The following is a 115,343-nucleotide window of genomic DNA, read 5'->3' as shown; positions in this document are numbered from 1 at the left end:
CTTCGTTGGCGTCGTTGGTTAACACAAGTGTATTTTTCAGATTGGTTATCTCATCGTGTTTACTATCAATTAGAGTTGGAACACGGCAAAACAGATAACCCGGATCAACGTATTTCGGAAGACATCAATCAATTTACCAGCGACACATTAGGGTTGGCACTAGGGCTGTTGAATTCCGTTGTAACACTAGCTTCGTTCATTACCATTTTATGGGGTCTATCGGGCAGTATGAGTGTTGACTTACTCGGTCATCATATTGAAATCCCTGGGGCGATGGTATGGGCTGCTTTATTGTATGCTGGCATTGGTAGTTGGATCATGCATAAAATAGGTAGGCCATTAATTGGTTTGAATTTTATGCAACAAAAGTTTGAAGCTGATCTTCGTTTTTCTATGATCCGTTTGCGTGAAAATGCAGAAGGCGTGGCGCTTTATCAAGGTGAGAAAACTGAACAACAAGAACTTGAATTAAAGTTTGATTCAGTCTGGAAAAACACTTGGAAAATTATGCGAAAACAAAAGCAGATGGTTGGCTTTAATAGTGGCTATTCGCAAATTGCATCTATTTTCCCTCTGGTTATTACCGCTCCCCGTTTTTTCTCTGGTGCCATCAAACTGGGTGGGATGATGCAGATCGTGAATGCTTTTGGTCAAGTTATGGATGCCATGAGCTGGTTTGTTAACTCTTATGCTTCTATCGCAAGCTGGAAAGCCAGTGTCGATCGCTTAACAACTTATCATGAGCATATGATTGAAGCGAGAGAGCAAACAATCAAGAGCCAATTACATATCAAACTTTCAAATCAAGACCACTTAACGCTCAGCCAGTGTTCTGTCGGGTTACCTAATAAAGAAATTTTATTTACTCTGGGTAACTTATCTATTGCAGCAGGCGAGCACACATTAATTGCTGGCCCTTCTGGTTTAGGTAAGAGCAGTTTAATGAAAACCATCGCAGGTATTTGGCCATTTTCACAAGGTGAAGTAGAGCGTAATAACGATGCACTATTTTTACCTCAGAGGCCTTATCTACCTATTGCAACATTAAGAGATGTTTTACTCTATCCTCAAAAAGATACTCTGATCTCTGATGCTACTCTAGTGGAATGGATGCACAAATGTTCGTTAAGCCGTTTTGTTGACGTTCTTTCTGAACGACATAATTGGGCTCATGTGATGTCTCCAGGTGAGCAGCAACGAGTCGCTTTATTGCGTACTTTTATCCAACAACCTAAATGGTTATTTTTGGATGAAGCTACAGCCTCTCTCGATGAAGAGACTGAGGCGCGTATGTATCAGTTACTGCTTGATGAGTTACCCCAGACTACATTAATTAGTATTGCTCATCGTTCTGTCGTGGCTAAATACCATAAACAATTGCTAAGAGGGCAGCGAACTGACGATCATCAAGTACGCTGGGATAAAGGCGCGATTGCTTAACGTGTACTGTAAAGGTGGGCCATTTGGTTCACCTTTTTTCTATTTTGAATTTGTGATGGATAGATGAGTTGGTCGGTCGCAAAGCCATGTTGTTTTGCTAACTGTAAATAGTGGTTAATCTTCTCTTTAGGTAGGCTTGGTGTGCGCGATAAAATCCAAAAATAGTCGTTACTATAACCACTAACGAGCGCGGCACTATAGTCAGGCTCTAAGTGGAAGACAACATAACTACTATAGAATGGGCCAAAGAATGAGACTTTAAAGTGCCCTGTATGAATATCTTTGACCATTTTGGCATTACCTATGGCTTCACTCCACTGCTTCTCATCGACATCAAAACCTCGATTAATGACTTCTACACTGCCATCGCGTTTTAGATGATAAGTGGCTGAGATATTAGAAAGCCCACGTTCAAAACTGTGGTCAAGGCGGGCTATCTCATACCAAGTGCCCATATAGCGATTGAGTTCAAAAGCAGTAACAGGAGAAACTTGTTGTGGAACAGAGGTACATCCTGTAAGCCAAAGAACCAAAAGAGGAATAAAAATAGTACTGTTGCGGCTTGGCAAAAAATGACAGATCTTCATCTTTATTCCTCCAGTTTTTTAACTTCTATTGTGGAATTGAATCTCTGTTGCAAATTGGGTGCCAGTATCAGTCGCTGAAAATTGCCAACCCATCCGTTCACAAATACGCTCAACAATAACCAGTCCGCAGCCATAACCTGCATTATAGGTCTCATGTCCATCATGGCGATTCGTGATCGTTAATGTTTCGGCATCCAGTGAAATATGAATATCACCGATACTGTAGCTAAATGCATTCTTGATCAGATTGTTTATAACAATAGTAATAAAACTTTCTGGTGCATAGGCTGTGATAGGATTTTTTATCTCTAACTGATAGCCAGAATCTTGCTTAGCAAATAGGGGTTCTAGAAGCTCAAGTTGTTGATATAAAGCACTATCTAAACTGAATTCACCAAAGTAATGGTTATCAATTTGCTCTTTACCAAGTAGGAGAAAAGTCTCAGTTAAGATACGCATTTCATCACTAGCTTGTTGCATCCGATCGATAGCCTTGAGTGCAACTCGTGGCTGATTGGGGACTTTTTTGAGTAAATCGGCAGATCCTTTAATCACCATAATAGGTGTACGCAGTTCGTGAGAAGCAAAACGGCTAAACTCTTTCTCTCGTTGAAAAAATCCAGCAATATTATTTTTGCTATCAAGAAGTGCTTGCTCTATGTGGCGGGTTTCACTGTATTGACTATCGACAGAAAAGGCTGGTTGGTCAGGTTGCATTTGACTGATTTTTTCTTCGATAGTTGCAAAAGGTTTTGAGAGGGTACGTACAAAATATACCCCATATAACGCCATGGCTAAAGTGATAAGCCCACCAAAGAAGAAGGTAAAATAGTGCAAGTTATCTTCATAGCTATCAAGGTAGTCATCGGCATCGTCTTGGAATACTAAATAGAGTAAACCATTACCTGATGGGTGTTTTAATACAATAAAATGCTTATCCTCATCCCCTAGCAGATGTTCATAAAAACCCGGTTTATTATAACTATCCAACCATTTTGGCATGGGTTGCTCACTCCAATAAGTTGAAAATTCAGACTTATTAGGAAGGGCTGCTTGCTCTTGATCTTTTTGGTAATCCATTACATAACGGGTTGCTTCGGTATCAAGCCAGTGGTGGAGACTGATCACCTCTAACTGGTTTTCAGCGATATAAATCACGCCCCAATACAGAGCAAACATCACAAATGTCATTGCGCCAAAACTCCAACGAACTTTGCGATAGAGACTTGGATATTGTTTAAGCTTTGATGCGGTAGCCTTGACCATGGATTGTTTCTAACCTTGATGTTTCAAAACCCTTATCTAGGGCATTACGAAGACCATATATATGACTGCGAAGAGCATCACTGGATGGGGTTTCATCGCCCCAAATCGATTCGATTACTTCTTGGCGTGATACTATGCTAGGAGCTTGTCGCATAAGTAATTTGAGAATTTTAAGTTGAATCCGGCTTAGTTTAATCTCTGTTTCGGCGCGTTTAACTTCATCAGTGCGTGTATTAATGGTGATATCGGCAAACTTGAGCTCTCCAATATCCTGTCGAGGACCGCGGTTACTCAATGCGTAAAGGCGCAAACAGAGCTCTTCCATTGCAAAAGGCTTGAGTAGATAGTCATCACCACCGGCTTTAAATGCCGCAATTTTATCTTCTAACTGATCTTTGGCGGTTAAAAAGAGAATGGGGGTGTTGCAAAACTGTTCTTCTCGTAATTTCTTTACTGCATTAATGCCATCTAATTTAGGCATCATAATGTCCATAATAATCACATCATAGTGATTTTCTTTAACCAAATTTAGTGCAGCTTCACCATGATAAGCACAGTCAATCGTCATACCTTCAAGTTCAAGATAGTCAGCAATGGTCTCGGCAATATTATGGTTGTCATCAACAATTAGTACTTTCATAAAAATATTTCACGTTTCTTCACGATCACTTCACGAATGCCCGCTTAATATACCTGCGATAACAATATTATTCTTTAAATAAAAAGGTTTAGCATGAAAAAGTTGGTACTAGTTACGATTATTGGTCTTATTCTTTCTGGATGCGGTGGTGGCGGCGGCAGTGATAATGGCTCAACACCAAAACCTGATATTAAACCAGAGGCAAAGCCAGCATTAGTTGAAGGTACGATTGATAAAGTAAATGGCAGCAATATCATTGTTAATGGTCGCTCTTACCAAGTAGCTAGTGTGAATTATGCAAATACCCCTTTGGCTGATGGTGTTTCTGTATTAAAACCACAAATGATGGTGCAGGTTTCTGACGTGGCAAAGGCTGGCGCTACCGTTTTTCTAGATCCAACACTACTAGGTCAAGTGACTGCAGTTAATCATACAACCCACACTTTCACCATTAATGGGGTGGAGTTGTCTTTTGCTCAATTAAACAAAGATATAGAAATAAATGATTGGGTGATGGTTTCTGCACTGCCGATGGCGACCGAAACTGGAGTGGGTTATAAAGTTCTATCGGTGATTGAAGTTGAGAATACTGACCTTGCTGGTAAGTATGAGTTAGAGGGCACTTTATCTCAGTTAGATTCTGTGGCATCTACATTTAAGTTAGGTCAGGTCGTCGTAGATTATGCAAATATTCAGTTAGATCCAACGATTGGTAATGGTGACTGGGTTGAAGTAACGGGGGAGATGATAGATGGTGCTTTCGTTGCTACAGAAGTTGAAGTTGATAACTATGACGACAATGAAGACTTTGATGATGCAGAAATTGAGGGTGTAGTAACCTGGATTAACAACGAAAAGACCTTATTTACTCTAAATGCTCGCGGTCAATTTGTTATCAACAACTCAACTCGTTTTGAAGATGGAACGCGAAACAACTTAAAAATGGGTACGTTGGTTGAAGTCACTGCAATTAATGGTGTGGCAAAAGAGATTGAATTTGAGCGTGATCACGATGGTGACCATGATCAAGGCACTTGGCGTGAGTTTGATGTTGAAGGAATCGTTTCTGATGTGACGGATTCTACAATTACACTTTATGGTGTTCAGCAACCTGTTTATGTAGATAACATGACTCGTTATGAAGATCGTCTAACACTAGCAACGCTACCAGGTAAACGAGTTGAGATTGAAGGTATTGTTCGCAATGGTCAAAAGATCGCTCGTGAAATTGAGTTAGAAGAGTTAGATGATTAATTAGAAAATACCATTTCCTGTTTTGACATTTCTTTTTTTGCGTCCTAATTAAATAGGGCGCTTTTTTTTATTACCATATTTTTACTTTGCGAGATTATGAGGCTCAACAAGCCGCTGGGGTGACGGACTTTACCTTCAAACCAATTAAGTTAGGGATTAAAAATGCCACCTATTGGGAAAAGCGTTATGCTGCGGTTCAAAAATCATCAATAACAGGGCGAGATCCAGCCCAAGAGAGTGATCTTGTTACGTTTAGTTGATACAAAAAGGCCCGAGTTCATATAAAACTCGGGCCTTTTTACTGTTTAATCAGACTGATTGATTAGCTAACTTCAATCGGACCGCCAAATGAGGTTACAGGTGGTAGCTCACCTTGGAACTTCTCGAAATCAACCAGACAAGTTTGCGCACTGGTTGCTTGAGCAAGCTCGGAACTTGGGATATCCATTGTTAAGGTATTTGGATCGCCATAGGTATCAATGGCACCGATTTTCTCATTAAGAGGACCGTACCATGCGCCTTCTTCGATTCGAACCACACCTTCGGCATAGCTATCTGATAATACCGCACCCGCTAATAGTTGACCGCGATCATTAAACACTCGTACTACATCGCCTGCTTTGATGCCTTTTTTCGCGGCATCTTTCGGGTTCATGTAAATAGGTTCACGATCTTGTACTGTGTACGTTGCACGGAACTCATCAGATTCACACATCTGTGAGTGCAGACGCTTATCTGGGTGGCAAGATTGTAACCAGAATGGGTGTTTATCTGAGCCAGGGCCGCCATGAGAACGTTCTGTTTTCTCAAACCACATTGGGTGATTTTGACAGTGTTCATAATTATAACGACCAATCTTACGGCTAGAAATTTCAATAAAGCCAGATGGTGTACCTAAGGCATTAATCTCTGGGTCTTTACGGAAATCTGCATGACGAACCCAAGGTTGACCCGTACCAAAGTCTAGGAAACCTTGCTGCCAGAACACATCAAACTCAGGCATATCAAACTTACCTTTGTTCGCTGCTCGACAGTCGTTATACAACATGCTTACCCATTCCATTTCATCCATACCACGAGTGTACTCTTTATGACGACCAAAACGGCGAGTCAACTCAGTAAAGATCTCGAAATCGGTTTTAGATTGATAGAGTGGGTCAACCAGTTTGTGCATCGCAAGTAGACCACGACCACTGTAAGAACCCATAACATCAATATCATTACGTTCAAACTGCGTACAGGCTGGCAGTACAATATCAGAAAAACGACACGTTGCAGTCCAAGCATAATCAATAGTCACAACGGTTTGCAACTTCTGGAATGCTTGCTTCATGCGGTTACGATCTTGATGGTGGTGCCATGGGTTGTTACCGCTGATCACCATCATTTTGTAACCAGGAAGAATCACTTTAGAGCCGTTGTATTGGATCTCTTTACCCGGCTCTAAAATACAGTCAACAAAACGAGCAACTGGAATGGTACGGCTGTAACCATTAAAGTCATTGTTATCCCACTTTGGTTTATGGCCTTCATCTACGTTACGAGGGAAGCCACCAGGAGCGGCAAATCCTGTTGATGGAACACCGATACCTGAGTAGTGGTGGCCATAAGAGATACCGCCACCTGGTAAACCAATTTGACCAACCATTGCCGCAACCACAGCACCCATCCAATAAGGCTGTTCACCGTGTTCTTGTCGTTGGATACACCAACCAAACATGATCTGAGTGCGATCTTTTACCAATAGACGAGCAAATTCACGGATTTGATCCGCAGGAACGCCACAGATAGCCGAAGCCCACTCTGGCGTTTTTTCTACTTTATCTTTGGTCTCACCTTTAACGTAACCAATAAACTCATCAAAGCCTAAGCAATACATTTTGATGAAGTCTTTATCGTATAGGTTTTCGTTATACAGGGTATGAGCCACACCTAACATAAACGCCACATCGGTCTGTGGGTTAATGTAAAGATGCTCATTATCGAGATACTGCTGGGTTTTATTTTTAACAGGATCTACCGAGATCACTTTGATCTCACCTTGAGCTACTTTTTCTTTTAGCTGAGCAAGGTAAGGGTAGGATTCATGGGTTTCACAGTTCCAACCAACTTGTAGGTTTTTCACTGGATCGTTTGCCCACAAGATTAATGTCTTGGTGTTATCTAAAATTTCAGACCAAGAAGTACCTTGGGCGTAAACTTCCGTTGAACCCAGCACATATGGCATGATGGTTTGGCCGGCACCAGTTGAGTAGTCACCCACTTTAGTGATGTAGTTACCGTGCATACCTACTGCGCGCTGCATGTGGCTAGTACAACTGTGGAATTGACCTGTTTGACGCCAACCTGTTTGACCGGCGTGAATTGCCCAAGGACCGTAGTCTTTTTGCATACGCTCTAATTCTTGGTAGAACAGATCCAGAGCTTCATCCCAAGTCACACGTACAAAACGGTTATTACCACGTGTTTCGCCGCTATACTTGTTTTTCTTCAACCAATCGAGACGTACCATTGGGTAGCGAACACGTGAAGGGTTGTAGATAACGCCCTTAATGCCTTTTAACATTTCGGTCGGATTTGTATCTATTTCGATCGCTTCAATCTCTTGAACTCGGCCACCATAGATATGAGCGCGGAATGCACCCCAGTGAGAACCTGAATATTTCCAGGTTCCTGTAGTTTCAACAGCAAAGGCTTTAGATGAAGCCAGTAGGCTAGGACCAATCACGCCAGCTGCACTGGTCATGGTTAGGCCTTTAAGAAAACTTCTTCTTGATACAGACATGGTTATTTACTCCATCAACCTTAGTGCTTCTCATCAGAAAAATCTGAAGAATGCTTTTGAAGATACTTACGAACTAGGGCTTCACTATCGCGATCAAAGTTAACGAACGCTAGCATGCCATCGAACATTCCTGGCCATGTATTGGCATCGAAATGGTTTTCCGCAGGTTGGGTGTGACATACTGAACAGTTAGTGGTGTAAGCCGATTTTGCCTTTTCCCATACTGGAGTAATGTCGTTAACAAGAGAATCTTTAGGCATCCAAACTTTAGCCGTTACGCGCTGCCATGGAAGACCTGTTAAGTCGTCAACTTTCTCTTCGTACTTATCAACCACTTGATCATTTTGTGCTGATTCTTTAACCAGAGAGGCAACCGGGATATTCATACCAAAATCTTCCTGAATAACTCGACCATAGCCTTTATCTTTACGCCAACCAGCAATTTCAACTTCAATAGCCTTGTCGGTTTGCGCGATAACTTTTACGCCTGATGCTGGGTTAAGAAGACCGGCTTCAACCTTTAGATCTTTATCTTCATACACAGGTAGGTAACGCACGCTGTATACCGTTTCGCCATCAGCATATTTAGTGTTGTGTGATAGGTTTACTAGCTCTGAAATTAAACCACCGCTGCTGTCCATATTCTTCGGAAGATGGTGAGCAATACCTTTATGACAGTCAACACAGCTTTGATCTCGTTCTGCCGCATTCTTCATTTGGACACGAGCTGTTGGCGACATCTTGCTAAAGTCCATGCCGTCATAGTCGTGACAGTTTCGACACTCAAGAGAGCCGTTAGCGCTAAAACGTTCCCACTCATGTTGCGCGAGAACTAAACGACGATCTTCAAACTTCTCTGGTGTATCAATAAATCCAGCAAAGTGAGCAAAAACTTCTTTGCTTGCCTGAATTTTACGAGAAATTTTTGCTGTCCATTCATGTGGAACGTGACAATCAGGACAGGTTGCACGAACACCTGAGCGGTTTTTGTCATGAATAGTGTTGGCAAATTCTGGTGCCACGTTTTCTGCGTGACAACCCACACAGAACTCTTCGGTATTGGTTTTTTCGAGTGCGGTATTAAAACCACCCCAGAAAATAACACCGGCAATAAAACCACCTAGGGTTAATACACCTAAGCTGATATGAACACTTGGACGAGAGAATGTCTGCCAAGCTTTGCGAAGAAAGTTTTTCATTATGTGCCTCTTTAATGATTTCTAATGCGTACTTGACTTACATGCCATGACCTGGAGGGCCAAACACAAACAGTTGTAGCATCCACACAATGAATCCGTAACCACCTACTACCATCACACTTAAAATGGGAAATAAAAAGACTGTGATGAAGAGGAAAGCCTTCCATTCGCGGCCGCGCGTCGATTGGTCTTTTTGATCAGTCACACTGCTCATAAAGAAACTCCTGCTAACAAGGGAAAATGAATATGTAGACATATTTTTTATAAATCTATTTATTTTGCGATCATAAAGTATTCGTTTATTCAGATTCAATTAATACTTATGGGGTAATTGCAATATTTGTAAGGTTTTTTGATGTAAAACGAATATGTGATTTATTATTAAATTGTTATGAAGATTTATGACAAAATAATAAAAAATAAGTCATTGATATAAGTGATGCACGCTGTGTTTTTAAACTCTGTATCGTATGTTTTTTCGGCTTAATTGTTACAGTATTAACGTGTTGAAGAGACATATCGTAAGGATGATCTCTATTATGAATAAGTCATGTATGGCAAAGGGAGATATGAATAGAAATGAATTGTTATGTAATAGGTTTTATATTTAACGATTTGGATTCAGTATTGACGATAGTAAAGAGAGTAAGAGAGTAAGAGAGTAAAGAGGGAAAGGTATCCCCCTTTATTAATTAAAATAAAAGATATTAATCAATCAGTCCGTACTGATCATTTAAGATCTTGATGATCTCTTGTTTTGGGTTTTGACTGAGTACGATTTTCTGTCCAGTGATCTTCTCAGCAATTCCAATATAGATACGTGAGATATCCATTAAAGTCTCTTGAGGTAAAGCATTATCCCGTGCCAATGCAAAACGCTCATCCATGCGATCTTTATTTAGTAGAATATCTGGGTCATCAAAATAGTTTAATAATACTTGGCGAAAGTCTTCTTTGGAGTTTTCAACAATTTTGCCATTACGGTAAGCAGCACCATCCCAAATGCGAGAAGAGTCAGGTGTACCAACTTCGTCCATATAAATTAATTTTTCGCTTCCATTAGCATCTGTGACGTAGCCAAACTCGAACTTGGTATCAACAAAGATTTGATCTAATTGTTTTAACTCATCGCTTATCACCGTAAATCCGGCTTTTAGCATATGCTCATAAGTTGCTATATCGGCTTTATCTTGGAAATTAAATGCGGCTAAATTATTTTCAAGATCTTGGCGGGTGACGTTAACATCATCGACTTCAGGAACACCAGGAATACCAGTTAAAATCCCTTTGGTTGATGGGGTAATAAGTAACTCAGGCAGTTTTTGATCTTTTTCTAATCGCTCTGGTAATTCAATGCCACAAAAATTACGTTCACCTTTTTCATAAGCTCGCCACATGGAACCTGTAATATATTGACGACAGATAGCTTCTACTTTGACTGGCTTAGCTTTTTGTACAATCCAAACAAAAGGGTGAGGAATATCAAGAATATGGCTATCAGCAAGATTGTGTTGTTTAAAGAGGGTAAACCAGTGATTTGAAATTGCGTTTAATGCCGCACCTTTTCCCGGTACACCATTGAGTCCTCCTTCGGCATGCCAGATACAATCGAATGCTGAGATACGATCGCTAATCACCATAGTAGCCAATTCGGCATCGGGTTGAACGTTATAATTTTTCTCTTGGATTAAGCGACGACTATCTTCTGGTGTTAACCAATAGACAGAACGAACTTTACCGCTATGGACTGGTTGATGAGTGCGAATGGGTAGGTCATCGTTGACAGCAAGAACTTGATCAGCAAGGCTCATGGTGAAATCCCTATATCAAAGCATGAAACATAAATTTCAACGGTTAACCTCTAAGGTTGTGGAGATTAACCTTGGTTATGGCCTGCATCATACTCGCTTTGTTAAAAATAGCAAACGTTTGCGTAATGGTGTTTTATAAAGAAAAAGCCATTATTCAAGTTATGAACAATGGCTCCAGTATATAAAATCTATGTTGATGATTTATGTGCTAAATCGATGGAATATGAACGGTTTTGATTTTATCTGCAGTCGAATTTAGCACATTCTTAAGCCAGTATTGAGCTTGGTCAACATTTAGCCATGATGGACTGAAATGAAAATGCTGCCAATGGCTGAGCAAGCGTATGGTTGAATGGGCTGGTGGTGCTGAATATAGTAACAGCACAATTGCCGTCACTTGCGCCAAGCTAATAAATGGATTGCTCAAAGAAAAAGGCTTAAGGGCACTACCAAATGATGATTTAATGCGCTTGTTTGCCAAATCTACGCTGTAAATCTCATCTAAAATTAAGTGGACTAAACCCCCTAATAAAACAAAGCCCCCAGATAGCCAACTAAAGGTATTTTTGTAACCGAGTAAGCTTGCTAAATGTGTAACACATAGCGCCAATAAGGTAACAAAGGCGATAGAATGGCAGCAACCTCTGTGTATGGTGATTCTCTGTACCCAAGCTTTAATAATAACTTGAACAATGATGAATAGCCCTACGATATAAAATAAAAGCTCTAACATAGTGACGTGTGAGTAGATATGACAGAGCAAGATAAAACAGCTAAAACTAGCCAGCAGTGTAAATAACCATTTCATCGATGTGGAATGATCTGAATCGATATCGGGCAATAAGCCGCCCATGGTGCCAAGAAATGCTAACCAGATGGCCGTTACTGGCATTACATGTTCGGCGGAGAGTAACGCTGCTGCTGCCACACCACTAACCACGGCCGCTACGGTGAAATGGGTTGTAAAATTTGCCACAAATAAAAATACTCTTAAACAACTGTGGTTTTATACAGTGTAATTAGCGTAAAATATTTCGTTTCGCAATCTATTTAGCTTCATTCGACAATTAAAGTGTAACGAACGATTAATGTTTCAGCAAAGTGAGTATTTGATCACATTTATTTGCGGGATGATGAAGCAGCTATTGCTTCTTATTGATTGGTGATGAGATATACCCAGTCACTTGGATGTAAAAGCGAGCATTGTGACGGTCTTGGCTGTGGTATGATGCTGCATCAGAAAATGTTTAATTTAGAGCTTTATTATTATGAGTTGTTTTACCCCTGAACAAATTGCTTTTATTCACCATGAGCAAGGTAATGCTCTATGTGTAGCAGGTGCTGGTACAGGTAAAACAACCACCTTAGTTGGACTTATTCAGCATAAATTGGCACAAATTCCAGCGAATAATATGCTGGTGTTGATGTTTAACCGTGATATCCGCAACGACTTTAAACAAAAGCTTCAAGGTATCGGTATTGAGCAGCAGGTGCCTGTCCATACTTTTCACAGTTTTTGTTATCAGCTCTTGCGTCACACGGGTTATTTACGTGAAACGGGTTACCAAGTCGATTTCCAGCAAGGTGAAAGTGATAAGACGCTTGCTAAACAAGTTTTGCGTCAGATGGGAGCTCAAGAAAAGTCTTATCAAAAGCAGCAGACCTATAAAGATCCGAAGACAATTGAACTGCTAATGAATTTCATTGGATTGGTTAAAGCTTATATGCTGCCACCAAAAGAGGTATTTGACCTTTCTGATATTAGTAGTGAGTATCAATTTATTATTGAAGCATTTCGTAATTTTGAAACGTTACGTCAAGAGCGGAAATTACTTTTCTTTGATGATTGGTTGGTTGAAACCGTTAAGTTACTTCAAAATAATGAAGCGATAAGACAATACTATCATCAACAGTGTCGCTTTATTGTTGTCGATGAATTTCAAGATATTAATACGGCTCAATATCAATTACTAAAGCAATTACTTGGTCCTCAGTCTCAGTTAGTTGCTGTTGGTGATGTCGATCAGTGTATCTATAAATGGCGAGGCAGTGCCCCTCAGTTTATGCTCAATTTTGAACGAGACTTTGCACCTGCAAAAACCTATAGCTTATCGAGAACATTCCGTTTTGGACACAGTTTAGCGCTTGCCGCTAGCCACTTGATATCGAATAACCGAAATCGCTTTCATGACTTTCAAACGGTATCTCATGAGTCAGTTTCTGATACCCAAATTGAAGTGGTTGGTTCTGAGCGCCAAGTTGGTGAAATTGCGCAGGCTATTCAGCAGTTTTTAGAACAAGGTGGCCAAGCTAAAGATGTGGCAATCTTGGTTCGTCGTTGGTCGCAAACACTGTTATTTGAATTGGCATTTTTGACCAAAAAGATCCCTTATCAAATGCCAGTGCCTTCGGTATTGGGTCATAGTCGGGAAGTCCGGTTGCTGATGGATATTTTAGGTTTTGCTATCGGGCGTTTTGAGCAACAGTCACCGCAGCAGCGTTCTAGTTTTCTCTTTAATATCATGGCATTTCCACACTGTTATGTTCCCAATAAAGATCTTAAGCCTCTGTGTGATGAATTAGCGAATCGACCAATAGAGCAGTGGCGAGCTTATGTAACAAAAGCAGAGAAAATTTATTCAGCGTTGAATTTAGATTCGTTTATTGATCGAGTCGAGTTACTGATTACTTTGCGTCGTAAAGGGCAATTTAAAGCGCTTGATGTGTATCGTCAGTACCGTAAAGAGAGCCAGTTAGATAATTGGATTTGGAAAACGGAGGCTACGGCATCTGAAATTGAAGAAGCGGTTGAACGATTAGACAGTGTAGAAACAGTGCTTGAATCTATGGATCAACATTGTGAGAAAGCGCTTCAATATTTTGAATATTATACACAACAATCGACTCATCATGATCAACATCAAGCCCAGCAGCCAAATATCAATGGGGTACAGGTCACCACAATTTTTCGCGCTAAAGGGTGTGAGTTTAGCCAAGTTTATCTGCCATATTGGGATAAAGATGCCTTTCCGTATATGAATCGCTCTAGTGCTGGATTAGCCGCTGATACGGAAGAAGAGCGCCGCTTAGCCTATGTTGCCATGACACGAGCGAAAGATGTTGCTCGCGTCTACTATACGGTTGAGCCAAAGAAAAAAGAGAGTTACGTTCGCGCCAACAAAAACGCCAGTCAATTTGTTTTAGAGTCAAAAGTGGATGTTGCCCAAACGGTTGGAGAGAAACTGTATCAAGAGGGTGAATTACCTCATCATAAATCGCCTATTGTGTATGGTTATTACCAGCGTTTAGGACGATTAGACGATATGGCTCAACCGCCAAAAGAACGAGAAATAGAGTTACCATCTAGCGACGGTGCGTATCAGCAATATAGCTATGAGTGGGCGTTAAATCAGCCATTGCCAGAGAATGCAGATAAGCTTATTCGGACGCTTATGCGCACAAAAAAACAGAAATATTTTGAGACAGAACTGGCTCGATTATTAAGGGAAATTCAAACTGTTGGTAGCACAAAACAAAAAGTGCTTGCGAACCGTTTAATTGTGGTTGCAAAAGCTCGTTCTAGAATGCTTTAAATCATCGATATTCTTGATTTGATAAAACAGAGCCACTCAATATAAAGGTATTGAGTGGCTCTGTTTTTTATGAATAGCTCACCAATTTTTAATTAATCGATTAAGCGGAAGTTTTATTTTGCCATTTATCAACCACAAGTGCGGCAATTAAATCACCTTCAACATTCACCGCAGTACGGAAGGTATCAAGAGGGCGTTCAATCAGTAATAAAATTGCAATAGCTTCTAGTGGAATACCTGCTGCAAGCATAACCAATTGCATTCCAGACATGGATCCTGATGGCATTCCTGGTGCTCCAATAGAAGAGACCATCGCCATAATAAAGATCATAATCAGGCCAGTTGTTCCCAGGTCGATACCATATAGCTGAGCAAGAAAAATAGCGGCAACCCCTTCAAAGAGAGCGGTTCCATCCATATTCATAATTGAGCCTAATGGCAACACCATACTGCTGGTGGACTGTGAGATATCTAATTCATTCTCAGCCGTTTGCATAGAAAGTGGTAGTGTGGCAGAGCTAGATGACGTTGCAAATGCCATGGCCATTGGGGCTGATAAGGCTCTGAATAACTTTTTAAATGAGATCCCAGTCGCTAATTTAGCAATGCTCGGTAAGACAATCACGCCATGAATGAGTGTTAAGGTAAAGACTAAAAGAGCAAAACGAGCTAATTCGCCAAATAATGCGTTGCCACTTTTTAAGGTAAACTCAAAAACGATGGCAAATACAGCTAAAGGCGCTAGCTTAATAATGGCAGAAACCAGTCGATTTAAGCTGTGATTAAGCCCATTGATAACCTCAAATACTGGGTGTTTCTCCGGTAAAGTGGCAAGTAGCGCAATACCAAATAGCAGGGCAAAGACCACAATACCCAGTAAGTTGGTTGTTGCTAAGGCTTGAAATGGATTTACCAAGGCCATTTTAAAGAGCTTTTCAACAATCGCTCCACCTGATGATGAACTACTATCAATTAGAGTGACATTGCTACCAAGCGCAACGGTATTTGGATCAATCAATTGAGGCCATGGCGGCAGGGACAAGGATACCCCTAAGCCCAGTGAGATGGCTAAAATAGAAGTTAATGAATAAAAAGCAATGGTTTTAGCACCGAGAGATTTTAATTTAACGGTTGAACCAATACTGGTTATCCCTTGTAAAAGAGACAGTAATACGACAGCGCCCACCACCATTTTTAATAAGCCAATGTAGGTTGTTTTGAACATCATAATTAACTGAAACCAGCTAGATTGAACAAACTCAGAGCTGATGGGTAATACTTGCACCATGCTCCATGCAACGAGAGCTGCAATCAGTAATTGGGAGGGGAGGGATTTAAAAAGCTTGAGTTTCATTGGTTTTCTCTGGCTATTGTTATTGTTATTTCTACTACGTCAAAATTAGATGATAAAAAATAAAGGTGACTTATGCTTGCATGTTATAGTTTATCATTTTTGTATGGTTTATTTCTTGTTTTTGAGTTAATTGGTATTCGAAAATCGAATAAATTATATCGTTTTGGGCGTACTTGATTGATTGAAGAAAAAAACGCTCTGAGTATTACCCCAGAGCGTGGCAAGTGCCATCCTCAATACAAGAAGGTTCGTGCCTAAGCACAGAGAAGGTTCGTGCCTAAGCACAGATAAGAGAATTAATGGCGTGAAAACCATTAGCAATGAACAAGAAAACGTTTTATTCCGAGTAAAGCCTTTTCTTGTTCAGCCTTGGCTATATATCCAATTGGTCTTAAGAAATTGGATTCAGAGTATCGTCACTGATATAAGTTCAATACAAACAACGTGAGATAATCGCTAGCTCTTTGACGTTAGGTATCAACCAAGGCTGAAGCAAAGGAGATAGAAATTCTTACCTCCTTAGACGATAACCAAATTACTTATGGTTTTGGTTATACACATGGGTTGCAATTGCATCCATTAGTGCAGGAGATAAGCAGTCATAAGTTGGTAGACCAATTTCTGCAAACTGACTGCGAATGGCATCCATATCTTTTGGATCTGTGCCAGCTTCGATGATAGAAGAAACGAAAGCGGCAAAAGATGGAGCAGTCCAGCCATTTTGCTCAGACAGTTCAGTATGAACGAAGTCTAAGCCATAAAATGGGTGATTAGAGTCTTCGATACGACCAAACATATGAACACCACATTCTTTACATGCGTGACGCTTAATCACAGCAGCAGAGTCAACAACTTGAAGTTTGTTCGCATTAGCAATAACGGTGAGTTTGTCGCTCGATACTACTGCGATTTGAGAAAATAAAGCGCCCTCTGGTTTCCAGCATTTTGAACAACCACAAGCATGGTTATGTGCCGTTTGTGCTGTTAGTTTTACCGTAACTTGATTAGTTTTACATTTGCAGCTTAATAGGCCTCCAGTAAAGTTAGCTTGTGTAGCCGCAAATCCTTGGTTTAGAGCTGGGTGCAGATTAAATTTTGATGTAGTCATATTAATAGCTTTCGATGTTGAAAATAGTTTAGATAAAAAGTTCTTCATTTATTGTTTCTATTATTAATTAATGGCGAGAGTAAGCTGATACTGACTCTCTTTGTGCCTGTTGTTATTGGTTTGATTGAAAAGTGACACTCTGTTACTTAGGCATAAATACACATTTCAAACGCTTGGTAATCATTAAGCGAGAAACAGTAAACATACCGGTGACAGTTCGTTGATGAAGGCGAAAAATCGTATCGTATAAACGACGGATTAAACGTCCTTGCAAAACTAATTTACCTTCCAGTTTTGAACCTGGGGCAAAAGAGCCGACAGCAAAGTGATGGCCTACAGCGACAACCATTCCACTATCTTTAAATTCAAAATCAGTCGGTGGGTAACCGCGTTTTAACATGTCACCGAGACTTTTTGCTAAATGTACCGCTGCGCGATTAGCCGCTTGTGCTTTTGGTGGTACAAATGAACCATCAGCTTGCGGAATCGATGCACAATCACCTAAGGCAAATACATTTGGGTCTTCGGTGGTTGTTAAGTTTGCTCGTACTTTTATTTGATTTAATGGGTTATGTTGCAAGCCACCCATTCCGTTAAGCCAGTCTGGGGCTTTTACCCCTGCGGCCCAAAATTGAACATCTGCATGTAAGAATTGCTCATCAGAGGTCCTCATCCCCATATCAGTAACTTCTGCAATCCGAGTATTTAGAAGAACATTGACGTTATTACGCTGTAGTTCTTTGAGTACTTTGCTAGACATTGCGATTGGGCTATTCGGTAACACTCGTTCAGCGGCTTCAATTAAATTGATATGTAATTTAGCGGCGTTATAACGCTGTAGTTTTTGGCTTACACGAGCTAATTCGGCCGCGAGTTCAACCCCTGTTGCACCTGCGCCAACAATATTAATCGCGTGTTCATCGCCAGATCGAAGTAACTGGCTCACTTGGTTCCACGCTTGACGAGCTTGGCTTGCAGAATCTAAGAACAAACAATGATCTTGTGCGCCTGTTGTTCTAAAGTCATTGCTAACAGCACCAATAGCAATAACCAGATAATCATAATTTATCCCTGATTCAGTACCATCTGGGCGTTGAACCGTAATTGTTTTATTGACTCGGTCTATATCTTTCATTGCACCTTGATAGTGCTGATAGCCATGTTTAGCACCATGAGTGAAGTAACACACAGTATCTAATTCACTGTCGAAAGTACCAGCCGCAATTTCATGCAAACGAGGTTTCCAATAGTGATGAGTTTCTGGTTCAACTAAAACGATTTCATCTTCTTTACGAACCGATTTAGTTAATAGAGTCGAAAGTTCAAGTCCAGCGGCTCCGCCACCGACAACGACAATTCGTGACATAATGTTGTTACCTTATTGATATGCTCGGAGTCGATCTGAGCTTGAAAATGATTATGTTGATGGGGTATTAACTATGCCCATTAACCATTCAAATTAACTAAGTGCAGCTAGTATAGTTATTTCTTATTTTTTGATAATACGGTATTTTTGAAATTGATTATTACTGGTGGTCAACAATCAAAGTATGAAGAAGGCGGGGATGAATTTGGATACAAAAAAGGCGCTAAATCCTAAGATATAGCGCCTTTTTTCTACAATTGTAATGAATTACATACTAGCGGGTTTGAACACGGATTTAAGTCGTTTTGTGATCATTAAGCGAGATACGTTAAAGACACCAGAAACCGTACGTTGATGTAATCGGAAAATAGTATCGTATAAACGGCGGATCAAACGGCCTTTAAGTACCAGTTTGCCATCCATTAAAGCACCAACAGCAAAGTGGTGACCCACCGCAACAATCATACCGCTATCTTCAAATACAAAATCTGTCAGTGCTTTACCACGTAGCATTCCACTTAAACTTTTCGCTAAGTGTACTGCTGCTCGGTTAGCGGCTTGAGCCTTAGGTGGAACAAACGAACCGTCTGGTTGTGGAATTGCGGCACAATCGCCAAGTGCGAAAATATGATCATCAACCGTTGTAGTTAAATTCATATTAACTTCAATTTGGTTCATTCGGTTGTATGTAAAGTCACCTAAACCGCGAAGCCAATCGGGTGCTTTAACACCAGCAGCCCAAAATTGAACGTCAGCATTTAGTGTTTGACCATCACATGTTGTCATACCCTCAGCAGTAACTTCACTAATACGAGTATCAACAAGTACGTTAATATTATTGCGATTTAGCTCTTTAAGTGCTTTATCCGACATCTTTTCAGGGCAGTTTGGTAATACGCGAGGTGCTGCTTCAATTAAATTGATATGCAGTTTTGCGGCCTTATAACGTTGAAGTTTCTGGCTAACGCGAGCCAGCTCAGCCGCAAGCTCAACACCTGTTGCACCTGCACCAACGATGTTAATTGCGTGATCGTGACCTGAGCGTAGCAGGTGGCTGATTTGATGCCACGCTTTACGAGCTTGAACTGCAGAATCTAAGAATAAACAGTGGTCGCGAGCGCCAGTAGTGTTGAAATCATTACTTACCGCACCAACTGCAATAACAAGATAGTCGTAATCTACTAAGCTTTCTGCACCATCTGGTTGACGTACAATAACTTGTTTGTTGTTACGATCAATATTGGTCATAGCCCCTTGATAATGCTGATATCCATGTTTAGCACCATGAGTAAAGTAACAAACAGTATCTAAATCACTATCAAAAGTACCTGCTGCGATTTCGTGTAAACGAGGTTTCCAGTAATGATGAGTTTCTGGTTCAATTAAGATCACTTCATCTTCTTTACGAACTGCGCGACCTAATAGGGTTGAAAGCTCGATACCAGCAGCACCACCGCCAACAATTACGATTCGTGACATGACGAATTCCTCACATAAGCACTGAGTTCAGTGCCGGCTAATGCCTAAATCAAAAAAGAGTTAAATTCGGTTACCAATAACAAGCTCTTACGATAAATTTTTGGCTTGTTATTAAGCGTTGATATTTCCAGTAAGAAAACTCAACGGCGTATCACTAAACCTCGGCGGTAGGGCTGACTTTATTTTCTCTATAGCCATTTTTAATTTATTTGGTTGGCTTATAGGGGCTGAGCGATACATTACAATCTGGTTAGATAAAGCTGTTCTATTGATGCGGATTATATGTATTTCACGCTCTGTGATAACCATCACATTTGGTAAATAAAATTGCTAATTTAGTGCTTTGTGGACAAATAGAATAATCTTGCATTGACCTAAATCAAAGAAATGAATCTAAAGTAGCATTTATTGATCTAAGTCAAAAATGTAACCAATTGAAAAAGAACAACTAAAGCTTATGTAAATAAGAGGGAATTTAAGAAAGTAACTTAGCATCATAATGTTAGTAAACTGAATGCTTTTAAAAGGCAGGATTTTATATCCACAAAAAAAGAAATTCTTTTGTTTGATAATTCATCTTTTGGTAGGTTGTTTTGTATACGATTTGCTTTGTCTATTCATTATTAAGGATAAGAATTCGTAATAATTTGCGGTAATTGTCATATATCCACTTCTTTTAATTCTATTTCCAATTAGAATTATTCTTACCAAACCTAGTACCTTAACGTTATATGGGCATATACCCAAATTGTTCTCGCTGAACCTCGCATCTTGAGGTTACTTGGGTAAATAACTAATCGGTTTTAAAAGGACGATAAGTGAGTCACTCTTTTTCTCTCAAAATACACGATTTGATTCCAGGTCTGAAATCTTTGCAAAAGTACGACAGAAGTTGGTTCCCTGATGACTTAAGGGCTGCGCTGTCTGTAGTTGCGGTTGCACTGCCTGTTGCGATTGCTTACGCCCAACTTGCTGGTGTAAATGAAATTGCGGGTCTATATGCGTGTGTATTACCTATGATTGCCTACGCATTTTTTGGAACATCACGTCAACTTATTGTTGGGCCTGATGCTGCAACGTGTGCTGTTATTGCTGCGGTTGTAACGCCCCTTGCGGCAGGAGACAGTGTTAAGCATCTTCAATTGGTTGTCACCATGACGATTATGACGGGGTTGTGGTGTCTTATTGCCAGTCGATTTAAGTTAGGGGTTTTGGCCGATTTTCTTTCTCGTCCGATTTTAATGGGATTATTAAATGGTGTTGCGATAACGATTATTGTGGGGCAGTTTGCCAAAATTACGGGAGTGAAGTTTGAAGAGAAGCACTTGCTTGAAAGAATCTATGCCGTACCCGATTATCTTGCCTCTATCCATTGGCCTACCGTTGGAACCGCAGCATTTACTCTATTAGTTTTCTTACTATTTAAACGATTCAAACCGACCTGGCCTGCTGCGATGTTAGCGATTGCCATTGCGGCTTTTGCTGTCTTTATTTTGCATCTTGATCAGTATGGCATCGCAATTTTAGGCGATGTTAAGGGAGGGTTGCCAACATTTTCACTGCCAGTGTTTGATTTAGGTCTAACTCGTGAATTGGTGATGCCAGCGTTAAACCTTGCAATGGTCAGTTTTGTGAGCATGATGCTGACGGCACGAAGCTTTGCTGCACGTAATGGTTATGAAATTGATGCAGATAAAGAGTTTCGAGCATTAGGTATTGCAAACTTGGCTTCTGCTCTTTCTCAAGGCTTTGCAATTAGTGGCGCAGACTCTCGAACTGCCGTAAACGATGCTAGTGGTGGTAAATCACAACTAGTATCCATTATTGCTGCAATCGTTATAGGTGTTATTGCTCTATTTGTTTATGAGCCATTACGTTATATCCCTCATGCTGCATTAGGGGTGATTTTGGTGATATCTTCTATCTCATTACTCGATTTTATTGGTATGTGGGCACTTAAAACCCGTGATAGAGATGCATTTTTATTAGCAACCATTACCTTTGTTGCGGTATTGATTATCGGGGTAATTCCTGGGATCACTCTTGCGGTATTACTGGGACTGTTTCAGTTTATTCGAGTTGTGATGCGTCCAAGTGATCAAACCATGGGTCTGGACGATAAAGGGGTTCTGCGTAGCTTAGATGATAGCGATAAAGCGGCAGCCATTCCTGGGGTGTTTATTTACCGTTTTAACTCGCCATTGACCTATTTTAATGCTGCGTATTTTAAACGACGATTACTGCAACAGATAAGCCAACAAGAAACACCGCCAGCCTGTGTCATTATTGATGCTGTAGCAAGTTTTACCCATATGGATGTGAGTGTTATGGCTGTTTTGGATGATATCCATGGCATTTTAAAACGAAAAGGAGTGCGTTTAATTCTTGCAGGTCGTAAGCGGCAGTTACAAAAGTGGTGTGAATTAGTTGGAATGAATATGGGCGATGGTGGTATTACGATTCGTTCTGATATGTACTTAGCGATTAAAATGAGTGGATGTTATCGCCAAGCCTATGCAGATGGTTTGGTCGCTGAAGTGAAAAAAAATGAAGTAACCGCGGCTATTGCTCCTTAATCTAACTATCAGCGATTCTTAGTTAGCATAATTCATAAGTCATTCAATAAACTATGCCCGATCTTTTTAGGTCGGGCATAGTGATATTTTTCCAGCTGATTAAAAACTTAGGCTGTAATTTTACCCTAAGAATTTAGTCATAAAGTTTAAGATATTGGTGTAGCTTGCGAAGGCCATTACAATCACAATCAGAGTACCAATAGCGGTGAGTAGGATAGGGTGCTTATAATCACCAACAATATCTTTTCGGCGGGTTGCCGCTAACACTGAGCCTAATACGATTGGCAAAATGATACTATTTACCAAGCCTGCTAACATCAGTAGTAGAATTGGCATGTTCATCATAACAGTGCCTAAGCTGGTGATAATAATAAAGCCAACACACCAAAGTTTTTCATTACGAGCAACGACTGGGAATAGCGTTTTGATTAGTGAAATTGCCATGTATGAGTTGCCTACCACCGAAGTAATTGAAGCAACAAATAAAACTAAGCCAAAAATGAAATAACCGACATCTCCCGCACCGTGGCGAAATGCATCCGCTGCTGGGTTAGCCTTATCTAATACTGCACCAGTTGCAATCACCCCAAAGATTGCGAGGAAAAGTAAAACACGAATGACAACGGCAATCGAGATACCTGCCCAAGCGGCTTTTTTAATGTTATCTACATTATTTTGGCCCTGTAAGCCAATATCAACCAGACGTTGAGCGCCAGTATAGTAACCGCCTACTGCACCACCTACAATCGTTAAAGTTGGCAATAATAAATTGCTCATATCTGAAGGTGCGACAGCTGCAATAAGGGTTTGTCCCATTGGTGGTAAACTGGTCATAGCAACATAGGCAATTAGGATAATCATAAATAAGCCTAGGTAGCGAGCCATCTGATCCATGCGTTTAGATGCGTTGTGCAAAACAAACAATAAACAGCCTAGACCACCTGTAAATAGTGCACCCCATGTTGTATCGACACCGGTTAATACATTTATACCTAATGCGGATCCACTCACGTTGCCAAAGTTAAATGCAACAGCGCCCAAGGCTAATAAAATGCCCACCACATAGCCTAATCCGGGTGCGACCTTGTTAGCAATATCTTGGATACGTAAACCCGATACACCGACAATACGCCATATATTCATGACGATACCAAAAGTAATAAATGCTGAGATCAGGACTGGAAAGGCCATATCGATTTTGTACAGATTGGTAAATACGGCTGTTTGGGTTAGAAAGCCTGGGCCGACAGAGGTGGTTGCCATCAAAAAAGCAACACTCATGATCGCTTTTGATTGCCATGAGGCCGTTTGTGATTCAGATGAAGGAATGGCAGTTGTTGTGCTGGTGGTCATAGTTATTATCTCAGTTTTTTGTCTCTCTATTTATAGAAAAAAAGAAAGACAACTGACCGAGATCAGCTGACCTGCAGCTAAGATATCGATAAGGTAACAAATTGAATATTAACTAATAAAAATAGCGGATTCAAAATGCAATCGTTTGCTGCTGGGCGCGAATAATAGTGACTTAGATCTCTTCTGTCAACACTGGTTTTGGATCTATTTAAGAAAAGTGATTAAAACTAAAGAGGATAAATAATTTAGGGTATTAGAGCGAATATAAATCACTATTTGGCATAAAAGGAGAGACTAATGCGCATTGGAGAGCGGTTAAAAGAACTGGGATTAGAGTTGCCAGAAGTGTCATTGCCCCAAGGTAACTACACAAATTGCGTTCGCTCCGGAAATTTATTGTTTGTATCAGGTAAAGGTCCTACCGGTTATTCGGCATTTGCCCGTGAAGGACTGAGCCCTCAAGGAAAAATTGGTGTAGATTACTCAACGGAGCAAGGTTATCAATTTGCTAAAGAGACAGGTTTGGAAATTCTTGCTGCGGTTAAAGCGGAACTTGGTACTTTAGGTCGAGTACGTCGTGTGGTGAAGTTACAAGGATTTATTAATGCTACGCCTGAGTTTTCTCAGCATCCTCAAGTGATGGATGGATGCTCTGATTTAATGGTTGCAGTATTTGATGATATGGGAATACATGCTCGTTCTGTATTTGGAGCGGTGTCGGTTCGAGATAACCTGCCACTTGTTATTGATTCTATTTTTGAAGTGGAATGATCCGCAAAGGGCAGAAGTTATATTCTGCCCATAATACGATTTGTTTTACTCGCTGATATTAACCGAAAATGAAGGTATATAAGAATCCTGCACTGATAGCCATTGTTAAGATTACACTAACAAAAGCGATGATCATTGGGGTTTTAAAGATAGATTTTAACAAGATCACTTCAGTTAAACTTGCACCAGCACTACCTATAATCAACGCCATAACCGAACCAAGAGCCATCCCTTTTTTCACTAATGCAGCACTTAAAGGAATAACCGCTTCAGCACGGATGTAGAGTGGAATACCAATAACGGCCGCAACAGGAATCGCATACCATTTACCAGCGCCTGCATACTTAGCAATAAGATCGGTCGGGATAAAGCCATAGATAAAGGAACCAATAGCGATACCAAGCAATAAATAAGGCAGTACTTGCTTAAAATCTTTCCATGTTGAATGCCAAATGCGAACCCAGCGGCTTTGTGGTTTTTGTAGAGTCTTTTCCACTGGTTGAGAAGAACAGCATGATGTTTCGTTCTCTTTTTTCTGCGTATTGGTTGCAGGCTTTGTAGAACAACATGATGATGTAGGCTCTACATGTTTCGATGCTGTACTTTCGGTACAACAACTTGTTTGAGAGGGTTTTGTTTCACCACATCCGGTGCTACAAGAGCTCGCAGAACTGTCTTGATAAGCTTCAGGTTTTACATAACGCTCAAAACCTAACTTTTCTAATAGATATCCTGCAACAACCGATACAATAAGGGCTATAGCAAAATAAAACACCGCGACTTTCCAGCCAAAAGTGACAACAAAGAGACCTATGATGACAGGATTAAGTAGTGGGCTTGAAAACAAAAAAACCATCATTGGACCAAATCCGGCTCTTGCACGAAGCAATCCTTTCAAAAATGGGATGGTTGAGCATGAACAAAATGGAGTAATAGCACCAAGTAACGCTGCAACGAAATAGCCTTTTCCTTTACGTGAGCTTAAGATGGATTGAATTTTTTCAGGTGTTAAAAACTCTTGAAGTACACCAACTAAGTAGCTGATTGCTATAAATAGAATGGTCAATTCTGCCGCTAAAAAAACAAACATATCTGCGGCTTCTTTTGCCATTGATATTAATTCGGTATTCATGATTGGTTGTCCAGTTAATTATTTCTATGTTTCGAAATATATGGAAATATTGAGTATGGATCAAGTTTATATTTCGACAAAATTAGAAATATTTTTTTGATTCTTTATAAATCAACGTGTTAGTGATAATTGCCTTTTCTTTTCATTTCCACTAATATCGAATTATCTTGATCAGAGGATAAATTTGATGGAACTTGATGTTGTAGCAAAAGCACTTAAAGAGTTAGGTCATCCAACTCGACTTGCCATTTACAAAGCGGTTGTTAAAGCGGGTTATCAAGGAATTGCTGTCGGGGGATTACAAGAACGATTAGAGATCCCAGGTTCGACTCTGTCACACCATATTTCTAGTTTGGCGTCTGCTGGATTAATTTCGCAGCGACGAGAGGGAAGAACTCTTTACTGTGTCGCTGAATATCAGTGCTTGGAAGGAGTCATCAGCTTTCTTCAGGATGAATGTTGTGCTGACGAACAGTGTTAATCTGTAGTTTGCTATTAGACTATATTGCAATTGCAGCTCTAAAGGTTAATGTAAAAAAATGCCGAATAACCTTTAAGATTATTCGGCACATATTACTAATTAATTCAATATTATAGCTTACAGATCATTTTCCATGCGCTATCTGAGGCTGATGGCGCTGTATTGATCCACCAGTTAGCTTGCCATAAGGCACCGTTATGGATTAATTGATCGCCACCTGCAGCATGATCGCCTTTTGGAAATTCTGGATAGGTAACAACGCCGCTTGTATCCACTCCAGCTTCTGCACAAGTTTTACCCGTAGCTGGAGGTGTGGTGCCACCATTACCGTTGTCAATACTGCCTTCAAACTCAGGAAGCGATGGGAAGTCTTTTTTCAGACCAATCACTTCGTCACCGACAATAAAGCGAACACCATTTGCAACACCAGATACAGGAGTGTAGTACACAAGAGATACAACATACTCGCCGCCTGCTGGAATGCTTTCAGATGTTCGTAGAGTCAGTGCCAGTTTATGGAACATTTTCTTCTCACCATCGACAGAGAAGTTATGCCCAGTATGACCACTTTCAACGATCTTGATATTAGCACCAGACCAGTCTTTTACGATATCGCCTGTTGCGGTAGCCATTAAGAATTCAATGGTTGTCCCTCCTGGGATGGCAACATCTGAGTTATTTTTAAAGACCAATTTTGGGTTAATAGGGTAGTTACTGTCACCTGCTGGCCATTCAGTGGTGCTGACTGTGACATCAATTACCGAATTCGGTGCTGGTAGATCGTTATGTTTAATCTCCATTGGTGGTGCTTGAGTAAAGACATCGTGAGCATAATCGGTCATATCTGTACCCATTACGTACTCATTTTTCTCGTTATCAAAACGGTAGTCACCAGCCATTTCCCAAACCATCATACCGCCAAGACCGTTATCGACGATGTAATCCAGTTTTGGTTTTAACGACTCTTTATCTTCAATACTTAAAAAGACTTTCTTCAAATCGTTCCACAGCCAAGCGGTTTGCAGTTCGTGATTCCAAACGCGCTCGTAACTACCTTCAACTTTGTCTTTAGCATTATTTGGGTCAAGACCCCACGCTGGACCATAGCTTGGCATTGAACCTTGCATACCCAGTTTATCGGCATGCATCAGGTTCATCGCGTGCCACATAGGAACCACACCCGCTTTGATTTCATTACCTTGTTTATCGCTATCGTGCCAGATGTTATCAATACCTTCAGCACCCCAACCACATACGGTTGTTCCTTCTGGACAGCTTGATTGATTTGGTTCTACCGCTTTACCCCACAATCCTTTTTCTGTACCACCAGTTACACCTTGCCAGCCACGAGTATAGTAAGGAATACCCATGTTAATTTGACTTGGTTTGAAGGCGCCACGGAAATAATGGTGTGCCCATGCTTGGTTTAGATAGCCGATACCTTGATATTGCTCAGTTGTGTAAACACCCCATTTAGCCAATTCAGCATCTTTACCATCATCAAATAGTGCAGCTTGTGGCCCTACAAATTCGTTCCAAGTACCGTGTAAGTCATAAGACATGATATTGACGTAATCTAAGACATCTTGCATGCCAAAGTCTTCCATACCTCGGAGTAGATAACCTGATGATGGCGAGGCAATGGTTAGCATGTAACGGCGACCATCTTCTTTGCCTGCTTTGTCCAATTCCGTTCGCAGTTGCTTCATCATGACCATATAGTTGGTCCATAGTTGATCTCGACACTTATTGGATAGTTCGAAATCAATAGGGTTACCTGAATCTTTCATCGATGTTGGGTATTCATAATCGATATCTACGCCATCAAAGCCGTATTGACGAATAAACTTAACGGCCGACTGAGCAAACTTATCAATACCATCCATATTGATACTGCACGACTCAAGATTAGTGGTCATAGGGTAGAAGTTTGTGGTTTCTGCCCAACCGCCCACTGAGATCAGAGTTTTAACATCTGGGTACTGTTTTTTGAACTTGTTTAATAAGTTAAAGTGTCCTTGATATGGCAGTGATGGATCCATTTCAGCACCCGCGACACCGTCCCAAGTCATTTTGGTTGCAGAGTCATCAACCGTTAAATTGAACTCTTTATCTATACCCACAAATGCGTAGTTTATGTGAGTCAGTTTATCCCACGGTAAATCGTGAGCTAAGTACGATGGTAAGCCATTTTTGCCCGTACGCCACGATGTGTAGTAACCGATAATACGGCGAGGATGATCATCGCCCATACACTCAGTACCATCTTCTCGGTAGATCTGTTTAATATCACAGCTTAGGTTACCCGTTCCCATCTCTTGGGCTTTAACGACTGTTTTGGTTGTGCGAGTTTGATGTCCTGCTGCATCATAAGCGATTGCTTCAATAGCATAATCACCTACAACAACAGGGGTCCACTGAACAGCAAAAGGAGCTTCTGCAATTGAGCCAACAGCTTGCCCATTGATAAAGAAATCAACGGAAACAAGATCGTTATTTGCATCGCTTGCGTTAGCACTGATGGTGATTGTTTTACCTAAAAATACCGTTTGACCAGGACGCGGATTAACCAAACTGATTTCAGGTGCCTGTGGTTCAACCGGTTTTTCTACCGCTTCAATAGTGACCGAATCGCTGTGTGAAAGCTGAGTGTCATCGATGACTTTTACTGTAAGAGTATGAATACCCGATTTTTCAGCCGTCCAGCTAAAGCTATATGGTGCTTGGGTGTTGGTTGCAACTTTTGCGTCATTAACCCATAACTCAACGTAGCGAATATCGTCATCTTTATCGCTTGCTTGAGTCGTGATGGTAATTGTTTCGCCTTGCTCGACTTTTGTACCTTGCTGTGGTGCTGTTATCGCAATGACTGGTGCTGTTGGTTCTACAGGTGGAGTTGTTTGTGCTTTAACGGTAATAATAGCACTTTGCTCAGCAGTAAGACCATTTGCATCACTGACTTTTGCTGTAATTTTATGGCTACCAGTATCGGTTGCTGTCCATAATGTTTGGTATGGCGCTTGTGTTTTTTGTCCGATCTCTTGGCCGTCAACGTAGAAGGTAACTTGGGTTGCTGTCGTATTTTCAGCTGTTACGTTAGCAGCAATAGTGACTATATCACCTGTTGTAAATTCACTGCCTACAGTTGGTGAAGTTAATACGAGTTCAAGCGAAGGTTCGTTATTGCCGTCATCTTCTGTGATAACAGTCATTGAGCTTTGAACAAGCGTTGTATCTAAAACGCCACTGACACCTAAGGTTAGCTGAATAGTTTCACCAGCAGGTAGTTGGCTTTTTACCCAGCTCCCTTGATCGAATGACAGAGCCAGAGTATTGGCAAAAATTTCACCTTGACTGACACTGGTGAAGTTCATGATTGGATAGCTGACTGTATTTGCAGACCATGATGGGCTTGATATGGATAAATTCGAATTAAACTGAATTTTAGCTCCACGAAGATCAATAGCTTGGTTACCTTGATTGGTTAATGTCACCTGATAGGTATTCCAGTATTGGCTTTCACTACCAACAATGCTGACTTGTCCATTGATGGCAGCTTGAGCTGATGGCAATGCTAAACCGATCGAAGCTGCTAAAAGAGTTGGGATAAATTTAATTGTTTTTTTCATTTTTTAAAAAAGTATAAATGGAACGGGAAAAATAAAGCCTGATTATAAAATCATTGTTTTTTTATTTTAAAATTGGCGAATGTAACAAAATGTAAAACGTCAATTATTTGTTATTGGTAAATATTATTGCTATTTAGGTATTTAATTTAACGGGAAATATGATTTAAGATTAGATAGTAAAGCAATTTTATAAGATATATATTTTCCTACATTTAGAATAAATAAACTTTATTATCATTATGAAAAATATTACTGATGCAATTTTGGTTATATGAATAAAAAAGAACAAATAGATCCTCATGAAATATTTACTTACATTTATATCGTCATGATTTTCTATTTGATATCAAAATATGATTTTAATGAATCAATATTGATTTAATTGCTATGTTTGATTCTTTAAAAGTATTTTAATTTCATTAAAGAATATATTGTTCGCTAATACTTTGACAGTGTAACAAAATATTTTTGTAAAACTTGATGCAGAGGGTTTAAAGACTGGTTTATTAATGGAGTTTTATATATTCAATTATATTTTATAGATATAAATAGCAGTTATAACGAGTGAGTATGATCTTGGTGCCATTTATTTGATTATAAGATGACAATGATTGTCAAATTGTCGATAGTTACACTTAGTTACATGTAAATCTATAAAAATAGTCGTGTTATACAAATAATTAAAAGCGAAAAACAACTCATATAGCTAGGTTAACTTATGAAAATCAAAACAATCACTGCCATAATTGGCTCTTTATTTGCTTCGACTGCATTAGCAAATAGTGCAGAACAAGAATATTTCAAATCTGTATATCAAGATGCTTACCAACAGGTTAGTTCTAAACTGGAAACATTACGCCAACAAGCTAATAATCCGAATAATGTTATTGTTGAGAATAATCAGCGTTACCTTGAAGTGAATGGGATTAAATATCGATTAAATTCTGATAACTATATTCTATTTGATTTTCCTCGACCATTTACGGATGAATCTTCATTTAGAAATATATTTAATTCACTCTCTGATGATTGGGAGTTGACGTGGTATGACTTAGGTGTGGTGATGGTAAACAAGCACTTTGGTAACTATGAATATGGAAATGGGTGCTTGATGGAATACTATCCAGGAGGTACAACATTTAATAATGAGTTTACTCGCGTTGTTTTAGAGACTTCATCCTGTTCATTTAATGATTTTTCAACACAGTTAGAGTATTTTGAACATGATAAAACCATTACGGCACAAGATCTTGGTTTAGAGTCATTATCCATAACGGCAGTAGAGCGGTATAAAGACCGATTATATGTAACTCAAGATACTACTCCTGGAACCGTGTTTATTATTGATGTAAATACTAAAGCTGTACTTGGGACCATTACGGGAATTGAAACGCCGACAGGATTTGCCGATTATAAGCGTATCAATGAACTTTATATCCGTGATAATTTACTCTATGTGGCTTCTTTATCATCTAATCGTGTCGATATTTTTGATTTAGATAATCATCATCAGCATGTAACAACAATCGGTACGGGTTCTTGGTCTGGTTCAAACGGAATTTTACACGCTCAATCTGTTGTTGCAAATAATGAGTATGTTATTGTTTCTGATGCTTCTAATCGAATCTCAGTCTATCGTCAAAGTGAAGTCACCCCTGAAAATAACCTTAAGATGTCTCGTTATGGTTTTTTAAATTTTGAGGGTAAATACACACACCGTAAAGTTCAAATGCATATTTTGGATCATTACCTTCTTGTGCTAACCGCCAATAAAAACTATTACATTTATGATCTCAATAAAATCGATGATGCTGTAACATCGGGTACATATTTAGATCCTGAAATGAGAGTTGATCAGCGTATTCAAAAAATTGATAAAGAAGGCGATAAGCTGATTGTTAATTTTGCTGATCGCATTGAATGGCATTCTGTTAATGATGTTATTGCCGCTAATTTTTCATTTGATAAACCACTTCGTACCATCAAATCTCTTAATGGCTATTCGATAACGGCCTTAAATGACTTACATTTTTCTCAAGGTGAATTGGTTACAGCAAGTGCAAAAGGTCTGAGTATTGATAATCTAAAAGTCAATGATGTTGCCTTCGTTGCAGATCAAAGTGTGGAAACGAAGAATATTCACTTTGATGTTTTAATGCCTAGTTCAGTGACTGAAATTCTAACCAATGACGAGCCTCATTCGGTATTAATTAACCGAGAGTTACGCTCTGTAAATATAAATTCTCTGGTTAAAACCCAACTATTGGATAATGAGACAGTACAAATTACTAACTATGCCGCCAAAGAGCTTAAAGATATTGCGGTTGAGCTGAAGCTTAATGGGATCAATAAGTGGTTTGTTTTAGGTCAATTTGATCGTCTTCCTGCTTATGCGCAAATCACACTGCCATTGTCGGCATTTGGTGAACAATTTAATAGTGTCGATGGCGATGGGTATTTTGATTTAGCCCCTCTATTTGCAAGCTCAATGAATATTACTAAAGCATTTGAAGCTCGATTTGATTCTAAAACAGATACTTTTGCTCAGATGCTTGCGCGCTTAAAACCGAGCTGGGAAATTCGATTTGCTGCAAATAGTGAAGGTAAGTGGCGTGCAATGAATGGGCTGTATGCTCGTGAATGGCTCATCATCATGACTAACTTTGCTTATATGGTGTCAAGTAACGAATTTAAGCACGTTTGGTTTAACTTTAAAGATATCATGGGCTATGACATGCATGGTACGGCGGGTGCCGTTAATGAGCCTAATGGATTTTTTACTGCGCAAGATTACGATCATTACTACCATAGCTTATTGAAGCGTCCTTATGTAAATGTGGGTATTACCGCAATGGGGGGCGGCTTAGGTGGCCAAGGGATCACTGGCGTTGATACTTGGATGTTCTATACCCATTACTATGGTACTTGGGGCATCATTGCTCATGAATTTGGTCACGGCTTTGATGGGATGACAACGTATGGCCATCATACTAGTTTTGCTAATGGCGGTAACGGGTGGCAGCCATTGATGACTATGTTGGCGAATTATCATATTCGTAAAGGTGATTTGCCGTACATGGATGACAATATCAATGGTTTCTATAAAGAAGAAAACAATGCATATCATTATAGTGGGATTGATTTAAATAAACGTAAATATCGTGCTGATACCCATATGTATTTGTTGGATAAATACTTTATGACATTTTCATCAATGCCTAAGGGATGGGTAGAAAATGGCCCTGAATTTAATCTCGCAACGGTAAACGGCTTAAATAACCAAGAACGTATGCTAATGGCTAAATACCCGATGGGAGACCAGTCACCATATTTATGCCGTTTTACATTCAGTGACGGCGAACAATATTTTGGCTATGTAGATCAAGCCGACAATCAGAACTTCTGTAATGCTGGCAGTGATATCAGTTACCGTCAAGCGAATGGTGAGCAGGTTGCATTACGTTCACAAGTGAATGCGTTTGAGTGGTTATCGTTGTATAACCCAAGCTTAAAAGATCAAGCGGTTACTAATGCTGAAGGGCAATCTTTGTGTCAAATGAACTACCAAGAGTTTTATGGTACTGGGTTTGTCAACGGTTCGGGTCAATGCGTCCAAAAACCTAACGTCTATTGGTCTAATGGTAATCGTTGGGTATTCAGTTCTCGTTGGTCTGAGATGAAATTCCGCTAGTTGTTCAAAGTAGTGTAATGTAAAGCCCCGTTTAGTCTCAATCTAAACGGGGCTTTATTCTTTATAAGTAAATCTAATTACTTCTCTGTAGTATGAATCGCTTCTTTAAGATCTTCAGGGTGAAGATCTGCGACATCAAATTCATGAGAAGCTGGCATACGGAGATGGAAGTCCTTAAAGATTTCAGTTTCTAGTGTGCCTTGAGCTAAAACGAAATCACTCACATGACCACCTTGAGTACGATCATCGCTAATGAAGTGGAAGTGATAACCCGGTACGTTAATACCAATCATATAATCAGGGATCTTAAAGCCAATCATCACTCCAGAGACCTGCTCTAATTCAAACACAGGCTGATGTTTAACGACCTCTACCATAGGAGGATAAGGGCGATGTTGTGCTGGTACTGTACGTGTTTTCACATAAGAGAAGGTACCTGTCATACGAATCGCATTAATCGCGTTATTGGCAACAAGTCCTTCTTGTTCAAGTAGAGCTTCAAGTTCTTGCTTAGTGAGTTGGGTTAACGCTTTTGTTTCTGTTGGCTGAAAATCAACAACAGAGGCAAAAGGTGTCGTCATCGCTTTATCTACTAAGTGAACATCACCTATACTTGTTAGCTGATAAACTTCATTACCTAGGACAATCATTTCACCATCAAGATCATCAAAAGTACCGATACCAAAGTTACCGTGTTCAAGTAGCTGACCAATAGTAAAGTCACCTTCATAAAGACCTGCAATTAAGGCACTCATCATGGAGGTTTGATAGAAAGTTTTATTCATCGTTATTACCTTTTCTTGCTAGTTAGTCTTGATGGCATGGGTACATTTGATCAAGTAGACGAGAGTTATCGCTATAATCGATATTCACATTTACAAGAACAGGACCACTTAGGCTCATTGCTTTACGTAATACAGGTGCAATATCGTCAGCACAATTAATAGCAAGACCATGAGCACCAAAGCTCTCTGCATATTTCACAATGTCAGGACCGGTAAAGCTAACGGCACTCTCACGGCCATATTTCTTAAGTTGTTGAATCTTAACCATATCATAGCTGTGGTCAGTCCATACAAAGTGAACAATATTACAGTTATGACGAACCGCTGTAGCCAGTTCCATTGAAGAGAATAAGAAACCACCATCACCAGACATAGAGATCACTTTCTCATTTGGGTGAAGCAGTGAGGCAGCAATAGCCCATGGGAGTGCTACCCCAAGAGTCTGCTGGCCGTTACTAAAGAGCAAGCGACGAGGTTCAAAGCTATGGAAGTAACGCGCCATCCAAATGTAAATAGAGCCTACATCGCAGCATACTGTTGTGTCATCGCTTACAAAACGACGCAAATCGTGAATAAAGCGAAGAGGGTGCACACCATGAGTAGAGACTTTGTTTTCACCTAACATCATGATGCGTTGTAGATCGTGACGCAGTAATTGAATTTGTTGGTTATTTTCTAGAGATTCACGTAAATCTAATTCAACCGCTAAATCAGCAATAGAAGACGCAAGATCACCAACCACTTCACAGATAGGGTTGTAGCTAACTTCTAAATCTGCTTGTTGATAACCGATATGAACAATCGGTGTTTGTGCATCTTTGTTCCATAGAATTGGATCGTATTCGATAGGATCGTAACCTACGGTGATGATCAAATCAGCACTGTTTAGAGCAATATCACCAGGTTGGTTTTTAAATAGACCAACGCGACCTAAGAAACAATTATAAAGGTCATGAGAAATAACACCTGCTGCGGCAAAGGTATTAACAACTGCAATAGGTGTTTGTTTTAGCAGTGAACGAATTGCCTCAGTGACAAGAGGTTGGCTAGCATCCATACCCAGTAACAACACTGGATTTTTTGCTGAGTTAATTTTATCTGCGGCCTCACGAATTGCTTGTTTATTTGCACCACCAAATAGAATTGGATTTGGATTCTGAACGTTTAATGCATCAATTCGGTTAGTCAAAATATCTTGGGGAAGGCTGACAAAACTCGCCCCTTGAGTTGGTTTTTCTGCGATGCGAAATGCTTTATGAACCACATCGGGTACTGAGCCAGTATCGAGAATTTCCGCTGAAAATTTAGTGATCGGATTAAACAGTGAACGAGTATCCATCGACTGGTGTGTATTGTGTGAATACATAGACAAAGGAACAGCACCAGCAAGAGCAACAACAGGGTCACCTTCACTGTTCGCTGTTGCTACACCTGTTACAAGGTTTGATGCACCAGGTCCTGAAGTTGCTAAACACACCCCAGCTTTACCTGTCAAACGGCCTGTTGCTGCTGCCATGAACGCTGCATTTTGTTCATGATGGCAAATAATAATTTCAGGACCATTGTCACAGACTGCTTCAAATACCGCGTCTACTTTAGCGCCTGGAATACCAAAAATGTGTGGAACTTTGTGAGCATTAAGGGTTTCAACAACAAGTTCTGCACCAGAAACTGTTTTATCCGACATAAAAGCCTCGATCATTATCATTATTCATTTCGGGCTCAGGACATAATTCTTAAAAACGAAAAAATATGTGATGAGTGACACAAATTTATGATATTTGTCGTACAAATGAAAGTGGGTGATTTTGGAATCTAAAAACGCTGTTTTGGTGCAACAGGTTGATATGAATGCTGTGTTAACAGAAGTGGAGTTTGTGAATGAATTTATGTATGAAAATCTAGATATCATGGGTTGTTATTTATCTAGACATATTTTTGCTTGCTAGGATGTAAAGCTAGATAAAAAGTAAAGAACATTAAAATCTATTTTACTCACAATATGCTAGCTTTAATGATTAAAAAGAGAAACGGACAACAAATAAAAAAGGGCGTATTGATTACAAAACAATACGCCCTAGGTTAGGAGGAATTATAGCTTGATGAGTAGTATTAGTTTACAAAGTTGAATGCATCCAGTTCTTTTAAGTATGGAATGGATGTTTGTGCTCCCATACGGGTAACTGAAATAGCACTGGCTTTATGTGCAAATAAGATAGCCTCTTCCAGATCAGCACCTTGGCTTAGGGCGACCAATAATGCGCCATTAAACGTATCACCCGCTGCCGTTGTATCTGTAGCATTAACACGATGACCAGGGATCAGTTTTCCTTGACCTTGTCGGTATAAATACGCACCTTGTTTACCCATGGTAATGATGACTTCTTTCACTCCTTTAGCAATAAATGCTTGGGCGGCTTGTTCTGCTGTCTTTTCATCAACAACTTTAATTCCCGTTAAGATCTCCGCTTCTGTTTCGTTAGGCGTTATTAGATCGAGTTGACTAAGCAAGTGATCTGATAGTGGACGAGCGGGTGCTGGATTCAAAATCACGGTTGCATTAGCTTGTTTTGCTAGTTCAACGGCACGGTCGATACCATCTTGAGGCGTTTCTAATTGCAGTAATAAATAGTCAGTGTTACGGATAACTTCGGCATGACTGTCAACCACTTCGGCATTAAGGCGACCGTTCGCATTCGGTGAAATAGAAATACAGTTTCGGCCTTCATCATCAACCAAAATTAAGGCAATACCAGTATTTTCGTTATCACAAATATGGATGTGATCGGTATTAATTCCGTCTTCGCTAAACTTTGGCAATGTGTCATGAGCAAACCCATCGTTACCCATGCAGGCAATAAACGTAACCGGCGCACCTAGTCGCGCAGCGGCAACCGCTTGGTTTGCACCTTTACCGCCGCTTGCCATAATATGACGGTGACCCATAACAGTTTCACCCATTTGTGGTAGATGGCTAGATTGAACCGTATGGTCTTGACTTGAGCTTCCTAATACAACGATTTTTTTCTGGTTCATAATTGATCTCCCCAAAGAATTAGCTGTTAGCTGCAATGATTAAAATGATGCCTAAGATGTAAGAGGCAAAAACAATAGATAGAAGTTTGTTGGTGCCTTTGGGTGCTGTTGCAAATTCGCGCCAGATGAATACGCCCCAAATAACCGCGACCATAGTGGCACCTTGACCTAAACCGTATGAAACAGCATAGCCAGCAGCGCCTGATGCAATAAGGCTTAATGCCATACCGATACACCAGATAACCCCACCTAAAATACCTGTTGCATGCTCCTTAATTGAACCTTTGAAGTATGCATCGCCTTGAACTGGAGAGCCTGAAATGGGCTTTTTCATTACAGCAACGTTCCAGACAAAGTTTGAAATAAAGATACCCACGGAGAAGATGACCAGTGCAGTGTATGGTGTCATTTTACCAACAGCAGGGTTTGCAAAATCTACCGCCATAGAATCGGCAACAAAACGGAAGAACCAGCCCATAATCACACCAGCTAGTACTGCAGTAATGACGCCTTTTAGTTTATTTCCGTTATCGCCAGTTTGAATGCGGCTGTAGGCAATTGCAGTCAGAATAATGGCAACGGTTACACAGGCAACGCCAGCAAAGAGAATGATGGGATCGCCCTGAGGATTACCCATGTAATTGGTTATCACGCCTAACACAAGCGCTAAACCAACACCAATTGGAAATGCCACCGCCATACCAGCGAGATCAATTGCAGCAACTAATAAAATATTCGATAAGTTAAAAATAATACCGCCTAAAAGTGCTGAGCCGATACTTTTAAGATCTGCTTGCATAAGATCGGTAATAAATGGGCGTCCCTCTGTGCCGCTAGAGCCGAGAGTAAAAGCAAAGACTAATGAAAATAGTAAAATACCAATCGCGTAATCCCAATAGAAAAGTTGGAATGGCCATTTTTTATTATCAACTAATTTGGTGGTATTAGCCCATGAGCCCCAACAAATCATGGTTATAATGCACATAAAAATGGCAAAAGCATAGGAGTGGACGATAAACATAGTTATGACTCCAATTTAATATTTAATTATGAGTAGGGTAGAGAGATAACGAGCAAATATGATTACTCGAATCTAAATGTATTTAATTAAGATGTAAGTGTTATTCAATAATATATTCACGATTCATTCGATAAGTAATTAATCCTTTATCTGGCATATTTGACGCGCCTTTCTTTTCAATTTTTAATGAAGAAAAAGCCGTCGCATAATTAATTGCTTGTTTTAAATTCACTCCCTTTGCTAAATAGGCAGCAAGAGAACCGGTAAAAGCATCACCTGCACCACTGGTATCAATAACTGCAGATTTATAAGCTGGTGTATAATGAAATCCTAAGTGGTTATATAAAATACTGCCTTTTTCTGCCATGGTAATAATTACATGGTTTACACCTTGTTGATATATGGCTTTTGCCGCATCCTTTGCAGTTGAAATATCTGTAATCTTTATTCCTGATATTTCCTCCGCCTCAATTTCATTCGGTGTAATAATATCTATAAAAGGTAATATCTGTTTTACTTCCTCGCGATATGGCGCAGGATCTAAAATCACTAAGGTTTGAGACGAATACGCTTGTTCTATAGCAAAACGTGTAGCATCAAAATTATTTTCTAATTGAGTAAGAAATACTTTTGCTTCTCTTATGAGATCAATATCTTGTAATATTTCTTCTGTTTTTATGGTTTCATTAGCTCCTAAGTCAATAGTAATCATATTGTTACCTGTCTGACTTGAAACTAAAACAATCGCACTTCCAGTATGGGGTTGGCTATCTTCTAGTAAAGTAAGTGATGTAATATTTGTTGATGACAAATACGATTTTGCTTTTTCAGAGAATTCATCTTGACCTACTTTTATTGTTAGATGGACCTTATCACATAAAGTTGCTGCCGCTGATGCTTGGTTAGCCCCTTTTCCGCCTGGATAAAAATGGGTAGAGGTTGCTCTTTGTGTTTGTCCTATTTTCGGTAAATTATCAACTTCAGTGACAATATCAATATTAAATGAACCAAGAACATAAACATCGGTTTCTGTATTGTTTTCTTCTGTTTTAATTGATGGCTCTTTGGGTTGATAAGAATTTTTTAAACCTTTTAACATGGTATGTAATGAGGTTTCTTTAAATTCTACATCATATTGAACATCAATTAATTTTGCTCCGCCATGAAAAAGAACACAGACTCTTTTTTCACTTAAATATTTTAAATCGCTACGAATTGTTCTGTCGGTAACCTGTAATATTCTTGCTAACTCAGAAACGTAGACTTTTTTATCTTTTGCCAATTTTAGTTTTATAAACTTTTGTCGTTCTAGTTTTTTCATGTTCCTGACCTTTATTGGCATAGTAAGGGAAATAGAGCAGGGGATATCGCGATATTCTCAAAAAAAAGTATCGTAATTCGGAAAGCTTTTTTCCGACTTTGATTGAGATCACAAAAACTGGATATGAAACTGTGAGCTAATAAAAAAGCACTGCTGGTGGAAGAGCAGTGCTTTCTAAAATATAAAGATGAGTGCAGTAGTTAAACGGTAAACATTATATGGCTAAAGAACCCGATACTGATAAAACAGCTCGCTGCACTAAATACGCACAATAATGGCGTTTTTACTGACGGGTATCGCTCTACAATCATGGCTAAACCAAGAAACGTAGGGTATAAACCAAATAGATAGCGTGGCATTGCGTTTAAGCTAGATGATAACGGTAGCACTAAACAGATAAACATAAAGAGTGCTTCCGGGTATTTCTTGTTAAACACTAAGTAGAGATTTAGGGCAAAAGCTAGCAAAGAGGCAATGGCCAAATAAAGCTTAGGTCCACCTGTGTTAAAACCATAGATTATCCAATGGATAGGGTTCGTCAGTTGTCGTCCCCATGCAATCTGAATATGGCCAAATGCAAGCGCATCTCCAGTATGGAAGTAGAGATAGGTCATATATGAGAAAAAGCCAAAAGGAATAATCCAGATAGCGGCAATAACTTTCACGCTTTGAGTTTTGAAGCGATAGAATGTGTCTAATCCATAATGCTGAATCGCAATAATTAAGACTGGAAAGACTAAAAATACACCTAAATTTCGCGTGATAGCGGCGAGTAAACCAAATACAGCGACCCAAAGCCATTGTTGACGATAACTAAATAGGAAAACGGCTGTAACAAATACGATAAACAGGGGCTCGGTATAACCTGCCATCGAATAAACCGTATAAGGCGAAAAACAGAGTAACCAGATCGCGGTATATTGGGTGTTTTCACTAAACTTGAGTTGTTTTAATGTCATTACAACTAAAGGTAGGCTGATAACAAAAGCAATATTGGAAACCAGAATTAATCCAAAGCGAGCATTATCGATAGGATCGTCAAAAAAGGCGAGATGAGAAAAGACCCAGCCAAGAAAAGGCTGTAATGGCATAAAAGCCCAGTTAGCAGCATTATTTTGGCTTAACCACTGAGGGAAAAGATCATAACCATCGTGGATAATGCGGTAAAACCAAACACAGTCAAAACGACAAATAGTTTGCCATACTGGCTGCTCAGCATATTTACCAGTTACAAAACTATCGACACCCCATAAACCAAGAGCATAGAAAACAATGCGACTGACAATGGCGGCAAACAGGATAGTTAGCCAAATATTACGATTTAAACGGATATTTTCTTGAGTTGAGATACTCATTTAAAGACCCAAAATTTAGACAAAATAAAAGTAATGATAGGTACACAAAGGGTAGAAATAGCAACGGCTATCCAACCTGTAACGAAACCGCTGTGAAGTAATGATGTTAAGATTAAGTTGTTGATGAAAAAACCAATTAAGGCGACCATCAAAAACTTAAAAAATGAACCTTCTTTAGAAAACGTAAAGTGCCTGTGACCAAAGTAAGAAAATAAAAAGGCGATAGAAAACCCTGCAATATTAGCTTTGTATTCAGATGGCTCATTAATCAGCAAGAAATACAAGCGTACCACAGACAAATGAACTGCGGTCGCCAGTAGTCCAACAATAGCAAATCGATTAATTTGCCAAAAATGCTTTAAAAAAGAATCACTCATTCGGCTTTTGCTCTTTGTATTTTCCATAAACCCCTTCAATTAGGTAGATTGGACGTTGTTTTACCTCAACATAAATTCGGCTGATATAACCGCCGATAACACCTAACGAAATTAACTGAATGCCACCAAGGAATAGAACGACCGAAATTGTTGAAGCATAGCCTGGAGTATGGATACCGAAAAATAGCGCACTAATTAGTACGTACATTAAGAAAATAAAAGATAAGAAAGATATCCCTAAACCAATGAAGCCCCAAACGCGTAATGGCCAAGCAGTAAAACTGAAAATACCATCAACCGCAAAATTCCATAGTTTCCAATAGTTAAACTTGGTATCACCAGCACAACGTTCAGGGCGCTGGAAATCCACCCCAATAGAGCGGAATGAAGACCATGCCAGTAAACCCTTCATAAAACGGTTACGCTCTGGCAGTTGTTTTATGGCTTCAATAACACTGCGGTCGATCAGGCGGAAATCGCCAACGTTCTCAGGTAAGCGTGTACCAGAAGAGAGCAGGTTAAAGAAACGATAAAAACCACCAGCGGTGAAACGCTTCATAAATGTGTCGTGAGAGCGGTCAACTCGAACACCATATACAGTATCGTACTCGCCGGTTTGCCACAGACGAACAAATTCTAGAATTAGCTCTGGTGGGTCTTGTAAATCCACATCCAAAATAACAGCGGCATCACCTTCAACATAGTTAAGGCCAGCTGTCATTGCCGCTTCTTTACCAAAATTTTTGGCTAGATTAATTAGAGTGATTGAATCATCTTGGCGGATCTGGTTCTCAATAACAGTGCGAGTGTTATCACTGCTACCATCATTAATAAAAACGATATCAATATGAGAGCGTATAGAAGCTAGGCGTGTATTAATTGCCCCAATAAATGTCTCGATAGATTCTTCTTCATTGTAAACAGGAACAATGAGGGAGAGACGGTAATCTTCTTTTATCATTGGTTTATTCATGTTCCGACTCTAGAGTAATTTGTTGAACAGATAATGGCTTAGAATTTAGAACCGTTAGTTGTTGAACCGCTTTAGGTGCTAAAAAAGCCGTTGCTGGAATGATGGTTGTTAGGTGGTTTGGCTGCGATATTGAGGGTTGCAGAGTTCCATGCCACTGGTTAACTGTTATATCAATCGATTGAGTCACCGGTGTTGTAAGATCAATCGTTAGCTCAATAGGTTGTTTGATGGCTTGATTTACAGTGAAGTAAAGGCCACCTTGGCTCTCAAGTTGGCGCGCATGATCTATGACATCTTTGCTCCAACCTTGGCGCGATAAGAATGGTAGATTTTGTTCTACTTTTAGTATTTTCGGTATTGATAAAGATAAATCTGGATTATCAATATCCCAGTATAAATTTTGTTGTTTTATATAGTATGTCTTATACGCGATGCTGACATTAGGGGTAGCTGCTTTATAAAGAACCCATAGGTAGTAACAAGATAAGACAGCAATAAGAGTTAACAAAATAAGTCTTATTGAGTTGTTATAGCTGGATGCTTTAGGGTTCATAATATGCCTTTGCTATATTTCTTTTGCGCTCAGATTGTGTTTCAAGAATGCTATAGCTTACGATTTATACGCCAGAACACAAAATGATTTGTCACACTTATGTCAGAAAATGCCAACTTATGTCCTTATTATAGGTCAAAAAATCATAAGATTAAGCGGGTGATTACTACTGTTTTATTGTTAATTAAATAAATTAAATGCAACTGTTACTAATTGGTAATAATTATTTGTTAATTCATTATCTAGTAACTACTCGTCAGAATCTTTACAATCCGTTCCAGTTTAATCATCTAGATCATTTTTGCTGAAATATCTAAACCTAGAGCTTAATAATATGTTTACTATGCTAACGTCATTACCTCCTTTTATTGCTTTATCAATTGCGATTGTATTTGAAGTGATTGCAACGTCGTTTATTCCTAAAGCAGAGCAGTTTACAAAGCTTGTCCCAAGTATTGTTGTTTTAGTTGGCTATGGTGTTGCTTTCTTCCTATTGTCTGTCACGGTAAAAACATTGCCAGTTGGAATCGTCTATGCGATATGGAGTGGGGCAGGGATCGTGTTAGTGGCGACTATTGGCTACTTTTTCTATGGTCAGAAACTGGATTTACCCGGCATCATAGGTATTGGCTTCATTATTGTAGGCGTCTTGATTGTTAATCTCTTATCGAAAACGGTTTCTCACTAATTGAGACTTTGTTGAGCATAAAAAGAAGCCGCTTGGATGTTAGTTCATTCAAGCGGCTTTAATTTTTACTCGTATTTTTTATAGTTAAGCGGCGTGTTTCTTACGATATTTGATTGCAAAAATTGCCGGTAAACTAAACACAATAAAGCCAATAATAAGCGCATATGCACCGGTTGTTTTACTGATACCCGCTGGGACATCAAATGAAACAATGATGGTCACAACGCAACTAAACAAACCTAATACTGCAGCTACAATCATACCAAATTTGCCACCTGGCACTCTAAATGGACGTTCAATATCTTTATGCTTGCGACGAGAAACTAAGAAGCTAATAAAGATACAGATATACATCACCATATAAAGCTGCGTCATTAGAATATTGAGTAGCCACATGCCTTGATTGACGTTTGGTACCAAAATAAAGACGAGTGATAGCAAGCTAACGATCGCCCCTTGAAGTAATAACAGTGGAACTGGCGCTTGATTTTCATTTTCTTTAGCCAAACGAATCGGCATAAACTTATCTTGCGCAGCAACATGTAGGCTCTTCGTTGGAGCAATAATCCAGTTGTTCAAACTCGCTAAGCTACCAAACACAATAGCTAGAGCAATAATAGGTAATAGATATGGCATATTAAGATCTTCAAAGAAGGTTTTAAATGCCAAAATTACCCCTTCACTTAAGCTGGAATGATTGCTTGAAACCACTGCTGCAATAGAAAGAGAACACGCTGTGAGCGATATTAGAATCAATACTGTTGAGATCAATAGAGCTTTAGGATAAGCCTTTTGTGGATTTTTAACTTCACTTGCATAGGCTGTGGTGATCTCAATCCCTGTTAGTGATAGCACTACCGCGGTAAAGCTCGCACCAACCCCACTTTGTGAGAAATCTGGTAACCAATCAGAAGCGTGACGGAGCGAAATATGGGAAGACTCAGGATTGGTGTATGTCCAGTAAGCCCCTAATGCAATGATCAAGAGAATAGGGAAGATTAAACCAAAGGTACCAAACACATTAGTGATAATCGACGATAAACGTAAGCCATAAATATTAACAATGGTTAATGCCCAGAAGATCACGTTGATCATGACCAGCATAAAAATATTGTTTTCTGCCAAATGAGGGAAAAATGGGTATGTGCCAGTAGCAACAATAAAAGAGATCAGTGGCGGATAATAAACAATGTTTTCAGCATATTGATACCAGACAGTTACGAAACCGAAATTATGCCCTAATGTTTCCTTTCCCCATAAGTAAACCCCACCTTGTTTAGGATACGTAGTACTTAGTTCTGCACATACAAGAGCAGTTGGAACGAAGAAACAAAAGCCGGCTAATAAAAAATACGAAATAGCATGGCTACCAAAGAGTGCAGCTCCTGGGAGATTACGAATACTATCAACGGAAGTCACAGTAATCATGATCACCGAGAACACGCTCAATTTTACTGCGGATTTAGCAATATTGCCCATTCAAGGCCCTCAACGTTGACAATACGAGTGCGAATATAGCGCACCGTATATGGTATAAAGATAGAAAAAGATACGCATTGTAGAGCTTGGATTAATTTGGCGTACATAGCCAAAAATGGCATGTATTTTATCAAAAATGGTAAAAGCTCTTAATTTCATCAATGATTGTAAGTATTGTTCAAATTATGGATTTTGCAGCAACAATACAGGTCAATTAACGTACAAGTGTTGTTGACTGCAATAGATTGTTTCTAAAATCAATATAATTCATAATTTGTCTGAATTTAGATATGCCTTCATTTCTTGTCGCCATTGCCAAATTGTTAGGGTTGCTAGGGTAATAAGTACAATGGCAGAGCCAATAGCAACGTTCAAGGTAGGCGCTTCCCCGACAATTAGCCATACAAGTAAAGGTCCAAACAACACCTCAAGTAATAAGATTAGGCTAGTTTCTGCTGCGGGTAGATATTTCGGACCTTTTGCTATCAATAAGAAAGAGAAAGGTATAACTATGCCGCCCAGTAAAAAGATATATATGTTTTGGTGAGTATCAAGCGAGAGTGGATGTGCTCCTGCCGCTAGAGAGATGATTGAGGTTAGTACTGCTGCCTGAATCAAAAAGATCGATCCATATTGGCCTTTTGTTTTACGCAAAGTGACCAAGTAAACTGACATTGATAGTGCAGAAACTAAAGCTAAAGAATCGCCTTCAATCTCTGAGGCTGAAGGTTTAAAACCGAAAACTAGCCAGATGCCACCGACAGCAATCGCGATAGCAATTAACGTTGATTTTTGTAGTTTTTCTTTTAAGAAGAAATAGCCCAATATTGCGGTTAGCAAAGGGGCTGTATTTGTAATAACCAAAGTACTTGCGACTTGGGTGTGATCTAAGGAAAAGACGAAGCAAATAGTTGAGGCACTAAATAAAATTGATGTAATAAGATTTAGTGGAGATAAACGAAATAGGTGCTGGCGAATAACGGAAGGATCCATAACCCACTGAACCGTGAAGAGAACCACTCCTGGTAAAAAACCACGCCAGAAGATGAGAGTCCACTCATCACAATTGATTAATCGTACAAGTAAGGTATCAAAGCTGAGTATCATGACACCAATAAGTGTAATGAATCGACCTTTTTGTTCATCTCTTAAGTTATGGAAGAAATTCATAAAAAATTCGCCTGCATAAATAGCAAAATTCCAACGGGTGGAATAAGTTTAGATGACTATTTAATTAAGGTGAAAGTAACTTAATAGCAACTAAAACGATATAAATAATGATTTTGATATTTAGATAACAATTAAATGTCAGACAAATCATCGAGTTATTGTTTTAGTATTATTAGCGGAAAAGAGCAAAAAATAATCGCGCTATGACTTTATAACCCTTTTATATCACAAGGTTTAAATTAGGTTCGATTAATTATGCAATATTACTCAATAAAGCAAAAGTTGCTTAAATATTATTTAAATAAAAGAGTTAAACCAAGCTAGGTTTAACCCTTACTAATAAATAAGCACAAGAACTCTTAATTATGTTTTGAATATTTTTCAATAACAATATTTGAGATAGGCAATTTTCGTTGAATTTTAACCGTGTGATCATCTTGATGCTTACTTTCAATGATCATGAAATGGTCAATAAAATCGATACGTACAATTTGTTGAAGAATACGCTCTCCAGTTAGAGAGTGGCGCGCAGCCCACATAAGATCTTCATCATTATCAATAATTGCGATGACATCAGATTGATTGCTTTGAGTGTAGTAGAGATTGTCTGATTTTATTAATTGATCACTTAGCACTCGTAATTCGAAGCATTCCATAAGAACTCCTTACCTTTCTTACTGGTGATAGGAAGAGTTTATCCCTCTGTGAGTAAAACGACATGACCGTTTTCTCATTCTGATATTGTGTTTTTTATCCTTGCATTATTTTACTCACAAAAAAGTGAGCTGCATCTGAAATTTGGTGACAATCTAGCTCTATATCTTCTGAGATCTCTCTCAAACTTCTATGACTTTTATGGAAAATTTTGTGTGAAAGATCACTTCTTAATCTTTCGTGATTTGAAGGAAAACATATAACAAAGCATATTTGGAGTAATACTCCTAAAATATAATTAAAAATGGAGTCTAATTAATTGACGTGTAATGACAAGGATATTTTATGAATAGTCTCTTTTCTTCTCTGCAGAAAATTGGTCGAGCATTTATGCTGCCTATTGCTGTATTGCCCATGGCGGGGATTTTGTTAGGTATTGGAGGTGCTTTCACTAGCGGCCCTTTGATTGAAACTTATCACTTAGCTTTTCTTGCTCCAGGTACACCTGCTAACCACATTCTTCAACTCTGTTTTAAAGCAGGTCTATTTGTATTTGAGAACTTGCCATTACTCTTTGCCGTTGGTGTTGCAATCGGTATGGCTAACAATAATAAAGAGACCGCAGCCCTATCGGCAGTAATCGGCTTTTTGTTATTTCAAACTGTTATTGGGGCACTACTTAGTTTTCAAGGAATTACTCCTGAGAGCGTTACCACTCAAGCTTTAATTGCTGCGGGTAAAAATGCCACAGAAGCCGCTGGTATTGCCTCTATGTATACACATGTTCTTGGTATATTTACGTTACAAACTGGGGTCTTTGGGGGGATTGCATGTGGTTTATTATCGGCTTTCATTACCAATAAATTTTCGCATAAACAGCTGCCTGATTACCTAGCTTTCTTTAGTGGTAATCGACTTGTACCTGTGATGACGATGCTGTTCTTTTTTCCTCTAGCTGCAATTTTTCCTTATATTTGGCCAACGATTTTCCAAGGAATTGTTCATGCTGGTGAAGCTTTCTCTGCAATGGGGTATATCGGAACCTTCTTTTATGGTGCTGCAATGCGATTATTGAACGTATTTGGTCTTCACCATGCGATATACCCGCTATTTTGGTATACCGAATTAGGTGGCGTTCAAGAAGTGGCAGGGCAGCTAGTCTCCGGTGGGCAGAAAATCTTTTTTGCACAGTTAGCAGATCCAACAGTGACACATTTTAGTTCAGAAGCAACACGAACAATGACAGGTGGATTTCTTCCAATGATGTTTGGTTTACCTGCCGCAGCTCTAGCTATGTATCGTTGTGCTGATGATAAGAATAAACAACTAGTTAAAGGCATTTTAGTCTCTGCTGCATTGACTTCTATTCTAACTGGTATTACTGAGCCACTAGAATTTACTTTCTTATTTGTTGCGCCTGCTCTTTATGTTATTCACGCTATTTTTGAGGGCATCGCATATATGTTGATGCACTTACTTGATGTTGCTGTAGGTATTACTTTCTCAAGAGGGCTCATTGATTTTACATTCTTTGGTCTATTACAAGGCACTGCAAAAACATCTTATCAATGGATTCTTATCTTAGGTCCGTTGTACTCGTTGGCTTACTATTTCATCTTTAGTTTTATGATTCGTAAGTTTAACTACTCAACCCCTGGGCGTAACCAAGCTGAAAATAAGCTTTATACTCGTAAAGACTTAGATGGGAAAAAGCAATCGACTCTAACCACTGAGATTGTTGAGAAGCTTGGTGGTGTTGATAATATCGAAACGATTGATGCTTGCATAACTCGATTAAGAATCACGGTCAAAGACCCAAATAAGGTAGCTTCTGATGATGTGTGGCGATCTTTAGATGCAAAGGGGGTTATTCGTTCAGGAAAGGGTATCCAGATAATTTATGGAACCCAAGCTGAAATTTATAAGAATCAAATTATAGAACAGTACGGCATTTAATCGATAAAAACGCTCAGTACTATGTCTTGTGCTGAGCGTTTCGTTTTTCACATAAGGTTACTCATTACTGCGAGCAGTGAAACAAACTGGGCATCCCCGCTATCATAATCCGCTTTATATTTTTCAATCGCTTCTTCTGCTGTTTCGGCTTCTACTGTTACATCTAATGTCGAGAATCCCTGTTGCCTAAGTTGTTTAATTTCTTGATCAAAATAGTGATGGTAGTTATTTAATGGCACGATCAATTGACCATTTGAAATTAAGGTATAAACACCCATATCTTATCTCTCTGTTTATTCTTTATTGGAATGAAACAAGTATGCGCTCTGGATTTAAAGATTTATGTGCGCAATGTTGCATTTGTTTGATTAAATTGAAATTAGACAGAGAAATTAGAGCTTAGATTCATGCTCTAGCACCACATAAGTTGAACTGTTAGACTTAAGAATCCTAGCTGACAGATGTTTTCTGGGTATAAATATTCTTTTGTGGACTGTTCTATGTTTGTTAATACTAAAAAAATACAGCCAAGTAAAATGGGTTGTGCTGCATTGGCGGTATCTATTTCGTTACTTCTTTCGGGATGTAATGAGCCACCAAAGCTTGAGAAGATCACAGGCTTTGCTGAAGGTACAACATATCATGTGACTTACTGGTCTAAAGATGATGTTCCAGTCACGAAAGTTCAAGCTCAGTTTGATAAACGGCTAGCAGAGATAGACAAAGAATTTTCTACGTATCGTAATGACTCGTATATCTCAGAATTTAATCATTCTGCGAGCACTCAGTGGCAACCTGCATCAAAAGAATTTATTGATCTGGTCGCATTAGCAAAAACCATAAATAAAGACAGTGGTGGTTGTTACGATCCAACTATTCAACCTCTATACAAACTGTGGGGATTTCAAGGTGATAAATTACATGTACCGACCCACGAAGAGATAACGACTATTCAAGGTGATATGGGGATCAATAATATTGAAATCGATCCGACTCATCTAAAAATTCGAAAAGCCATTCCCCAAGTTCAAATTGATCTTTCTTCTATGGGAGAAGGGTTTGCTATTAGTCAACTAAGCAAAATCTTAGAAGCCGATGGCATTAATAATTATTTGGTGGAGTTTGGTGGTGACATGAAAATTAAAGGTCATAAGCCAAATGGTGTGCAGTGGCGAGTCGCAATTGAGCAACCAATTTCACTAAAAGAAGGGGTGAAGCCATATCAAGTCGTGACGATTTTTGATCAAAGTGGTGTTTCACTGAATACATCTGGTACGTATCACCATAACTTTGAGCAGGGTAAAAAAGAGTATTCTCATATTCTTGATCCAAGAACAGGTTCACCAATTACTCATAATTTAGTATCGGCTTCTGTATTTGGTAATGATCCTATCAAAGGGGATGCATGGGCAACGACAATGCTTTGCCTTGGCCCAAAACAAGGAATGGAAGCTGCAAATAAACTTAATTTACCTGTTTTCTTTATCCAGGATGAAGAGGGTAAATTTATCAGTTCAAGCAGTGATGAATTTAAAGAAACAAAAGCATTTTCAATGAATTAAGTATTTGGCGAGATAGGAGCTCATAATGGGAGCTTCTATCTATTTATTACTGAAGACTTTATTTGATAGATAATAAAAAACCTGCTCATATGAACAGGTTTTAAAATTTGGTGCGTCTGGGCAGATTCGAACTGCCGACCCCTACCATGTCAAGGTAGTACTCTAACCAACTGAGCTACAGACGCAAATTGTGACTCTAAAAGAGTGGTACGAACGAGTGGATTTGAACCACCGACCCCCACCATGTCAAGGTGGTGCTCTAACCAACTGAGCTACGCTCGTATACTTATTTAAAAAGACTTTATTCAAATCTACTTAGATAAGTATAAGTGGTGCGTCTGGGCAGATTCGAACTGCCGACCCCTACCATGTCAAGGTAGTACTCTAACCAACTGAGCTACAGACGCAAATTTTGACTCTAAAAAGAGTGGTACGAACGAGTGGATTTGAACCACCGACCCCCACCATGTCAAGGTGGTGCTCTAACCAACTGAGCTACGCTCGTACAGACATCCAGAACTAACTGAACGCCATGGATATTAGCGACTTAGTTTCCATGGCGCAAGTGTTTGAGTTCGCTTTTTTTATAATTTGAGTGCGTTTGGTTGCTCATTAATCAGATTTACGGTAGGGATACTGCTAATTGACTGAGAAATCAGCAAAACTTTCAGAACTGATGAGAAGAAAATGCAGTGAAAGTTTTGCCTAATTGGGTGATTTGATAAGTATTATTGCAACAGTTCATGCTCTGGTGGTAATAAGCGAGAGATCCAAATAGCAAGCTTGTGCTTCATATGGATACTGTCTTCTTGATCAACTGCGAGCGGGGTAATTTGCTTACACTCCACCAGCATTCGATAAATAATTTCTACGCGATAATTAGCGGGAACCGACTTATCTAAATCGCCATAACCTTGCTGCTTTGCATAAGAGAAACCTAGTTCAAGTGCCTTTTTGATGAGCTTTGCCTCATTTTTCATTTTATTCATAACCTTACTCCTTAAGTTTATGTTGGGCTTTATCTTTAGGCTGTTTACTTAGGGACGTCATTCAGTGTAGATGAAAAAAGTATGCCGCTATTCGCTAATTCTGCACTTTTTTGACTTATTTTGTTGCGAAACATGGCTCAAAATAGGTCATTGGGCTTGATTGTTGCCAACTGGAAAGTTACACCGTTTGAATAATGTTTTCCAATATTCAACATGCTCAAGAGTCGCTTGTTTGAAATTGCGATAGAGGTGGTTTGCAAAATAGTACTGGCTATAACGAGACATCTGGGGGCTGGGGGTGATTCCATGCCGTAACGAGTGTTGATATAGCTCAAGTAGTAGAGGTTGTAATTGTTGATATTGACTGCTTAATGTTGCTAAGTAACTTTGAATATCTTGCGAGTAATATTTATAAAATACATTATTAAGATATTGTGCTTTTTGATTATTTCTACTTGGCCCACAGTAAATCGACTCTTGATGGTCTTTTAGCATATGTGTAATAGCATTGAGCCAAGCCGTACTTTGAGCTATAGAATATAACAAACGACCAAAATATGGATTTTTGTATAGCTCAGCCTGACTTTGTAATAGTAAATCCAGCTGATTAGAAGGAATAATTGCTTGCTGCTCTGTACTTTGACTTAAATAATTAACAAGGCGAACCGCATCTAAAAAGGAATGAAACCCGTTTTGTTGCTTTGAATTAATCCATTGATAATTAATGACAAATTGTTTTCGCCACTCTTCGCCAGTAAAGAGCATGTTCCATAAATATTGAGGGATTTGCTGTTGCTTTTGTTGCTCGATGCTCACAAGTTGTTGGTACAGATCTGTCTTGGTATCTAATGTCGCCAAACATGTGCGTAGCCCTTGTAAAAATAGGATCTCATATCGTAACTGACGTGTTTTGTCTTGTACTTTACCTAAAACAGAATTTCTCTCAGCAATTAAATGGAATAGCCCGCACTGCCTAAGCTCATAAGCATCTAATAAACCAATCCTGATATCAGGGATCGTTTGGTAAATATCTCTATTATCAGGATAGGGGATAATATCAAGATAGGTATTAACTGTTCGCTCATCGAATGAGGTATCAAGTACGTTTGCTAAGCGTTGCGCGTAAATATGAAAAGGAGAGTCGGAAGACGACAGAGTGTCACATCCATTTAGGATAACAATGAGCAAAAACCATACAGAGAAAGATAAATACCGTAATGGGTTACACACAATAGGTTATTTCCTTTTACTAGTACTTTTCTTGAGTATATACCCAAGTAACAGCTAGAGCCTGTGATTCTGCTGGGTTGCTATTATCTGTTCTATGAAAATAAAAAACGGATTAAGCGAAGAGCTCAACCCGTTAGTTATTAACGTTCTTATTTTATAAGCTTGTATTAGCGATTTGACATCTCAAGTTGTTGTTCACGGCTAAGGCTTTGCACCCAAAGAACACGTTTACCTAGCATAATTGCCGCCGCTGTTAGACCAATGATAAATCCGATCCAGAAACCTTGAGGTCCCATTGCTGGCACAATCCAATCTGTCATACCCAAAATATAGCCAATTGGTAAACCTAGTACCCAATAGGCGATAAAAGTTCGAGTAAAGATTGCTCGCATGTCTTTGTAACCACGAAGTGCGCCTGCTGCAACAACTTGGATCGCATCTGTACATTGATAAATAGCAGCAAGAAGAAGCAGTTTACCTGCTAAGATCAGAACATCTGGATTGTGAGAATATAATCGAGTGATATCTTCACGGAAAATTACCGTTAGAACCGCGGTAGTCATTGCCATTAATAACGCCGTTGCAAAACCACAGTGACAGGCAATTTTAGCCCCATCAATATCTTTTTGACCCAACATAAAGCCAACACGAATACTTAATGCTGCGCCTAAGCTCATAGGTAGCATATATACTAACGAGGAAAAATTAAGTGCAACTTGGTGAGAAGCAACAACAATTGATCCCAAAGGTGAGATCAACAGTGCGATTACTGCAAATAAAGAGACTTCAAAGAACATAGATGCTGCGATTGGGAAACCCATTTTAAACAGTCTAACCAATTCTTTAACTTGTGGTTTGTACCAAGTTGCAAATACGTCGATCTTCTTTAGGCGAGGATGGAGTAGAACATAAGCCAGCATGGCAAAGAACATCAACCAATAGACAATCGCCGTAGCAACACCACAACCAACACCGCCTAATTCTGGCATACCAAATTTACCGTAAACAAAGATCCAGTTTAAGGGAATATTGGCAAATAGACCGATAAAGCCGATTACCATACCTGGAACTGTGAGTGATAAACCATCAGAAAAACTTTTTAATGCCTGAAACAATAAAAAAGCCGGTACAGCAAAGACAACAGCATGTAAGTAACCGACAGTTTTAGCTGCAAGATGTTCTTCTACATGCATATACTGAATCAACAGCCCTGAGTTATATAAAATCAGCATAATTGGAATGGTAACAAGAAGGGCAAGTACAATGCCATGCTGCACTTCAAAAGGGATTTTATGGCGACGGCCTGAACCATTGAGTTGTGCCACAATAGGAACTAAAGCCATCAAAAGACCAACGCCAAATAAGATTGATGGTAACCAGATACTTGCTGCAACGGATACTGCGGCCATATCTGTAGCGCTAACGCCACCTGCCATAACAGTATCGACAAATCCCATTGAGGTTTGTGCGACAGACGCAAATAATACAGGGATGGCGAGCTTTAATAGTTGGCCCGTTTCGCGGCGGTAATTGTGCACAGATGTTGCTCCAGATAGGGTGTAGATTGTTTGCTTTATATAAAATTGCCGCGATTATATACACATAGTGAGCCAGAGTTAAGGTGCGATTGAAATGAAAATAATATTTGAGACTCGATATTGAGCTTGCCATAATCGCTCTGATACTTAAGAGGCATTAAGGTTTGGTTCATGAGTATCATATATAAATACTCTGCAATCAGAACTGTCGAATCACTTTGTCATATAGCCAATATTGATCGTCTTCAGTTTAATAAGGATGGATATGTTTACCGGAATTGTACAGTCAACAGCCCCCGTTGTTGCTATCGATAAAAAACTTAACTTTCAAACTCATACTATTTTAATGCCTGAGCATTTATTAGATGGATTAGAGATTGGGGCATCCGTTGCTCACAATGGTTGTTGTTTAACTGTAACGAAGATTGAAGGTCGCCATATCTCTTTTGATTTAATGCAAGAGACGTTAAAGGTGACGAATTTAGGCCTTGTTCATGTTGGTGATGAAGTCAATATTGAACGAGCTGCTAAATTTGGTGATGAGATTGGCGGGCATTCAATGTCTGGTCACATTATCTGTACAGCAAAAGTATTGGATGTCATCGAAAGTGAAAATAACCGTCAAGTTTGGTTCTCCATGCCAGAGCATCTAATGAAATATGTATTTACAAAAGGCTATATTGGCATTGATGGGATTAGCTTAACCATTGGTGATGTTGTAGATAACAGCTTTAATGTGAACTTGATACCTGAAACGTTAACGCGAACAAATTTAAAATCTCGTCAGGTTGGGGATGTAATAAACATTGAGATCGATCCACAAACTCAAGCTGTAGTCGATACGGTTGAACGCATGATGGCGCAGAGACAGTAAGAAGATCCAATCTTTGGCTTGATGATAAGATGCGATATTAAATAAAACATAGATAAAAAAGGAGCGCATAACCAAGAGTTGGGATGCGCTCAAGTGTTTGTTATTCGCTATACAAGTACAGCAGGGATTATTGTTATAGTCTTCGTCGTTATCGGTTAAAAAATTTGTTCGTCATCAGCATCAACAAACAAATGAATTGTTTTGTGTTGATCATCTACTTGCATGTTGAGATGAATCGCGTGGCAACATGCAGGACAATCATCATAAAATTCTTGGCTACCCGCACTGGCATCTAATGTTATGTGTATTTTATGGCCGCAATGTGGGCAAGATACAGCATGTTCACTATAATTCCTCATTTATCTACTCCTTAACCCTAATTTGCCCCAAGTTACCTAACACGTACTGTCTTGCATCTGTAAGTGATTGGGCCGCTATTAATAAGCGTAATGTTTAATTCCGAATCGCTGAGATGAATCCATTATTGTTGCTTTGGGTTTAGTTAAATCCTAGCGTCTTTCATTGTTTTTTGCTGTGAATTAACTAGGGAGTATGAGTCAGTTTATGCTTTTGATTGCTAGAGAGGGTATGGGTCGCAAATTAACTTTTATAAACTAGCAATAGAAAAATTAATTTGGTCAAAAAGAGCTGTAGAGGTAATTAATTGCGTCTATTTTCACGATTTAATTAAGAATAAAGATAGAAGCATCCATCTTTATTCTTATTAATAATCTTTTTAGAGTTATAACTGAGCTAATAATTCTGGATTTACTTCGTGCAGCGAGGAAAGTTTGCAATCGGCAATAGCCCAGCGAGGATCTTGGCTAAAGGCTGCATCAGGTACAGCGATCCCTTTCATTTGAGCTGCTTTAGCCGCTAATAAACCATTCACCGAGTCTTCAAATGCGACACAATGTTGAGGTTTTACGCCTAACGCATCTGCAGCATTAATATAAACTTCAGGGTGCGGTTTCCCGTAGCGTAAGTGTTCAGCTGATAACACCGCTTCAAACAACCCAGTAAGAGAAAGAGCATCAATCGTCGCTTCAATTAAATCCATTGGTGATGAAGAGGCTAGAGCGATTTTAAGACCTGACTCTTTACAGCAAGTAATAGCTTCTACAACCCCAGGAAGCATTGGCTTTTGCTCACGAACTAATGCTTTTACTCGGTCAACGATCGTCTGAGTTACTTCAGCACAGTTAGGTCCTTGCCATGGTTGTTGATTAAACCAAAATTCTACAACTTGATCGATTCGTAATCCCATTGTTTTATGAGTATCTTCAATGGAAATTTTAACCCCAAGATCCGTAAATACTTCTACTTGTGCTTGTTGCCAAAACGGCTCTGAATCAACAAGTAGTCCATCCATATCGAAAACAGCAGCTTGTAACATAATCATCCTAGAATAGTAAAATCAATCAGATATCAACTGCTGATACTATCATAGTTGGGTATTGTTTATCAGAGGATTACTTCTATATACCAAGTAATTTTAGTTACTGATTTTAGCTCAAGATAAACAACGCGATTAATCTGCTAATTTGAGTTTATTGATAATCTGTCTTGCTTTTTCTATATAGCAACCACCAAATAGATAACTTTGGTTAAGGAGATAGTACAGTTGATAGAGCTCTTTTCGCTGCCCGTAGTTCTCATCAAGAGGGTAAATACTGTTATAACCTTGGTAAAACTCTGGCGGAAATTGTGCAAAAAGTTCAGCTGTAGCGATATCACATTCTCTATCACCCCAGTATGTTGCAGGATCGAAAATAATGGGGCCCGAAACCGTCAAAGCGCTATTGGCATAACAGAGATCACCGTGAAGTAGTGAGGGTTTTGGCTGGTGGCTGAGTAAGCATTGAATCACATTACTGGTAATAGTATCGATATTACCAAAGGAGATGTCTTTTTCTTCACACAGTTGAAGTTGCCAAGCTATGCGCTGTTCAGCAAAGAATCGACACCATTTTCTGCGCCATTTATTAGGTTGTGGCGTAAGGCCTATATAATTATCGAAATCAAAACCGTATTCAATTTGCTCACCCCATAAATGTTGGCTAGCTAAATTCTGACCAAGCTCATACGCTGAATGTGAGTCTAAGGGCTTAGTTGGGAGGTAATTGAGAACCAGAAATGCTTTGTCTTTACATGTCCCCATATGAACAAACTGTGGAACTTGAACGCAACATGCTTCATTAAGAATACGCAGGCTCTCTGCTTCTGTTTCGAATATGACTAAATTATCCCGAGTGTTGAGTTTTAAGAAGAAGCGTTCGTTGCCGTCACTGATGCAATAGCATTGATTAACCTCACTTCCTGTCAGTACCTCTTTTTCGGTGATCTTAAACGAATAACCTAATTGTTCAGAAAGCTGGTTTGAAATCCCCTGCCACATAGCATCCTCCACACTGAAAACAGTAGTTGTGCAACTGACTATCAATAGCTTAGACCATTTCATAAAGAAATTAACGTGAAGTTGTTAGAAGTTTGAATATTTTGTGGTGAAAAATGCATTAGCTCAGTGGTGGACTGAAAGATATATAAATAGCAGTAAGGCAATATCGGGTATATCAGGTGCTAAAAAATTCGGCTGATCGCGATGTATCATTACCTTGTAAAACATCTCCTTTGTTTTTACTTTTCGCATCTTCTTAACCAACCCTGACTTTTTAGGGTTGGTCTTTTTTCAGAAATTACGCAGAGAACCTCAAAAGCTCCTTAACTAAATATACCTCGATGTGATAATATCTGTTCCCTTAGTTAGACGTTGTTGGAAGCTCATTTTGATTTGTACCAAAATGTGACCCAATGAGGTTTAGTAAGTCTCTACTTAAATACTCAACGTATTTAAACATTTTTGAATCAAGTGCTACTTGGTATGTGGCACCACTGGAAAGGACATTTTTCATGCCTGTAATTACTCTTCCTGACGGCAGTCAACGTCAATTCGAAAATCCTGTATCAACTATGGATGTCGCTCTATCTATCGGTCCTGGTCTTGCGAAAGCAACGATCGCTGGTCGTGTTGATGGCGTTCGTGTTGATGCTTGTGATCTTATCGAAAACGATGCAAGTCTAGAAATCATCACAGCTAAAGATGAAGTTGATGGTTTAGAGATCGTTCGTCACTCATGTGCTCACCTTTTAGGTCATGCAATTAAGCAGTTGTACCCTGAAGCGAAAATGGCTATCGGTCCAACAATCGATAACGGTTTTTACTACGATATCGACCTTGAACAGTCTCTAACTCAAGAAGATCTTGAAGTTATTGAGAAGCGCATGCTTGAACTTGCTAAGACCAAGTATCAGGTAGTTAAGAAAAAAGTAAGCTGGCAAGAAGCGCGTGATACATTTGAATCTCGCGGTGAAACTTACAAAATTGAAATTCTTGATGAAAATGTAGCTCGTGACGATCGTCCTGGTCTATACCATCATGAAGAATACATCGACATGTGTCGTGGTCCTCACGTACCACACATGGGCTTCTGTCAAAACTTCAAGCTATTAAGTGTTGCTGGTGCATACTGGCGTGGTAATAGCGAAAACAAGATGCTTCAGCGTATCTACGGTACTGCATTCCACGATAAGAAGGCGCTAAAAGCTCACCTAACTCGTCTAGAAGAAGCTGCAAAGCGTGACCACCGTAAAATTGGTAAGCAACTTGATCTGTTCCATATGCAGCAAGAAGCCCCTGGTATGGTGTTCTGGCATCACAACGGTTGGACTATCTTCCGTGAACTAGAAGTATTTGTTCGTGAAAAACTAAACCAATACGATTACCAAGAAGTAAAAGGTCCTCTAATGATGGACCGTGTACTATGGGAACGTTCTGGTCACTGGGACAAGTACGCAGATGCAATGTTCACAACAAGTTCTGAGAACCGTGAATACGCAATTAAGCCAATGAACTGCCCAGGTCACGTACAGATCTTTAACCAAGGTCTGAAATCTTACCGTGATCTACCATTACGTATGGCTGAGTTTGGTTCATGTCATCGTAACGAGCCATCAGGTTCACTTCATGGTATCATGCGTGTACGTGGCTTTACTCAAGATGATGCGCACATTTTCTGTACAGAATCTCAAGTGCAACAAGAAGTTACATCTTGCATCGAAATGGTGTATGATACGTACAAGACATTCGGCTTTGAGAACATTGTTGTTAAATTATCTACTCGTCCAGAAAAACGCGTAGGTTCTGATGCAATGTGGGATAAAGCAGAAGCTGACTTAGTTACCGCGCTTGAATCAATGGATATTCCATTTGAAATTCAAGAAGGTGAGGGTGCGTTCTACGGTCCTAAGATCGAGTTCACTCTTCACGATTGCCTTGATCGCGCATGGCAGTGTGGTACAGTTCAGTTAGACTTTGCTCTACCAGAGCGTTTAGGCGCTACTTACGTAGGTGAAGATAACGAACGCCACACACCGGTTATGATTCACCGTGCAATTCTTGGTTCATTAGAGCGTTTCATCGGTATTCTTATCGAAGATTATGCAGGTTTCTTCCCAACTTGGTTGGCGCCTCAACAAGCTGTTGTGATGAATATTACTGACTCTCAGTCAGAATATGTACAAGAAATTGTAGAAAAATTGAAAAAATGTGGAATTAGAGTCAATGCGGACTTGAGAAATGAGAAGATTGGCTTTAAAATCCGCGAACATACTTTGAAGCGAGTACCTTACATGCTTGTATGCGGCGACCAAGAGGTTGAAGCAGGTGAAGTTGCAGTACGTACTCGCAAGGGTAAAGATTTGGGTAAATTTAAGATTGATGATCTTGTTGCTTACATGCAGCAAGAAATTAGCAGTCGTAAGCTCAATATTGTGGAGGAATAAGGTATTAAAGGCGGAAAAAGAACCCAAGCACCAGTTAAGCAAAATGCACATCGCCTTAATGGTGAAATTCGTGGTCTTCGCGAAGTTCGTTTAACTGGTCTAGACGGCGAGTCAATCGGTGTCGTTTCTATTGAAGAAGCGTTGAATGCTGCTCACGAAGCTGGTGTGGACTTAGTCGAAATCAGCCCTAATGCCGAGCCACCAGTTTGTCGTGTGATGGACTATGGCAAGTACCTGTTCGAAAAGAGCAAGGCTGCTAAAGAGCAAAAGAAAAAGCAGAAACAAATCCAGATCAAGGAAGTTAAATTCCGACCTGGTACAGACGAAGGCGATTATCAGGTAAAACTGCGCAACCTGAGTCGCTTTTTAGAAGAGGGCAATAAAGGCAAAGTAACGCTACGTTTCCGTGGTCGTGAAATGGCTCATCAGAGCATCGGTATTGAACTTCTTAATCGTATTAAGGATGACCTAATCGACCTAGCGGTCGTTGAAAGTTTCCCTAGTCGAGTAGAAGGTCGTCAGATGACGATGATGCTTGCTCCTAAGAAGAAGTAAGTAATTACGGCATTCAAGTAGCAAAAGCGCTGCTTATCGCAGCGCTTTTTGTTCGCCCATATTACTGTGTTATTAACTATCAACAATGCGGAGTCTCATCATGCCTAAGATGAAATCCAACAAAGGTGCTGCTAAGCGTTTCAAGAAAACTGGCGGTGGCTTTAAGTACAAGCACGCGACTAAGCGTCACATCCTAACTAAACGTACTACTAAGAACAAGCGTCAGCTTCGTCCAAATGCAATCCTTCCTAAGTGTGAAGTGGCTGCAGTTGTTCGTATGCTTCCATACGCTTAATCGTTTTTAGTTTTATTTTTTAATTTAGTCTAGGAGTCTCCTATGCCTCGCGTAAAACGTGGTGTACAAGCGCGTGCACGTCACAAGAAAGTTCTTAAACAAGCTAAAGGTTACTACGGTGCACGTTCACGTGTTTATCGCGTAGCTTTCCAAGCAGTTACTAAAGCTGGTCAATACGCTTACCGTGACCGTCGTCAGAAGAAACGTACTTTCCGTCAACTATGGATTGCACGTATCAACGCTGCTGCACGTCAGAATGGTATGTCTTACAGCCGTTTCATCAACGGTCTTAAGAAAGCGTCTATCGAAATCGATCGTAAGATCCTTGCTGATATCGCTGTATTCGACAAAGCAACTTTCACAGTGCTAGTTGAGAAAGCAAAAGCTGCTCTGTAATTTTACAGTTTAGTTTTTCAGGAAAGGGAAGCTTCGGCTTCCCTTTTTCGTATCTGTCATTTCAAGTACTCTATTTTTACTATCCCCACCACCTTATCTTTATCTTCTATATACCCCAAACAGCACTAACAGTAACTCTTGAGTTGCTTATCAGTTATGTCCTTGCCTGTAAGTTAAGATCTTTTCACTGAATCTCACACCTTGATCTACTTGGGTATCACTATAGTTTTTGTCTAAACGAAACGAGGATCGTTATGGAATATTTTACGAAAGGCAATAACAGAGGGATAGGGACAAAAGATGAAGACATAAAAAAGCCGATTGGGTGAACAATCGGCTACCTGTGACGCTACTTTTTAGTTATTCACTAATAAGATCGGACAAGATTTTCGTAACAGTTAATATAGCAGGAAGTAGTTGATAATAATGAGGAAATGTCCACAAAACGGCATTTTATTATAATTCAGTGTAACTTGGCTTATTATCTAAACTATTTGTATGTTTATCAAAGTATGCATACTGATTTCATATTAACTACTCATTATGAATCTTGATAACGAATACTCTGTTTAATGAGTTTCTTTTCCCTTCAATTAGAGATAATGCTCTAAATCTCTTTTTCTTCACAAGTAATAAAAACAGCATCTTACGCCTACCTTCTATAATGAAAAATATATCCAGATCGCATTTCTGATTTTTAAGTCATGCCTGAAAAGTGAAAAAATAAAAATTATCTGTGGGTTAACTATACTTTTGAGGTAAGTGATCATTAATGGAAGTGAAGCAATGGATACTAATGATGTGCAAGATGAAGAGCGCGGAAAATATGAGTGGATGTCGTTCATATTTATAGCTGTGTTTTTATTTCCTATTTTGACAGTTGGTTTAGTCAGCGCATATGGCTTTATTGTGTGGGCTCTTCAGGTGTTTGTTTTGGGTCCTCCTGGGCATGGTTAATGTTGCCTTGCTCATAGAATGAAGAGCTGAGTTAAACATCAAGGAGGTGAGAATGAAAACACTTAAGAAAATATGGCAAACACTATGGCGGCCAGCGACAAAAATCAGTCTTGGTGTCTTAACTCTGGGAGGATTTATTGCTGGAGTTATGTTCTGGGGTGGTTTTAATACGGGGCTTGAAATGACGAATACAGAAAAGTTCTGTATCAGTTGTCATGATATGCGAGATACCGTTTATCCAGAATTACAACAAACAGTTCATTGGTCAAATAATGCTGGGGTTAGAGCTACGTGTCCTGATTGTCATGTGCCTCATAATTGGACCGATAAAATTGCACGGAAGATGCAGGCCAGCAAAGAAGTTTTTGGTCATCTGTTTGGTACTATTGATACCAAGGAGAAGTTTGAAGCCAAAAGAATGGAACTTGCTCAACATGAATGGGAACGGTTTTCTGCCAATGGTTCTAAAGAGTGTAAACATTGCCATAAGTACGAGAGTATGAAATGGGATGAAATGTCTCCTCGAGCTCAAGTTCAAATGAAACAAGCAGCAGCACGAGACCAAAGTTGTTTAGATTGCCATAAAGGGATTGCTCATCAATTACCACAAAATATGGAATCTTCCGGCGGAATGGTTTCCGAACTTATTGCCCAATCTCACAGTACCAGTTTCTCTGATGGTAGTGCTTATTATAGTGTCCGTTTTCTTCCATTATATTCAGATGAAAGCTTAACGACTGAAGCTGGACAATTAGAACCTGCTTCAGAAGTCAAAGTGGTGAAGGTAACGGATAAAGCCGTAGAAGTCGAAATCCATGGTTGGCGTAAAACAAAAGGCTTTGGTCGTGTGATTGAACAAGACTTTGGCTTAAACATTCCCGTTGCAGCCCTGAGCAAAGATGCGGCGCAAAATGATCAAGTGGTTCAAAAAGGGGATGAGAAAGAAGATGACCTAACTGGACTTAAATGGCAGCAAGTCACTATTACGCTATGGATGCAAAAAGATAATTTATTACCTGATGTCCAACCGATATGGTCAGCCGCAAAATCTGCTTATGACACCAACTGTAGCGTCTGTCATACCCAGCCAACAGAGAATCACTTTGATGCCAATACTTGGCCAGGAATGTTTAACGGTATGCTCGCTTTTGTCAATTTAGACAGTGATAGTGAAGCCATTGTATTGAAATATCTACAAAATCACTCATCAACATTCTCTAAATCACAGCATTAGAACGGAGAGGATCGTTTATGTCTTTAACTCGACGTAAATTTTTGCAAGGGGTCGCAACCACCAGTGCTGTGACTGTGATAGGACCAAGCTTATTAACGCAGTTGGCACATGCAACAGTACAAGATGGTGCACCAGCACAGGAGCCAGGCACTTGGAAAGTATCAGGGTCTCACTGGGGGGCATTTCGGGCGCGTATTTATAATGGACAGGTAATGGAGATCAAACCATTAGAGCAAGATAAACATCCAACGGATATGCTCAATGGGATTATTGGTTTGATTTACAGCCCAAGTCGAATTCGTTATCCATTAGTGCGTTTAGATTGGTTACGTAAGAATAAATACAGTGGTGAAACTCGCGGTAATAATCGTTTTGTGCGAGTTACATGGGATGAAGCACTTGATCTGTTTTTCCAAGAGCTACATCGGGTTCAAAAAGATTATGGGCCATGGGCACTTCATGCAGGGCAAACTGGCTGGCGTGAAACAGGACAATTTCACAGCTGCACCTCACATATGCAGCGAGCGGTTGGTATGTATGGCAACTTTATTAAAAAAGTGGGGGATTACTCAACAGGTGCAGGACAAACTATCCTACCTTATGTAATCGGTTCTACCGAAGTATATGCTCAAGCGACGACTTGGCCTCATATATTAGAGCATTGCGATACACTGATTTGGTGGTCGAACGATCCGATGAAAAACAGTCAAGTAGGTTGGCAGTGTGAGACCCATGATTGTTACGACTACTACGCGCAATTAAAAGAAAAAATAGCGAAAAAAGAGATCAAAGTGATCTCGGTTGATCCAGTTATTTCGCAAACTCAAAATTATTTAAGCTGTGAACATCAGTATGTGAACCCTCAAACCGATGTCGCCTTTATGTTAGCGCTCGCCTATACCCTCTATGATGAAAAGCTTTACGACAAAAGTTTTATGGAAACCTATACCTTAGGCTTTGAAGATTTTCTGCCGTATTTGCTCGGTAAAGGAGAAGATAAAACAGCGAAAACCCCGGAATGGGCAGAACCGATTTGTGGCATAAAAGCCGATGAGATCCAAAAATTTGCCCGTATGCTTGCAAAAGGTCGTACCATGATGATCTTTGGCTGGTCGATTCAGCGTCAGCTACATGGTGAGCAACCTTATTGGATGGCGGTCGTTTTGGCTTCAATGTTGGGTAAAATAGGCCTTCCTGGTGGTGGTATTTCATTCTCGCATCAATACAGTGGAGTTGGTACGCCATACAGTAATGCAGCCGGGCCTGGTGGTTTTCCCCGTAATGTAGATGAAGGCCAAGTACCAGTTTGGAACAATACCGATTTCAAAGGTTATAGCTCAATCATTCCTGTTGCTCGTTGGATTGATGCCATCATGGAGCCGGGTAAAAAAATTCAATATAACGGCAGTCAGGTTGTCTTGCCTGATATTAAAATGATGGTCTTTAGTGGTTGTAATCCATGGAATCACCATCAAGACCGTAACCGAATGAAGGAGGCATTTAGAAAGCTGCAAACGGTTGTCAATATTGATTATACATGGACGCCAACTTGCCGCTTCTCTGATATCGTTTTGCCCGCTTGTACTCAGTTTGAACGTAATGATATTGACCAATTTGGTACTTATTCAACAGCGGGTATTCTTGCAATGCATAAGCTGGTTGATCCGCTTTTTCAATCAAAAACAGATTTCCAAATTTTTACCGAGTTGTGTGAACGATTTGGTAAAAGCAAAGAATATACTCGCGGTATGACGGAAATGGAGTGGGTAAAACAACTCTACAACGATTGCCGTGCGGCTAACAAAGATAAGTACCCAATGCCAGAATTTAATAAGTTTTGGCAACAAGGGCTCGCTCCGTTTAAGACCGATCAATCTATGGTTAGCCACGCTGCCTTCCGAGAAGACCCTGAAATTAACCCATTGGGTACGCCATCAGGGTTTATTGAAATATACAGCCGAAAAATCGCTTGTTATAAATACCCATATTGTCAGGGACATCCTATGTGGTTTGAGAAAAATGAGCGTTCTCATGGTGGGCCAAAATCCGATAAATATCCTCTTTGGCTTCAGTCTTGTCATCCGCCAAAACGACTTCATTCACAGATGTGTGATTCGGAAAAATTCCGTGAAACTTATGCTGTTAAAGGTCGGGAGCCAGTACATTTAAACCCAGATGATGCCAAAGCTCGAGGTATTAAAGATGGTGACATTGTCAGAGTTTTTAATGACCGAGGGCAGTTACTTGCTGGAGCTAAAGTTTCTGGGGATTATCCACCGGGGGTGATTCGTATTACCGAAGGGGCTTGGTTTGGTCCGATCAATAACGATATTGGTGCTCTTGATACTTATGGCGATCCTAATACATTAACTCAAGATATTGGGACCTCAGAACTTGCTCAGGCAACCAGTGCCAATACTGTAGTGGTGCAAGTTGAGAAGTTTAAAGGTGAAGTGCCTCCCGTTACTTCATTTAGCGGGCCGATATATGTAAGTTAAATAGATTAGAAATATCTGTCTATTTATCATAATCTTAAAGCGTGGCTTAGGCTGCGCTTTATTTTTTGATAATAGATAGGGTAATACCGATGGATCGATCTGAATATCCCGAGCAAGATGAGTTGTCTGGTGTAAAAAAAAGGGCGGCGCCGAACTACCAAGATCCCGAGGTTTGTTTTGCTGCCGCAGGAAAAGAGCCAGGAATTACACAACTGGTGGCCTCTTTTTATCAGTTTATTGATACTTGCCCTGAAGCAAAGAACATTAGAGCAATGCACCCAGATGATTTAACCATTACCAAAGAAAAGTTAACGACCTTTTTAATTGGTTGGTTAGGTGGGCCTCAAGAGTACACGGAAAAATACGGTTCAATGAATTTACCTGGAGCACATCGACATCTTGTTATTGGGATTGAGGAAAAACAAGCTTGGCTTAATTGTATGCAAAAAGCGTTAGATGAGCAGAACTACGATGAACTGTTTAAACGACATGTTATGGTACAACTCTCTTTCCCCGCAGAGATGTGCCGTAATCAATCATAAATGATCTAACTTAATGTTATTTTAGAAGATGATTGTTTCCTAATGGGAATAGGTTCTCTTCGCATATTTCCTTTTGTAACTCAAACATTACTCGCTACTATGGCTGCTCTACTTAAGTGGTGGATTATCACCATCTGATGAAAGTGTAATAGATAGCGAGTGAATAAATGGATTTATCTTTAGATGTTTTGGTTTTATTGTTCTGTGTTGCAGGCTTGGCCGGATTTATTGACGCTATAGCTGGCGGTGGTGGGCTACTTACCGTTCCTGCATTACTGGCTGCTGGGGTTCCACCAACACAGGCTCTCGCGACTAACAAATTACAGAGCTCGTTCGGTAGTTTTTCGGCTTCACTCTATTTTGTTCGCCAAGGTTTAGTGAGTCTTAAAGCTATGCGCGTGGCTATCGTTTGTACCTTTACCGGTGCCGCTATTGGAGCCGAAGCTGTACAACAAATTGATGCTAGTATTCTAACCAGTTTAATTCCTATTTTACTTATTTGTATCTCGCTCTACTTTATTTTAGCGCCTCAGGCCAAATTAGAGTCTGGTGAACCGCGTATATCCGATAATCTCTTTGCGTTAACGGTTGGCTTTTCAATTGGTTTTTATGATGGATTTTTTGGTCCAGGTACAGGTTCTCTGTTTACCGTTTGTTTTGTTGCGATTGCTCGTTGCGGCTTAATTGAAGCGACGGCTAGAACCAAAGTTCTTAATTTCACCTCAAATATTGCGGCATTAACCTTTTTTATTATCGCAGGATTGCCTATTTGGGAGCTTGGTTTAGTCATGGCTGCGGGTGGTTTTCTTGGTGCTCGAATGGGAGCTAAGGTAGTTGTCACCAAAGGACATAAATTGATCCGTCCAATGGTAGTGACTATTTCAATGTTGATGGCGTTAAAGCTACTTTGGGAACAGCATCCGCAATGGTTTCAATTAGGGTTTTAACTCTTGATGATTTAAGGCTGTTCGCACGATAAAGCAAATGAATAGGCCGGGTCAGCTCATCAAGAAATGCAAAATGGTGGCAATGCATTGTTGGTATATTTAAGGTGCTAACGATAGATTGAGGAACAAGAGCCGGGGCAACACCCGCTAAAGCCAATTGAGCGCTGGCAGTGTATGAATCCATCTCCATTAACGGAATAATGTTCGCCTGTTGGAGTAATCCTGCTTGATAGGCATTCGCGGGATTTTTTAGGTCATTAACAATAAGATTCAACGGTGGAGCGAGTAGCGCTTCTTTACTGACGATACTAAAGGGCTCATCGAGCAAATGAATGGTTTCTAAACCGTGATGGGGCGGTAGATGGCCGGCACAAAAACCTATGATAGCTTCACCCGACTGAATGTGTTCGACGATTACTGGCGTGTGGTGCGTTGTAATCGAGATATAGGGATCTCGCTCTATATAAGAACCAATAATGGGTGCTAAATAACCAGCAACTAACGTTTCCGAACAATCAAGAGAAATACAGGTTTGATCGGTTAACTCTTGCTGCTCATAAATGAGTCCTCGAATCTCATTAAAACTTGGGCCTACATTTGCAATCAGCAATTCAGCATCAGGGGTGAGCTTAATGTGGCGACCTTTAGGCTCAATCAGTTTTTTTCCTAATTTTGCTTCCAGTTTCGCAATTCGTTTACTGACTGCCGATTGACTAATATACAAACGACTGCCAGTTCTGCTCATGGTTTTTTCCTGAGCAAGCATTAATAACGTCTCAATTCCTTCGAGTAACATCTTTTGGCCTAATACTAAAAAGCCAGCATAATACACTGGCTTAACACGGGTTCTAACGTCATAAAATATGTCGTTGGTCTATTCTTCTGAACTGTCGTGCTTGGTGATGCTACCCACTTCCAGTAGGGGAGCAACATCTAAATGTTCAGCATTCATCATAGATGAAATTCGTTGTACAGAGGAGAGAAGTAGTGACTGCTCCCAATCTTCTAACGTTTGGAATTGAGAAATAAAGCTATCTTGTAGTGGCATAGGTGCCTTTTCAAGTAATGCTTTACCTTTCTCTGTTAGGTGGGCATGCACTTTACGTTTATCCAATTGACTGCGTTGACGAACAACCAACTCTCGACTTTCTAAGCGGTCAAGAATAGTTGTTGCTGTTGCTTGGCTCATATTGGTGTTATTCGACAGTTGACGAATTGTAATTTCTGTACCGGAATCACGGATTGCGCGCATTAACACAAGTTGTGGACCCGTTAGACCTGCATTTTTATTTAGCTTACGTGAGTGTAGATCTATCGCTCGAATAATCTGTCGTAAGGCAATAAGTACTTCTTCGTGCTTTTCCATGAAACTCTCCAAAATCAACCTTGGAAAACTACCTCAAATGACAACAACTTAAAAGCCTTTTTCACGTTATAACTGTAATTTATACCCAAGTGACTTCAAGATGCAGGATTCAGAGCGTTGTCACTGATTCAAGTTCAAGACAAACAATGCAGTGTAATAGCTCGCTATTTCCAAATTGTTTGACGATGAAATTGTGTCTGTGACACGCTCCCAAAGGGCGAGTTAATTTGCTTCACATACTGCGTTAACGATTTTTAATTTAGAGCCACTAGATCTTCAAATCGTTGTCTTGCCTGTAAACCAAATTATTCTCGCTGAACCTCGCATCTTGAAGTTACTTGGGTATATATCAAACTTGTCTCAAGATGTTTGTCTCTATGACAATGATTGGGTTAATAGGTCCAATAATGATGAAAAAATTGAGTCGTTTTAGATGATTAAACAAGATAATGATCTCAAGTGTAAAAGAAGTGAGACAAATAAGATGATTTCTCAGTTCAAAAAGGGAGGTGGTTTCAGGTTAGAGTAAAATTAATCATGTAAATTCAATAGATTAGTTTTTTATAATAATGAAAAGTCAAAATACTAAAACATTTATCATAAATAAATACCGTTCAAATTTTCCTAGAGCTGAAATTAATTTGCCATACTGAAATGATCAGCAATAGGAGAAAATGATGAAGACTTTCTCGACTTTATCACTGTGCATCGCTTGTACTCTTGGGTATTCATGCCAGATTCATGCCTACCATTTGGATATTGAGCCTTTTCCATTAGAACAAAAAAATGCAATGGATAATGCAATGCATATTGAAATTGCTCAACTCTATGATCCTTCCCGTGATGTGGGTAGCACTCAATTAGATCACTACTTTAATCCTAAATATCAAGCAGCACTAGATTGGGTTAAAGATATTCCAAGTATTCAATCAGTTATCTCATATCCAGATAAGCTGGCAGAAATCTATTACACCAATGGATATCAACCGTATTGGTCTAGTAAAGAGGCCATTGAGGCATTATTGGCCAATCTGAAAATATTTGAAATAGCTAAAATAAGTCCTGATTTAACAAAACGTTATACCAAAATAATGCAACTTAAAAATACTCAGGATTGGAAACAAATTGATCTTCTTGCAACCGATACGATGCTCGCATTATTAAGCTTTTATCAGTATTCCAAGCATGAGCAGCGAGAGTGGCTATTTGGTGGCAAAATGAAATGGCCTTTACCGTTACCAAGTCATCATGAAATTGAGTCATTTTTAACCGCATCAGAAACAGCTCAGATGGTAAAGTATATCTCTTCTCTTCAAGGTAATAACGAACAGTATACTAGTAATATCAAAGCATTAGAGAAGCTTACTCAACTTAGTCATAAACGTTGGCCTATCTTTCATGTTGCCAATAAGGTCTCTTTAGGTAACCCATTACCCAATGCAAAAAACTTAATTACTATTCTTGAAATGTTAGGAGATCTACCGAGTTATCAAGCCGAACAAATGCTAACAGAAAACCTGGATTATTTATCTCCAACTTTAATTGAAGCGGTAAAATCGTTTCAACAACGCCATGGTTTAAGTCCTGATGGTGTAATCGGTCCAAACACCCTGTATTGGTTGTCAAAATCGCCACAAGAGCGCTTAAGAGTCGTTGCACTAAACACTTTAAGATTATCGTTATGGCCCGATGAACAGCCTAATCAAATAGTCGTTAATATCCCCGCTTATGAACTGACAGCAAGGCTTAATAATCAATCGGTTATGACAAGCAAAGTGATTGTTGGTCGACCATCTAGAAATACTCCGATGATGGATTCCACTATAACATCTGTGGTATTCAATCCCTATTGGAATGTGCCGACTTCAATCATGAGAAAGGACATTTTGCCAAAAGTGAAACGTAACCCAAGTTATCTGACTCGTAATCGATATGAGATCCTATCCAGTTGGTCAAATCCTGCCCGAATATCGGTTAATGCCATTAATTGGCGAGGGGTTAATCCTAAAACGTTTCCTTATCGTCTGCGCCAAAAGCCGGGAAATAAAAATGCGTTAGGTCGTTTTAAATTTAATATCCCTAATGATTATGCCATCTATCTTCATGATACTTCTTCAAAACGTCTATTTAATAAATCTGATCGAGCACTCAGCTCTGGCTGTGTTCGAGTTGAATATGCAAAAGGTTTGGCACAGCTGTTGCTTGAGTATTCAGGAGTCAGTGATAAAAGGTTTATCCAATATTCATCAAGGACGAGAACAAAAACAGTGGTATTAAAAAATAAGATACCCGTACATTTAATTTATCAGACCGCTTGGGCTGAGGGGAATGGTTTAATTTATTACCGAGATGATATTTATCACTATGACAAAATGGGGGGTGCATCTCAAAATGGAAAACTCTACATAACTGCTTACAATTATTAAATCTCTTTATTCTCAACAATTAGCAGTAATTTGTATATTTACACGGCGTTTTATTTGAGTTTGGGGGTTTGACGGATTATTAAGCCGTAGTTATTGTGTTTTTCATTAATGAGGTGGTTTGACCTGAAGTCTTTAATGTAATTCATTTGGTTTATTAAAATGTCAGATATTCATATTTCGCGCCGTCAGCTATTGATCGCTGGTGGACTGGCGCTAGGTGCATGTGCGTTGCCTGGGACGGCGATTGCAACACCATTCAAAGCAAAAGATCCAAGAACTATTTCACTATGTAATATTCATACAGGTGAGAATTTAGAAACGGAATATTATAATGGGCGTGGCTATATCTATAGTGAATTAAAAAGAATGAATCATTTGTGTCGTGATTTTCGTCAGAATGAAGCGACTCGAATGGATAAACGCTTATTTGATACTATTGCACATATTCAAGATGTACTGGGTCATAAAGGCCAAGCTCAAATTATTTCAGGGTATCGTTCTCCAGCAACAAATAAGATGTTAGCTCGTCGTAGTGGTGGGGTGGCAAAAAAAAGCTATCATATGACAGGGCAAGCAATTGATTTTAATTTAGAGGGTATTCCTTTATCTAAAGTACGACGAGTTGCAATGGAATTAAATATTGGTGGCGTCGGTTATTATCCAAAAAGTGGGTTTGTTCATATAGATACAGGTCCTGTTCGTCAGTGGCGTGGATAATCCATTATTAATACCTATTACAATTGATGATATATAAACAAATGAATAAGTTATTTATATGACAATTAATCGATATGGATACGTTAATTTTTTATATAACTAATTAATAGTTACTTTACGTTCAAATATTTGCCCAGGATTTTTCTGGGCTTTTTTTATGCCTAATTTTAGATAATAAATATAATACAAATATAAGGGAACTTTATATAAGTGACTTAGCCGTATTTAAATTAAGAGTGTTGTTATTAATGTAATGATAAGAAAAATAGCATATACCCAAGTAGCTATAAGGTGCGAGGTTCAGCAAGAATAATTTGGTATAAGGTGTTTGTTCGCTTTTCACAAGAGAAGCATTTTCTTTTTTATGGAACCATGGCATGCTTTTACAGAGTTAAATCTAGGAAACATGACGCTATGAGTCTTCAATATCGAATCGTACCCGTAACACCTTTTCAACAAAACTGCTCGATTGTTTGGTGTGATAAGACAAATCAAGCCGCTATTATCGATCCAGGCGGTGATATCAATGTCATCAAACAGCACGTTCAAGAGTTGGGTCTAACTGTCACTAAACTTCTACTTACCCATGGTCATTTGGATCATGTTGGTGGCACAGAACCTTTAGCACAAGAGTTGAACGTTCCTGTTATTGGCCCTCAAAAAGAAGATATTTTCTGGTTACAAGGGTTACCCCGTCAAAGCGAAATGTTTGGTTTCCCAATGACTGAATCGTTCGATCCTACTCAATGGCTAGAAGATGGCGATACAGTAACCGTTGGTGAGGAAGTCCTCTCTGTTCTACATACACCAGGACACACGCCAGGCCATGTTGTTTTCTTTAGTGATTCTGCGAAAGTGGCTTTTGTTGGCGATGTATTGTTTAATGGTGGCATTGGCAGAACCGATTTCCCTCGTGGTGACTATCAAACTTTGATCAATTCAATCAAAGGAAAGCTCTGGCCGTTAGGAAATGATGTGACATTTATTCCAGGCCATGGACCGTCTTCAACGTTTGGACGAGAAAGAGCAAGTAACCCATTTGTTGCTGACGAAATGCCTTTGTACTGATCAATAAGGCATAAATAGATATCGGTACTCAAAACCACTTTGTTATTTTAAGTAATAAAGTGGTTTTTTCGTTTTAACTTCTAAGAGTAAGAACCAAGTTATAGACTTTATCTTATTCTCTGACATTTTGAGAGGCCGTTATGATCAAGGTTGTACTTATTGATGATCATATGATTGTTCGTTCTGGGTTTTCACAATTGCTATCTTTAGAAGAAGATATTGAAGTTGTTGGTGAATTTGGATCCGCTGCAGAAGCTAGAGTTGGCCTCCCAGGAACAGAGGCAAATGTGTGTATTTTAGATATTTCTATGCCTGATGAGAGTGGTTTATCTCTGCTTAAAGATATTCCTTCTGGCATCGCTTGTATTATGTTGAGTGTTCATGACTCTGTTGCAGTGATAGAGCAGGCATTATCTTGTGGCGCTGTTGGTTATTTAAGTAAACGTTGTAGTCCGGATGAATTGATTGATGCAGTTCGTTCGGTTGCTACAGGAAAACAATATTTTTCACCTGATATTGAAATCAATTTGGTGCAACAAGAAGATGACGAACAAGCTTCTGTCCATTTAACTAAACGTGAGCGAGAAATTGGATTGCTTTTAGCTAAAGGGTTAGACGTTAAAACCGTTGCGGCTGAATTAGGGCTTAGCCATAAAACAGTTCATGTGCACCGTGCTAATGCGATGGAAAAACTCGGAGTGAAAAATAATGTAGAGCTGGCCCAGTATTTCCATGGTGATCTGGTTTAATGCGCAACTACATTGTGACATCCATTTGTAGCTTTTTTCTGGTGTTATGCACCTGGTTCTGCCTGTGGATCATTTCATCTTACTTCATTATGGAGGCGGAGTTAGCCATCCTCTTTTTCCCCTTTGCTTTTCGTTTGGGGATGGTGCTGCATACGCCCAAAAAATATTGGTTTGTTCTCTATGGCGCCGAGTGGTTTTTAACCATATCGTTGGCTATTTTGTTAGCTCAGCCTCAATGGATATCGGTTCTTATCAGCAGTATCGCATCACTACCTATTGTTTGGTATGCCGATAAATTTTATTTAAGTAAAGAGGCATCATCAGCTACTCAGTGGTATCAATTAAGTATCCTCGGGGCAGTTATCGGCATAACGTCATTATTGAATATGCTGATTGTCAGCCATCAAGGGGTATCAAGTGGTCTGGTGCTCTTAGTTTCAATCACTGGCGGCTTAATGATTGTGCCAAGCTGTTATTTGATTTGGAACTATCTGTTTAAACAATCATGGTCTCCATTAACGGCTAATGTAGTCGCTTATCCTGTTGCCCTTCGTGCAAGGCATGTCATTGTCTATGCGGTTGTATTTTTGCTGAGTATTTTGGCTCAGTTACTTTTACCTGAAGAATTAAAGCGCTTTGCACCATTTTGTTTAGCCATTCCTATTATTCTGTTGGCGTTTCGTTATGGTTGGCAAGGCGCTCTACTTGGTACTTTGCTCAATAGTATTGCGTTAATTGCAGTACGAAGTGGCGTCTCTAATATTGAAATCACCGACTTGATGCTCTCTCTTTCTGCTCAAACATTGACGGGGATTCTGCTTGGTATTGGTGTTCAACGACAACGTGAACTGAACTTGTATTTACGCCATGAGTTAGAGCGAAATCAGAGTCTATCTCGTCAATTAGTTAAAGCTGAAGAGTCAGTCCGTAAAAATATCGCTCGTGAGTTGCATGATGAGATTGGACAAAATATCACGGCAATTAGAATGCAAGCAGGTATTTTAAAGCGAGTTGAAACATCGCCAATGGGTGAGAAATGTGCCTCCATGATTGAAGGCCTATCTTTAAATGTGTATGACACAACAAAAGGGTTACTCACACAATTGCGGCCCAAGACTTTAGACGATCTTGGCTTGAAGGCAGCGATTGAACAGCTCATTTTTGAACTGCGTAGTCACCAGATGAGTGTGGAGTTGAATTGGTTTCCAGAACAGTCTGAAACTATCACATTTAATGATGAAACCAATGTTACGTTGTATCGAATATGCCAAGAAGCATTAAATAATATCGCTAAATACGCGCAAGCGACCAAGGTCGTATTAAATTTCCATTTTGATGAGCAAATTGAGTTATCTATTTCGGATAATGGTATTGGCTTTAAACAAGAAGATACGCTAAAAGGCTTTGGTCTTCGCGGTATGCGAGAGCGAGTCCAAGCGTTAGGGGGGGAGTTTTCCATTACATCCATCCCCAAATATTCTGAACAAATTAAAAGTGGAACCCAATTACATGTCCGTTTACCACAAATCTAATTCTTGAGAAGCGCTATGTTTGGATTTTTACGATCTCATTACCCATCAACCATGGTAGAAGATAAAACAGAGATTGATCAGAAGTATCATTATTGGCGCTTCCACATTATGGTCTCTATGTATATCGGCTATGCTGGATTTTATTTTTCGCGCAAAACATTTAATTACGCGATGCCTGCGATGATGGCTGACCTTGGGCTCGATAAAGCTGATATTGGCCTTATAGGAACACTCTTTTATATCACCTACGGATGCTCAAAGTTTTTCTCTGGCATTATCTCAGACCGATCGAATCCTCGTTATTTTATGGGGCTTGGGCTAATTGCAACAGGCATTATTAATATCGTTTTTGGCCTTTCGAGCTCGCTGTATATGCTAGCCATGTTGTGGGTGCTTAATGCGTGGTGCCAAGGGTGGGGTTGGCCATCGTGCTCAAAATTATTAACGACCTGGTACTCTCGTTCTGAGCGCGGATTTTGGTGGGCTCTGTGGAATACCGCTCATAATGTTGGTGGTGCGTTAATCCCTTTAGTCGTTGGTTATTTAACCCTGCATTTTGGTTGGCGGTACGGCTTTATGCTGCCGGGTATCATTGCGGTAGTGATTGGCCTTTTCATCTGCTGGCGATTACGTGATAAGCCTGTAACCTTAGGTCTTCCTTCCGTTGGCCGATGGCGAAAAGATCACTTAGAAATTGCTCAGGAGAATGAAGGTTTAGGCTTGAGTAGTCGTGATATTTTGCATAAATATGTAATTAAAAATAAATATATCTGGTTATTGGCATTCAGTTATGTCTTGGTTTATATCGTTCGAACGGGTATTAATGACTGGGGTAATCTCTATTTAACAGAGCAATTTCACTACAGTTTGATTTCGGCTAATGGTGCGATCTCCTTGTTTGAAATTGGGGGATTTGTGGGTTCTTTAGTCGCAGGGTGGGGATCGGATAAACTATTTGGCGGAAACCGAGGCCCGATGAATCTGATTTTTGCTATCGGAATTTTTCTTTCTGTAGCCGCACTTTGGTTGATGCCATTTAAAAGTTATGTTCTGCAATCAGCATGTTTTTTTGCCATTGGTTTCTTTATTTTTGGTCCTCAGATGCTTATAGGCATGGCTGCCGCCGAGTGTTCACACAAAAATTCTGCGGGTGCCGCCACGGGGTTTGTTGGCTTATTTGCTTATATGGGGGCCGCGCTGTCAGGTTATCCATTGGCTATAGTGGTTGAACATTATCATTGGACAGGATTCTTTACCGTCCTTGCAGCAGTATCTGCTGTTATAGGTTTGTTGCTACTACCATTTTTAAAAGCACAATCTGTTGCGATTACTCAGAAGATAATTTGATGAAAATGTTAAATTTAACGTTTTTGACGGAGTGTCTTTTTTCTATGCTAAGAATCACATTTCTTTGACGGTTTTGGGTCATTTTTTACTGATTTATCTTGTTTTAACAATAATTTATTTTATTCAGAAGGTTTTTATTCAGTGAAAAATGAAATATTTGGTGAATAAGTGATAAATGATTGTTATCTGTTTATTTTTGTCTATGGATACGATACAAATTAATAACAATATGGATGTTATGGTTTTGTAGAAAAATGGATATTCAATCAGTAACCGGTATTTACCTAAAACAATTACGATCGCGTGCTTTACTTACTAAAGAAGAAGAAATTGAATTAAGTATTAAAGTTCAAGCAGGCGATCAAAAAGCACGCGCAAAACTTATTGAAAGCAATTTGCGTTTAGTCGTCAGCATTGCTAAAAAGATGCAGCACCGAGGTTTAGATCTTGATGATTTAATCAATGAAGGAAATATTGGTTTGATCACTGCTGTCGAAAAATTTAATCCAGACTACGGTTATCGCTTTTCAACTTATGCGACTTGGTGGATTAAGCAGGCGATGGATCGTGCTATTCATAATCACTCCCGTGAAGTACGTTTGCCTGTTCATATCTCAAAAGAACTATGCACTATTTATTCAGCATTTAAAGAAATGTCGACCAAATCAGAGCAAGTTACGATTGATCAAGTTTCAGCTTTAACGGGCAGTCCAAAAGAAGAAATTGAAAAAATACTGAAGTACGAACGACGCTATTCTTCATTAGATGATCAATTTGATGAAGGTGCTAAATTTTCTGAAATCATTCCAGACCACAGTAAATTAGATCATACTGAGCTGTTAAATGAAGAAGATCAGACGGAAGTATTAGCGATGTTATTAGCTGAGTTAAAACCGCGCGATCAGGAAATTATTGCGCGTCGATTTGGCTTATTTGGTTATGAACCTCATACACTACAAGAAGTGGCTACTGCTGTAAACTTAACGCGCGAGCGTGTTCGTCAGTTACAGATTCTCGCCCAGCAGCGACTTGCCGCAAAGATGAGAGACCGAAATATTACGCTAGAGAGTATGTTGGTAGAGGAAGCGGTAGCCTTTGCTTAAGCAGCGGCCATATAGCGTCTTATTAAGCCAATAAACTCATCGATAGGACGATCGACAAGGTCGTCTGAAATGAAAAAATCATAGCCTAAATACTCGCGATTGTAGCGCATTCTATTAGCAAGCGTCGCGAGTAATCCTGTTAATTCTTTGCCATCCTCCATGATGTACACACTATCATCAAATAAAATATCTTCCAGTTCGTGTTGCGGAGATTGAATTTGTTTATAGGCAATCAGCAAAAGATCCCGTTGCTCTGTCATAATTTTACTCGCCGTTCTTAAACAGATACTGTTAAGAAATTGGTCGTAATTTTTCAATCTAATTCCTATCCAAGGGATCTTATGATGCCACCCTTGAGTTTCGATTGTGGCGATACCAACAGCTCGCACATTGTTCCATTGAATCAACCAGCCCCCCGTCTTGCTGTGAAACTGCATATGCATAAAAGTTAAAGAAAAAATAACAGAGGGAGAGTGCGTGAGACTATAGAGTGCAATGAGAGTAAAAATAGCTAAAAAAAGTAGAGCAATAAGGCTGACGTTTATTCCTGGAACAAAGTATATCAAGGCACTAAATGCAATAATTAATGCAACCGCGATGATCGTCATGTGAGAATATGAAGAAAGCTTCGGTGAGCAGATATAAGTTGTTCTCATCTACATGCCTCTTTTTCATTGTCTTGCGTACATTAATAATTTTGGAAGAACAATAGACGTTTGGCAAAGACTTACTTCAATTTGTAAGGGTTAAAATTTGCTCATTGTTGTGCCTTGGTGTGTATATCAACAAAGTAAAAATCTGAGAAATATGCATCAATATTTAAGATAAGTTGCCTTTTTTTGCTCTATATTTGAGCAGTTACTAGCATTCCCCTGACATACTTGATATAAAACGCGCCTTGATTTTACCCGCTGGTTCAGTGGTGACTGAAAGTAGTGCAACGGAGTAGGAAATTTAATGAGAATCTCTCACAAACGTAAAGTTCAGCTTAAACTGCAAAAACGCATCCAAGCAACGGTAGTAGTAGCAGATACAGTATCTGTAAAAGAAGCGCCAAAAGCCGATGTGAAAAAAGCAGCGCCAGCGGCAAAAACTGTAGAGAAAAAAGATTCTGCGAAAGTTGAAGTAGCAAAGTCTGAAGTCGTAACATCAGTAAACTTAACGCCAAAGCAGCAACAAGTTCTGGATATTGTGAAAGCAAATACTGATGGTATCAACCCTAAAGGTATTGGCCTTGAAGCTGGTCAAGAGGACAGCAAAGCCGCATCTTGGGCAACTGGCGCACTAAAGAAGCTTGTTGAAGAAAACCTTGTTGAGCGCATCCAGCTGTCAGGAAATAAAGTGCTATACAAAGCCGCTTAATTTTCTGTTCACCCGCTTCCATATCTAGGGGCGGGTATCTCTCCTATCTTTTTTCTTCGCTTATCTCTAAGCAATTCAATTCATATCACTTTGATTCTTTCGACTATTATCTTATTTTGTTTAGGAAAATCTCTCTGTTTTCGACTATAAATTATAGATAGTTAACAAAAAGATGAGCTCATTTATGGGGGCTACCGAATGACAATGGTAAGTGCAAGAGAGTTTGCTGATTGGTTAAGGCATCGATTTTCCGAAGAAGAGGTCGGGGTCAGCTTAACGCGTGAAGACATTAATATGTTAACGGGTAGGCAAAATTTCACACTAGGTTTTATTAACGATATCCATTACGAATTAATGCGTCATGGAATGGCCTTTGTGACGGATACTCATCGAGAAAAATTCTATTTAGTGCCAATATCAGATAGGCCATGGAAAGAGCATTTAGAACGACAATTTGAGAGAGAGTTGTTTTGTAATGTGTTGCCGTTAGATAAATCAGGATAGACGCTACTTAAAAATAAACGGCTATCCTCATTATTATAATTAACTACCGCTATAAAACAGCCGCAATACCTTGACACAATGGCATCATATTCGCCTTTGTCATTCCTGCCACACTAATACGGCCTGAACCAACAATATAAATACCAAACTCATCTTTTAAGCGCTGCACTTGCTCTTTGTTGAGACCAGAAAAAGAGAACATACCGTTTTGTTGCTCAATAAAACTAAAGTCGCGGTCAATGCCAAGAGACTTTAATGTGTCAACAAATAGAGTTCGCATTTCTTGGATACGATCTCTCATCTCTGCCACTTCTTGTTCCCATTCAGCTCGTAATGCTGGGTCATTTAGAATAACCGTTACAATAGCTGCGCCATGGGCTGGTGGATTCGAATAAATAACGCGTGCAATAGATTTAACTTGGCTAAAAGCGACTTCTGCTTCTTGGGCATTTTTCGCAACAAGCGTAAAGGCACCAACTCGTTCGTTATACAGACCAAAGTTCTTAGAGAAAGAGCTCGCAATAAGCAGTTCATCTAATTGCTCGGCAAAAAGACGAAGACCTTGAGCATCTTCTTCTACGCCTGAAGCGAAGCCTTGGTAGGCAAAATCAAACATAGGTAGCAGTTGCTTCTCTTTGCAAAGATCGGCCAGTTGTTGCCACTGTTCTGCTGTTGGATCAATACCGGTTGGGTTATGGCAGCAGCCGTGGAATAGAACGATATCACCTGCTTTCGCTTGGTTTAAGTCTGCAAGGGTTGCAGGAAAATCAATATCTTTCGTTTCAGGGTTATAGTATGTGTATGTTTTGATTTCTAAACCAGCGGCACCAAATACACCATGATGGTTAGCCCATGTCGGATTACTGATCCATACTGTTACATCACCTAATTGGCGTTTAATAAACTCAGCACCTACTCGAAGTGCACCAGTACCACCAGGAGCTTGAGCAGTTTTAGTTCGTTTATCTGCAATAAGCTTTGCATCTGCTCCAAACAGTAATTGTTGTACAGCTAGACCGTATTCTGGAGTACCAGGAATGCTGAGGTAAGATTTGGTGGTTTCTTTGTCTAGAAGGATAGCTTCTGCTTTCTTAACGGTAGCTAGAACAGGTGTTTGGCCTTGTTCATTTTTATAAATACCTACGCCAAGATTAATTTTCTCAACACGAGGGTCATTTTTGAATTCTTCAGTTAAACCAAGAATAGGATCAGCTGGTGCTGCAGAAATTTTTTCAAACATCAGTATCTTCCATGCAAAAAGTAAAAAGGTCGTTTTCCTTTATACCTCTATACATGGAAGATTGACAAGATTTTGCAACAAATTATCTTGATAAATATTTCTTATTGGTCTTTTTTGTGATTATTTTGTAACGACACACTCTCTTATCTTCGACTTTTCTCGATAAATTTCTCAATTCGTGCTTGAGCATCGGGTTGTTGAATAAGCTGAAAGATTAAATCATTTTCCTGTTTGATGGTTTCTTCAATATTATGATATTGAATATTTTTTAACATTCTTTTTGAGTGGGTTATCGCATTGATAGAGAGGTGCTGTAATTGTCCTGCAATCTCATAGCTGTGTTTGATTGGTTTGGCTGAGATTGCATTAATAAATCTCAGCTCACTTGCTTCACTTGCAGTCATTTTTTCACTAAATAGTAACATCGCTCGCGCTTTTCTGGCTCCGATGAGCTTTTCTAGCACCACACTAGCGCCAAATTCAGGGCAAAGACCTAATGCAGTAAAAGGGGTTTGAAAATAGCTGTGCGAACTTGCAACAACATAATCACAATATTGCAGTAGAGTTGTTCCTATTCCTATTGCCGGCCCTGTGACAGCGGCAATAATGGGCTTAGAGCAATTGATAAAATTAAACATAAAGCTTTCGATATCAAGTCGATGCTTTTGAATTTCTTGCTCTGAGCAGTGACCAATCGTTCGAAAGTCAAACATATCATTACCACTACAAAAGAAATCGCTACTTGAAGTTAAAATGATGATCTTAACTTCTGGGTTGTTCGTTAGCTCTATAAAGTGTCTACCTAGTTCTTGATACATATTGAGCGTGAGTGCGTTATAGGTTTGCGGCCTATCTAGGGTTAGTTGTGCAATTCCATTGTCTATTGATAATTGAATATCCATATTTATTGCCTCATAAAAAACAGAGCAGCAGCATTGTAGAGATTTCAGGTTGTCTATAAGTGTAGATGGATTTATTTGGTTAGATAGAGGATATGAAGGATTTGAGGTATAGAGCACATGGTTTGGGGAGTTTAAATAAAAAAGCGCGCTTATAAAAAAGCACGCTTTGGAAGATAGGAAAGTTGCTGATAATTACGCTAGTACTAAGCTTGCAATCATTGCAGATAGGATACTAACTAATGTTGAACCGTATAGTAAGCGAAGACCGAAACGAGCCACCATATTACCTTTTTCTTCGTTTACCCCTTTAACCGCACCAGCGATGATGCCGATAGAGCTAAAGTTCGCAAAAGAAACTAGGAAGATAGAGATAGTACCAATAGTGTGGGCTGATAACTGAGAAGCCACTTTTTGTAGCGACATCATTGCCACAAACTCGTTAGACACTAATTTAGTTGCCATAATACTACCTGCTTGTAGCGCTTCGTGGGCAGGAATACCTAAGATCCAAGCAACAGGGTAGAATAGGTAACCAATCATATCTTGGAAACTAATACCAAAGGCATGGCTACATAGTTGGTTAATCATAGTGATGATAGCAATAAAGCCAATTAGCATTGCCGCTACAATTACTGCTACTTTAAAACCTGTTAGGATGTATTCACCTAACATTTCAAAGAAAGTAAGCTTTTTCTCTTCTTCTTCATCAACCACCATCATGTCATCAAAGTCAATTTCTGCTTCATGATCGTATGGGTTAATGACAGAAAGAATGATGAAGGTACTGAACATGTTAAGAATCAGCGCTGCAACAACATATTTAGGCTCAATTAATTTCATGTATGAACCAACAATGGACATAGATACAGTCGACATCGCCGTTGCTGCCAATGTATACATGCGACGCTCAGACATTTTACCTAAGATATCTTTATAGGTAATAAAGTTCTCTGATTGACCAACCATTAATGCGCTGATTGCGTTAAAAGACTCAAGTTTACCCATACCGTTAATCTTAGAAAGAATAAAGCCGATAAAACGGATAACAACTGGAAGGATTTTGGTATGTTGCAAGATACCAATTAAAGCGGAGATAAAAACAATCGGCATCAACACTTGAAGGAAGAAATTAAATTGACTGTCATTGATTAAGCCACCAAAAACAAAATTTGTACCTTCTGCGGCATAACTCATTAAGTGATCAAAGCCATCGGCTAATGTAGTAACAAATCCTGTACCGACTGAGGAATTTAAAAGGAAATAAGCTAGACCAATTTCAATGACTAATAATTGGACAATATAACGAAGTTTAATACTTTTTCGATCTTTACTTGCTAATAAGGCTAGTGCGGCAACCACAACTAAGCCAAGGACAAAATGTAAGTAGTGCATTGAAAATTGCTCTCATTAAGCGATATGTATCATGTTATGACTGCATGTTGATTTATTGGCGCACAGAATAAAGTGATTGCCATCGCAAAATCAAATCAAATTATCGTTATAAAACATTGTTTTAATCATTTCTGTTGAGACGTTTATCGCTAAAGGAATGCATTTTATTATGAAAATTTACGCAATAGATATTATTGAGATTTTATATTCTTAATTATAAATGAATGTGATTTCATAGTTATTGAGGAAAAACAAGCACCTTGTTAGTCTAAGATGCTTGTTTTTTAGACGGAGATACTAAAAGAGTGCTGGCTTGTGAATCAGATATCCTTGAAGATAATCAATATGTAATTGTTCTAATATCTCTCTTTCTTCTGGTGTTTCCACACACTCTGCGACAACTTTAATATTACGCATTGACGAAATCTTACACACATTTTCAATAATGAGTTGCTTCATCAAATCTTGATCGCAAAAATGGACTAATGAGCCGTCAATTTTTACTATATCAATAGGCAAGTTAAATAACTTTTCATAAGTTGCATGCCCTTTGCCAAAATCATCAAGGGCAATTTTTACGCCTATGGACTTTAGTATATTAAGATTATCAACTAATGCTGTAACATCTTCAATTTCACCTGTTTCAACTAATTCAATACAGATTTTTTCTGGTGAAATTTCCAATAGTTCCAATTGGTTTATGAAGTAATTTATTGATCTAGTTGAGCATAAAAAGTCTGGTGAAAAATTAATTGATGCATATTGATAGTCAGATTCAGGCAGCTCTTTAATGTGATTAAGTGCCTTTCTGCTAACTTTTTGTTCTAATGCTTCAAGACGGTTTAAACGCTTGGCAAAGGTAAATACTCGTTCAGGGTTTAAAAAGTTTTTGTTAAAATTAAAGCGTGATAATACCTCAAAGCAGCGTTCACCTCCTTGAGTAGAGCTGTAATTTTGATAAGCAATATTGATCTGTTTATCATCGATATAGCTTAGAAATGAGATATAATCATTGATCTCATTATTCTCACAGTTTATAAGCTTTTGTTCCGATAGAGGATCTGCTAATTTTGAATTAATATGTAAATGATTAATCATAACTTTTAGACGAGTATAGTTTTCACAGCGTATATAAAATACTTTACCCAGTTTGTAATTTATATTGTGCTGCTCCAGAGTATCATTCACTATTTCACTAAATGATTTTAGTTTTGATAGTGCTCGGCTATTGTCATCTAATAAAATTACTAAAGATGATAAATCGTAAAGAATATAAGCTGATTCATAAAGACCTGTTTTTTCTTTAAGTAATTTTGCGATCATAATGATAATTGTTTCTCGTTTTTTTATCGGAAACTTAAATAAGCTTTGAAGATCAATCGCTGCAATTATAAAATCTGTTTTGTTTTGACTGTCTGATTCTAGCTTTTGATACGTACCGAGAGTACTGCAAGTATCAATGAAAACATGTTTTTTATGATCTTTAATTTCTTTTTTCAAGCTGACCTTGAAATCAAGGATGATAAAAACAATGATTGCCATCATATAAAAAATGGTTAATTTATTGTTTATAAAGTGAATGTCATTATTATTAGTATAACAACCGCTTAAAAGTATAAAATAACTTATATTTATTAATATTATCTGACAAATAACAGGTATAACAACCACTGCTACAATCAATAGAGGCATTAATAAGATGTAAGCCATATAGCTAATAGGTTGTAATACGCCAAAAAGCATAACAAGTATGATAAACCCAATTAATACCGTTTTTGTTAATAAATTTTTCTTGATTTCATAAATATCATCAATTATGTACTCTTTTATATTTTTATTATTACAAATAAGTAAAAACAAGGTTCCGATTAAAGGCGCCAATAATAAAATACTTATCGAATCTGCAAGAAATAAATTTAATGTAAACTCAAAACGGAAAGAATTAGGTGCAAATATCACCAACGTTAAAGATGATAGAGCTGGCAGCAGAAAAACAAAGAATCCGAAAATCAACTTTGTCGAATGATTATGGTATCGAACCCATTTAATAAATGATAGAGATAGAATAAGTGTAATTGTTAATATTAATGTATAAACATAAGCTGCACCGCTATCAATATATTTAAAAAAAGTATAATAACAAAGTAAACTTGCAAATATCCCCATTATTGCAGAACTACCAAGTAGGTACACTAACGCAACCATAACGCCTGATGGAAGGGAAAATTGCTGAATAGATGTGACATTACTGTATGAAAAACTAGAGACTTCGAAGCTTCCCAGTATGAGAATAAACGAAAGTACTACATAACCTAATTTTTGTAAGTTAGTCTCTTGTCTAACAGATAAAAAGTACTTGATCATATAATGGTTACTCGGTTTCTTCCATTATGTTTAGATTCGTATAAAGCGGCATCAGCTCGTCTATAAGATTCAGTAAAGGTTGTATCTTGTTCGCATAACCCACCAATAGATATAGTTATATCTAATCCACAAATAGGTTCTCTACTAATCAAGTTACGTATATATTCCGCACGAGAGTAAAGAGATGAACAATCCATAGAATTAAATATAATAATGAATTCTTCACCGCCCCAACGGATAGCGATATCTTTTTGTCTAATATTGTCAAGAATCCTTTTGGCAACGTAATGTATAATATCATCACCTTTTTTATGACCATAGGTATCATTGATCTGTTTGAAATTGTCGATATCAATAATTAACATTGAGAAATTATCTAATTTATTAAGTTTATTTTCATAAAAATCTCGACGGTAGAATCCTGTCATTTTATCTCTTTGCAAAAAGTGCGTTTTATTTTCAATACTAAGATAAAATATAAAAACTATTGTTGAAAACACTAAAGCAAGCATAGATGAACGCTTAAGTATATCAATATAATTGATTCCTATAATAATAGGTTGATTTGATGCGCAAGGAATCAAAAATTTAACATTGTATATATTATGAATTTTATTGTTATTGTTGATGACAGTTAATTCATTTTTGTTATATCTATCGATTATTTTACTAATTAGATTTGATTTAATATCAATGGCTAGAATTGATTCTAGTTTTTTATCATTATAAATAGGGTAATAAATAGTACGTACAGTTTTATTAGTTCCTTGCTCAAGATAACTATCGGTCATTTTGATGTTGCAACCATAAAAATGCTTGTATGTATCTTCGATGCCTTCTATACGCACGATACGATTCATAAGAGAATTTTTTGTATAGGTAGCGTAATCTTCACGATATTCTTGGCGTAATGGGTCAAAGTGCCCATAAAGAGCCGGATTTTCAAGAACAGCTATGGTCCAAATACTATTTGGTGCCACTCGGTTCAGCTCAAATTTTAATTTTTTTATACCTTTAGATAAAGATTTAACTTCTGATTCTTGATTTACAATGATACTAACACCATGTTTTTCATAGGTGCCTGAGTTCATTTTTTTAGCTTCAGCATTATTGTAATACGAAGAAAATCGACGACTGATCGAAAATAACTCTTGGTATGTAGAGATAATAGTTTGCTGCAGATTTTCTATACGATAAATGTTGTACCCTTGGTAGCAAATAGAGAACAAGAATAAACTAACAATACAGATTTTAAAAAAAGTAAATAGCTTACATTGAGTAAGACTATGTTGATAATCTTGGTTCATTCTTCTAGAGTCGGGTAGCAAAAGAAGCAAGGCAGTTTATACCTAATTGAACGCAATTCAATAACAAGAGGTATAAAATAAGATGAGTATTTTTTGTGGTATTAATAAAAAATATTATTCATTGAGGAATTATCACAGCATAATTCCTCATTGGTATTTATTTATTCTTTTTATGAATTTTTTGCTTGGTATTACATCTTTTGAAGTAATTTAATGCACGCTTCTTTAGGTGATTTAGCATGAGCAATTGCAGAGACAAGCGCGACACCTGCTACTTTTGTCGCCGATACATTGCTTATATTTTTATCGTTAATACCACCAATGGCGACAATAGGCAGAGAAGTTGTCTCAACGGCTTGCTTGAGACCATCAATTCCCCAGTAATAAACGGTATCTGTTTTGGTCTGTGTTGGATAAATTGCACTTAACCCAATATAGTCGATAGGCAAATTTTGTGCCTCATCGAGCTGTTGACTGTTTTCGACAGATAGACCAATGATCTTATCCTTACCTAATAGGCGACGTGCAATCGCAACGGGCATATCAGATTGTCCAAGATGAATGCCATCTGCATCAACAGCTAGTGCGACATCAACACGGTCGTTAATGATGAGTGGAATTCCCGTATCAATGAGTAGAGCTTTAACAACAAGTGCTCTGTGAATAAATTCTTGAACATTGCCATGTTTTTCCCTTAATTGAACCATAGTTACGCCACCTGCAATGGCTTCTTTTATGACAAATTTAAGGGTTTCAATATCCTGATTTTCATCAGTTACTAAGTATAAACGGTAATTATGCATATCATCCTCTCATGATGAATATACTCAGACTATTACAGATAAGCGTAATCGGTGTTCAATGATCTCGCTATCTAATTGGTAGAGCGTATCGAGTAAATTAACTTGTAAAGAGCCTGGGCCTGCTGAGTTTTCGGCTGCAATTTCACCAGCAATGCCTAAGAGTGCTGTTGCTGTTACTCCTGTTGTCTCTCCAATAGCAGCGAATGCGCCTGTTAACGCGGTATGAGTACATCCCATTCCTGTTACATGTGGCATCATGGCATGACCATTTGTGATGGTGACAGTGGTTCCAGCATCGACGATATAGTCTATTTCGCCAGAGATAACAACACAGCACTGATATTGCTGAGCCAGTTGTTTTGCAGCACTGCAAGCTTGAGTTGTAGAGTCTTGGGCATCAACGCCTTTGCTATTACTCATGTGACCGGCTAATGCAATAATTTCTGATGCATTGCCACGAATGGTAACGTTATTAGCAAGGGCAACTAAATCTTGAGCAGTTTGTGTTCGTAATTGACTTGCTCCACATCCAACAGGATCAATAACAACAGGTTTGTTATAACGATTAGCCTGTTCGATAGCAAAATGCATTCGTGGAATCCAATGGCTATCTAAGGTTCCTATATTGATGACAAGAGCACCAGAAATCGTCATGAGTTCAGCCAGTTCATCACGACTGTGGGCCATGATAGGGGAGGCTCCAATAGCCAGTAAGGCATTGGCCGTGTTATTCATAACCACATAGTTAGTTAAATTAACGACCAGAGGCTTTTGCTGTTTTAGCGTTGCAAGAGATTGAATGATAAGAGAGTGATAATCGTGTTGCTCCATGCCTATTTCCTTTTATCAAATACAAAAAAGGCTGCACAGAGCAGCCTTTTTATCATTCCAAACTATTAGAAGCTTGCAGAACGTGGAGTACGTGGGAATGGGATTACATCACGTACGTTACCCATGCCAGTTACGTAAGAAACTAGACGCTCAAAGCCTAGACCGAAACCAGCGTGAGGCACTGTACCGTAGCGACGTAGGTCACGGTACCAGTTCATGTGTTCTGGATCGATGTTCATTTCACGCATACGTGCATCAAGAATATCTAGACGCTCTTCACGCTGAGAACCACCGATGATTTCACCGATACCTGGTGCTAGAACATCCATCGCCGCTACTGTTTTGCCATCTTCGTTCATACGCATGTAGAACGCTTTGATGTCTTTAGGGTAGTTCTTAACGATTACAGGAGCTTTGAAGTGCTCTTCAGCAAGGAAGCGCTCGTGTTCAGAAGACATATCAATGCCCCACTCAACGTCGAACTCAAACTTACGGCCAGAATCTTGTAGGATCTTAATTGCATCAGTGTAATCAACTTGAGCAAAGTCAGAAGATACAAATTGCTCTAGACGAGTGATTGCGTCTTTGTCGATGCGTTGTGCGAAGAACTCAAGATCGTCACGACGCTCTTCTAGTACCGCTTTGAATACAAACTTCAGCATGTCTTCAGCCAGTTTTGCAACATCATCAAGTTCTGCAAAAGCAACTTCAGGCTCTACCATCCAGAATTCAGCTAGGTGGCGGCTTGTGTTTGAGTTTTCAGCACGGAAAGTCGGACCGAAAGTGTATACTTTGCTTAGTGCACAAGCATAAGCTTCAGCGTTTAGCTGACCAGATACTGTTAGGAATGTTTCTTTACCAAAGAAGTCTTTGTCAAAATCCACATCGCCTTTATCTGTCATTGGCAGATTAGCCAAATCTAGAGTCGATACACGGAACATCTCACCAGCACCTTCACAGTCAGATGCTGTGATAAGTGGAGCAGACATCCAGAAGAAACCTTGCTCGTGGTAGAAGCGGTGAATCGCTTGAGCTAGACAGTTACGTACACGTGCAACCGCACCAATTACGTTTGTGCGAGGGCGTAGGTGAGCCACTTCACGTAAATACTCAATTGAGTGACGAGTTTTCGCCATTGGGTAAGTATCAGCATCCTCAACCCAACCAACGACTTTAACGTCAGTTGCTGCTAGTTCAAAATCTTGACCTTGAGCAGGAGATTCAACAATTTTACCAGTAACCTCAACAGAGCAACCAGTAGTCAGTTTTAACACTTCAGACTGGTAATTATTTAACTCGTTAGGAACCACGGCCTGAATCGGGTTGAAACAAGAGCCGTCATAAATGGCAAGGAAAGAGATTCCAGCTTTGGAATCACGACGAGAACGGATCCAACCGCGAACAGTTACTTCACTGTCTACAGCTAGTTTACCGCTTAGCACGTCAGTTACAGGCGCGTAAGTCATGTTTAAATTCTTCTCCGTTAAGGCACGATCAAATTGTGCTTAATATACAGTCCAAGTGTCCATATTACCTTTCTTACGCTTGGCATCAAGTCTTGTAAGGGTATGAAACCATAATTAATTTCGCTATGGTCTCGAAATGTACAATTAATCGCTCAACTTTTATGCGAATACGTATTAGGTATTAAATTTTATTTGATTACTGATAATAGGCGGTTATGCCAATCTAAGCAATGGCTAAGTATTTGTGAGTCTGTATAGATAATCGCCAGTTGCGTTTAATACAGGTCTCAATACAAAGTTCGGTTGCTCTTGGTTTTTGGCTAATAGGTTGCAGTGCAATGGTTACATCAGATCGTAAAGCAACACCATTGAGCAATTCATCCAGTTGATCTAGGTCTTTTTGGGTACCAACAGGATGCTTAATTTCGTTTGCTCGTGATAACGCCTTTTCCAATACTGGCAATTTGCCTTTCATATTGATCTTTGGAGAAACTGTTACCCAAGTTGCTTCCGTTGCTTGAACCTCAGAAGTACCACTGGTTTCAATTTGGCACTGATAGCCAGATGCTTCTAACGCTTGAGTTAATGGACGTAAATCATAAATGCATGGCTCACCACCTGTGATGACCACATGTTTTGCGGTATAGCCTTGATCTTGTAACAAAGAGACAATGCCCTGTGCGTCGATCTCTGTCCACAATGGTGAATCACCGGTTTTCGCCATAATGCGATCTAACGTTGTAAAGTCTTGAGGCTCTGCTGACCAGGTCTGCTTGGTATCACACCATGAACAGCCAACAGGGCAAATTTGTAAACGTACAAAAATGGCTGGAACACCAGTAAATACGCCTTCACCTTGAATGGTCTCAAAGACTTCGTTTAGTTTGTACACGATAAACCTCATGTCGTTAGAACAAAATGAATAAATAGAGCTCTTCTTTATTTTAGAGAAGAAATTTTCTCACTGGTCGATATTATGGCAGAAGCCTGATCTGTTGTCTTTTATTGTTTCCACGTGATGGATATCACGGAGTTGGCATGAAAGACTTCACAATTACTTCGCAAAGTAAAAAAATTCATTTTCGACGCTTTTCTCTCGATTTGTATTACGGAGTACTGACATGTATGTCGCCCAACCAGGACACATAGATCACATAAAAAGAAACAATGCCGGGAGCGTCTATAAGCTTATCGATTTATACGGCCCTATATCGCGCATTGAGCTTTCAAAAAGAAGTCAGTTGGCTCCAGCAAGTATCACTAAAATCACTCGTGAATTAATTGATGCTCATCTGATCAAAGAGACCCAATACCAAGAATCGACCAGCCGAGGTCGACCTGCCATTGGTTTAATTCCTAATAATGAGGGGTGGCAATTTCTCTCAATTCGTATAGGTCGAGGTTATTTAACCATCGCTTTGCATGAATTGGGTGGCGATATTTTAGTGGAAGAGCGTCAAGAGATCTCAGAATTGCATCAAGATGATCTTATTGAGAAACTCCTTGGTGAGATCAATATTTTCTTCGCCCGACATGTGAGTGAGCTTGATCGAATTACCGCCATTGCCGTTTCATTACCAGGACTTGTTAATGCTAAAGAAGGCATGGTGTTGCAAATGCCTCACTATGATGTAAAAAACTTGCCGTTAGGGCCTGTTATCCATCAGGCGACAGGGCTCCCTGTTTTTATTGGCAATGATACTCGCTCGTGGGCATTGGCTGAAAAGTTGTTTGGGCACTCTCAAGGGGTAGCCAATTCACTGCTTATATCGATTCATCATGGGGTTGGTGCGGGTATTGTGCTTGATGACAGCGTGCTTCAAGGCAGTATTGGTAACGTAGGTGAACTTGGACACATTCAAATAAAGCCATTTGGTCGCCGCTGTTTTTGTGGCAATCATGGCTGTTTAGAAACCGTTGCCAGTCTTCAAGCGGTTCTTGAGCAAACAGAACAGTGTCTTCGTGATGGCCACCCATCGTCACTGCATGGTGGAAAAGTGACCATTGAACGTATTTGTGATGCTGCGGTTGAAGGGGATGCATTAGCACGACAAATTATCTCTGAGTTAGGCCATAATTTAGGTCAAGCCATTGCGATTATGGTGAATTTGTTTAACCCACAGCGCATCTTAATTGGTGGCGAATTTAATCGTGCTAAAAGTGTGTTATATCCAGCTATTATGGAATGCGTTCGAACTCAGTCGATCCCGCTGTACAACCGTGATTTAGATATTATGGAAAGTTGTTTTTATACACAAGCAACCATGCCTGGGGCCGCCTTAGTTAAGCAGGCAATGTATGATGGTCACCTATTAATGAAGTTAATTGAAGGGTAGGGCGTTTACTTACCTTGCAGATAAAAAAAGAGTTAGTGGTTGGGCTAACTCTTTTTACTTGCCATTTAAATAATATTTACCACTAAAACTTCTCTTTAATCTCCATATAACTCTCACGAATATGTTCAATTAAAGCTTGGATTCGTTTTGCTGGCTTTTTGGTATAAGGGTAAACCGCGTAAATTCCGACCACTTTACCAGCATGTTCAGATAAAATTTCAACCAGCTTTTCATTATGAAGTTCATCATAGACTAAGCAGGTGGGGAGATAGGCGATACCATTTCCTGCCAATGCGACCTTTTTAAGTGCCGCTGCGTTATCAGATGAGAAATTACCCGCAACACGAAGGGTATAGACCTCATCATTACGAATAAACTGCCAGTCAAAGGAGCCTGATGCTTGATGGTTATAGCCTAAGCAGTTGTGGCGCAGTAAATCTTTAGGCGTGTTTGGAATACCGTGTTGGGCCAAATACTCAGGAGAGGCACATAGAACCCAACGAGAGTTAAAAATATGACGAGCAATGAGGCTAGAATCTTCTAAATAACCGGTACGAATCACTAAATCAAAGTTACCCGCCACCAGATCAACAAAATGGTTATCAAGCGACATATTAACCGTTAGCCCCGGATGCTTTTTACAAAATTCAGATACAGATTCTGCTAATAGTAATTCACCCGAAATGGTTGGAACCGACATTTTAATCGTCCCTGAGAGCGCCTCGCTGTAACCTGTTACCGCATCAAAAGCCGATTGTGCGACTTGGCTAATAGACTTTGCACGATGATAAAGCACCTCACCAGCCTCTGTGATAGTGAGCTTACGGGTGGTTCGATAAATAAGTTGAATACCAAGTTCTGATTCCAATTTACTGATTCGTTTGCTCACAACTGATTTAGTAATGCTGTTGAGTTCAGCAACTTTACTAAATGAACCGTGCTCAATAACCTGGGTAAATAGAACTAAATCATCAATTTGAGGCATAGCGGGATCTCTTTATAATATCCTAGTGATTATACCTTGAAATTATAGAGATAGGTAAAGTTACTCTATTTGAATGTTATACTTGAGTGACTAACAATTTATACAAATCGATAAATATAAAAAAACGCAGCCCGTTATAGACTGCGTTATTCTTATTCCCGTATGTGCTTAACCCACTAGCATCCTACTAGTGATTTGCCATAACTGGTGGTATGTATTGGTTTATTACATATCATCAATAATGACATAAGTGGCATAGACGGGCCCATGCACACCTACAACTTTGATCAGCTCAATATCAGCTGTTGAGCTAGGACCTGAAATAAAGTTCACACAAGACGGAATACGTTCACCATTTTGTGCCATCTTATGAAGCTTATCTGTAGCCTGAGTCATTCGCGCTACAATGGCACTTTTCGGCACAACAAAAACAGATGCTTCTGGTAATAAGCTAACTGTGCGACCTTGGCTTGCTTGGCTGTATAAAACCATGGTGCCAGACTCGGCAAGTACTTGTTCTGCAAATACTACACCCGCTTGTGCTCGTTCAGCAACCTCGATGTTTGCATTAAATCCCGCCTCAGCATCCCATACGTGTACACTATGCTTTCCACTAATTAAATCCAGCGGGTTAATTAATGCAAGTAGACGAGGATCAGCCGAAAAGATCGTTTCACCTTCAACTTCGCCAGTCTCTTGGTGAGTACTGTAACTAACACAGATATTGCGTAGATCTTCAGTAAGTTTTGCTTTAGTGGTAACAACAGCGTGTGAACCTAGTGCCGTTTCTGTGTATTGCACTAAGGTATCGCGTAATTCATCTGCGGATTTATCAGCCATCACTTCACGGTGACAGTTATAACGAAACGCAGGACGCTCAACTGGTGTTGTTTGACGCTCACGACCTAGCTTTTGTGCAATGTTGTTCAAAAAGCTATCGCGGTTATAAATGCGATCTTCATTTTGAGTTGTCATGATATTGTGCTCCATTAACCTTGATTACGCTTTTTAAACCAACTACGGAATGATTCGCCCGTTGGCGTTGGTAGATCTCGTGCTTCAGTCCATTCAGCTAGAGGACCCGCTGTAAATGGCATCTTGCCATCTTTGATCATCACACTTGCCGCTTTCGCACCCACTTTAACTGCGGTATCCCATAGAATTGGGCGTGCGTTAATGAAGTTAAAGGCACCCACACTTGCACGTTCTGCGGTTGGGGTAATCTTAAGTTCGCCCATTTTTTGGCGATGTTTTAGCAGTAAATCTGATAGTGGAATCTTAACCGGACACACATCATGACAAGCTTTACATAAGCTACACGCATAAGGTAGGTCTTTAAAATCGTCGTAACCACCAAGTAATGGCGATAGTACAGCACCGATAGGGCCAGAGTAGATAGAACCGTAAGATTGACCACCAATGTGACGGTATGCTGGACATGTGTTTACACAAGCGGCACAACGTACACAACGTAGAATTGCACGGAATTCAGAACCTAGAATATCAGAGCGGCCGTTATCTAGAATCACTAAGTGAAACTCTTCAGGGCCATCAATTTGATCGGCTTCACGAGGGCCGGTTAGCGCAGTAACATAACCTGTTAGTGGCAGACCTACGGCACTTCGACATAGCAGACTCACAACAATGTCTAGCTCTTCAAAAGTTGGAACAATACGCTCCATACCCATAACCGCAATGTGAGTTTTAGGCAGGCTGGTGGCTAAACGTGCGTTACCTTCGTTAGTCACTAGAGAAATGGTTCCAGATTCAGCAACGGCAAAGTTACAGCCAGTAATACCAATATCAGCTTCTAAGAAGTCATGACGAATATGATTACGGACAAAGCGAGTCATCTCTTCAGGATCGCTTGTGCCTTCATAACCTAATTTGTCATTGAAGATATCACGAATTTGGTCACGGTTTTTATGTAGCGCTGGTACCACGATGTGTGATGGTGGATCGCAATCATCAACTTGAAGAATGTATTCGCCAAGGTCAGTTTCAACCACATCACAATCATTACGTTCGATGATTTTGTTTAGGCTGATCTCTTCTGTCACCATCGACTTAGACTTAACAACCTTCTTTGCGTTCTTTTGCTTGATGATGTTCTCAACATAGTTAGTCGCTTCTTCTGCTGTGCGAGCAAAGAATACATGACCACCATTTTTCTGAACATTGTCACTCAGTTGTTGTAGGTAGTAGTCTAGGTTTTCTAGTACGTGATTACGGATATCCATACCCATTTCGCGCCACTCTTCCCAGTTACCCAGTTTTTCAGCGGCGATAGCGCGGTTTTTGAACATGCGTTCCTGAGCATTGGCTACAGACTTCAGCATGAACTCATCTTGCATTTTTACATGAATTCGTTCTTTGAATTTCACGTTGCTGGTTTTCATCGACATAATCTGACCCCTTAGCGACTCATTAACACATCAACAATGTGCATAACTTTAATTGGCTGGCCTTCGCGTTGAATGCGACCGCCGATATTCAGAAGACAACTGATATCAGCACCAATTAAGTAGTCAGGCTCTGCTGCTTTGATATGACGAACTTTTTCTTTCACCATTTCACCAGAAATTTCTGCCATTTTGACTGAGAAAGTACCACCGAAACCACAACATGTTTCTTGGTTTTCGATAGGTAGCATTTCTAAACCCTCTACGTTTGCAAGAAGTTTTAATGGCTCCTCACGCACACCGAGTTTACGGATTAGGCTGCATGATGGGTGGTAAACCGCCTTACCTGGTAGACGAGCACCAACGTTTTCGATACCTAGCTGATTGACAATAAACTGAGTAAGTTCAAATAGACGATCTGACACTTTTTGTGCGCGAGCAGCCCACTCTGGCTCATCAGCTAGATACTCAGGGTATTTTTTGATCGACGCTGCACAAGAACCGGCAGGAGTGACGATAGGGTAGTCGTTACATTCGAAAGCAGCGATCAAGTTTTTCATTGCAGGCTTGCTACTTTCGATATAGCCACTGTTTAGGGAAGGCTGGCCACAACACCCTTGTTTTTCAGGGAAAATGACCTCGCAACCAAGCTGTTCGAGCAGCTCAACTGTTTTTTTGGCAACTTCTGCTTTGACCGTGTCACACAAGCAGGTTACAAAAAAGTTTACCTTCATGTTTTGCTCCAGTAGCGGATACCGCTGTAATTTCTTTAATTATAAATATAACGGGCGAGCCCGATGTTGTCGTACTCCGAGCTAAAGACAGTCCACTAACACTGTTTTTAACTCGCAGTTGAAGGTAAAGAGCCGATATAGGGAAGGGCTCTTTACCTTACTCAATAAGTGTTCATTATGGTTAGATAAACAGGCTCACAACTGCTGCGATAATGCCGTAAATCACCATAGGAATAACGGTTCTCTTAATGATGAAACCTTCTTTATTTGCAATACCTAAAATGGTCGACACCGCAATGATGTTATTAATACACACCATGTTACCCATCGCACCACCAACCGATTGCATGGCTAGGATCATATCTTGAGGTAGGCCAACGGTCTGGGCGATAGTTTGTTGAATACCACCAAAGGTTAAATTAGATACCGTTGCCGAACCTGAGAAGAATGCTCCTAACGCACCTAAGTAAGATGCAAAGAATTGCCAGTTCTTACCCGTTAACTCAGAGAAAGCCTTACCTGTAGTCATAATTGGTGAATGATCGCCACCAATCATCATAAATTTCACCATAATTAATGCACCAACTAGGGCAATAAATGGCATTTTGATACGACTTAGTGTTTCCGTAACCACTTGCTTGCTCTGTGCTGAGCTCATCTTCAGTAATGGAATTGAAATCAATACCACAACAAAGAATGGAATCAGTGCTGGCACATACAAGGTTTTGTAAGCCCACGATGCATTAGTTCCGAATACATCACTTAATTTGATGATCAACGCTTGGCTGATGCTCAAATCCGCAAAACCTAAATGTAGGTTAAACAGTGGGGTCGCATCGTTTAGCAATCCTTTAATCCCCAATTGCTGAATGCGGGTAACAATAAGAATCGCAATCAAGATTAGGGTAGGAGCCATCGCGGTAAGAACCGTTTTAAATGGCAGCTTTTCTACCGTATTTTCTGTATTTGTCTCTGTTTCTTTACTTAGACCGATCCCAGCTTTGGCAATAAAGATCGAAATCGTCATACCAATAGCACCACCAATCAAAGCGGGAAACTCGTAGTTCCACTGGGCAAGAAGCAGGTATGGAACAGTACAAGATAACGCGCTTAGTTGGATAAAGATGAAGTTGCGACGGATCTGTTGCCAACTCACCACAAACTTAAGTGCTAATACTGGAATGATAAAACCAGCAACAAAATGTACAGCTGCAGTTAAACGACCAGTATTAAGCAACTCTGCATCACTTAAACCTAGCGTACCAAAGCCAAACCAAGTTGGTGTTCCTACCGCGCCAAAAGAAACAGGTACGGAGTTCATAACCAAGGCTAACATCGCTACTTTTAAAGGATTAAAGCCAAGACCAACAAGAATAGGCGCAGCGATTGCAGCAGGAGTACCAAAGCCAGATGCTCCTTCAATCATGAATGCAAAGGCCCAACCAATAATCATCAATTGTGCTACTTGGTTTTTACTCACACCTTCTAGCCATTGACGAATCACATCTTCAGCACCAGAAACGGCCAATGTTCGGTTGAGTAAAATAGCACCCGCAATAATTGAGATAGGAGTAATAGCTGAAAGCACCCCTGTCACGATATTAGCGGCTAATAGTGTTGTATTTGCCTCGAAATAAAAGAGCTGAATTAAACCAACAAGTAATGCTGTAACAGGTAAAGCAATGTGCGATGGATAAGAATTCTTTTTTGTCATCATCCAAATTAATAGAATGATGGGTACCACTGAAATTATCAGATTGAGCATATCCCACTCCGGATAGTAATTGCCTGAAAACAATGTATTTGTAGTTTTATTATTTATTACGCGAAGACTGTAAGTATTTGATATCAGACTACGTCGTGGGAAGAGTATTCTAGGCATGAAATACCCTATGACTATCATTTTTTTTGAAGTGGTTTCTAGAAGGTATGTTGTATTTGTGATGGTTGTCGAAATGTTAAATTTAACACTTTGTAACTTAATGCCAATTAATCAAGTGGTTAGAGGAAATGAATACAGAGCGGGGTTTTACGATTAATGGAGTATTGGAAACAATGAATTTTCAATAGTTAACTAATCAGGCTGAATAAAAAACGACTTATGTTAGCTGAAATCTCACGTTAACGCTAGTGATAATTGTTATCAATTGCTGTTGTGTTGTAATTTTCCAACAAAAATCAGTGTTTTTTGCTGTTTTTTCGATTAGGTGTAATCAATTTACATGAAAAGTATCCAGTTGCTATTACTGCAACAAGTTGATTTTATGTGGAAGGAATAGCTTTCCTATTAAAAATGATTGATTCCAATTGAGTAATAAATGAAATGTTTTTTCGTTAACAATTACATTGCAATTCATTCTTGTTTTCATTGTTTATGAATGAATGTGAAAGAAAAAGAGTAGATGGGTCTATAGGTTTCTAGATGTGTTTATTAAATTAATGTTAAATGAATATTCAGTGGTCGGTATTGGTCTCGTTGATTACGGAATGAAGAAAAGAGACCGCAGGCAAGTGATCACTTCTACTAATAAACCATTGTTTTTGATTAATCTCTAACGGTAGAACTTCAAGCCAACGCTGACAAACCCAACTGATATTATCAAATTGAGGGGCTGGGTAATGAGCAGAATGCTCAGGATATTCGATAAAGACAGCTTTTAATGATTCAACCAGATCGTTATCAGAAAAATCAACAGATGCATTCGGCCAATTAGGAAAGGTTTCGATATTCGCCATGTACAGACCATCGTTATCTTGCTGATAATCAGTAATTACAAATTTATCAACAGCTTCAACGGTGATACCTAAAAAACCATCGTCTAGGGTTTCAAAATCGGTAATAACAACGCGGGTACCAAAGCGGCAAATTTGCTCATGCTCTATCATACATAAGCCAAATCCTTCGCCAGTTGTCATAGCAAGTTTTACAAGTCGAGTATATCTGGGTTCAAAAATCCGTAGTTGACTGATCCCTCCTGGAAGCAGATATAGCTTTAACGGAAATAGCGGCAACTGTTGCATAAGCAATTCCTAGCTAACTGAATCTTTTTATCTATAGATTGAGTATAGAAAAGGTCACCGCGATAACTGTCTCAGTTTTGCAACGGCTTTAAAACTTCATAAAGACCTTGAGTGAGTTTTGAGAGCTGCTCAGGTTGAATAATAAAAGGAGGCATGATGTAGACCAATTTGCCAAAAGGTCGAACCCAAATACCGTAATCGACAAACGCTTGTTGAATACTTACCATCTCAACCGGATGATGCAATTCAACCACTCCGATTGCCCCTAACCAACGAACTTCTTTTACGTTAGATAATGACGCTATCGGTGGTAACTGTTGCGATAATTGTTGTTCGATTTGGCTAACTTGATGCTGCCATTGGTTTTGTGCAATAAGATCCAGATTTGCACTGGCAACGGCACACGCCAGAGGATTTCCCATAAAGGTTGGACCATGCATAAAACAGCCTGCCTCACCACTGCAAACCGTGTCTGCTACATGCTTAGTGGTTATAGTTGCTGCTAAGGTCATGTACCCACCAGTAAGCGCTTTACCAACACTCATAATGTCAGGCTCAATCTGGGCATGTTCGCAGGCAAATAGCTTTCCTGTTCGACCAAATCCTGTTGCGATTTCATCTGCGATCAGTAAGACATGGTAACGGTCGCATAATTCTCTAACACGTTTTAAATACATTGGGTGATATAAACGCATTCCTCCTGCACCTTGTACGATAGGCTCTAAAATAACAGCCGCCAGTTGTTGGTGATGGGTGGATAATTGTTGCTCAAAATCTGCAATATCACTTTCATCCCAGTCATCATGAAAACCACAACTTGGTGATTGGGCAAAGATATGTTCAGGTAAAAAACCTTTGTAGAGGGCATGCATTGAGTTATCAGGATCGGTGACAGACATTGCAGCAAAAGTATCACCATGATAGCCGTGACGTAGGGTTAAGAATTTTGCCCGTGATTCCCCTTTTGAATGCCAATATTGCAGTGCCATTTTTAACGCCACTTCAACGGCAACAGAGCCAGAATCTGCCAAAAATACGTGCTGAAGCGAAGGGGGAGTAAGCTGAACTAATTTTTTACAGACGTCAACCGCAGGACGATGAGTTAGCCCTCCAAACATGATATGGGACATATTATCAAGTTGAGACTTAGCGGCTTCGTTTAAAACCGGGTGATTGTAGCCATGAACCGCCGCCCACCAAGATGACATTCCATCAATAAGCTCTCGACCATCTTCCAAAGTAATGATCACACCATCGGCTTTACTCACCGGGTAGCAAGGCAATGGATTAATGGTTGAGGTATAGGGATGCCAGATATGATCCTTATCAAACTGTAAATCAATGCTCATAAAATAACCAGATGTAAACCCGTTGTATTGTTGTTGGTTGACAGTGTACGTGCTCGTATTAGACTAGCCAAGCAGATTATTAAATAAATTTGCATGTTTTTAGGGTAATTAAAAATATAACTATCTGATATTTCATGGTTAATTAAATCATGAGCAAGAAGTCATAAGTAATGGGGATATGTCGTGGAAGCTCGTCATAACTGGAATGTGGAAGAAGTCCAGCAACTATTAGATCAACCTTTTATGGATTTGTTGTTTCAAGCGCAACAAGTTCATCGTCAGTATCATGATCCAAATCAGGTCCAAGTCAGCACGTTGTTATCAATAAAAACGGGAGCTTGTCCTGAAGATTGTAAATATTGTCCCCAAAGTGCTCATTATCGCACTGATGTTGAGCGCGAACGTTTGATGGAAGTTGAGCAAGTACTGACGGCGGCTCAAAAGGCCAAAGAGAGTGGTGCGACCCGTTTTTGTATGGGGGCAGCATGGAAAAATCCCAAATCACGAGATATGCCTTATTTGCTCGATATGATTAAAGGAGTGAAGTCGTTAGGGCTTGAAACCTGTATGACGCTGGGCATGTTAACACCTGAACAAGCCAATATTCTGGCTGATGCTGGGCTTGATTATTACAACCATAACCTAGATACCTCGCCAGAATATTACGGCAATATTATTACAACACGTACTTATCAAGATCGCCTAGATACATTAGATCATGTGCGCCAAGCGGGGATGAAGATCTGCTCTGGCGGCATAATAGGTATGGGGGAAAGCCATCGAGATCGTGCCGGATTATTGGTTGAGTTAGCAAACTTGCCAGTACATCCTGAAAGCGTACCGATCAATATGCTGGTAAAAGTAAAAGGGACACCTCTTGAGCAAGAAGAGGATGTTGAACCGTTTGATTTTATTCGCATGATTGCCGTTGCGAGAATTATGATGCCTCAATCTGCTGTGCGCTTATCGGCTGGACGTGAGCAGATGAATGAACAGATGCAGGCTATGTGTTTTATGGCAGGGGCGAACTCCATCTTTTATGGCTGTAAATTACTGACAACACCGAACCCAAAAGAAGATAAAGACATGGTGCTGTTTGAAAAGCTAGGTATTAATCGCCAGCAACAAGCCGCTAAACCGGATCAAGTCCAAGCTCAAGAACTGCTAACTAAAGTTGCGCTACAAGTGGCTTCTCGTCCAGCGAAAGACGATCTGTTTTATGATGCATCAATTTAATCCTCATTCATTTGACTCTCGAATTCAGCACGCGTTGCAATATCAGCAAGAGAAGCAGTTGTATCGGCAGCGTCAAGTGATTAACCGTGGCTATCAACAAGGTCATGATATTGCTTCTGTTATACATAAGAACTCGCAACAAGCCTTGGTGAATTTTTCCAGTAATGACTACCTTGGTTTAGCTTGTGAACCTAGCTTGGTAAAAGCATGGCAACAGGGCTTAGAGTTATACGGTTGTGGCAGTGGAGCATCGCCATTAGTGACTGGGCAACATACCCCTCATGCTAAGTTAGAACACCATTTAGCCACTTGGTTAGGCTTTGAACGTGCCTTGCTTTTTAGTAGTGGTTACAGTGCTAATCAAGCGGTATTGCTCAGTTTACTCACCCGTGATGATTGTTTAATTCAAGATAAGCTTAACCATGCATCGCTTATGGAAGCGGGTATGTTATCGCCTGCTACCATGAAACGATTTCGCCATAATGATCTCAGTGCCTTACAAGGATTATTAGAGAAAAACAGCGGGCTTAGTAAATTGGTTGTGACGGAAGGGGCTTTTAGTATGGATGGTGATCTTGCCCCATTGGCCGAGATTCACGCTCTTTGCCAACAGCACCACTCTTGGTTGATGGTTGATGATGCCCATGGTTGTGGTGTGCTGGGGGAATATGGCCGTGGTAGTTGCGATATTGCCCAGATCACCCCAGATATTCTGATTGTGACTTTTGGTAAAGCGTTTGGGATGCAAGGGGCTGCGGTATTATGCAGTGATAATATTGCTGAGTTTTTGATCCAAAAAGCTCGTCATTATATTTATTCAACCGCGATGCCTCCAGCTCAAGCTTATGCCTTACTTCATGCTTGTCAGTTAATTGAACATCAAGGTTGGCGACGGGAGAAGTTGCTCCAATTGAGCCAATGTTTTTCCCAACATCTTGGCTCTAATGTTATTCATCCTGTTACACCAACGCCGATCAAACCCATCATTATTGGCGATAGTGAACGCGCTTTAGATATCTCTCAACAGCTTAAGCAGCGAGGATTTTTAGTCAGTGCGATTCGTCCACCGACAGTAGCGGTTAACTCGGCACGGTTAAGAGTCACCTTAACGGCGGCGCACACAACAGAGCAAGTGATTGAATTGGCAAATGCTATCAACGAGGTAATGGATGAGTGATGTGATTAAAAATACATCGGATTATAACGAGACGCTATTTAATAAGGATCTGATTGAAAAGGCCTTTAGTAAAGCGGCATCTAATTATGATCAGGCTGCTGCATTTCAACGCCAAGTTGGGCATCGATTGCTTGATAAGATCGATATGGCTTTGATTGGTGCAAATACTGTTAATACCAGTGCTGTTGATACAAGCACAAATAAGGCAACAAAGATAATATTGGATGTTGGCTGTGGGACGGGTTATTTTTCTCAGCAATTGCAAGGGTTAGACGCTCAAGTTACGGCTCTGGATTTATCTAATAAAATGTTGGAGCAGACAAAACGTCGCTGCGCAGAGTCGGTGGTGTGTGTACAAGGTGATGCTGAGAATTTACCGTTTACAGCGAATCAATTTGATATTGGATTTTCAAACTTAGCTCTACAGTGGTGTGATGATTTATCTCAACCATTAAGGCAATTGCAGCGAGTGGTAAAACCGGGTGGAAAAATCTATTTTACGACTTTAGTCGATGGCTCACTTTTTGAGTTAATTGACGCATGGAAACAAGTTGATCAATATCAACATGTGAATGACTTTTTAACAGAAAGGGAAGTAAAACTTGCGCTGGCGCAATCGGGCGTGAAAACACATCATCTAGAATTTCTACCAATAACAATCAATTACCATAAAGCGATAGAGCTAATGCGTGATTTGAAAGGGATTGGAGCCACTCATATACCTAATGGACGTAATACGGGACTTATCCGTAAGTCAGCATTGCATAAGTTAGAGTTGGCCTATCAAGCATTTCAAAATTCGCAGGGCTTATTACCCGCAACGTACCAAGTTTGTTTTGGAGTAATTACAAATGACTAAAGCTTTTTTTGTCACCGGAACCGATACTGAAGTCGGAAAAACCGTTGCCACACGAGCTATATTACATGCTGCGGGCCATGCTGATATAAAGATGTCGGGTTATAAACCAGTCGCATCGGGCAGTAGCAGAACAGAAGGTGGGCTTCGTAATTCAGACGCGCTGTATATTCAAGAAGCCTCTGTAGTTGAACTGTCATATCAAGAAGTAAACCCATATGCGTTTGAAGAGCCTGTATCTCCCCATTTGGCCGCAGAACGTGAAAAAAGAACCATTGAGTTTGAAGTTTTAACTCAAGGTCTTGATAACCTCAAGCAGAAGTCTGACGTGGTTTTAGTGGAAGGTGCTGGTGGATGGCGTGTACCCGTTGCACGTGAGCAATTTTTATCGCAATGGGTTCAGCAGCAAAAAATGCCCGTTATATTGGTGGTTGGCGTTAAACTTGGCTGCTTAAGTCATGCGATGTTAACAGCTGAAGCAATTGAGCGTGATGGTTTAGAGGTTGTAGGTTGGATTGCTAACCGTATCAATCCTGGGGAAGAAAATTACGCTGAAAATATTCAGATGCTAGAAGCTCAACTGCCTGGCAAGAAACTAGGGGAAATCCCTTATATGCCCGGTATTAAAAAGAGAAATCTAGCGCAATATATTGATCTATCCGTGCTTGAATTGATTTAAGTTGTTATAGACAAGAAAGCACCATTTCCATCAATAAACTTAGTTATTAGGTAATGGTGCTTTAAGTTCAGAAAAGAGTTCTAATGTTATTTAGAGCTGATTACTTTAATTCGTGCTGTAAACCGATTAAAACTTCGGGAGTTTCATCTAGGATCTCTTCGGCATTGGCATTTTGAAGTCCTAGCTCTTTTTCCGCTTCTTCTAATGACATTCCGAGATGGCAACGAAGAATATCAATTGCTACTTGGTAACTCTCGTGGTTAGCCATGGTTCCTCCTTGCTAACTATCTATTCGCTTTCCATGTCTCTTTCATTTTTTGCTCACTGGTTCAGCTGAGCATCATGAAAGAATGAGATAATTCTAAATTATGCTAATACCATAGCTGACTTTATGCTGTGTTGGCAATACGACTATAGTCTATACCCGAGTCATTTTTACTTACCTAAGTCGTATAGAGCTACTTGAGGCTATACTTGAGTCACTTGGGTATATATTCTAACTATTAGTAACAATTTACCACTTTCCCTTGAATTCGGTTTATACGAACATACTATGTATAATTATTGCCTCACAACGATAAATAAAGGCAACGTTTAATAACGCTGACAGACTAAAGGGACTGTTAAGTTTTAAAGCTTCGGCACTGGAGATAAAGAAAGATATGAAGCGTATTCTACTGTTCTTGGCAACTAACCTTGCTGTAATGCTGGTATTTAGCATTGTATTGAACATTATTTTTGCGGTAACAGGCATTAAATCAACAAGCATGGGTGGTTTGTTGGTGATGGCGGCACTATTTGGTTTTGGTGGCTCGCTGATCTCACTGATGATGTCAAAGTCGATGGCTTTACGTTCAGTGGGTGGTATGGTGATCGAACATCCTCGTAATGAAACTGAGCATTGGTTAATGGAAACTGTTGCTCGTCAAGCACAGCAAGCCGGTATTGGTATGCCTACTGTGGCGATTTACGATGCTCACGATATTAATGCGTTTGCAACCGGTGCTAAACGTGATGATGCACTCGTTGCTGTTTCAACTGGCTTATTGCACAGTATGACTCGTGATGAAGCAGAAGCTGTATTGGCTCACGAAATTAGCCATATTTCAAACGGTGATATGGTTACGATGACCTTGATGCAAGGCGTGGTGAACACCTTTGTTATCTTTATTTCTCGTTTAGTTGCTGGCGCTATTAGTGGCGTGAACAATAACGATGAAGAAGGGGAAGGCGGAAGCTATATGACGTACTTTATCGTTTCTTCTATCATGGAAGTATTGTTTGGCTTCTTAGCAAGCATCTTAACCATGTGGTATAGCCGCCATCGTGAATTTAAGGCTGATGCAGGCTCTGCTCATTTGGTTGGTAAGCAGAAGATGATTGCAGCACTTGAGCGCTTGAAGATGAGTCATGAAGAGCCTCATTTGGAAGGTTCTATGATGGCATTTGGTATCAATGGTAAGAAATCATTGTCTGAATTGTTTATGACTCACCCACCGCTAGAAAAGCGTATTGAAGCGCTTCGTACTGGTGAGCATCTATAATCTTTGAGTGCTTATAATCTTAGAGGCACTCTTGGTGGATAAGCGTTTATCACATAAGTACTTATTGCACTAGATAAGTAAGCGTCATTAAAAAGCCCCAATAACTCAGACTGTTCTGTGGTTATTGGGGCTTTTTGTTGTCTGATTTTTACTTGCTGATTAATTAAGAAGCGTGTTGTGCAATCAGACGAGGTACAGGTTTATCATTAATGGGTAAATGCAGTAGCGCGGCAATAAGTGCCATAACAACAGTGGTCCACCAAATTGGAGTATAGCTATGATAATAATCGAAAATACGACCGCCGACCCAAGCCCCTAAGAAACTGCCTACTTGGTGAGTGAAGAAAACTAAGCCATAGAGCGTTGATAAGTAACGAGCCCCAAAGATTTGACGAACTAGACCGGAAGTTAACGGTACAGTACCAAGCCAGCAGAAACCAATGGCAGCACCAAAAATCGAAGCGGTATTAACAGTAACAGGGAAGGTCACAAATGCAGCAATGATCACCGTACGCATTAGATATAGAGAAGACATCACATAACGTTTATCAAATCTATCACCCATCAAGCCCCAAAAGTATGAGCCAAAGATATTAAATACACCAACATAAGCCAGTGCCATAGCTGCGGTATTGCCTGGTAATCCTTTATCACCGAGATAACTTGGCAGGTGGGTGGCAATAAACATCACTTGGAAACCACAAACAAAAAAGCCAGCATGGATCAGCCAATAATTGCGGTTACGAAATGCTTCTTGTAACGCTTCCGATAAGGTTTGGCTATCATCAACCTGTGATGGGGTATCTGATGTTGCTTTTTGAGATTTAATAAACCCTGCAAATGCGATCATTACACAGCAAATTACGGCAAAAATTTGCATTGCTGTTTGCCAATCAAAATTACGTAATAAAGCTTGTGCTCCAGGAATGACGGCAAACATACCAAAAGATCCTGCTGCGGTAGTCAGGCCAAACGCTTTTGCTGTGTGCTCTGCAGGTACAACACGAGCAACTGCTCCTAAAATGATCACATAACTTGTTGCGCTAAGACCTAGGCCGATTAAAGCACCGATTGTTAAATACAGCACACTTGGCGTTGCAGCTAGAGAGGTTAAGTATAAGCCCGCACCATAGGCAATCGCACCCACAATGATGATACGTCTTGCACCAAAGCGGTCAGCCGCCATGCCAACAAAGGGTTGGAATAGGCCAAAGAGTAAGTTTTGGAGCGCAATGGCTAAACTGAAAAACTCACGGCCAGTATGAAATGTATCGGAGATCGGCATCATGAAAATACCGAATGACTGTCTGATCCCTAGACTAATAATTAAAATTCCAATGCCCATCCAAACTAATAATGGAAAACGGAAAATACTCATTAATGGTGCTCTTTATGGTGGTGATGGTTATCGGTTGTATTTTGTTGATGGCAGCCGCCACTGGTTGCGTTATGCGCTAAGGCATCCAGTAAAGGTTGACAATTGTGAAAACATTTAGTGCCTTAACATATCGCTCAACATAATAGATAAGCGATGAACAATTTGGCTTTATCGGCCAAGAACGAAAAGAGCGCGGATACTAGAGAAAAGAGGGGGATGAGGCAAATGAATAATATTCACTATATTTATGCAAATTTTGCATGCCGAGTGAATATAAGCCGAATCGAGCAAATAAGTGCGTATTATAATCATTGAAATAATGGTCAGCTTACAGGCAAGAGATATAAGTTGACCATCAGTGACTTCAAGTTGTGCTCTATGAACTAAGAAGCGATAGAGTGCTCTGTTGTGGTATGCACAGGCGTTAATGATTGCCATTGTGATAGGTGATGGCGTTTAGCCGATGTCTGATAATAGAGTGTCATCAATGCGCCAAAAATGATCCCAGCTGCAATAGATGTCGCCAATGCTGAGAATAAGCTAATACCACCTTCCATCCAATTAGTGAAAAGCATAATTAAAGCCAATAAACATCCAAACCAACTCGCTGAAAAACTGAAGGTATATAGGGCAGAGCAGTAATGTGGGGGTGGTACTTCTAATCCACATTTGCGAGCTAAACGATATATTGGTGGATTATAATTAGATTCTCGAATTCCTGAATGCTGAAGTTCTTGGTAGGCAGCATCGAGTTTTTGTTGAAAAATAGAGGTTATCGTCATAAACATAAGTCCTTAAAGTCCGTTTTATCATACCCAGTTTATTCATTATCAAGTGTTACTACTCACTAAGGTCTTATCTAATTAGTGCTATAATTTTTAAATTAAAACAAATAATTAGTCAGTTTTTACAGTGAATAATAGAAGCAACACACGATAAAAATGATTAAACTAAAGCAAGGATGAGTAATGAGCAAAATATGGATTCGTTTTACCTGAAATTTTCAGCTAGGTACAATAAAAAGCGTTTATACAAACCATTAAATCTATTGTTCCTAATTAAATATTGAACGCTGTTCGATTGTTGTTTATAATTAACGAAATCCTATAAAAAAACGATTAAATGTAGGTTCGCCATGAGTCAATTTTCCTTAATGAAAAAGCGTCACTTTTTGCCTTATTTTCTTACTCAAGCATTAGGTGCCTTTAACGATAATTTATTCAAAAATATCTTACTGCTGTTTGTGGTCTTTTCTGCGCTGTATTCTCAACAACACAGTACGATGTTAGTCAATGTCGCTGCCGGGTTATTTATTCTGCCTTTTTTCCTTTTATCTCCCATTGGCGGACAGTTAGCAGATAAATATGAGAAATCTCGTTTAATTCGAATCATTAAAGCCTGCGAGATTGTGATTATGACCTTTGCCGCAGGCGCACTCTGGCTCCAATCGGTTCCTGCTATGTTGTTAGCGTTATTTTTAACAGGTGCACAATCTGCCTTCTTTGGTCCTGTAAAATTTGCACTTTTGCCACAACACCTGTCAGAAAAAGAGATCGTTGGTGGTAACGCATTGGTGGAAATGGGGACGTTTATAGCGATTCTTGGCGGTACATTGTATGCAGGATATCTCTTTGAGTACTCCCATAACGTGGCCTTGGTTGCAGGTGGTTCAGTCGTTATTTTGTCAATACTTGGGTACTTAAGCAGTCGTGCGATTCCGTATGCTGCGGCCAATAATCCAAACCTTGTTATCAATTGGAATCCAATTACTCAAGTTACCAAAACCTATAAAGCGGCAAAAGCAAATCGTACGGTTTTCCTATCAATTTTAGCGATCAGCTGGTTTTGGTTTTTAGGGGCGACTTATCTGACTCAACTGCCAAACTTTTCGAAATTGTTCATAAGTGCTGAACCTAAGTATGTCAGTTTGCTCTTGACCTTGTTCTCGATTGGTATCGCTTTAGGATCATTAGCTTGTGAAAAGTTATCTAATCATCACATTGAGTTGGGTATTATTCCGATTGGTGCGTTAGGAATCAGTATCTTTGGTATTGAGTTTTATTTTGCCGCTCAACACATTGCTATTTCTGACTCTATGACGGTTTGGGGTTTTATCACTAATAACCTCCGTTTAGTTATGGATCTTATCTTAATCAGTGCATTTTCGGCTATTTATGTCGTACCGCTAAATGCGTTGATCCAAGAGCGAAGTGATAAAGAGAGCCGAGCCCAAGTGATTGCAGCAAACAACGTGATGAATGCCTTTTTTATGGTGTTCAGTGCCGCTGTCTCTATTCTAATGCTTAGTGTGTTTAAACTATCAATTCCTCAGTTTCTGCTGGTGGTCGCAGTAGTGAATATTTTTGTTACTCTCTATGTATTTGCTCAAGTACAAGAGTTTCTTGTTCGCTTTGTGGTGTGGGTTGTAACTCACATTATGTATCGCATCAAAGTAAAAGGGACCGAAAATATTCCCTCAGAAGGTGCGGCGGTACTGGTTTGTAATCATGTGAGTTATGTTGATGCGTTATTAATTGCAGCAACCTGTAATCGACCAGTACGTTTTGTGATGGATAAAGACATCGCGAATATGCCCGTTATGAAATATTTTTTCCGCTGGGCTAAAACCATTCCAATTTGTGCTGCGGGTAAGTCGCCAAGTATCTATAAAAAAGCGTTTAAGACCATTGCTGAAGATTTAGAAGCCGGGGAGATTGTGTGTATTTTCCCTGAAGGTAAGTTGACCTGGAGTGGGGAGCTCAATGAGTTTCGTCGTGGTATTGAACGAATTATAGAGCAAACTCCCGTACCTGTGATCCCGATGGGGCTTAAAGGTGTATGGGGTTCATTTTTCAGCCATGAAGGTGGGCGCGCATTTACGACTCGTCCTAAGCGATTTTGGTCGAAGTTAGAAGTCGTAGTGGATAAACCTGTTGCTCCTCAGCACGTTTCAGCTCCCATGTTACAAGAGATAGTACAAGAACTGGTTTATGGTCAGCCATCGTTACAGCAGGATATGCTTTCTACCCCAGAATAGCGTTTATTTATGATGCTTGATTGGATAATAGCAACAAGTTATTTCGAAAATGGCATTTTATATACTCTTTTGTGGCTCTACTCTATGTATTTAATCTAACAAGGATTTATTATAGGTATAGAGTTCACAAAAGAGTTGTTGCTATGTATAAGAACTTAGCATTTATATTATCTATATCGATATTGGTTTCATTAACTGGATGTAATGATTCTACCTCACATCAGGCGCTTGGCACGTTAGAGCGCGATACTGTCCGTTTAACAGCCACATCGAACGAAATTATTCGGAAAATGCCAATTCAAGAAGGGCAAAAAGTTAAGGCTGGAGATCTTCTGGTACAGCTTGATGATCAGATGCAAAAAGCCGCGTTAGAAAAAGCACGCGCCGAACAAGGAAAAGCCAAAGCGTATTTGCAACGGCTATTAAATGGCGAGCGTCCTGAAGATATTGCCACCGCTCAAGCCCATTTAGCGAAAAGCCAAGCCAATTTACAAGATGCAAAACAGAACTTTCAACGTGTTGCTAAATTGGTAAAACGCAAAGTGATGACTCAAGCTGATTTAGATAATGCTCAAGCTCAGTTATCTGCGGCTATTGCCGATGTTACTGCAAATCAAGAGACATTAGATAAGTTGGTTCAAGGCACTCGTATTGAAGATATCGCTCAAGCAGAGCAAGCGTTAAAAGCCTCTCAAGCAGAAGTGGCTCTCCAACAGCAAAAACTGTCAGACTTAACCGTGGTTGCAACCCGAGACGGTATCCTTGATTCGCTGCCATACCATGTTGGTTCTCGTGTGCCGCTTAATGGCGTTGTGGCAATTGTTGAAGCCAATACGGCCCCTTATGCACAAGTCTATATTCCAGAACCTTACCGTGTCCATTTAAAAGCCGGTGATAAGCTAACGGTTCATGTCGATGGCTTAGATACGCCATTTCAGGGCACTTTGCGTTGGATTGCAACAGAGTCAACCTTTACCCCTTATTATGCGCTTAATGCTGAAGATCGGGCTCGTTTAGTCTATCTAGCTAAAATAGATCTTCCTACTGATGCTGTTGATCTTCCCTCTGGCGTACCAGCGCAAGTGGACATGCCTCATGAGTGATCTTGCTATTTACGCCTCTGAGCTAACAAAACAATTTGGGGATTTCACTGCGGTTGATAATTTGAATCTTCAGGTTCCAAAGGGAAGTATTTATGGCTTTCTTGGCCCTAATGGATGCGGTAAATCAACCACACTTCGAATGCTAACTGGCTTGCTGCAACCCAGCTCAGGAAAAGTTGAAGTGTTAGGATTAGAGATCCCGAAACAGGCAGAAAAGCTACGGCTCCAACTTGGCTATATGACACAAAAATTCTCTTTATATGAAGATCTTACGGTAAAAGAGAATTTGCAATTTATAGGTCAAATATTTGGTATGGGCCCCAAAGCGTTAAAGCAAAGACTCGACTCACAGCTGGTGACTTACGGTTTAGATACCAAATCAAAGCAGCGCGCTGGCAGTATGAGTGGGGGGCAAAAGCAACGTTTGGCACTTGCAGCAGCGACCATGCATTCCCCTAAGTTATTGCTGTTAGATGAACCCACATCTGCGGTGGATCCTGAGAATCGTCGAGAATTCTGGGAGCAGCTATTTGATCTTTCGGATCAAGGCACCACCATTTTGGTTACAACGCACTATATGGATGAAGCCGAACGTTGTCATGGTCTCGCGATTATGGAAGCGGGCGTGGTGCGTGCTGATGGTTCACCAGAACAGCTAATGACGCAAATGGGGGTAACTGTGGTGGAAGTAAAAGCCCCGGGGTTACGCCAGCTTAAAGAGCTTTGCCTACAAAAAGCAGAAGTACGTTCAGCGGCTCAACTTGGTATTCGCTTAAGGGTATTAATTAATAATAGTGTCAGCGATCCCATTGGTTGGTTACAACAGCAGTTTCCTCAGTTGCAACAAGCTGAAATTACGCTTGCTAGACCAAGCCTTGAAGATGTTTTTGTGACCAGTACAGGTTCAGGGAGGCAGTAATGTTACAGAGTCTCTATCGAATCAAAGCCATAATGCTAAAAGAAGTCCGTCAGCTATCACGTGACAGGATCACATTTGGTATGGTGGTGATGATCCCTCTGATTCAGTTACTGTTATTTGGTTACGCCATTAATACGGATGTTCGCAATATTCCCGTAGCGGTTGTTGATCAAAGCCAGTCTGTTCTTGGTCGTGAAGTGGTGCAATCGATTAAAGCCACTCAAGTTATCGCTGTACAAGAGCATTTGTTAACACCAAAACAAGCAGAGCAAGCGATTGTTGATGGCCGAGTTCGTGCAGCATTAATTTTGCCTGCTGATCTTGCTAATCGTATGGAAAATCGTTTAACGGTAGGTCAGTGGCTGGTCGATGGTTCGGACACCATGATCAGTAGTGCTTTAATGCAGCTAAGTAATATGCCGTTGCCAATAAGCAGTCATTACCAAAGTGCGAACAGAAAAAGCTTTGATGTCGCACTATTTTTTAACCCTGAACGCCGTTCTGCTGTCAATATTGTGCCCGGTTTGCTTGGGGTTATTTTAACAATGACGATGATCTTATTTACCTCGGCAGCGATTGTGCGTGAGCGAGAAAGGGGAAATCTTGAATTGCTGATCACAACCCCAGTTCACTCTTTGGAGTTGATGGTTGCCAAAATCATTCCCTATATCTTTGTTGGTTTGATTCAAGTTGTGATTATTTTAGGGCTTGGCTATTTTATTTTTGATGTGCCTATCAACGGTGGGCTTGGTCAGATATTTATTGGAACCTTGCTGTTTATTGCCGCAAGTCTCACCCTTGGTTTGGTGATCTCAACCATTGCGAAAACTCAGCTACAAGCGATGCAAATGACGGTGTTTATCTTGCTCCCATCTATTTTGTTATCCGGCTTTATGTTCCCTTATGAAGGTATGCCTGTCGCTGCGCAGTGGATTTCAGAGATTCTGCCTGCAACACACTTTATGCGTATGATTCGCGGTATTGTGTTGCGAGGGGCTGAAGTGGTCGATTTATGGCGTGATGCATTATGGCTATTGGGATTCACTTGCCTTGGACTGCTGGTTGCCTCATTACGATTTAAAAAATCCCTTGATTAAATGAAGTAAGGCAGAGTCAGTTGAAGAGAAAACAGCCAATCATCATATCCGATAATTGGCTGTTTGTTTATTTGCTTCCATGTACTTTTGTGTACTTAATTGATCATTGGATGAAGGATCACAAAACCTAAAACGGCGAGTAAAAGGCTTACTCCTGTAGGGATCATCCATAAATGTTTATCAGGCTTCTTTTCCATAGTCTCCCCTTAATTCCTTTCAATGAGAGTCATGCCTTGTGTCATATCGACTTGATAAGTATTACTGATTCCCATCAGATGGCAATCAAATTTGTTATATTTTTGTTGTAAATTAGATCTATCTAGAAAATCCACAAAATTTGTGGGCTAATCTTTATTATTCTCCGTTTTATTAAATCGCATCAAATTTCATATTCATTGGATTTTTATACTATGATTCTGTTATCGTTAGAGTTCTAATGATTGTTTGACGGTATATTTAGGGGTTAATAATGGTAAGAAATAGGTTTTGGTTAGTGATTTTTTTGCTGTTTTCTTGCCAAGTATTTGCTGATACAACATCAGAAGTACCGTATTCGCAGAAAAGTATTTATGAAAAGCCTTTAATGGAGCGATATGTTCTTGATGAATTGAAGTCATTACGTACAGATCAACAGGATTTAGAGCGCCGACTCATCAAAGAAATTACCGATCGTGAGTTGACGGTTGCTGATAAGTCAATGAACTACGCCAATGTGACTGTGACGTATTTCTTTTATATTATTGCAGGCGTTGCCTCGTTGATCGCACTTGTTGGCTGGCAGTCATTAAAAGAAATTAAAACGAACACAAAAGAAATGGCGGATAAACAGCTTAAAGAGATCACCGAGCAGTATGAAATGAAATTCCGTGCATTAGAGCGAGATTTAAAGCGTAAAACTCGTATTATTACGGAAAATAACCGAGAAATTGAAATCATCAATGAAGTCCATAACTTATGGTTACGTGCTCAGAATGCGCAGACACCAGAGCAGCAGATGGAAATCTATGATGAGATCCTTAAAATTCGTCCTGGTGACTTAGAAGCGCTAACTTATAAAGCCGATGCTGCGATGGCATCAAAAGAATATCGCTGGGCGCTGAGTTTGTGTAATCGAGTGCTGGAAGTGGATGACACCAATGCTCAAGCGCTTTATCAACGGGCTTGTGCCTATGCATGTTTAGGGGCAGAAGAGCAGGCTATTTCAGATTTAGAGCGAGCTATCAACGAAAGTGCATCACTTCGAGATTCAGCCGCTGATGAGCCAGATTTTGAAAATTTACACGGCAATGAACGCTTTGAGGCACTATTGATTTTTGCCGAGTAACGAATCTTCTTTGTTCTTGATATATAGAGGTATATAGAGTGGCTGGTTATGGAGTTATATCTGTAGTGGTCAACAAATACTGGCCACAGTATTAGAGGTTAACCAATATAATCGTTCGGATTCATTCGGTGTTAATCCTTATATTGATGTGGTCGTAATTGGCTGTAATAACCAATAATATATCGAGTGATTTCGTGTTTTGCTTCAGCAAAACTACGATAACCTACATTTGGTACCCATTCTGTTTTTAAACTTCTAAAGAAACGCTCCATAGGTGCGTTATCCCAACAATTTCCTCGCCGAGATAAACTTTGTTTAATCTGGCATCGCCATAATAATTGTCGG

At 39.6% G+C, this 115,343-nt stretch carries 96 protein-coding genes, 4 tRNA genes and 2 pseudogenes (1 of these 102 running past the window's edge); 41 read left to right on the top strand and 61 right to left on the bottom strand.

What is annotated here, in order from left to right; genetic code table 11:
- A protein-coding gene (locus CTN07_RS00505; RefSeq protein WP_005299969.1) for an ABC transporter ATP-binding protein/permease crosses the window boundary here: on the top strand, positions 1-1,440 show its 3' portion. Its footprint begins 309 nt before the window's first position; the window shows 1,440 of its 1,749 coding nt (coding positions 310-1,749); its start codon lies off the left edge, out of view; the stop codon is at positions 1,438-1,440.
- Here the strand turns inward: CTN07_RS00505 and CTN07_RS00500 are convergent.
- The 3 genes from CTN07_RS00500 to CTN07_RS00490 are packed head-to-tail and all read right to left on the bottom strand — an operon-like array spanning position 1,437 to position 3,933.
- Positions 1,437-2,027, bottom strand: coding sequence for a lipocalin family protein (locus CTN07_RS00500; protein ID WP_005299967.1), 591 nt, complete (start codon positions 2,025-2,027; stop codon positions 1,437-1,439). The genes CTN07_RS00505 and CTN07_RS00500 overlap by 4 nt on opposite strands.
- Positions 2,028-2,045: 18 nt before the next feature.
- On the bottom strand, positions 2,046-3,293 hold the full coding sequence (locus CTN07_RS00495; protein ID WP_036764077.1) for a sensor histidine kinase: 1,248 nt from the start codon (positions 3,291-3,293) through the stop codon (positions 2,046-2,048).
- On the bottom strand, positions 3,265-3,933 hold the full coding sequence (locus CTN07_RS00490; RefSeq protein ID WP_005299963.1) for a response regulator transcription factor: 669 nt from the start codon (positions 3,931-3,933) through the stop codon (positions 3,265-3,267). Before CTN07_RS00490 ends, CTN07_RS00495 begins: the two co-directional genes overlap by 29 nt.
- A gap of 93 nt (positions 3,934-4,026) precedes the next feature.
- On the opposite strand from CTN07_RS00490, the gene CTN07_RS00485 reads away from it, so the two are divergent.
- Positions 4,027-5,187, top strand: a complete 1,161-nt coding sequence (locus CTN07_RS00485) for a DUF5666 domain-containing protein (RefSeq protein WP_036764075.1) — start codon at positions 4,027-4,029, stop codon at positions 5,185-5,187.
- 86 nt (positions 5,188-5,273) lie between these two features.
- A pseudogene (locus CTN07_RS22720) lies at positions 5,274-5,447 on the top strand (hypothetical protein); the annotation flags it as partial.
- Between the two features lie 62 nt (positions 5,448-5,509).
- Here the strand turns inward: CTN07_RS22720 and torA (CTN07_RS00480) are convergent.
- The 5 genes from torA (CTN07_RS00480) to CTN07_RS00460 all read right to left on the bottom strand — a co-directional run bounded on the left by torA (CTN07_RS00480) (position 5,510) and on the right by CTN07_RS00460 (position 11,958).
- Complete coding sequence (torA, locus tag CTN07_RS00480; protein ID WP_036764073.1) at positions 5,510-7,972, bottom strand: trimethylamine-N-oxide reductase TorA; 2,463 nt, start codon at positions 7,970-7,972, stop codon at positions 5,510-5,512.
- A 20-nt stretch (positions 7,973-7,992) separates the two neighbouring features.
- Positions 7,993-9,171 (bottom strand): pentaheme c-type cytochrome TorC, encoded by a 1,179-nt coding sequence (gene torC, locus CTN07_RS00475; RefSeq protein WP_036764071.1) that lies wholly within the window; start codon positions 9,169-9,171, stop codon positions 7,993-7,995.
- A 37-nt stretch (positions 9,172-9,208) separates the two neighbouring features.
- A complete protein-coding gene (gene torE / locus CTN07_RS00470; protein WP_036764069.1) occupies positions 9,209-9,385 on the bottom strand; it encodes a trimethylamine N-oxide reductase system protein TorE in 177 nt (58 codons plus the stop codon).
- Positions 9,386-9,878: 493 nt separating this feature from the next.
- Positions 9,879-10,982 carry a phosphoribosylaminoimidazolesuccinocarboxamide synthase gene (locus tag CTN07_RS00465; RefSeq protein ID WP_005299955.1) on the bottom strand — a complete coding sequence of 368 codons (1,104 nt, stop codon included), beginning with the start codon at positions 10,980-10,982 and terminating at the stop codon, positions 9,879-9,881.
- Between the two features lie 208 nt (positions 10,983-11,190).
- Positions 11,191-11,958 carry a metal-dependent hydrolase gene (locus CTN07_RS00460; protein WP_005299953.1) on the bottom strand — a complete coding sequence of 256 codons (768 nt, stop codon included), beginning with the start codon at positions 11,956-11,958 and terminating at the stop codon, positions 11,191-11,193.
- Positions 11,959-12,250: 292 nt separating this feature from the next.
- On the opposite strand from CTN07_RS00460, the gene CTN07_RS00455 reads away from it, so the two are divergent.
- A complete protein-coding gene (locus CTN07_RS00455; RefSeq protein ID WP_005299951.1) occupies positions 12,251-14,575 on the top strand; it encodes an ATP-dependent helicase in 2,325 nt (774 codons plus the stop codon).
- Between the two features lie 100 nt (positions 14,576-14,675).
- Here the strand turns inward: CTN07_RS00455 and CTN07_RS00450 are convergent, their stop codons facing one another.
- The 4 genes from CTN07_RS00450 to CTN07_RS00435 all read right to left on the bottom strand — a co-directional run bounded on the left by CTN07_RS00450 (position 14,676) and on the right by CTN07_RS00435 (position 19,882).
- Positions 14,676-15,929 (bottom strand): dicarboxylate/amino acid:cation symporter, encoded by a 1,254-nt coding sequence (locus CTN07_RS00450; RefSeq protein WP_005299949.1) that lies wholly within the window; start codon positions 15,927-15,929, stop codon positions 14,676-14,678.
- A gap of 535 nt (positions 15,930-16,464) precedes the next feature.
- On the bottom strand, positions 16,465-17,037 hold the full coding sequence (gene gfa, locus CTN07_RS00445; protein WP_050787796.1) for an S-(hydroxymethyl)glutathione synthase: 573 nt from the start codon (positions 17,035-17,037) through the stop codon (positions 16,465-16,467).
- A gap of 142 nt (positions 17,038-17,179) precedes the next feature.
- A complete protein-coding gene (locus CTN07_RS00440; RefSeq protein ID WP_005299944.1) occupies positions 17,180-18,403 on the bottom strand; it encodes an NAD(P)/FAD-dependent oxidoreductase in 1,224 nt (407 codons plus the stop codon).
- 267 nt (positions 18,404-18,670) lie between these two features.
- Entirely contained in the window at positions 18,671-19,882 is a 1,212-nt protein-coding gene (locus tag CTN07_RS00435; RefSeq protein ID WP_005299942.1) for an NAD(P)/FAD-dependent oxidoreductase, read from the bottom strand.
- Between the two features lie 818 nt (positions 19,883-20,700).
- Between CTN07_RS00435 and CTN07_RS00430 the strand changes: the two genes are divergently transcribed.
- The gene (locus CTN07_RS00430) at positions 20,701-22,458 is read left to right on the top strand and encodes a SulP family inorganic anion transporter (protein WP_005299939.1); all 1,758 of its coding nucleotides are present in this window, start codon (positions 20,701-20,703) and stop codon (positions 22,456-22,458) included.
- Positions 22,459-22,578: 120 nt separating this feature from the next.
- Here CTN07_RS00430 and CTN07_RS00425 read toward each other — a convergent pair whose 3' ends face one another.
- Positions 22,579-23,811, bottom strand: coding sequence for an NRAMP family divalent metal transporter (locus CTN07_RS00425; RefSeq protein WP_005299937.1), 1,233 nt, complete (start codon positions 23,809-23,811; stop codon positions 22,579-22,581).
- Between the two features lie 297 nt (positions 23,812-24,108).
- Here CTN07_RS00425 and CTN07_RS00420 point away from each other — a divergent pair, with 297 nt between their 5' ends.
- Positions 24,109-24,582 carry a RidA family protein gene (locus CTN07_RS00420; protein WP_036764066.1) on the top strand — a complete coding sequence of 158 codons (474 nt, stop codon included), beginning with the start codon at positions 24,109-24,111 and terminating at the stop codon, positions 24,580-24,582.
- A 58-nt stretch (positions 24,583-24,640) separates the two neighbouring features.
- Here CTN07_RS00420 and CTN07_RS00415 read toward each other — a convergent pair whose 3' ends face one another.
- Positions 24,641-25,714, bottom strand: a complete 1,074-nt coding sequence (locus tag CTN07_RS00415) for a permease (protein WP_005299935.1) — start codon at positions 25,712-25,714, stop codon at positions 24,641-24,643.
- 187 nt (positions 25,715-25,901) lie between these two features.
- Here CTN07_RS00415 and CTN07_RS00410 point away from each other — a divergent pair, with 187 nt between their 5' ends.
- Positions 25,902-26,195: an ArsR/SmtB family transcription factor gene (locus tag CTN07_RS00410; protein ID WP_036764064.1), complete on the top strand. Its 294-nt coding sequence runs from the start codon at positions 25,902-25,904 to the stop codon at positions 26,193-26,195.
- A gap of 110 nt (positions 26,196-26,305) precedes the next feature.
- Here CTN07_RS00410 and CTN07_RS00405 read toward each other — a convergent pair whose 3' ends face one another.
- Positions 26,306-29,824: a glycosyl hydrolase family 18 protein gene (locus CTN07_RS00405; protein ID WP_005299933.1), complete on the bottom strand. Its 3,519-nt coding sequence runs from the start codon at positions 29,822-29,824 to the stop codon at positions 26,306-26,308.
- A 718-nt stretch (positions 29,825-30,542) separates the two neighbouring features.
- Between CTN07_RS00405 and CTN07_RS00400 the strand changes: the two genes are divergently transcribed.
- Positions 30,543-33,515 (top strand): YncE family protein, encoded by a 2,973-nt coding sequence (locus CTN07_RS00400; RefSeq protein ID WP_005299932.1) that lies wholly within the window; start codon positions 30,543-30,545, stop codon positions 33,513-33,515.
- 77 nt (positions 33,516-33,592) lie between these two features.
- Here the strand turns inward: CTN07_RS00400 and budA are convergent, their stop codons facing one another.
- The 9 genes from budA to CTN07_RS00355 all read right to left on the bottom strand — a co-directional run bounded on the left by budA (position 33,593) and on the right by CTN07_RS00355 (position 42,936).
- A complete protein-coding gene (gene budA, locus CTN07_RS00395) occupies positions 33,593-34,300 on the bottom strand; it encodes an acetolactate decarboxylase (protein ID WP_036764062.1) in 708 nt (235 codons plus the stop codon).
- 22 nt (positions 34,301-34,322) lie between these two features.
- On the bottom strand, positions 34,323-35,987 hold the full coding sequence (gene alsS, locus CTN07_RS00390; RefSeq protein ID WP_005299930.1) for an acetolactate synthase AlsS: 1,665 nt from the start codon (positions 35,985-35,987) through the stop codon (positions 34,323-34,325).
- Positions 35,988-36,412: 425 nt separating this feature from the next.
- A complete protein-coding gene (rbsK, locus tag CTN07_RS00385; RefSeq protein WP_005299929.1) occupies positions 36,413-37,336 on the bottom strand; it encodes a ribokinase in 924 nt (307 codons plus the stop codon).
- Between the two features lie 19 nt (positions 37,337-37,355).
- On the bottom strand, positions 37,356-38,357 hold the full coding sequence (locus tag CTN07_RS00380; protein WP_005299928.1) for a GRP family sugar transporter: 1,002 nt from the start codon (positions 38,355-38,357) through the stop codon (positions 37,356-37,358).
- A gap of 100 nt (positions 38,358-38,457) precedes the next feature.
- Positions 38,458-39,678: a PfkB family carbohydrate kinase gene (locus CTN07_RS00375; protein WP_005299927.1), complete on the bottom strand. Its 1,221-nt coding sequence runs from the start codon at positions 39,676-39,678 to the stop codon at positions 38,458-38,460.
- A gap of 200 nt (positions 39,679-39,878) precedes the next feature.
- The gene (locus CTN07_RS00370) at positions 39,879-41,033 is read right to left on the bottom strand and encodes a hypothetical protein (protein WP_005299926.1); all 1,155 of its coding nucleotides are present in this window, start codon (positions 41,031-41,033) and stop codon (positions 39,879-39,881) included.
- Positions 41,030-41,437: a GtrA family protein gene (locus CTN07_RS00365; protein ID WP_227000411.1), complete on the bottom strand. Its 408-nt coding sequence runs from the start codon at positions 41,435-41,437 to the stop codon at positions 41,030-41,032. The genes CTN07_RS00370 and CTN07_RS00365 overlap by 4 nt, the downstream gene beginning before the upstream one ends.
- On the bottom strand, positions 41,403-42,383 hold the full coding sequence (locus CTN07_RS00360; protein WP_050787767.1) for a glycosyltransferase family 2 protein: 981 nt from the start codon (positions 42,381-42,383) through the stop codon (positions 41,403-41,405). The genes CTN07_RS00365 and CTN07_RS00360 overlap by 35 nt, the downstream gene beginning before the upstream one ends.
- Positions 42,376-42,936: a hypothetical protein gene (locus tag CTN07_RS00355; protein WP_005299924.1), complete on the bottom strand. Its 561-nt coding sequence runs from the start codon at positions 42,934-42,936 to the stop codon at positions 42,376-42,378. The genes CTN07_RS00360 and CTN07_RS00355 overlap by 8 nt, the downstream gene beginning before the upstream one ends.
- 334 nt (positions 42,937-43,270) lie before the next feature.
- Between CTN07_RS00355 and CTN07_RS00350 the strand changes: the two genes are divergently transcribed.
- Positions 43,271-43,624 carry a DMT family transporter gene (locus CTN07_RS00350; protein ID WP_036764058.1) on the top strand — a complete coding sequence of 118 codons (354 nt, stop codon included), beginning with the start codon at positions 43,271-43,273 and terminating at the stop codon, positions 43,622-43,624.
- An 84-nt stretch (positions 43,625-43,708) separates the two neighbouring features.
- Here the strand turns inward: CTN07_RS00350 and CTN07_RS00345 are convergent, their stop codons facing one another.
- From CTN07_RS00345 to CTN07_RS00335, 3 genes are all read right to left on the bottom strand, one after another.
- On the bottom strand, positions 43,709-45,103 hold the full coding sequence (locus CTN07_RS00345) for an APC family permease (RefSeq protein WP_005299923.1): 1,395 nt from the start codon (positions 45,101-45,103) through the stop codon (positions 43,709-43,711).
- A 267-nt stretch (positions 45,104-45,370) separates the two neighbouring features.
- The gene (locus CTN07_RS00340) at positions 45,371-46,273 is read right to left on the bottom strand and encodes a DMT family transporter (RefSeq protein ID WP_005299921.1); all 903 of its coding nucleotides are present in this window, start codon (positions 46,271-46,273) and stop codon (positions 45,371-45,373) included.
- A 359-nt stretch (positions 46,274-46,632) separates the two neighbouring features.
- Positions 46,633-46,929: a hypothetical protein gene (locus tag CTN07_RS00335; protein WP_036764056.1), complete on the bottom strand. Its 297-nt coding sequence runs from the start codon at positions 46,927-46,929 to the stop codon at positions 46,633-46,635.
- Positions 46,930-47,272: 343 nt separating this feature from the next.
- Between CTN07_RS00335 and CTN07_RS00330 the strand changes: the two genes are divergently transcribed.
- A complete protein-coding gene (locus CTN07_RS00330; protein ID WP_005299918.1) occupies positions 47,273-48,883 on the top strand; it encodes a PTS transporter subunit EIIC in 1,611 nt (536 codons plus the stop codon).
- A gap of 47 nt (positions 48,884-48,930) precedes the next feature.
- Here the strand turns inward: CTN07_RS00330 and CTN07_RS00325 are convergent, their stop codons facing one another.
- Complete coding sequence (locus tag CTN07_RS00325) at positions 48,931-49,161, bottom strand: hypothetical protein (protein WP_036764054.1); 231 nt, start codon at positions 49,159-49,161, stop codon at positions 48,931-48,933.
- A gap of 222 nt (positions 49,162-49,383) precedes the next feature.
- Between CTN07_RS00325 and CTN07_RS00320 the strand changes: the two genes are divergently transcribed.
- Complete coding sequence (locus tag CTN07_RS00320; RefSeq protein WP_005299912.1) at positions 49,384-50,445, top strand: FAD:protein FMN transferase; 1,062 nt, start codon at positions 49,384-49,386, stop codon at positions 50,443-50,445.
- Between the two features lie 108 nt (positions 50,446-50,553).
- On the opposite strand, the gene CTN07_RS00315 is transcribed toward CTN07_RS00320, so the two are convergent.
- The 7 genes from CTN07_RS00315 to CTN07_RS00285 all read right to left on the bottom strand — a co-directional run bounded on the left by CTN07_RS00315 (position 50,554) and on the right by CTN07_RS00285 (position 54,202).
- Positions 50,554-50,630 (bottom strand) — tRNA-Val (locus CTN07_RS00315).
- 20 nt (positions 50,631-50,650) lie between these two features.
- Positions 50,651-50,727, bottom strand: a tRNA-Val gene (locus CTN07_RS00310).
- A gap of 48 nt (positions 50,728-50,775) precedes the next feature.
- Positions 50,776-50,852, bottom strand: a tRNA-Val gene (locus tag CTN07_RS00305).
- Positions 50,853-50,873: 21 nt separating this feature from the next.
- Positions 50,874-50,950 (bottom strand) — tRNA-Val (locus CTN07_RS00300).
- Positions 50,951-51,173: 223 nt separating this feature from the next.
- Positions 51,174-51,434 (bottom strand): DUF5062 family protein, encoded by a 261-nt coding sequence (locus CTN07_RS00295; RefSeq protein ID WP_036764052.1) that lies wholly within the window; start codon positions 51,432-51,434, stop codon positions 51,174-51,176.
- Between the two features lie 147 nt (positions 51,435-51,581).
- Positions 51,582-52,664, bottom strand: coding sequence for a DUF3080 family protein (locus CTN07_RS00290; protein ID WP_005299909.1), 1,083 nt, complete (start codon positions 52,662-52,664; stop codon positions 51,582-51,584).
- Between the two features lie 167 nt (positions 52,665-52,831).
- Positions 52,832-54,202, bottom strand: a complete 1,371-nt coding sequence (locus CTN07_RS00285; RefSeq protein WP_005299905.1) for an MATE family efflux transporter — start codon at positions 54,200-54,202, stop codon at positions 52,832-52,834.
- A gap of 265 nt (positions 54,203-54,467) precedes the next feature.
- Here CTN07_RS00285 and CTN07_RS00280 point away from each other — a divergent pair, with 265 nt between their 5' ends.
- On the top strand, positions 54,468-55,076 hold the full coding sequence (locus CTN07_RS00280; RefSeq protein ID WP_005299903.1) for a riboflavin synthase: 609 nt from the start codon (positions 54,468-54,470) through the stop codon (positions 55,074-55,076).
- A 155-nt stretch (positions 55,077-55,231) separates the two neighbouring features.
- On the opposite strand, the gene CTN07_RS00275 is transcribed toward CTN07_RS00280, so the two are convergent.
- From CTN07_RS00275 to CTN07_RS00265, 3 genes are all read right to left on the bottom strand, one after another.
- Entirely contained in the window at positions 55,232-55,435 is a 204-nt protein-coding gene (locus tag CTN07_RS00275) for a CPXCG motif-containing cysteine-rich protein (RefSeq protein ID WP_036764050.1), read from the bottom strand.
- A 383-nt stretch (positions 55,436-55,818) separates the two neighbouring features.
- On the bottom strand, positions 55,819-56,472 hold the full coding sequence (gene hxpB, locus CTN07_RS00270; protein ID WP_005299899.1) for a hexitol phosphatase HxpB: 654 nt from the start codon (positions 56,470-56,472) through the stop codon (positions 55,819-55,821).
- A gap of 135 nt (positions 56,473-56,607) precedes the next feature.
- On the bottom strand, positions 56,608-57,474 hold the full coding sequence (locus CTN07_RS00265; protein ID WP_005299897.1) for a fructosamine kinase family protein: 867 nt from the start codon (positions 57,472-57,474) through the stop codon (positions 56,608-56,610).
- Positions 57,475-57,986: 512 nt separating this feature from the next.
- Here CTN07_RS00265 and thrS point away from each other — a divergent pair.
- The 9 genes from thrS to CTN07_RS00220 all read left to right on the top strand — a co-directional run bounded on the left by thrS (position 57,987) and on the right by CTN07_RS00220 (position 67,342).
- On the top strand, positions 57,987-59,918 hold the full coding sequence (gene thrS / locus CTN07_RS00260; RefSeq protein ID WP_005299894.1) for a threonine--tRNA ligase: 1,932 nt from the start codon (positions 57,987-57,989) through the stop codon (positions 59,916-59,918).
- A 3-nt stretch (positions 59,919-59,921) separates the two neighbouring features.
- Complete coding sequence (gene infC, locus CTN07_RS00255) at positions 59,922-60,473, top strand: translation initiation factor IF-3 (RefSeq protein WP_065172353.1); 552 nt, start codon at positions 59,922-59,924, stop codon at positions 60,471-60,473.
- Positions 60,474-60,573: 100 nt separating this feature from the next.
- Positions 60,574-60,768 (top strand): 50S ribosomal protein L35, encoded by a 195-nt coding sequence (gene rpmI, locus CTN07_RS00250; RefSeq protein WP_005299888.1) that lies wholly within the window; start codon positions 60,574-60,576, stop codon positions 60,766-60,768.
- A 42-nt stretch (positions 60,769-60,810) separates the two neighbouring features.
- Positions 60,811-61,164 (top strand): 50S ribosomal protein L20, encoded by a 354-nt coding sequence (gene rplT / locus CTN07_RS00245; RefSeq protein ID WP_005299885.1) that lies wholly within the window; start codon positions 60,811-60,813, stop codon positions 61,162-61,164.
- Between the two features lie 786 nt (positions 61,165-61,950).
- Positions 61,951-62,121 carry a periplasmic nitrate reductase, NapE protein gene (locus CTN07_RS00240; RefSeq protein WP_068945863.1) on the top strand — a complete coding sequence of 57 codons (171 nt, stop codon included), beginning with the start codon at positions 61,951-61,953 and terminating at the stop codon, positions 62,119-62,121.
- 52 nt (positions 62,122-62,173) lie between these two features.
- Positions 62,174-63,355, top strand: a complete 1,182-nt coding sequence (gene torC, locus CTN07_RS00235; protein WP_005299883.1) for a pentaheme c-type cytochrome TorC — start codon at positions 62,174-62,176, stop codon at positions 63,353-63,355.
- 17 nt (positions 63,356-63,372) lie between these two features.
- Positions 63,373-65,853, top strand: coding sequence for a trimethylamine-N-oxide reductase TorA (torA, locus tag CTN07_RS00230; RefSeq protein WP_005299880.1), 2,481 nt, complete (start codon positions 63,373-63,375; stop codon positions 65,851-65,853).
- Positions 65,854-65,942: 89 nt separating this feature from the next.
- On the top strand, positions 65,943-66,395 hold the full coding sequence (locus CTN07_RS00225; RefSeq protein ID WP_036764049.1) for a group II truncated hemoglobin: 453 nt from the start codon (positions 65,943-65,945) through the stop codon (positions 66,393-66,395).
- A gap of 167 nt (positions 66,396-66,562) precedes the next feature.
- Complete coding sequence (locus CTN07_RS00220) at positions 66,563-67,342, top strand: TSUP family transporter (protein WP_036764048.1); 780 nt, start codon at positions 66,563-66,565, stop codon at positions 67,340-67,342.
- Here the strand turns inward: CTN07_RS00220 and CTN07_RS00215 are convergent.
- Together CTN07_RS00215 and CTN07_RS00210 are read right to left on the bottom strand one after the other, a co-directional pair.
- Positions 67,272-68,138 carry a LysR family transcriptional regulator gene (locus CTN07_RS00215; protein ID WP_036764046.1) on the bottom strand — a complete coding sequence of 289 codons (867 nt, stop codon included), beginning with the start codon at positions 68,136-68,138 and terminating at the stop codon, positions 67,272-67,274. The genes CTN07_RS00220 and CTN07_RS00215 overlap by 71 nt on opposite strands.
- Positions 68,139-68,216: 78 nt before the next feature.
- Positions 68,217-68,708 carry a MarR family winged helix-turn-helix transcriptional regulator gene (locus CTN07_RS00210; RefSeq protein ID WP_005299874.1) on the bottom strand — a complete coding sequence of 164 codons (492 nt, stop codon included), beginning with the start codon at positions 68,706-68,708 and terminating at the stop codon, positions 68,217-68,219.
- Between the two features lie 674 nt (positions 68,709-69,382).
- On the opposite strand from CTN07_RS00210, the gene CTN07_RS00200 reads away from it, so the two are divergent.
- The 7 genes from CTN07_RS00200 (at position 69,383) to CTN07_RS00170 (ending at position 77,650) form a co-directional block, all read left to right on the top strand.
- Entirely contained in the window at positions 69,383-71,134 is a 1,752-nt protein-coding gene (locus CTN07_RS00200; protein ID WP_080551730.1) for a L,D-transpeptidase family protein, read from the top strand.
- Between the two features lie 159 nt (positions 71,135-71,293).
- Positions 71,294-71,851, top strand: coding sequence for a peptidoglycan L,D-endopeptidase MepK (gene mepK / locus CTN07_RS00195; RefSeq protein ID WP_005299867.1), 558 nt, complete (start codon positions 71,294-71,296; stop codon positions 71,849-71,851).
- A 414-nt stretch (positions 71,852-72,265) separates the two neighbouring features.
- Positions 72,266-72,919, top strand: coding sequence for an MBL fold metallo-hydrolase (locus CTN07_RS00190; protein WP_005299864.1), 654 nt, complete (start codon positions 72,266-72,268; stop codon positions 72,917-72,919).
- A gap of 140 nt (positions 72,920-73,059) precedes the next feature.
- Positions 73,060-73,668 carry a response regulator transcription factor UhpA gene (gene uhpA / locus CTN07_RS00185; protein WP_005299862.1) on the top strand — a complete coding sequence of 203 codons (609 nt, stop codon included), beginning with the start codon at positions 73,060-73,062 and terminating at the stop codon, positions 73,666-73,668.
- On the top strand, positions 73,668-75,200 hold the full coding sequence (gene uhpB / locus CTN07_RS00180) for a signal transduction histidine-protein kinase/phosphatase UhpB (RefSeq protein ID WP_005299859.1): 1,533 nt from the start codon (positions 73,668-73,670) through the stop codon (positions 75,198-75,200). Before uhpA ends, uhpB begins: the two co-directional genes overlap by 1 nt.
- Before the next feature lie 15 nt (positions 75,201-75,215).
- Positions 75,216-76,547, top strand: a complete 1,332-nt coding sequence (locus tag CTN07_RS00175) for an MFS transporter (RefSeq protein ID WP_005299855.1) — start codon at positions 75,216-75,218, stop codon at positions 76,545-76,547.
- 254 nt (positions 76,548-76,801) lie between these two features.
- Positions 76,802-77,650: a sigma-70 family RNA polymerase sigma factor gene (locus CTN07_RS00170; protein ID WP_005299852.1), complete on the top strand. Its 849-nt coding sequence runs from the start codon at positions 76,802-76,804 to the stop codon at positions 77,648-77,650.
- Here CTN07_RS00170 and CTN07_RS00165 read toward each other — a convergent pair.
- Positions 77,647-78,306: a DUF2982 domain-containing protein gene (locus tag CTN07_RS00165; protein WP_005299850.1), complete on the bottom strand. Its 660-nt coding sequence runs from the start codon at positions 78,304-78,306 to the stop codon at positions 77,647-77,649. The two genes, CTN07_RS00170 and CTN07_RS00165, sit on opposite strands and share 4 nt — an antisense overlap.
- A gap of 301 nt (positions 78,307-78,607) precedes the next feature.
- Here CTN07_RS00165 and CTN07_RS00160 point away from each other — a divergent pair, with 301 nt between their 5' ends.
- Together CTN07_RS00160 and CTN07_RS00155 are read left to right on the top strand one after the other, a co-directional pair.
- A complete protein-coding gene (locus CTN07_RS00160; RefSeq protein ID WP_005299848.1) occupies positions 78,608-79,012 on the top strand; it encodes a hypothetical protein in 405 nt (134 codons plus the stop codon).
- Between the two features lie 198 nt (positions 79,013-79,210).
- Positions 79,211-79,516, top strand: coding sequence for a hypothetical protein (locus CTN07_RS00155; protein WP_036764044.1), 306 nt, complete (start codon positions 79,211-79,213; stop codon positions 79,514-79,516).
- 49 nt (positions 79,517-79,565) lie between these two features.
- On the opposite strand, the gene CTN07_RS00150 is transcribed toward CTN07_RS00155, so the two are convergent.
- From CTN07_RS00150 to queE, 9 genes are all read right to left on the bottom strand, one after another.
- The gene (locus CTN07_RS00150; RefSeq protein ID WP_005299847.1) at positions 79,566-80,756 is read right to left on the bottom strand and encodes an amino acid aminotransferase; all 1,191 of its coding nucleotides are present in this window, start codon (positions 80,754-80,756) and stop codon (positions 79,566-79,568) included.
- Between the two features lie 143 nt (positions 80,757-80,899).
- Positions 80,900-81,658 carry an enoyl-CoA hydratase/isomerase family protein gene (locus tag CTN07_RS00145; protein WP_005299845.1) on the bottom strand — a complete coding sequence of 253 codons (759 nt, stop codon included), beginning with the start codon at positions 81,656-81,658 and terminating at the stop codon, positions 80,900-80,902.
- A gap of 192 nt (positions 81,659-81,850) precedes the next feature.
- Positions 81,851-83,050, bottom strand: coding sequence for a NupC/NupG family nucleoside CNT transporter (locus CTN07_RS00140; RefSeq protein ID WP_036764042.1), 1,200 nt, complete (start codon positions 83,048-83,050; stop codon positions 81,851-81,853).
- Positions 83,051-83,347: 297 nt separating this feature from the next.
- Positions 83,348-85,414 (bottom strand): sensor domain-containing phosphodiesterase, encoded by a 2,067-nt coding sequence (locus tag CTN07_RS00135; RefSeq protein WP_005299841.1) that lies wholly within the window; start codon positions 85,412-85,414, stop codon positions 83,348-83,350.
- Positions 85,411-86,505 carry a GGDEF domain-containing protein gene (locus tag CTN07_RS00130; RefSeq protein WP_157132364.1) on the bottom strand — a complete coding sequence of 365 codons (1,095 nt, stop codon included), beginning with the start codon at positions 86,503-86,505 and terminating at the stop codon, positions 85,411-85,413. Before CTN07_RS00130 ends, CTN07_RS00135 begins: the two co-directional genes overlap by 4 nt.
- Before the next feature lie 407 nt (positions 86,506-86,912).
- On the bottom strand, positions 86,913-87,524 hold the full coding sequence (thiE, locus tag CTN07_RS00125; protein WP_005299838.1) for a thiamine phosphate synthase: 612 nt from the start codon (positions 87,522-87,524) through the stop codon (positions 86,913-86,915).
- Positions 87,525-87,548: 24 nt separating this feature from the next.
- Complete coding sequence (gene thiM / locus CTN07_RS00120; RefSeq protein ID WP_005299835.1) at positions 87,549-88,355, bottom strand: hydroxyethylthiazole kinase; 807 nt, start codon at positions 88,353-88,355, stop codon at positions 87,549-87,551.
- A gap of 65 nt (positions 88,356-88,420) precedes the next feature.
- On the bottom strand, positions 88,421-89,821 hold the full coding sequence (asnS, locus tag CTN07_RS00115; RefSeq protein ID WP_005299833.1) for an asparagine--tRNA ligase: 1,401 nt from the start codon (positions 89,819-89,821) through the stop codon (positions 88,421-88,423).
- 223 nt (positions 89,822-90,044) lie between these two features.
- Complete coding sequence (queE, locus tag CTN07_RS00110) at positions 90,045-90,713, bottom strand: 7-carboxy-7-deazaguanine synthase QueE (protein ID WP_005299831.1); 669 nt, start codon at positions 90,711-90,713, stop codon at positions 90,045-90,047.
- Positions 90,714-90,942: 229 nt separating this feature from the next.
- Between queE and mlc the strand changes: the two genes are divergently transcribed.
- Positions 90,943-92,157 carry a sugar metabolism global transcriptional regulator Mlc gene (gene mlc / locus CTN07_RS00105; protein ID WP_005299830.1) on the top strand — a complete coding sequence of 405 codons (1,215 nt, stop codon included), beginning with the start codon at positions 90,943-90,945 and terminating at the stop codon, positions 92,155-92,157.
- 82 nt (positions 92,158-92,239) lie between these two features.
- On the opposite strand, the gene CTN07_RS00100 is transcribed toward mlc, so the two are convergent.
- The 7 genes from CTN07_RS00100 to bioA all read right to left on the bottom strand — a co-directional run bounded on the left by CTN07_RS00100 (position 92,240) and on the right by bioA (position 100,648).
- On the bottom strand, positions 92,240-93,142 hold the full coding sequence (locus tag CTN07_RS00100; RefSeq protein WP_005299828.1) for a LysR family transcriptional regulator: 903 nt from the start codon (positions 93,140-93,142) through the stop codon (positions 92,240-92,242).
- 225 nt (positions 93,143-93,367) lie between these two features.
- Entirely contained in the window at positions 93,368-94,117 is a 750-nt protein-coding gene (locus CTN07_RS00095) for a LutC/YkgG family protein (RefSeq protein WP_005299826.1), read from the bottom strand.
- Between the two features lie 14 nt (positions 94,118-94,131).
- Positions 94,132-95,547 carry a LutB/LldF family L-lactate oxidation iron-sulfur protein gene (locus tag CTN07_RS00090; protein WP_036764035.1) on the bottom strand — a complete coding sequence of 472 codons (1,416 nt, stop codon included), beginning with the start codon at positions 95,545-95,547 and terminating at the stop codon, positions 94,132-94,134.
- Between the two features lie 11 nt (positions 95,548-95,558).
- Positions 95,559-96,278, bottom strand: a complete 720-nt coding sequence (locus tag CTN07_RS00085; RefSeq protein WP_036764032.1) for a (Fe-S)-binding protein — start codon at positions 96,276-96,278, stop codon at positions 95,559-95,561.
- A 181-nt stretch (positions 96,279-96,459) separates the two neighbouring features.
- Positions 96,460-98,043, bottom strand: coding sequence for an L-lactate permease (locus CTN07_RS00080; protein ID WP_036764029.1), 1,584 nt, complete (start codon positions 98,041-98,043; stop codon positions 96,460-96,462).
- Positions 98,044-98,732: 689 nt separating this feature from the next.
- The gene (locus CTN07_RS00075; RefSeq protein ID WP_005299820.1) at positions 98,733-99,299 is read right to left on the bottom strand and encodes an LON peptidase substrate-binding domain-containing protein; all 567 of its coding nucleotides are present in this window, start codon (positions 99,297-99,299) and stop codon (positions 98,733-98,735) included.
- A gap of 71 nt (positions 99,300-99,370) precedes the next feature.
- Positions 99,371-100,648 carry an adenosylmethionine--8-amino-7-oxononanoate transaminase gene (gene bioA, locus CTN07_RS00070; RefSeq protein WP_005299818.1) on the bottom strand — a complete coding sequence of 426 codons (1,278 nt, stop codon included), beginning with the start codon at positions 100,646-100,648 and terminating at the stop codon, positions 99,371-99,373.
- A 183-nt stretch (positions 100,649-100,831) separates the two neighbouring features.
- Here bioA and bioB point away from each other — a divergent pair, with 183 nt between their 5' ends.
- The 4 genes from bioB to bioD are packed head-to-tail and all read left to right on the top strand — an operon-like array spanning position 100,832 to position 104,596.
- Positions 100,832-101,884: a biotin synthase BioB gene (bioB, locus tag CTN07_RS00065; protein WP_005299815.1), complete on the top strand. Its 1,053-nt coding sequence runs from the start codon at positions 100,832-100,834 to the stop codon at positions 101,882-101,884.
- Positions 101,868-103,061, top strand: coding sequence for an 8-amino-7-oxononanoate synthase (gene bioF, locus CTN07_RS00060; protein WP_005299813.1), 1,194 nt, complete (start codon positions 101,868-101,870; stop codon positions 103,059-103,061). The genes bioB and bioF overlap by 17 nt, the downstream gene beginning before the upstream one ends.
- A complete protein-coding gene (gene bioC, locus CTN07_RS00055) occupies positions 103,054-103,920 on the top strand; it encodes a malonyl-ACP O-methyltransferase BioC (protein WP_005299811.1) in 867 nt (288 codons plus the stop codon). The genes bioF and bioC overlap by 8 nt, the downstream gene beginning before the upstream one ends.
- A complete protein-coding gene (bioD, locus tag CTN07_RS00050; RefSeq protein WP_005299809.1) occupies positions 103,913-104,596 on the top strand; it encodes a dethiobiotin synthase in 684 nt (227 codons plus the stop codon). Before bioC ends, bioD begins: the two co-directional genes overlap by 8 nt.
- Positions 104,597-104,696: 100 nt before the next feature.
- On the opposite strand, the gene CTN07_RS22715 is transcribed toward bioD, so the two are convergent.
- Entirely contained in the window at positions 104,697-104,864 is a 168-nt protein-coding gene (locus tag CTN07_RS22715) for a hypothetical protein (protein ID WP_036764026.1), read from the bottom strand.
- A 394-nt stretch (positions 104,865-105,258) separates the two neighbouring features.
- Here CTN07_RS22715 and htpX point away from each other — a divergent pair, with 394 nt between their 5' ends.
- Positions 105,259-106,140, top strand: a complete 882-nt coding sequence (gene htpX, locus CTN07_RS00045; protein ID WP_005299807.1) for a protease HtpX — start codon at positions 105,259-105,261, stop codon at positions 106,138-106,140.
- A 163-nt stretch (positions 106,141-106,303) separates the two neighbouring features.
- On the opposite strand, the gene CTN07_RS00040 is transcribed toward htpX, so the two are convergent.
- A complete protein-coding gene (locus CTN07_RS00040; RefSeq protein ID WP_005299805.1) occupies positions 106,304-107,518 on the bottom strand; it encodes an MFS transporter in 1,215 nt (404 codons plus the stop codon).
- 383 nt (positions 107,519-107,901) lie between these two features.
- Positions 107,902-108,300, bottom strand: coding sequence for a DUF6404 family protein (locus tag CTN07_RS00035; RefSeq protein WP_050787766.1), 399 nt, complete (start codon positions 108,298-108,300; stop codon positions 107,902-107,904).
- Positions 108,301-108,653: 353 nt separating this feature from the next.
- On the opposite strand from CTN07_RS00035, the gene CTN07_RS00030 reads away from it, so the two are divergent.
- From CTN07_RS00030 to CTN07_RS00010, 5 genes are all read left to right on the top strand, one after another.
- Positions 108,654-110,555: an MFS transporter gene (locus CTN07_RS00030; protein ID WP_005299802.1), complete on the top strand. Its 1,902-nt coding sequence runs from the start codon at positions 108,654-108,656 to the stop codon at positions 110,553-110,555.
- A 143-nt stretch (positions 110,556-110,698) separates the two neighbouring features.
- On the top strand, positions 110,699-111,658 hold the full coding sequence (locus CTN07_RS00025; RefSeq protein WP_005299800.1) for an HlyD family secretion protein: 960 nt from the start codon (positions 110,699-110,701) through the stop codon (positions 111,656-111,658).
- On the top strand, positions 111,651-112,577 hold the full coding sequence (locus tag CTN07_RS00020) for an ABC transporter ATP-binding protein (RefSeq protein WP_005299797.1): 927 nt from the start codon (positions 111,651-111,653) through the stop codon (positions 112,575-112,577). Before CTN07_RS00025 ends, CTN07_RS00020 begins: the two co-directional genes overlap by 8 nt.
- Positions 112,577-113,674, top strand: coding sequence for an ABC transporter permease (locus tag CTN07_RS00015; protein WP_005299795.1), 1,098 nt, complete (start codon positions 112,577-112,579; stop codon positions 113,672-113,674). Before CTN07_RS00020 ends, CTN07_RS00015 begins: the two co-directional genes overlap by 1 nt.
- A 469-nt stretch (positions 113,675-114,143) precedes the next feature.
- A complete protein-coding gene (locus CTN07_RS00010; RefSeq protein WP_005299792.1) occupies positions 114,144-114,998 on the top strand; it encodes a TPR end-of-group domain-containing protein in 855 nt (284 codons plus the stop codon).
- A gap of 69 nt (positions 114,999-115,067) precedes the next feature.
- On the opposite strand, the pseudogene CTN07_RS00005 reads toward CTN07_RS00010, so the two are convergent.
- Positions 115,068-115,343 (bottom strand): annotated as a pseudogene (locus CTN07_RS00005) (integrase core domain-containing protein); the annotation flags it as partial.

Origin of the sequence: Photobacterium damselae (assembly GCF_003026815.1) — a bacterium.
GTDB lineage: Bacteria > Pseudomonadota > Gammaproteobacteria > Enterobacterales > Vibrionaceae > Photobacterium > Photobacterium damselae.
This window is presented reverse-complemented; position numbering and strand designations above follow the sequence as displayed.

Bases quoted from the DNA above. Each gene is read 5' to 3' on its own strand.
- CTN07_RS00140 (WP_036764042.1), bottom strand. From the start codon at position 83,050: ATGCACTACTTACATTTTGTCCTTGGCTTAGTTGTGGTTGCCGCACTA.
- CTN07_RS00170 (WP_005299852.1), top strand. From the start codon at position 76,802: ATGGATATTCAATCAGTAACCGGTATTTACCTAAAACAATTACGATCG.
- alsS (WP_005299930.1), bottom strand. From the start codon at position 35,987: ATGTCGGATAAAACAGTTTCTGGTGCAGAACTTGTTGTTGAAACCCTT.
- CTN07_RS00455 (WP_005299951.1), top strand. From the start codon at position 12,251: ATGAGTTGTTTTACCCCTGAACAAATTGCTTTTATTCACCATGAGCAA.
- CTN07_RS00340 (WP_005299921.1), bottom strand. From the start codon at position 46,273: ATGAATTTCTTCCATAACTTAAGAGATGAACAAAAAGGTCGATTCATT.
- CTN07_RS00400 (WP_005299932.1), top strand. From the start codon at position 30,543: ATGAAAATCAAAACAATCACTGCCATAATTGGCTCTTTATTTGCTTCG.
- thiM (WP_005299835.1), bottom strand. From the start codon at position 88,355: ATGGAGCAACACGATTATCACTCTCTTATCATTCAATCTCTTGCAACG.
- CTN07_RS00040 (WP_005299805.1), bottom strand. From the start codon at position 107,518: ATGAGTATTTTCCGTTTTCCATTATTAGTTTGGATGGGCATTGGAATT.
- asnS (WP_005299833.1), bottom strand. From the start codon at position 89,821: ATGACTTACGCGCCTGTAACTGACGTGCTAAGCGGTAAACTAGCTGTA.
- CTN07_RS00100 (WP_005299828.1), bottom strand. From the start codon at position 93,142: ATGCCTCAAATTGATGATTTAGTTCTATTTACCCAGGTTATTGAGCAC.
- CTN07_RS00435 (WP_005299942.1), bottom strand. From the start codon at position 19,882: ATGTCACGAATCGTAATTGTTGGCGGTGGTGCTGCTGGTATCGAGCTT.
- CTN07_RS00150 (WP_005299847.1), bottom strand. From the start codon at position 80,756: ATGTTTGAAAAAATTTCTGCAGCACCAGCTGATCCTATTCTTGGTTTA.
- CTN07_RS00240 (WP_068945863.1), top strand. From the start codon at position 61,951: ATGGATACTAATGATGTGCAAGATGAAGAGCGCGGAAAATATGAGTGG.
- CTN07_RS00295 (WP_036764052.1), bottom strand. From the start codon at position 51,434: ATGAATAAAATGAAAAATGAGGCAAAGCTCATCAAAAAGGCACTTGAA.
- bioF (WP_005299813.1), top strand. From the start codon at position 101,868: ATGATGCATCAATTTAATCCTCATTCATTTGACTCTCGAATTCAGCAC.
- CTN07_RS00010 (WP_005299792.1), top strand. From the start codon at position 114,144: ATGGTAAGAAATAGGTTTTGGTTAGTGATTTTTTTGCTGTTTTCTTGC.
- CTN07_RS00030 (WP_005299802.1), top strand. From the start codon at position 108,654: ATGAGTCAATTTTCCTTAATGAAAAAGCGTCACTTTTTGCCTTATTTT.
- budA (WP_036764062.1), bottom strand. From the start codon at position 34,300: ATGAATAAAACTTTCTATCAAACCTCCATGATGAGTGCCTTAATTGCA.
- uhpA (WP_005299862.1), top strand. From the start codon at position 73,060: ATGATCAAGGTTGTACTTATTGATGATCATATGATTGTTCGTTCTGGG.
- CTN07_RS00025 (WP_005299800.1), top strand. From the start codon at position 110,699: ATGTATAAGAACTTAGCATTTATATTATCTATATCGATATTGGTTTCA.
- rpmI (WP_005299888.1), top strand. From the start codon at position 60,574: ATGCCTAAGATGAAATCCAACAAAGGTGCTGCTAAGCGTTTCAAGAAA.
- CTN07_RS00075 (WP_005299820.1), bottom strand. From the start codon at position 99,299: ATGCAACAGTTGCCGCTATTTCCGTTAAAGCTATATCTGCTTCCAGGA.
- CTN07_RS00335 (WP_036764056.1), bottom strand. From the start codon at position 46,929: ATGGAATGCTTCGAATTACGAGTGCTAAGTGATCAATTAATAAAATCA.
- CTN07_RS00085 (WP_036764032.1), bottom strand. From the start codon at position 96,278: ATGAAGGTAAACTTTTTTGTAACCTGCTTGTGTGACACGGTCAAAGCA.
- thrS (WP_005299894.1), top strand. From the start codon at position 57,987: ATGCCTGTAATTACTCTTCCTGACGGCAGTCAACGTCAATTCGAAAAT.
- torC (WP_005299883.1), top strand. From the start codon at position 62,174: ATGAAAACACTTAAGAAAATATGGCAAACACTATGGCGGCCAGCGACA.
- CTN07_RS00420 (WP_036764066.1), top strand. From the start codon at position 24,109: ATGCGCATTGGAGAGCGGTTAAAAGAACTGGGATTAGAGTTGCCAGAA.
- mepK (WP_005299867.1), top strand. From the start codon at position 71,294: ATGTCAGATATTCATATTTCGCGCCGTCAGCTATTGATCGCTGGTGGA.
- CTN07_RS00490 (WP_005299963.1), bottom strand. From the start codon at position 3,933: ATGAAAGTACTAATTGTTGATGACAACCATAATATTGCCGAGACCATT.
- CTN07_RS00015 (WP_005299795.1), top strand. From the start codon at position 112,577: ATGTTACAGAGTCTCTATCGAATCAAAGCCATAATGCTAAAAGAAGTC.
- CTN07_RS00500 (WP_005299967.1), bottom strand. From the start codon at position 2,027: ATGAAGATCTGTCATTTTTTGCCAAGCCGCAACAGTACTATTTTTATT.
- rplT (WP_005299885.1), top strand. From the start codon at position 60,811: ATGCCTCGCGTAAAACGTGGTGTACAAGCGCGTGCACGTCACAAGAAA.
- CTN07_RS00220 (WP_036764048.1), top strand. From the start codon at position 66,563: ATGGATTTATCTTTAGATGTTTTGGTTTTATTGTTCTGTGTTGCAGGC.
- CTN07_RS00370 (WP_005299926.1), bottom strand. From the start codon at position 41,033: ATGAGTATCTCAACTCAAGAAAATATCCGTTTAAATCGTAATATTTGG.
- CTN07_RS00160 (WP_005299848.1), top strand. From the start codon at position 78,608: ATGAGAATCTCTCACAAACGTAAAGTTCAGCTTAAACTGCAAAAACGC.
- gfa (WP_050787796.1), bottom strand. From the start codon at position 17,037: ATGACTACATCAAAATTTAATCTGCACCCAGCTCTAAACCAAGGATTT.
- CTN07_RS00330 (WP_005299918.1), top strand. From the start codon at position 47,273: ATGAATAGTCTCTTTTCTTCTCTGCAGAAAATTGGTCGAGCATTTATG.
- CTN07_RS22715 (WP_036764026.1), bottom strand. From the start codon at position 104,864: ATGGCTAACCACGAGAGTTACCAAGTAGCAATTGATATTCTTCGTTGC.
- CTN07_RS00355 (WP_005299924.1), bottom strand. From the start codon at position 42,936: ATGAACCCTAAAGCATCCAGCTATAACAACTCAATAAGACTTATTTTG.
- CTN07_RS00425 (WP_005299937.1), bottom strand. From the start codon at position 23,811: ATGACCACCAGCACAACAACTGCCATTCCTTCATCTGAATCACAAACG.
- bioA (WP_005299818.1), bottom strand. From the start codon at position 100,648: ATGAGCATTGATTTACAGTTTGATAAGGATCATATCTGGCATCCCTAT.
- CTN07_RS00440 (WP_005299944.1), bottom strand. From the start codon at position 18,403: ATGTCACGAATTGTCGTTGTCGGTGGCGGAGCCGCTGGACTTGAACTT.
- CTN07_RS00415 (WP_005299935.1), bottom strand. From the start codon at position 25,714: ATGAATACCGAATTAATATCAATGGCAAAAGAAGCCGCAGATATGTTT.
- CTN07_RS00165 (WP_005299850.1), bottom strand. From the start codon at position 78,306: ATGAGAACAACTTATATCTGCTCACCGAAGCTTTCTTCATATTCTCAC.
- thiE (WP_005299838.1), bottom strand. From the start codon at position 87,524: ATGCATAATTACCGTTTATACTTAGTAACTGATGAAAATCAGGATATT.
- CTN07_RS00265 (WP_005299897.1), bottom strand. From the start codon at position 57,474: ATGTGGCAGGGGATTTCAAACCAGCTTTCTGAACAATTAGGTTATTCG.
- CTN07_RS00080 (WP_036764029.1), bottom strand. From the start codon at position 98,043: ATGCTCAATCTGATAATTTCAGTGGTACCCATCATTCTATTAATTTGG.
- CTN07_RS00145 (WP_005299845.1), bottom strand. From the start codon at position 81,658: ATGGATATTCAATTATCAATAGACAATGGAATTGCACAACTAACCCTA.
- bioD (WP_005299809.1), top strand. From the start codon at position 103,913: ATGACTAAAGCTTTTTTTGTCACCGGAACCGATACTGAAGTCGGAAAA.
- torA (WP_005299880.1), top strand. From the start codon at position 63,373: ATGTCTTTAACTCGACGTAAATTTTTGCAAGGGGTCGCAACCACCAGT.
- CTN07_RS00380 (WP_005299928.1), bottom strand. From the start codon at position 38,357: ATGTTTATCGTCCACTCCTATGCTTTTGCCATTTTTATGTGCATTATA.
- CTN07_RS00210 (WP_005299874.1), bottom strand. From the start codon at position 68,708: ATGGAAAAGCACGAAGAAGTACTTATTGCCTTACGACAGATTATTCGA.
- CTN07_RS00365 (WP_227000411.1), bottom strand. From the start codon at position 41,437: ATGGAAAATACAAAGAGCAAAAGCCGAATGAGTGATTCTTTTTTAAAG.
- torA (WP_036764073.1), bottom strand. From the start codon at position 7,972: ATGTCTGTATCAAGAAGAAGTTTTCTTAAAGGCCTAACCATGACCAGT.
- CTN07_RS00090 (WP_036764035.1), bottom strand. From the start codon at position 95,547: ATGTCGATGAAAACCAGCAACGTGAAATTCAAAGAACGAATTCATGTA.
- CTN07_RS00465 (WP_005299955.1), bottom strand. From the start codon at position 10,982: ATGAGCCTTGCTGATCAAGTTCTTGCTGTCAACGATGACCTACCCATT.
- hxpB (WP_005299899.1), bottom strand. From the start codon at position 56,472: ATGTTACAAGCTGCTGTTTTCGATATGGATGGACTACTTGTTGATTCA.
- CTN07_RS00155 (WP_036764044.1), top strand. From the start codon at position 79,211: ATGACAATGGTAAGTGCAAGAGAGTTTGCTGATTGGTTAAGGCATCGA.
- torE (WP_036764069.1), bottom strand. From the start codon at position 9,385: ATGAGCAGTGTGACTGATCAAAAAGACCAATCGACGCGCGGCCGCGAA.
- CTN07_RS00095 (WP_005299826.1), bottom strand. From the start codon at position 94,117: ATGACAACTCAAAATGAAGATCGCATTTATAACCGCGATAGCTTTTTG.
- htpX (WP_005299807.1), top strand. From the start codon at position 105,259: ATGAAGCGTATTCTACTGTTCTTGGCAACTAACCTTGCTGTAATGCTG.
- CTN07_RS00280 (WP_005299903.1), top strand. From the start codon at position 54,468: ATGTTTACCGGAATTGTACAGTCAACAGCCCCCGTTGTTGCTATCGAT.
- rbsK (WP_005299929.1), bottom strand. From the start codon at position 37,336: ATGAACCAGAAAAAAATCGTTGTATTAGGAAGCTCAAGTCAAGACCAT.
- CTN07_RS00175 (WP_005299855.1), top strand. From the start codon at position 75,216: ATGTTTGGATTTTTACGATCTCATTACCCATCAACCATGGTAGAAGAT.
- CTN07_RS00410 (WP_036764064.1), top strand. From the start codon at position 25,902: ATGGAACTTGATGTTGTAGCAAAAGCACTTAAAGAGTTAGGTCATCCA.
- CTN07_RS00320 (WP_005299912.1), top strand. From the start codon at position 49,384: ATGTTTGTTAATACTAAAAAAATACAGCCAAGTAAAATGGGTTGTGCT.
- uhpB (WP_005299859.1), top strand. From the start codon at position 73,668: ATGCGCAACTACATTGTGACATCCATTTGTAGCTTTTTTCTGGTGTTA.
- CTN07_RS00405 (WP_005299933.1), bottom strand. From the start codon at position 29,824: ATGAAAAAAACAATTAAATTTATCCCAACTCTTTTAGCAGCTTCGATC.
- CTN07_RS00020 (WP_005299797.1), top strand. From the start codon at position 111,651: ATGAGTGATCTTGCTATTTACGCCTCTGAGCTAACAAAACAATTTGGG.
- CTN07_RS00495 (WP_036764077.1), bottom strand. From the start codon at position 3,293: ATGGTCAAGGCTACCGCATCAAAGCTTAAACAATATCCAAGTCTCTAT.
- CTN07_RS00225 (WP_036764049.1), top strand. From the start codon at position 65,943: ATGGATCGATCTGAATATCCCGAGCAAGATGAGTTGTCTGGTGTAAAA.
- CTN07_RS00190 (WP_005299864.1), top strand. From the start codon at position 72,266: ATGAGTCTTCAATATCGAATCGTACCCGTAACACCTTTTCAACAAAAC.
- CTN07_RS00360 (WP_050787767.1), bottom strand. From the start codon at position 42,383: ATGAATAAACCAATGATAAAAGAAGATTACCGTCTCTCCCTCATTGTT.
- CTN07_RS00275 (WP_036764050.1), bottom strand. From the start codon at position 55,435: ATGAGGAATTATAGTGAACATGCTGTATCTTGCCCACATTGCGGCCAT.
- CTN07_RS00450 (WP_005299949.1), bottom strand. From the start codon at position 15,929: ATGAAACTCAAGCTTTTTAAATCCCTCCCCTCCCAATTACTGATTGCA.
- CTN07_RS00135 (WP_005299841.1), bottom strand. From the start codon at position 85,414: ATGATCAAGTACTTTTTATCTGTTAGACAAGAGACTAACTTACAAAAA.
- CTN07_RS00485 (WP_036764075.1), top strand. From the start codon at position 4,027: ATGAAAAAGTTGGTACTAGTTACGATTATTGGTCTTATTCTTTCTGGA.
- mlc (WP_005299830.1), top strand. From the start codon at position 90,943: ATGTATGTCGCCCAACCAGGACACATAGATCACATAAAAAGAAACAAT.
- bioC (WP_005299811.1), top strand. From the start codon at position 103,054: ATGAGTGATGTGATTAAAAATACATCGGATTATAACGAGACGCTATTT.
- CTN07_RS00200 (WP_080551730.1), top strand. From the start codon at position 69,383: ATGATGAAGACTTTCTCGACTTTATCACTGTGCATCGCTTGTACTCTT.
- CTN07_RS00375 (WP_005299927.1), bottom strand. From the start codon at position 39,678: ATGAAAAAACTAGAACGACAAAAGTTTATAAAACTAAAATTGGCAAAA.
- CTN07_RS00345 (WP_005299923.1), bottom strand. From the start codon at position 45,103: ATGGGCAATATTGCTAAATCCGCAGTAAAATTGAGCGTGTTCTCGGTG.
- CTN07_RS00215 (WP_036764046.1), bottom strand. From the start codon at position 68,138: ATGTTACTCGAAGGAATTGAGACGTTATTAATGCTTGCTCAGGAAAAA.
- torC (WP_036764071.1), bottom strand. From the start codon at position 9,171: ATGAAAAACTTTCTTCGCAAAGCTTGGCAGACATTCTCTCGTCCAAGT.
- CTN07_RS00035 (WP_050787766.1), bottom strand. From the start codon at position 108,300: ATGACGATAACCTCTATTTTTCAACAAAAACTCGATGCTGCCTACCAA.
- CTN07_RS00325 (WP_036764054.1), bottom strand. From the start codon at position 49,161: ATGGGTGTTTATACCTTAATTTCAAATGGTCAATTGATCGTGCCATTA.
- CTN07_RS00350 (WP_036764058.1), top strand. From the start codon at position 43,271: ATGTTTACTATGCTAACGTCATTACCTCCTTTTATTGCTTTATCAATT.
- CTN07_RS00130 (WP_157132364.1), bottom strand. From the start codon at position 86,505: ATGAACTCAGGCACCTATGAAAAACATGGTGTTAGTATCATTGTAAAT.